Origin of the sequence: Methylobacterium sp. J-092, assembly GCF_022829325.1 — a bacterium.
Classification (GTDB): Bacteria; Pseudomonadota; Alphaproteobacteria; order Rhizobiales; family Beijerinckiaceae; genus Methylobacterium.
In genome coordinates, this window is record NZ_JAKSXU010000052.1 from 1 (window position 1) to 98953 (window position 98953).

At 70.6% G+C, this 98953-nt stretch carries 100 protein-coding genes, 1 tRNA gene and 1 pseudogene; 48 read left to right on the forward strand and 54 right to left on the reverse strand.

All coding sequences use genetic code 11. The features are described 5' to 3' along the window. Positions 1-344: 344 nt before the first annotated feature. Together MKK60_RS03520 and MKK60_RS03525 are read left to right on the forward strand one after the other, a co-directional pair. A complete protein-coding gene (locus tag MKK60_RS03520; RefSeq protein ID WP_243983960.1) occupies positions 345-1037 on the forward strand; it encodes a 4'-phosphopantetheinyl transferase family protein in 693 nt (230 codons plus the stop codon). A 92-nt stretch (positions 1038-1129) separates the two neighbouring features. Then, positions 1130-1206: transfer RNA gene (locus MKK60_RS03525), tRNA-Pro, on the forward strand. Between the two features lie 126 nt (positions 1207-1332). On the opposite strand, the gene MKK60_RS03530 is transcribed toward MKK60_RS03525, so the two are convergent. Beyond that, on the reverse strand, positions 1333-2073 hold the full coding sequence (locus tag MKK60_RS03530) for a DUF3750 domain-containing protein (RefSeq protein WP_243931731.1): 741 nt from the start codon (positions 2071-2073) through the stop codon (positions 1333-1335). Between the two features lie 135 nt (positions 2074-2208). On the opposite strand from MKK60_RS03530, the gene MKK60_RS03535 reads away from it, so the two are divergent. After that, the gene (locus MKK60_RS03535) at positions 2209-2652 is read left to right on the forward strand and encodes a DMT family transporter (RefSeq protein WP_243934249.1); all 444 of its coding nucleotides are present in this window, start codon (positions 2209-2211) and stop codon (positions 2650-2652) included. A 27-nt stretch (positions 2653-2679) separates the two neighbouring features. On the opposite strand, the gene MKK60_RS03540 is transcribed toward MKK60_RS03535, so the two are convergent. From MKK60_RS03540 to MKK60_RS03565, 6 genes are all read right to left on the reverse strand, one after another. Then, on the reverse strand, positions 2680-3192 hold the full coding sequence (locus tag MKK60_RS03540; RefSeq protein ID WP_243947257.1) for a MarR family winged helix-turn-helix transcriptional regulator: 513 nt from the start codon (positions 3190-3192) through the stop codon (positions 2680-2682). A gap of 258 nt (positions 3193-3450) precedes the next feature. Next, positions 3451-3834: a CsbD family protein gene (locus tag MKK60_RS03545; protein ID WP_243947259.1), complete on the reverse strand. Its 384-nt coding sequence runs from the start codon at positions 3832-3834 to the stop codon at positions 3451-3453. Between the two features lie 104 nt (positions 3835-3938). Further along, entirely contained in the window at positions 3939-4142 is a 204-nt protein-coding gene (locus MKK60_RS03550) for a CsbD family protein (protein ID WP_147727116.1), read from the reverse strand. 84 nt (positions 4143-4226) lie between these two features. Continuing rightward, the gene (locus tag MKK60_RS03555) at positions 4227-5138 is read right to left on the reverse strand and encodes a PhnA-like protein (protein ID WP_147859722.1); all 912 of its coding nucleotides are present in this window, start codon (positions 5136-5138) and stop codon (positions 4227-4229) included. Between the two features lie 38 nt (positions 5139-5176). Then, complete coding sequence (locus MKK60_RS03560; RefSeq protein ID WP_243931725.1) at positions 5177-5521, reverse strand: CsbD family protein; 345 nt, start codon at positions 5519-5521, stop codon at positions 5177-5179. 305 nt (positions 5522-5826) lie between these two features. Next, positions 5827-7284, reverse strand: coding sequence for a helix-turn-helix transcriptional regulator (locus MKK60_RS03565; protein WP_147726489.1), 1458 nt, complete (start codon positions 7282-7284; stop codon positions 5827-5829). Between the two features lie 700 nt (positions 7285-7984). Between MKK60_RS03565 and MKK60_RS03570 the strand changes: the two genes are divergently transcribed. The 3 genes from MKK60_RS03570 to MKK60_RS03580 all read left to right on the forward strand — a co-directional run bounded on the left by MKK60_RS03570 (position 7985) and on the right by MKK60_RS03580 (position 11091). Next, positions 7985-8818: a thermonuclease family protein gene (locus MKK60_RS03570; protein WP_243983961.1), complete on the forward strand. Its 834-nt coding sequence runs from the start codon at positions 7985-7987 to the stop codon at positions 8816-8818. A gap of 8 nt (positions 8819-8826) precedes the next feature. Further along, positions 8827-10317: a M48 family metalloprotease gene (locus tag MKK60_RS03575; protein ID WP_243984008.1), complete on the forward strand. Its 1491-nt coding sequence runs from the start codon at positions 8827-8829 to the stop codon at positions 10315-10317. Between the two features lie 93 nt (positions 10318-10410). Then, positions 10411-11091 carry a glutathione S-transferase family protein gene (locus MKK60_RS03580; RefSeq protein WP_243983962.1) on the forward strand — a complete coding sequence of 227 codons (681 nt, stop codon included), beginning with the start codon at positions 10411-10413 and terminating at the stop codon, positions 11089-11091. A 74-nt stretch (positions 11092-11165) separates the two neighbouring features. Here MKK60_RS03580 and MKK60_RS03585 read toward each other — a convergent pair whose 3' ends face one another. From MKK60_RS03585 to MKK60_RS03595, 3 genes are all read right to left on the reverse strand, one after another. Continuing rightward, positions 11166-12932, reverse strand: a complete 1767-nt coding sequence (locus MKK60_RS03585; protein ID WP_147844649.1) for an ABC transporter ATP-binding protein — start codon at positions 12930-12932, stop codon at positions 11166-11168. Between the two features lie 288 nt (positions 12933-13220). Beyond that, the gene (locus MKK60_RS03590; protein ID WP_409567359.1) at positions 13221-14570 is read right to left on the reverse strand and encodes an MFS transporter; all 1350 of its coding nucleotides are present in this window, start codon (positions 14568-14570) and stop codon (positions 13221-13223) included. Continuing rightward, on the reverse strand, positions 14567-15247 hold the full coding sequence (locus tag MKK60_RS03595; RefSeq protein WP_405043835.1) for a PRC-barrel domain-containing protein: 681 nt from the start codon (positions 15245-15247) through the stop codon (positions 14567-14569). The genes MKK60_RS03590 and MKK60_RS03595 overlap by 4 nt, the downstream gene beginning before the upstream one ends. Positions 15248-15610: 363 nt before the next feature. Between MKK60_RS03595 and MKK60_RS03600 the strand changes: the two genes are divergently transcribed. Further along, positions 15611-16048: a hypothetical protein gene (locus MKK60_RS03600; RefSeq protein WP_243983963.1), complete on the forward strand. Its 438-nt coding sequence runs from the start codon at positions 15611-15613 to the stop codon at positions 16046-16048. Positions 16049-16051: 3 nt separating this feature from the next. On the opposite strand, the gene MKK60_RS03605 is transcribed toward MKK60_RS03600, so the two are convergent. From MKK60_RS03605 to MKK60_RS28385, 3 genes are all read right to left on the reverse strand, one after another. Beyond that, positions 16052-16486 (reverse strand): PRC-barrel domain-containing protein, encoded by a 435-nt coding sequence (locus MKK60_RS03605; RefSeq protein ID WP_243932293.1) that lies wholly within the window; start codon positions 16484-16486, stop codon positions 16052-16054. Between the two features lie 90 nt (positions 16487-16576). Continuing rightward, a complete protein-coding gene (locus MKK60_RS03610) occupies positions 16577-17059 on the reverse strand; it encodes a DUF2721 domain-containing protein (protein WP_147841307.1) in 483 nt (160 codons plus the stop codon). Between the two features lie 117 nt (positions 17060-17176). Then, entirely contained in the window at positions 17177-17299 is a 123-nt protein-coding gene (locus tag MKK60_RS28385) for a hypothetical protein (RefSeq protein ID WP_279593021.1), read from the reverse strand. Positions 17300-17514: 215 nt separating this feature from the next. On the opposite strand from MKK60_RS28385, the gene MKK60_RS03615 reads away from it, so the two are divergent. After that, positions 17515-17871, forward strand: a complete 357-nt coding sequence (locus MKK60_RS03615; protein ID WP_147727136.1) for an SWIB/MDM2 domain-containing protein — start codon at positions 17515-17517, stop codon at positions 17869-17871. A gap of 115 nt (positions 17872-17986) precedes the next feature. Here the strand turns inward: MKK60_RS03615 and MKK60_RS03620 are convergent, their stop codons facing one another. Further along, a complete protein-coding gene (locus tag MKK60_RS03620) occupies positions 17987-18784 on the reverse strand; it encodes an SDR family NAD(P)-dependent oxidoreductase (RefSeq protein WP_147858299.1) in 798 nt (265 codons plus the stop codon). A 76-nt stretch (positions 18785-18860) separates the two neighbouring features. Further along, positions 18861-20180, reverse strand: a complete 1320-nt coding sequence (locus MKK60_RS03625; protein WP_243984009.1) for an MFS transporter — start codon at positions 20178-20180, stop codon at positions 18861-18863. Positions 20181-20527: 347 nt separating this feature from the next. Between MKK60_RS03625 and MKK60_RS03630 the strand changes: the two genes are divergently transcribed. After that, entirely contained in the window at positions 20528-21538 is a 1011-nt protein-coding gene (locus MKK60_RS03630; protein ID WP_409567360.1) for an alpha/beta fold hydrolase, read from the forward strand. A gap of 87 nt (positions 21539-21625) precedes the next feature. Here MKK60_RS03630 and MKK60_RS03635 read toward each other — a convergent pair whose 3' ends face one another. The 3 genes from MKK60_RS03635 to MKK60_RS03645 form a co-directional block, all read right to left on the reverse strand. Then, positions 21626-23317: a methyl-accepting chemotaxis protein gene (locus MKK60_RS03635; RefSeq protein WP_243983964.1), complete on the reverse strand. Its 1692-nt coding sequence runs from the start codon at positions 23315-23317 to the stop codon at positions 21626-21628. Positions 23318-23496: 179 nt separating this feature from the next. Continuing rightward, positions 23497-24207, reverse strand: coding sequence for a methionine biosynthesis protein MetW (gene metW / locus MKK60_RS03640; protein WP_147727140.1), 711 nt, complete (start codon positions 24205-24207; stop codon positions 23497-23499). Continuing rightward, positions 24204-25400 (reverse strand): homoserine O-acetyltransferase, encoded by a 1197-nt coding sequence (locus MKK60_RS03645; RefSeq protein ID WP_279603959.1) that lies wholly within the window; start codon positions 25398-25400, stop codon positions 24204-24206. Before MKK60_RS03645 ends, metW begins: the two co-directional genes overlap by 4 nt. A 241-nt stretch (positions 25401-25641) precedes the next feature. On the opposite strand from MKK60_RS03645, the gene MKK60_RS03650 reads away from it, so the two are divergent. The 4 genes from MKK60_RS03650 to MKK60_RS03665 all read left to right on the forward strand — a co-directional run bounded on the left by MKK60_RS03650 (position 25642) and on the right by MKK60_RS03665 (position 29154). After that, positions 25642-26520 (forward strand): chorismate mutase, encoded by an 879-nt coding sequence (locus MKK60_RS03650; RefSeq protein ID WP_147727141.1) that lies wholly within the window; start codon positions 25642-25644, stop codon positions 26518-26520. 100 nt (positions 26521-26620) lie between these two features. Then, a complete protein-coding gene (locus MKK60_RS03655) occupies positions 26621-27736 on the forward strand; it encodes a pyridoxal phosphate-dependent aminotransferase (RefSeq protein WP_243983965.1) in 1116 nt (371 codons plus the stop codon). Further along, positions 27729-28673 carry a prephenate/arogenate dehydrogenase family protein gene (locus tag MKK60_RS03660; RefSeq protein ID WP_243983966.1) on the forward strand — a complete coding sequence of 315 codons (945 nt, stop codon included), beginning with the start codon at positions 27729-27731 and terminating at the stop codon, positions 28671-28673. The genes MKK60_RS03655 and MKK60_RS03660 overlap by 8 nt, the downstream gene beginning before the upstream one ends. A gap of 58 nt (positions 28674-28731) precedes the next feature. Next, on the forward strand, positions 28732-29154 hold the full coding sequence (locus MKK60_RS03665; protein WP_147729261.1) for a PaaI family thioesterase: 423 nt from the start codon (positions 28732-28734) through the stop codon (positions 29152-29154). Between the two features lie 60 nt (positions 29155-29214). On the opposite strand, the gene MKK60_RS03670 is transcribed toward MKK60_RS03665, so the two are convergent. The 5 genes from MKK60_RS03670 to glyA form a co-directional block, all read right to left on the reverse strand. After that, positions 29215-29487 carry a hypothetical protein gene (locus tag MKK60_RS03670; RefSeq protein WP_243932296.1) on the reverse strand — a complete coding sequence of 91 codons (273 nt, stop codon included), beginning with the start codon at positions 29485-29487 and terminating at the stop codon, positions 29215-29217. After that, the gene (locus MKK60_RS03675) at positions 29484-30113 is read right to left on the reverse strand and encodes a riboflavin synthase (protein ID WP_243983967.1); all 630 of its coding nucleotides are present in this window, start codon (positions 30111-30113) and stop codon (positions 29484-29486) included. The genes MKK60_RS03670 and MKK60_RS03675 overlap by 4 nt, the downstream gene beginning before the upstream one ends. A gap of 3 nt (positions 30114-30116) precedes the next feature. Then, positions 30117-31232: a bifunctional diaminohydroxyphosphoribosylaminopyrimidine deaminase/5-amino-6-(5-phosphoribosylamino)uracil reductase RibD gene (gene ribD, locus MKK60_RS03680; RefSeq protein ID WP_409567361.1), complete on the reverse strand. Its 1116-nt coding sequence runs from the start codon at positions 31230-31232 to the stop codon at positions 30117-30119. Beyond that, the gene (gene nrdR / locus MKK60_RS03685; RefSeq protein WP_243983969.1) at positions 31229-31741 is read right to left on the reverse strand and encodes a transcriptional regulator NrdR; all 513 of its coding nucleotides are present in this window, start codon (positions 31739-31741) and stop codon (positions 31229-31231) included. The genes ribD and nrdR overlap by 4 nt, the downstream gene beginning before the upstream one ends. 137 nt (positions 31742-31878) lie before the next feature. Then, positions 31879-33183 carry a serine hydroxymethyltransferase gene (gene glyA / locus MKK60_RS03690; protein WP_243983970.1) on the reverse strand — a complete coding sequence of 435 codons (1305 nt, stop codon included), beginning with the start codon at positions 33181-33183 and terminating at the stop codon, positions 31879-31881. Between the two features lie 280 nt (positions 33184-33463). Between glyA and MKK60_RS03695 the strand changes: the two genes are divergently transcribed. Together MKK60_RS03695 and MKK60_RS03700 are read left to right on the forward strand one after the other, a co-directional pair. Beyond that, a complete protein-coding gene (locus tag MKK60_RS03695; protein ID WP_243983971.1) occupies positions 33464-33958 on the forward strand; it encodes a hypothetical protein in 495 nt (164 codons plus the stop codon). Positions 33959-34117: 159 nt separating this feature from the next. Next, positions 34118-34567, forward strand: coding sequence for a hypothetical protein (locus tag MKK60_RS03700; protein WP_243983972.1), 450 nt, complete (start codon positions 34118-34120; stop codon positions 34565-34567). 64 nt (positions 34568-34631) lie between these two features. On the opposite strand, the gene MKK60_RS03705 is transcribed toward MKK60_RS03700, so the two are convergent. Both MKK60_RS03705 and MKK60_RS03710 read right to left on the reverse strand, forming a co-directional pair. Continuing rightward, positions 34632-34943, reverse strand: coding sequence for a cupin domain-containing protein (locus MKK60_RS03705; protein ID WP_147844272.1), 312 nt, complete (start codon positions 34941-34943; stop codon positions 34632-34634). Between the two features lie 63 nt (positions 34944-35006). Continuing rightward, positions 35007-36170, reverse strand: coding sequence for a hypothetical protein (locus MKK60_RS03710; RefSeq protein WP_243983973.1), 1164 nt, complete (start codon positions 36168-36170; stop codon positions 35007-35009). A gap of 162 nt (positions 36171-36332) precedes the next feature. Here MKK60_RS03710 and MKK60_RS03715 point away from each other — a divergent pair, with 162 nt between their 5' ends. From MKK60_RS03715 to der, 3 genes are all read left to right on the forward strand, one after another. Then, positions 36333-36938 carry an NnrU family protein gene (locus tag MKK60_RS03715; RefSeq protein ID WP_147728307.1) on the forward strand — a complete coding sequence of 202 codons (606 nt, stop codon included), beginning with the start codon at positions 36333-36335 and terminating at the stop codon, positions 36936-36938. A gap of 95 nt (positions 36939-37033) precedes the next feature. Next, entirely contained in the window at positions 37034-37744 is a 711-nt protein-coding gene (locus tag MKK60_RS03720) for a tetratricopeptide repeat protein (RefSeq protein ID WP_243983974.1), read from the forward strand. A gap of 124 nt (positions 37745-37868) precedes the next feature. Continuing rightward, positions 37869-39212: a ribosome biogenesis GTPase Der gene (gene der / locus MKK60_RS03725; RefSeq protein ID WP_147725718.1), complete on the forward strand. Its 1344-nt coding sequence runs from the start codon at positions 37869-37871 to the stop codon at positions 39210-39212. Positions 39213-39236: 24 nt separating this feature from the next. On the opposite strand, the gene MKK60_RS03730 is transcribed toward der, so the two are convergent. The 9 genes from MKK60_RS03730 to alr form a co-directional block, all read right to left on the reverse strand. Continuing rightward, entirely contained in the window at positions 39237-40358 is a 1122-nt protein-coding gene (locus MKK60_RS03730) for a carboxylate-amine ligase (protein WP_243983975.1), read from the reverse strand. 89 nt (positions 40359-40447) lie between these two features. Continuing rightward, complete coding sequence (locus MKK60_RS03735; protein ID WP_243983976.1) at positions 40448-40870, reverse strand: type II toxin-antitoxin system VapC family toxin; 423 nt, start codon at positions 40868-40870, stop codon at positions 40448-40450. Beyond that, positions 40867-41115: a type II toxin-antitoxin system Phd/YefM family antitoxin gene (locus tag MKK60_RS03740; RefSeq protein WP_147725721.1), complete on the reverse strand. Its 249-nt coding sequence runs from the start codon at positions 41113-41115 to the stop codon at positions 40867-40869. Before MKK60_RS03740 ends, MKK60_RS03735 begins: the two co-directional genes overlap by 4 nt. A gap of 43 nt (positions 41116-41158) precedes the next feature. After that, positions 41159-41569 (reverse strand): dihydrofolate reductase, encoded by a 411-nt coding sequence (locus MKK60_RS03745; RefSeq protein ID WP_147841973.1) that lies wholly within the window; start codon positions 41567-41569, stop codon positions 41159-41161. A gap of 38 nt (positions 41570-41607) precedes the next feature. Further along, on the reverse strand, positions 41608-42357 hold the full coding sequence (locus tag MKK60_RS03750; protein ID WP_243983977.1) for an SDR family NAD(P)-dependent oxidoreductase: 750 nt from the start codon (positions 42355-42357) through the stop codon (positions 41608-41610). A 10-nt stretch (positions 42358-42367) separates the two neighbouring features. Continuing rightward, the gene (purF, locus tag MKK60_RS03755) at positions 42368-43846 is read right to left on the reverse strand and encodes an amidophosphoribosyltransferase (protein WP_147841974.1); all 1479 of its coding nucleotides are present in this window, start codon (positions 43844-43846) and stop codon (positions 42368-42370) included. A 195-nt stretch (positions 43847-44041) separates the two neighbouring features. Then, a complete protein-coding gene (locus tag MKK60_RS03760; RefSeq protein ID WP_147841975.1) occupies positions 44042-44647 on the reverse strand; it encodes a CvpA family protein in 606 nt (201 codons plus the stop codon). A 219-nt stretch (positions 44648-44866) separates the two neighbouring features. Next, complete coding sequence (radA, locus tag MKK60_RS03765) at positions 44867-46306, reverse strand: DNA repair protein RadA (RefSeq protein WP_147725726.1); 1440 nt, start codon at positions 46304-46306, stop codon at positions 44867-44869. A gap of 46 nt (positions 46307-46352) precedes the next feature. Then, positions 46353-47528, reverse strand: coding sequence for an alanine racemase (gene alr, locus MKK60_RS03770; protein WP_243983978.1), 1176 nt, complete (start codon positions 47526-47528; stop codon positions 46353-46355). Positions 47529-47620: 92 nt separating this feature from the next. Between alr and MKK60_RS03775 the strand changes: the two genes are divergently transcribed. After that, a complete protein-coding gene (locus tag MKK60_RS03775; RefSeq protein WP_147725728.1) occupies positions 47621-47938 on the forward strand; it encodes a cupin domain-containing protein in 318 nt (105 codons plus the stop codon). A 9-nt stretch (positions 47939-47947) separates the two neighbouring features. Here MKK60_RS03775 and MKK60_RS03780 read toward each other — a convergent pair whose 3' ends face one another. The 6 genes from MKK60_RS03780 to rpsF form a co-directional block, all read right to left on the reverse strand. Beyond that, positions 47948-48679, reverse strand: a complete 732-nt coding sequence (locus MKK60_RS03780; protein ID WP_279603963.1) for a DUF29 family protein — start codon at positions 48677-48679, stop codon at positions 47948-47950. Between the two features lie 115 nt (positions 48680-48794). Then, on the reverse strand, positions 48795-50282 hold the full coding sequence (locus MKK60_RS03785) for a replicative DNA helicase (protein WP_147725730.1): 1488 nt from the start codon (positions 50280-50282) through the stop codon (positions 48795-48797). Positions 50283-50554: 272 nt separating this feature from the next. Next, positions 50555-51127, reverse strand: a complete 573-nt coding sequence (gene rplI, locus MKK60_RS03790; RefSeq protein WP_147725731.1) for a 50S ribosomal protein L9 — start codon at positions 51125-51127, stop codon at positions 50555-50557. Between the two features lie 50 nt (positions 51128-51177). Further along, positions 51178-52230, reverse strand: coding sequence for a hypothetical protein (locus tag MKK60_RS03795; protein ID WP_243983980.1), 1053 nt, complete (start codon positions 52228-52230; stop codon positions 51178-51180). Positions 52231-52369: 139 nt separating this feature from the next. Next, complete coding sequence (gene rpsR, locus MKK60_RS03800; RefSeq protein ID WP_147725733.1) at positions 52370-52636, reverse strand: 30S ribosomal protein S18; 267 nt, start codon at positions 52634-52636, stop codon at positions 52370-52372. Positions 52637-52639: 3 nt separating this feature from the next. After that, a complete protein-coding gene (gene rpsF, locus MKK60_RS03805; protein WP_147725734.1) occupies positions 52640-53110 on the reverse strand; it encodes a 30S ribosomal protein S6 in 471 nt (156 codons plus the stop codon). A gap of 524 nt (positions 53111-53634) precedes the next feature. On the opposite strand from rpsF, the gene MKK60_RS03810 reads away from it, so the two are divergent. From MKK60_RS03810 to tsf, 10 genes are all read left to right on the forward strand, one after another. Further along, positions 53635-53898: a hypothetical protein gene (locus tag MKK60_RS03810; RefSeq protein ID WP_147725735.1), complete on the forward strand. Its 264-nt coding sequence runs from the start codon at positions 53635-53637 to the stop codon at positions 53896-53898. A 232-nt stretch (positions 53899-54130) separates the two neighbouring features. Next, on the forward strand, positions 54131-54892 hold the full coding sequence (locus MKK60_RS03815; RefSeq protein ID WP_243983981.1) for a pyridoxine 5'-phosphate synthase: 762 nt from the start codon (positions 54131-54133) through the stop codon (positions 54890-54892). Continuing rightward, a complete protein-coding gene (gene acpS, locus MKK60_RS03820) occupies positions 54889-55302 on the forward strand; it encodes a holo-ACP synthase (protein WP_147725737.1) in 414 nt (137 codons plus the stop codon). The genes MKK60_RS03815 and acpS overlap by 4 nt, the downstream gene beginning before the upstream one ends. Before the next feature lie 126 nt (positions 55303-55428). After that, a complete protein-coding gene (gene lepB, locus MKK60_RS03825; protein WP_147725738.1) occupies positions 55429-56226 on the forward strand; it encodes a signal peptidase I in 798 nt (265 codons plus the stop codon). An 8-nt stretch (positions 56227-56234) separates the two neighbouring features. Beyond that, complete coding sequence (rnc, locus tag MKK60_RS03830; protein ID WP_243983982.1) at positions 56235-57041, forward strand: ribonuclease III; 807 nt, start codon at positions 56235-56237, stop codon at positions 57039-57041. Further along, positions 57038-58033, forward strand: a complete 996-nt coding sequence (era, locus tag MKK60_RS03835) for a GTPase Era (RefSeq protein ID WP_147841983.1) — start codon at positions 57038-57040, stop codon at positions 58031-58033. The genes rnc and era overlap by 4 nt, the downstream gene beginning before the upstream one ends. Positions 58034-58205: 172 nt before the next feature. After that, positions 58206-59126, forward strand: a complete 921-nt coding sequence (locus MKK60_RS03840; protein ID WP_147727748.1) for a class I SAM-dependent methyltransferase — start codon at positions 58206-58208, stop codon at positions 59124-59126. Beyond that, positions 59123-59866: a pseudouridine synthase gene (locus tag MKK60_RS03845; RefSeq protein WP_243935802.1), complete on the forward strand. Its 744-nt coding sequence runs from the start codon at positions 59123-59125 to the stop codon at positions 59864-59866. The genes MKK60_RS03840 and MKK60_RS03845 overlap by 4 nt, the downstream gene beginning before the upstream one ends. 200 nt (positions 59867-60066) lie before the next feature. Next, positions 60067-61134, forward strand: coding sequence for a 30S ribosomal protein S2 (locus MKK60_RS03850; protein ID WP_147727746.1), 1068 nt, complete (start codon positions 60067-60069; stop codon positions 61132-61134). A gap of 121 nt (positions 61135-61255) precedes the next feature. Further along, a complete protein-coding gene (gene tsf / locus MKK60_RS03855; protein ID WP_147727745.1) occupies positions 61256-62176 on the forward strand; it encodes a translation elongation factor Ts in 921 nt (306 codons plus the stop codon). Positions 62177-62294: 118 nt separating this feature from the next. Here tsf and MKK60_RS03860 read toward each other — a convergent pair whose 3' ends face one another. Further along, positions 62295-62573, reverse strand: coding sequence for a helix-turn-helix domain-containing protein (locus MKK60_RS03860; protein WP_243983983.1), 279 nt, complete (start codon positions 62571-62573; stop codon positions 62295-62297). Beyond that, complete coding sequence (locus tag MKK60_RS03865) at positions 62542-62814, reverse strand: BrnT family toxin (RefSeq protein ID WP_243983984.1); 273 nt, start codon at positions 62812-62814, stop codon at positions 62542-62544. Before MKK60_RS03865 ends, MKK60_RS03860 begins: the two co-directional genes overlap by 32 nt. Before the next feature lie 184 nt (positions 62815-62998). Between MKK60_RS03865 and pyrH the strand changes: the two genes are divergently transcribed. The 4 genes from pyrH to dxr all read left to right on the forward strand — a co-directional run bounded on the left by pyrH (position 62999) and on the right by dxr (position 66654). Further along, a complete protein-coding gene (gene pyrH, locus MKK60_RS03870; RefSeq protein WP_147841986.1) occupies positions 62999-63721 on the forward strand; it encodes a UMP kinase in 723 nt (240 codons plus the stop codon). Between the two features lie 135 nt (positions 63722-63856). After that, positions 63857-64420, forward strand: coding sequence for a ribosome recycling factor (gene frr / locus MKK60_RS03875; RefSeq protein WP_147727743.1), 564 nt, complete (start codon positions 63857-63859; stop codon positions 64418-64420). Positions 64421-64600: 180 nt separating this feature from the next. After that, positions 64601-65461, forward strand: coding sequence for a phosphatidate cytidylyltransferase (locus MKK60_RS03880; RefSeq protein ID WP_243983985.1), 861 nt, complete (start codon positions 64601-64603; stop codon positions 65459-65461). A gap of 14 nt (positions 65462-65475) precedes the next feature. Beyond that, positions 65476-66654, forward strand: a complete 1179-nt coding sequence (dxr, locus tag MKK60_RS03885; protein WP_243983986.1) for a 1-deoxy-D-xylulose-5-phosphate reductoisomerase — start codon at positions 65476-65478, stop codon at positions 66652-66654. A gap of 120 nt (positions 66655-66774) precedes the next feature. Here the strand turns inward: dxr and MKK60_RS03890 are convergent, their stop codons facing one another. Then, positions 66775-67416 carry a TetR/AcrR family transcriptional regulator gene (locus MKK60_RS03890; RefSeq protein ID WP_243932315.1) on the reverse strand — a complete coding sequence of 214 codons (642 nt, stop codon included), beginning with the start codon at positions 67414-67416 and terminating at the stop codon, positions 66775-66777. 126 nt (positions 67417-67542) lie between these two features. On the opposite strand from MKK60_RS03890, the gene MKK60_RS03895 reads away from it, so the two are divergent. From MKK60_RS03895 to lpxB, 9 genes are all read left to right on the forward strand, one after another. After that, entirely contained in the window at positions 67543-68763 is a 1221-nt protein-coding gene (locus MKK60_RS03895; protein ID WP_243983987.1) for an HlyD family secretion protein, read from the forward strand. A gap of 5 nt (positions 68764-68768) precedes the next feature. Next, positions 68769-70376, forward strand: a complete 1608-nt coding sequence (locus MKK60_RS03900; RefSeq protein WP_243983988.1) for a DHA2 family efflux MFS transporter permease subunit — start codon at positions 68769-68771, stop codon at positions 70374-70376. 186 nt (positions 70377-70562) lie between these two features. Beyond that, positions 70563-71717 (forward strand): M50 family metallopeptidase, encoded by a 1155-nt coding sequence (locus MKK60_RS03905; RefSeq protein ID WP_147728014.1) that lies wholly within the window; start codon positions 70563-70565, stop codon positions 71715-71717. Between the two features lie 423 nt (positions 71718-72140). After that, the gene (gene bamA, locus MKK60_RS03910; RefSeq protein WP_147728015.1) at positions 72141-74702 is read left to right on the forward strand and encodes an outer membrane protein assembly factor BamA; all 2562 of its coding nucleotides are present in this window, start codon (positions 72141-72143) and stop codon (positions 74700-74702) included. Positions 74703-74759: 57 nt separating this feature from the next. Continuing rightward, on the forward strand, positions 74760-75818 hold the full coding sequence (gene lpxD / locus MKK60_RS03915) for a UDP-3-O-(3-hydroxymyristoyl)glucosamine N-acyltransferase (RefSeq protein ID WP_147728016.1): 1059 nt from the start codon (positions 74760-74762) through the stop codon (positions 75816-75818). Between the two features lie 134 nt (positions 75819-75952). Continuing rightward, positions 75953-76417 (forward strand): 3-hydroxyacyl-ACP dehydratase FabZ, encoded by a 465-nt coding sequence (gene fabZ / locus MKK60_RS03920; protein ID WP_243983989.1) that lies wholly within the window; start codon positions 75953-75955, stop codon positions 76415-76417. After that, positions 76414-77232 (forward strand): acyl-ACP--UDP-N-acetylglucosamine O-acyltransferase, encoded by an 819-nt coding sequence (gene lpxA, locus MKK60_RS03925; RefSeq protein WP_243983990.1) that lies wholly within the window; start codon positions 76414-76416, stop codon positions 77230-77232. The genes fabZ and lpxA overlap by 4 nt, the downstream gene beginning before the upstream one ends. Positions 77233-77240: 8 nt before the next feature. Continuing rightward, positions 77241-78122: an LpxI family protein gene (locus MKK60_RS03930; RefSeq protein WP_243983991.1), complete on the forward strand. Its 882-nt coding sequence runs from the start codon at positions 77241-77243 to the stop codon at positions 78120-78122. After that, complete coding sequence (gene lpxB / locus MKK60_RS03935) at positions 78119-79267, forward strand: lipid-A-disaccharide synthase (RefSeq protein ID WP_243983992.1); 1149 nt, start codon at positions 78119-78121, stop codon at positions 79265-79267. The genes MKK60_RS03930 and lpxB overlap by 4 nt, the downstream gene beginning before the upstream one ends. A gap of 215 nt (positions 79268-79482) precedes the next feature. Here lpxB and gltA read toward each other — a convergent pair whose 3' ends face one another. Continuing rightward, positions 79483-80772: a citrate synthase gene (gene gltA / locus MKK60_RS03940; protein WP_147844312.1), complete on the reverse strand. Its 1290-nt coding sequence runs from the start codon at positions 80770-80772 to the stop codon at positions 79483-79485. A gap of 208 nt (positions 80773-80980) precedes the next feature. Then, the gene (gltX, locus tag MKK60_RS03945) at positions 80981-82408 is read right to left on the reverse strand and encodes a glutamate--tRNA ligase (protein ID WP_243983993.1); all 1428 of its coding nucleotides are present in this window, start codon (positions 82406-82408) and stop codon (positions 80981-80983) included. 249 nt (positions 82409-82657) lie between these two features. Between gltX and MKK60_RS03950 the strand changes: the two are divergent. Further along, a pseudogene (locus MKK60_RS03950) lies at positions 82658-83551 on the forward strand (ComEC/Rec2 family competence protein); the annotation flags it as partial. A 33-nt stretch (positions 83552-83584) separates the two neighbouring features. After that, positions 83585-85234 (forward strand): recombinase family protein, encoded by a 1650-nt coding sequence (locus tag MKK60_RS03955; RefSeq protein ID WP_243983994.1) that lies wholly within the window; start codon positions 83585-83587, stop codon positions 85232-85234. A 186-nt stretch (positions 85235-85420) separates the two neighbouring features. On the opposite strand, the gene MKK60_RS03960 is transcribed toward MKK60_RS03955, so the two are convergent. The 8 genes from MKK60_RS03960 to MKK60_RS03995 all read right to left on the reverse strand — a co-directional run bounded on the left by MKK60_RS03960 (position 85421) and on the right by MKK60_RS03995 (position 91681). After that, the gene (locus MKK60_RS03960; RefSeq protein ID WP_243983995.1) at positions 85421-86050 is read right to left on the reverse strand and encodes a hypothetical protein; all 630 of its coding nucleotides are present in this window, start codon (positions 86048-86050) and stop codon (positions 85421-85423) included. Positions 86051-86053: 3 nt separating this feature from the next. Next, entirely contained in the window at positions 86054-86869 is an 816-nt protein-coding gene (locus tag MKK60_RS03965; protein ID WP_243983996.1) for a hypothetical protein, read from the reverse strand. A 291-nt stretch (positions 86870-87160) separates the two neighbouring features. Continuing rightward, a complete protein-coding gene (locus MKK60_RS03970; RefSeq protein WP_243983997.1) occupies positions 87161-87676 on the reverse strand; it encodes a hypothetical protein in 516 nt (171 codons plus the stop codon). Between the two features lie 12 nt (positions 87677-87688). Then, positions 87689-88396 carry a hypothetical protein gene (locus MKK60_RS03975; protein ID WP_243983998.1) on the reverse strand — a complete coding sequence of 236 codons (708 nt, stop codon included), beginning with the start codon at positions 88394-88396 and terminating at the stop codon, positions 87689-87691. Between the two features lie 133 nt (positions 88397-88529). Continuing rightward, on the reverse strand, positions 88530-89111 hold the full coding sequence (locus tag MKK60_RS03980; protein ID WP_243983999.1) for a tyrosine-type recombinase/integrase: 582 nt from the start codon (positions 89109-89111) through the stop codon (positions 88530-88532). Positions 89112-89452: 341 nt separating this feature from the next. Then, the gene (locus MKK60_RS03985; protein WP_243984000.1) at positions 89453-90703 is read right to left on the reverse strand and encodes a relaxase/mobilization nuclease domain-containing protein; all 1251 of its coding nucleotides are present in this window, start codon (positions 90701-90703) and stop codon (positions 89453-89455) included. Next, positions 90700-91107: a hypothetical protein gene (locus MKK60_RS03990; protein WP_243984001.1), complete on the reverse strand. Its 408-nt coding sequence runs from the start codon at positions 91105-91107 to the stop codon at positions 90700-90702. Before MKK60_RS03990 ends, MKK60_RS03985 begins: the two co-directional genes overlap by 4 nt. Positions 91108-91156: 49 nt before the next feature. Continuing rightward, the gene (locus MKK60_RS03995) at positions 91157-91681 is read right to left on the reverse strand and encodes a hypothetical protein (protein ID WP_243984002.1); all 525 of its coding nucleotides are present in this window, start codon (positions 91679-91681) and stop codon (positions 91157-91159) included. A 904-nt stretch (positions 91682-92585) separates the two neighbouring features. Between MKK60_RS03995 and MKK60_RS04000 the strand changes: the two genes are divergently transcribed. The 3 genes from MKK60_RS04000 (at position 92586) to MKK60_RS04010 (ending at position 96612) form a co-directional block, all read left to right on the forward strand. Further along, complete coding sequence (locus MKK60_RS04000) at positions 92586-93287, forward strand: hypothetical protein (RefSeq protein ID WP_243984003.1); 702 nt, start codon at positions 92586-92588, stop codon at positions 93285-93287. A 120-nt stretch (positions 93288-93407) separates the two neighbouring features. Beyond that, a complete protein-coding gene (locus MKK60_RS28580; RefSeq protein ID WP_243984004.1) occupies positions 93408-94952 on the forward strand; it encodes a tyrosine-type recombinase/integrase in 1545 nt (514 codons plus the stop codon). A 442-nt stretch (positions 94953-95394) separates the two neighbouring features. After that, on the forward strand, positions 95395-96612 hold the full coding sequence (locus tag MKK60_RS04010; RefSeq protein WP_243984005.1) for a hypothetical protein: 1218 nt from the start codon (positions 95395-95397) through the stop codon (positions 96610-96612). A 378-nt stretch (positions 96613-96990) separates the two neighbouring features. Here MKK60_RS04010 and MKK60_RS04015 read toward each other — a convergent pair whose 3' ends face one another. Continuing rightward, the gene (locus MKK60_RS04015; RefSeq protein WP_243984006.1) at positions 96991-97668 is read right to left on the reverse strand and encodes a hypothetical protein; all 678 of its coding nucleotides are present in this window, start codon (positions 97666-97668) and stop codon (positions 96991-96993) included. 472 nt (positions 97669-98140) lie between these two features. On the opposite strand from MKK60_RS04015, the gene MKK60_RS04020 reads away from it, so the two are divergent. Beyond that, positions 98141-98946 (forward strand): IS5 family transposase gene (locus MKK60_RS04020; RefSeq protein WP_243984007.1). Its coding sequence is split into 2 segments (ribosomal slippage): positions 98141-98471 and positions 98471-98946, totalling 807 coding nucleotides; the frame shifts between segments, so codons are not numbered across the junction. The last annotated feature ends 7 nt before the right edge of the window (positions 98947-98953 follow it).

The following is a 98953-nucleotide window of genomic DNA, read 5'->3' on the forward strand; positions in this document are numbered from 1 at the left end:
GACATGGCGGCCCGGGTAGGTGGCTAAGAACCGCCCCTCGTGGCCGCAGGCTTCTCGCAGCGCCCAGAGCCGCCTCCCGAGTCTTGCCATGACGACGCCGTTTCCCGCTGCAAGGGACGCGCGCGCCGGCCGCTCCCCCCCGCCGGGCATGCTGGACGTCTCCTCAGCGCGGGTAGAGCGACCCCACCCGTCGGGCCTCGAACATCCCTCCACGCGCCGGAAGGGACGCGCGCCCCACCCTCCCCCGCAGAGGGGGGAGGGAAGTACGCGTCGCCGGCATCGGCGTATGTCTTGTGAACGCCGCCTGGATCGTCACCGAACCCGGACCCAGCACGGTGATCCGGGTGTGGAGCATCGATCTCGCCCTGTCGGCGGGCCAGCTCGCGCGCTGCGATGCGCGGCTCTCGCCCGACGAGGCCGCCCGGGCGGATCGCTTCCTGCGTGCGGAGGACCGCGACCGTTTTCGCGCGAGCCACGCGGCGCTGCGCCTGATCCTCGCCCCGGCCCTCGGCTTGGGGGGCGATGCGCTCGCCTTTACGGCGGGGCCGGCCGGCAAGCCGGAGCTGGCCGGCGCGCTGGCCGGGAGCCTGCGCTTCAACCTGTCGCATTCGGGCACCCGCGCCCTCGTCGGGGTCTCGCCCACGGCCGCGATCGGCGTCGATGTCGAGGCGGTCCGCCCGATCCCGGACGTCCTGCGCATCGCCGGCGCGCACTTCGCGCCCTGGGAAGCCGAGGCGCTGGCGGCCCTGACGTCGGAGGCGCTCGGTCTCGCCTTCACCGGCCTGTGGACGCGCAAGGAGGCGGTGGTGAAGGCGCTGGGCGCCGGCCTGTCGCTGCCGCTGGACCGCTTCGCCCTGACCCTGCCGCCGGCGCCGCCGCGCCTCGTCGCGATCGACGGCGATGACCCGCAGGCCTGGAGCCTCCACCACCTCGAACCCGGACCCGGCACGGTCGGCGCCGCGGCGATCCGGGCGCCGGGCGCGGCCATCGCCCGCTGCGCCCTGCCGCCGGATTGGCCGGACCGCCCCCCGCGCTGATCGCCCGCGAAACGCACTGCTCCGCGAGATGCCGCTTGCGGCCCGCCCGGGTGCCGGCTATACCCCCGCTCGCTGGCGAAGCCGCCGGCCTTCGGAGTGTAGCGCAGTCTGGTAGCGCACCACGTTCGGGACGTGGGGGTCGCAGGTTCAAATCCTGCCACTCCGACCAAATTTCCCGAGAGTTCGCAGTCTCCTACTGCTTCCCATCGAACCTGCCATCCGGTTGTGACCCGCTTTTCGCGCGGGCGCCCGGTCGAAGCCCGGTTCCGCGCGCCGCGTCGAACCGCGCGAGGCTTCAGACGCCGAGGCGGCCGAGGCCCGGCAGCTTGAGGCCGGGACGGCGGATGTCGAGGCCGGCGACCGCGCCGAGGATGTTGACCTCGAGGCCCTCGACCCAGCCGACCGTCAGCCCGAGATAGCCGCCGAGATTGATCCGGAAGCCGGTGCCCGAGGGCGTCGGGCCGGCCCAGCGGCCGTCATAGGGAAAATCCTTGCCGATCGCCGTCGCCGGCAGGCTCGCGCGCATCTCCGGGACGGAGCTCATCACCGCCGCCACGAAGGTGTTCGAGTTCGGCCCGGGCCAGAGGTGGTAGTCGCCGAGCTTCGCGTAGCGGTAGTTGGCGATGGTCTCGCGGATGCGCGGCAGCATCCGCTCCGCCTCGGCGCCGTCGGCGGCGAAGACCAGCTCCGGCGTGCTGCCGAACCAGCGCCCGTCCGGCACGAACCGGTCGACCCAGATCGGCATGCCCCAGGCGGTGTAGTCGAACCGCTTGTAGGCGCGGTCGCCGGCGCCCTTCACCACGATCCAGCTGTGGCTCGCGATGATGCCGCGCCAGCTCACCGTGCGGGCCGAGAACACCCGCACCACGGCCTCGGGGTTTTGGGCGGCCGGCCGGAGCAGCCCGGCGCTCGAGCGGTCGGCGGTGCGCCAGTCGGCGATGTCGTTCCGCAGGTAGTATAGGGCCGCCGACACCGCGATCGGCGCGAGGAACACGATCACGAAGACGAGAAGAGCGATTCGGAGCAAGCGGGTCATGTCCAGGCGGGGCGGGGTGTCTCGGATCTAGGAACCTCGCCGGGCGGTTGGCAGAGCGGTGCGGCGTCATCGCGCCTCGGCCGCCCGTGCCCCGTTGCCCCTCCGTCGGTTGCCCTTCGGCCTAGGATTTTTCGCATGTGGTACCTCTACGGCGTCGTCCTGATCGCGGGCATCGCCAACGCGATCCAGCCGGGCCAGAACGCGGCCCTGGCCAAGGGCTTCTCGCAGCCGCTCACCGCCGGGCTCGTCGTCGGGATCTGCACGGCGACCACCGTTCTCGTCGTCGGGCTCGTCACCGGCCGGCTCGCCTGGCCGTCGTCCGAAGACCTGGCCACCGTCCCGTGGTGGGGATGGTTCGGCGGCGTGTTCGGCGGCGGCATCGTCATCGCGCAGCTGCTCGTCGCGCGCCAGATCGGCGCCGGCGCCTTCCTCGGCCTGCTGGTGACGGCCGGCGTCGTCGCCTCGGTCCTGCTCGATCACTTCGGCTGGGTCGGCTTCGCGGTGCATCCGGCGACGCCGTGGCGGATCCTCGGCGGCGTCCTGATGATCGGGGGGGTCGCCCTCGTCGCCCTGTTCTGAACCGGTGCGCAGGCAGCGGGCGCAGGATCAGCCCGCGTCGTCGCGCGCCTTGCCGCCCGCAAAAGCCTCGCGAAACCCTGGCGTCGCCAGCGCGCTGAGGATGTCGCGCAGGGCCTCGGTGCGCGCCTGCCCGAAAGCCGCCTCGAAGCGCGCCTGGGCGTCCTGCCAGAGCGGGATCGTCTGCTCCAGCTTGGCCGCGCCGAGGTCGGTCAGCGCCACGCGGCGGACGCGGCGGTCGGCCGCGTCCGGGACGAGGCGGAGATAGCCGTCCCGGGCCAGCGGCTTCAGGGTGTGGCCGAGGCCGGACAGGTCCATCACCATCGCCTCGGCGAGCTGCCCCATGGTCGGGCTTCCCATCGCGCGGACGGTGACGAGGAGGCTGTGCTGGGTCGTTCGCAGGCCGCCGGGCGCCAGCACCTCGTCGTAGAGCTGCCCGATGTTTCGGGTCGCCCTGCGCAGCGCCGCGTTGCTGCACCGGCTCCGCGAGGCGATGGCGCAGCCGGTCGTCGCGTCGGTGCGGGCTCGCGTGCCCTTCGCCATCGTTCGCCTCGCGCCCCGGCCGGCTGGCCCGGCTGCCCGCAATTACCGGCATATGCATGCGTATAGCGGGATTCGACTCCGGCCGTCAGTCCCGTCGCGGGATACGGCCGGATGCCGAAGCTTCGGAGCCCGGAAGGGGTCAGCGCGGACGGCGCCCGGCGCCCCCGCCGAAGCGGCGGCCTACATAGGCGATCAGCTTCGGCACGATGAAGGCGGTGAGGAGCTTGCGGATCATGGAATCTGTCCTGTCTCTGGCGGTCAGCGCGCCGGGCGGAGCAGCCAACCGGCGGCGAAGGCCACCGCGGCGAGCGCGAGGAGGGTGGTGGCGCGGTTCTCGTCGGCATAGCCGAGGGCCTGGCGGCCATAGGTCTCGCTGCGGCGGCGTGCGTCGCGCGCGTAGCGGCTGCCGTCGTCGATGAGGCTCTCTCCGCGGCGGCGGGCTTCGCGGGCGAGGTGGGTTCCGTCCTCGATCACGTCCTCGGCCCGGTCGCGGGCGCGGCCGTAGGCGTACTGCGCGCCGCCGGCGACCTGATCGACCGCGCCGCGGACCTGGCGCCCGGCCTCGCCGGTGATGCCGCCGAGGGTGGATTGGGCGCGGCCCTTGAGGTGGCGCTTGGCGCCCCGGTATTCGTCGCGGTTCATGGTCGGCATCCGTCGGTTCGGGTGGAAAGGTGCGGGACGGCATCGGCTGCCGTCCCGCATCGTCGGATCGGCAAGACGCGCGTCCCTCGGGACGCGGGCTTCGCTCAGAACTTGCTCTTCACCTTGTCGGCGAGGTTCTGGGCGCCGTCCTTGGCATCGCCGACGGTCTTCTGGGCTTCGCCCTTCAGCTCCTGCGCCTTGCCCTCGGCGACGAGCTTGTCGTTGCCGGTGACGTTGCCGACGCCCTGCTTGACGTTGCCGACGGCCTCGTTGGCCAGGCCCTTGATCTTGTCGGTGGTGCTGCTCATCGAAAACGCTCCTTGTGCGATGTCATGGGAACCGGCCGATCCGACCGGCGGGAGGTCGGCCCCGGCGTGCCGGGGCCGGAGGGGTCAGGCCCGGCGGGTGGTGCCGTAGGCCAGCGCCGGGTTGACGGCGCCGAAGCGGCCGCCGAGGAAGCCGGCGAGCGCGCCGAGGATCAGCGCGAGGGCGCCGTAGAACGCGCCCTGCGTGGCCGCGCTGCGGGCGGCCTCGGCCGCGACCTTGGCCTTCTGCTTGGCGTCGGCGACGGCGGCGTCGTACTGCTTCTCGTAGTCCTGGATCTGCGTCTTGGCCTGGTCGGTCGGGATGCCCTGGGCCTTGGCCAGCGCGTCGGCGGCGCGGTTCTCGGCCTGGGCCTTCTGGGCCGGATCGCCCGAGAGCAGGGCGCGGACCGCCGAGGCGGCGGCATCGCGCAGGGCCTGCGGGTCCTGGCCGGCCGCCTGCTGGCGCACCGTGTTCTCGATCCCGTCGAGCGGGTTCGAGATCTTGGACAGCGAGGGCGCCGCGGCCTGGGCGGCCGTCTGCACGGTGCCGCCGACGAGCGAGCCGGCGCCGCCGAGGGTGCTGGTCACCGCGCCGAACGCGCCGCCGACGAGGCCGCCGACGGCGGAGCTGAGCAGGTACAGCACGACGAGGGTGCTCACCGCCCAGGAGACGAGGCCGTGATAGCCGGCGGTGGCGGCGACGGGCTTGCCCGAGAGGCGACCGGCGAGGAAGCCGCCGACGAGGGCCGCGACGATGCCGGACACGACGAACCAGACGCCGGCGCCCATCGACAGGGTCGAGGCGGCGGGGTTGTCACCGGCGGGATAGCCGACGCTGGACAGGCCGACGCCGACGCCGACCATGTTCAGGATGACCTGCACCACCAGCGCCAGGACGGCGCCGGCGAAGATCGCGCCCCAGGACGCCTGGTGCAGGTGGACGGTGGAGGCTGCGCTCGCCGCGACGGGGGCGGCGGAAATGTTGGACGATGTGGCCACGGTATGCTCCGAAAGACTTGACGCGACGACGAGGGCTGTCAGCGGCGGGAATGGATGAGGAGGGCGAGGCCGTAGCCGACGGCTCCGGCGATCATCAGGGCGACGAAGGGGCTTTCCTCGACCTGGTGGCTGACGGCGCGACGGCCCTGGCGGAGGTAGTGGCCGCTGTTCTCGTAGGCGTCCTCGGCGTAGTCCGAGGCTTCGCCGGCGACGTGCCGGACGGCGTCCTTGGCCTGGCCGTAGAGGTTCTCGGCCGACCCCTGGGCTTCGCGGAAGCGGCCCTCGACCGAGTCGTTCCGCGATCCGACGAGATCGCCGACGGCGCCCTGTGCCTTGCCCGCAAATTCTTTCGCTGCGCCCGTGACGCGATCCGTATCGACCATGATGCTCGTCCTGTTGCTTCGAGGTGTGGGAGACGTGTGCGGCGTGTCGCCCCGGCTACGGCATGCGCGTGGACCCGGACGTCGCGTCGGACTTCGAAAAAACTCGTGTTCGCTTCGATCTCGGCCGCGGCGCGCAGGTCGCCGGCGGCTGCCCGATCAAGCTGAGGGCGCGATCCGCACAGATCGCTTGTGGTTCGATGCGGCGGGTTGCTGCCCCTGTTCTTGTTGGTCTTGCCTTTATCCTTTGGAGATGGTAACACCCATCGAACAGGCAATGGTATAAAACTACTGGTATTCTGATTTATTCATGTCGGGATGGTCGCCGGCAGGCCGTGCTCGCGCGCCCACACGATCACCTCCGAGCGCTTGTGCAGGCCGAGCTTGCGGTAGAGCGCGGCGGTATGGTTGCGGACGGTGTTGCGCGACAGGTTCAGCCGCTTGGCGATGGCATCGTCGCTCAGCCCTGCGCAGACCAGGCCGAGCATCTGGCGCTCGCGCACCGTGAGGCTGAGGGTCGGATCCTCGGCGCTCGCCTCGCCCGGGTGGCGGAGGCTCGCGAGCTTCTCGATCAGGCCGCGGCTGAACCAGGAGGTGTCGGCCATCACCGCCTCGATCGCGACGAACAGGTCGCGCTCGGAGCGCTTGCGCTCGGTGATGTCCTGCAGCACCGCCAGCACGAACGCCTCGTCGTTGATGGTGACGCGCTCGGCGGAGACGAGGCAATCGAGGTCTCCGGCCTCCTGGGCGTGCAGGCAGGTCTCCAGCCCGAGGACGGAGCCGGTGCGGATCACCGCGGATTCGAAGCGCTGACGGGCCGCATCCTTGGTCCAGAGACCGATCTCCTCCGGCGTGCGGCCGACGACCTTGTCCTGGCCGTAGCCGAACACCCGGGTGAAGGCCTCGTTGATGCCGGTGACCGCGAAGCCGTCGGCCCGGCACAGCATGGTCGGCACGGGCGTGAGCTGGAACGCCTTGGCGAAGCGCTCCTCGCTCTGGCGCAGCGCCGTCTCGGCCTTCTTGCGCAGCTCGAGGTCGGCGAAGGTGAACAGCATGCACGGCTCGTCGCCCAGCTCCATCGGCTGGCCGGCGACGATCACGAACCGCGTGCCGCCGTCCGGCAGCCCGAGGCAGGCCTCCATCTGCGGGACCGTGGTGCCGGCGTTGAGGCGGGCGATCGCGAGGTCGCGGCTGCGCGCGCCGGCGAGCACGTCGACCTCGTAGACGCTGCGCCCGATCACGGCGTCGCGGGTGTACCCGGTCATCTCGAGGAAGCCGGTGTTGACCTTGACGTGGCGCAGGTCGGACAGGCGGGTGATCACCGCCGGGGCCGGGTTGGCGTTGAAGGTCTTCTCGAACCGCTCCTCCGCCTCGAATTGCGGGGTCACGTTCTGGAGGATCAGCGCGAGGCAGCTCGGCGTCCCGGACGTGTCGGTCGCGACGATGCTGCGGAGCGAATGGACGAAGTCGACGTCCGGCCGGTCGGTGCGGCGCACGTCGACGATGACGTCGTGGAAGGTCTCGCCGCGCACCACCCGCTCGATCGGGTACTGGTCCGGCGGGCGGTTGTTGCGGTAGCGCAGGGAGAACCGGGCCCGGTACTCGTCCACCGTTGCGCCGAGCTCGGCGAGGCTCTCGGCCCCGTGCATGGCGAGCGCGGCCTCGTTCGCCCAGACGATGCGCTGATCGGGCTCGACGAGGATCACCCCTTCGGTCAGGCCGGCGATGATCTGCCGGAGTTCCGATCTGTCGACGCCTGCGGTCACGGGTGGGGCACGTCCTACCAAGGGATCGACCCAGGGTTGGACGATCCCGGCAGCAACAGTTGCGAATGCAACTGGTTCCCGGTCTCAGTTGTTTTCACTGGTACGATCGTCACGCCGCGTTAGTGACCCGGCCTGGTGCAGGGTCCCCGTGATCGATCCAATGCGTCGGCAGCGTCCGTTGCGGACCGGCCGATCGTCCCGCGATCGGCCGCGTCGCATCAGGTGGAATGCGTGGCGTCCCCGGCAGGGCTCGAACCTGCGACCCCAGGTTTCATACCACTTCGGCTTTCGCCGCCGCGGGCGGGTGCCCGCGTTCGTGGCCTGGACTATCCCTTCGCCCTAGGCGCCCGAAGGCGCCCTTAGGTGCCGCCCGTCTAGTCTCTACACCTTCCCGCGCATGGCACTGCGCGGGCTTGGCTCGGGATCGGCAGGATTCCGGCGACCTGGATCGCCGGGACCGGAAGCGTTCCCCGAATTTGAGCGGATCCGCCGCGCGGTTTCCCGATGCGGCGCCCAATTTGCGTTTAGGAAACCTGTGCTCTGTCCAGCTGAGCTACGGAGACGTACCGGAGGTTTGTACCATCGTCGCCGTGCGAGTCCACTGGGCAACCGCGGCTTCGCCGGTGTGGCCGGATTGCCCTGTGCGGATCGCGTCGATCCGGGGCATGCTGCAGCGGACGTCGGAGCGGGAGTCGTGGCGATGGGATGGACGGGGCGGATGCTCGCGGTCGCGGCCTGCGCGCTCGCCGCCTCGGCCGCCCGCGTCGCGGCGGCGCCGCGATCCGGCACGGCCGAGTGCCTTTCCGGGGACGGACGGACGGAGACCCTGTCCGCGGTCGAGCCCCGCGGCGAGCTCGCGCTGGCCTCCGGCGCTCGCGCGGTGCTCGGATCGGTGCGCTGGCCCGACGACCCGGAGATCGCCAAGGCCGCGACCGAGAGGTTGCTGGCTTTGCGCGGCCGCCCGCTGACCGTCGTCGCCCGCGGCGAGGCCGACCGCTGGGGCCGCCTGCGCATCGACGCCCTGTCGGAGGCGGATGGACCGGTCGACCTGGCGGGCGACCTCGTCGGTGCCGGTCTCGCCCAGGTCGATGCCGGCGAGGGCGACGCCCTGTGCCGCCCGGGGCTGCTCGCCGTCGAGGAGGCCGCGCGCACGGCCGGACTCGGGCTCTGGCACCAGCCGTCGCTCGAGGCCTCGGACGGTCCTGGCCTGCGCGCGGCGGCGGGGCGGTTCGTCGTGGTCCAGGGCACGATCCGCCATGTCGGCGAGCGCCCGAGCCGGACCTATCTCGACTTCGCGGCCCGGGGGGAGGACGGGCTCACGGTCACCGTGTCGAAACGCACTTGGCGCAGGATGCGCGAACATGGTTTGAGTGCGGACAGGCTCAAGAACGCGCGGGTGCGGGTGCGCGGGGTGGTCGAGATCCGTCGCGGGCCGACCCTCGACATCGCGGTGCCGGAGACGATCGAAGTGCTGGAGGCGCCCACGGCGATCGCCGGCGCGAGCACGGATGGGGAGCGGGCGCTGCGGCGCTGAACGGCATGATGGGCGGCACGACGCGGAGCGGAACGGGAATTGGGCAGGGCGGCCGCGCGCAGGCGCGTCGCGCGCCGGCGCTCGCCCTGCTGCTCGCGCTCTCGGCCTGCGCCGGCGAGCAGACCGGGGCGGTGCTGGTTCCGGCCGTCGTCTCCGTGCCGCCGGAGGCGCCGCGCACCACCGGCCGTCCCGCCAACGTCACGGATGCCGACCACGCCAAGCTCGTCGCCTCCTTCGGCGGGGAATACCGGTCGCCGGCCACCCTGCGCCTGCTCACCGAGGTGACCGACCGGCTGGTCAGGGCGAGCGACCGGCCCGACCAAACCTACGCGGTGACGCTGCTCGATTCGCCCGTGGTCAACGCCTTCGCCCTGCCGAGCGGCCGCCTCTACGTCACCCGCGGCCTCGTCGCGTTGGCGAGCGACACCTCGGAGATCGCGGCCGTGCTCGCCCACGAGATCGCGCACGTCACGCTGAGCCACGCCACCGCCCGGACCGAGCTCGAGCTGCGTTCGCAGCTCGTCAGCCGCGTGGTCGCCGACGTGCTGAACGATCCGGCCACCGGCGCCCAGCTCCAAAGTCAGTCGCGCTTCGCGCTCGCCCGCTTCTCCCGCGAGCAGGAGCTCGAAGCCGATGCGGCCGGCGTGCGCACCCTGGCGAAGGCCGGCTACGACCCCTACGGCGCCGGCCGCTTCCTCACCGCGCTGAACCGGACCCTGGCGCTGAAGGCCGGCGGTGGCACTGCGGCCGAGCCGGACATGCTCGCGACCCATCCGGGCACGGCCGAGCGCATCGGGCTCGTCACCCGTGCCGCGCGGCGCACCGGGGCGCCTGGCGTCGGCACCGACGACCGCGCAGCCTACCTCGCGGCGATCGACGGGCTGGCCTACGGCGACAACCCCGGCGAGGGCGCGGTGCGCGGGCACCGCTTCATGCATCCGAGCCTCGGCATCGCCTTCGAGGTGCCGGAGGGCTTCTCGATCGAGAACACCCGCAACGCGGTGCTGGGCACCACCAACGAGGGCAGCCGGCGCCTGCTGTTCGACCAGGTCGAGGCCAAGGACGGCCAGACCCTCGACGCGATCCTTAAGGCGACGTGGAACGACGCGATCGACCCGGCCTCGATCGAGGTCCAGCCGATCGCCGACCATCCGGCGGCGACCGCCCTGTCCCGCGGCAAGGACTGGACCTTCCGGCTCGCCGCGATCCGCGTCGGCGACGCCACCTTCCGCCTGATCATGGCGTCCAAGGGCGCGACCGACCCCGACCCGGCCTTCCGCCGCTGGATCGCGAGCCTGGCCTCGGTCTCGCCGGCCGAGACCGCCTCGCTCAAGCCTCTGCGCCTGCAGATCGTCGTCGCCGCCTCGTCGAACGCCGAGGACCTCGCCCGGCGGATGGCGGTGCCGGACCGCGCGCTGGATCGGTTCCTGGTGCTCAACGGCCTGGAGCGCGGCGTGCCGCTGAAGACGGGGCAGAGCTACAAGGTGGTGGTGGAGTAAGCGGGCCCACCGCCCTCCGGCACGCGCCGGCCTTGCCACCGGTGCCGCGTTCGCGCGATGCCCGACCCGGCCGACACGCAGGATGCGCACCCGATGATCCGCTTCTACTACAACCTCGCGCCGAACCCGATGAAGGTGGCGTTGTGCCTCGAGGAGACCGGGCTCGCCTACGAGCCGATCCCGGTGGACACGCGCAGGGGCGAGCAGTTCGCCGAGACCTATGCCGCGATCAACCCGAACGCCAAGGTGCCGGCGATCGTCGACGGCGACGCTACGGTGTTCGATTCGAACGCGATCCTGCTGCACCTGGCCGAGAAGGCCGGGGCCTTCCTGCCCCACGGCGAGGCGGCCCGCGGCGAGATGCTGTCCTGGCTGATGTTCGTGGCCACCGGGATCGGGCCGTTCTCCGGCCAGTGCGTGCATTTCCGCCACTTCGCGCCGGAGGCCGAGCGGACGGGATACGCCGCCGAGCGCTACGTGTTCGAGGCGCGGCGCCACTGGGGCGTGCTCGACGCCCACCTCGCCGGCCGCAGCTTCGTGCTCGCCGAGTACGGCATCGTCGACATGGCAGTCTGGGGCTGGGCGCGGATGCTGCCCTTCATGCTCGGCGAGGACGCGATCCTCGAATTCCCGAACGTGAAGCGGCTGCTCGACACGGTGAGCGCCCGCCCGGCGGCGCAGCGGGCGGAAAGCCTCAAGGGCCGGCACGCGTTCAAGGCCGAGCTCGACGACGACGCCCGGCGCTTCCTGTTCCGGTCGATGAAAGTCGGCTGAGTTCCGGCGGCGATCGAAACGCCGACCTCCACTCTCCCTCCCCCCTCTGCGGGGGAGGGCAGGGGACGTCCGCCTCAGGCCGCGGCGAGCGCGCCCATCGACATCGATTCCTTCTTCATCAGCTCGCGATAGAAGCCGTCGAGATGGGTCAGCTTGTCCGGCGAGCCGTCCTGGATAATGCGGCCGCCCTCCAGAACCACGATCCGGTCGAAGTCCTTGAGGGTCGAGAGCCGGTGGGCGATGGCGATGACCGTGCGGCCCTTCATCAGGTTGGCGAGCGCGTGGCGGATCGCCTCCTCCGACTCGGCGTCCAGCGCCGAGGTCGCCTCGTCGAGGAGCAGGATCGGCGAATCCTTGAGGATCGCGCGGGCGATGGCGATGCGCTGGCGCTGGCCGCCCGAGAGCTTGACCCCGCGGTCGCCGACGATGGTGTCGAATCCTTCCGGCAGGGCGTTGATGAAGTCGGTGCAGTGCGCCGCGTCGGCCGCCTTCCACACGTCCTCGTCCGAGGCCTCCGGCCGGCCGTAGCGGATGTTCTCGCGCAGGGTGCGGTGGAACATCGACACGTCCTGCGGCACGACCGTGATCGCCTCGCGCAGGGATTCCTGCGTCACCCGGTCGATGTCCTGGCCGTTGATCAGGATCTTGCCGCCTTTGGCCTCGTAGAAGCGCTGGATCAGCGAGAACAGGGTCGACTTGCCGCCGCCCGACTTGCCGACGAGGCCGACGCGCTGGCCGGGCTCGAGCACGAGGTCGAAGTCGGTGAAGACCGAGCGCCCGTCCGGGTAGGCGAAGGCGACGTGCTGGAACTCGATGCGCGCGCCGGTGCCCGAGAGCGGCACCGCCTCGGGGTGGTCGATCAGGTCGTGCGGCTGCAGCAGGGTGTGCAGCGCCTCCGAGAGGCGGGCGGTGTGCTGGGTCGCGTCGACGAGCGCCACGGCGAGGTCGCGGGTGGCGGCGAGGATGCGGATGCCCAGCGTGCAGACCAGCACCACCTGGCCGTTGGTCGCCTGCCCCGCCTCCCACATGGTGATCGCCCAGTAGAGCAGGCCGAGCACCGCGAGCACGGTGAGGATCGCGTGCACGATGCGGAGCTTCTCGAGGTAGAGCAGCGAGGAGCGGCGGGCGCGCATCTCCTGGGCGATCGTGCCCTCGAAGCGCACGCCTTCGCGCTTGAACGCCGAGAAGGCGCGCACCAACGGCATGTTGCCGACGAGGTCCACCATCTCGCCGTCGACGCTCGCGGCCTTCGAGGCGAAGTCGTGGTGCAGCGGCTTGCCGGCCGCCGCCATCTTGAACATCAGCACCACGACGGCGGCGAAGATGCCGGCCAGCACCAGGGCCATCGTGACGTTGACGCTGCCGATGTAGAGAATCGAGCCGAAGGCCGCGACGCAGGGCGGCATCACGTTGAACACGAACATGTTCTCGACCGTGAAGATCGCGTTCGAGGTCGCGGTGATGCGCGAGGCCAGCGTGCCCGGCTGCCGGTCGGCGAAGAAGCTCGGGGAGTGCCCGGTCATGTGCCGGAACAGGTCGCGGCGGATGTCGCCGGTGACGCCGACGAAGGTGAACGAGCCGACGAGCGAGGCCACGCGCCAGAGCATGTTGTCGGCGGCGATGAAGGCGATGAGGACCGCGAGCGCCCCCCAGACGAGGTTCGCCTGCGGCCCCTTGCTCAGCGCGTCGACCACGCCCTTCAGCGCGTAGTCGGTCGAGACCGAGAAGCCGACGGCGCCGAGCACCGCGATCAGGATCACCGCATGCGGCAACGCCCGGCGCCGCAGGTAGCGGCCCACGAAGGCGAAGGGCCGGTCGGCGTATTGGCAGAGGTCTTCCATCGCGATGAGCATCTCGATTTCAGGCGACGCGGAGGGCCGGCGGAAGGGGGAGGGGCGAAGGGGGTGATGACGCGGTGAGCGACGGGGCGGTCGACACGAGGAATGCGTTGGCGGATGGCACTACGACGGGACGCGGATAAAAATAAGCGCCGGCGGGGCAACGCAACAGCCTCGTCAACCGTTGCGTGAACCCTTTCCTGCGCCGCGCTTTTATCGCACGAAGCTGAACGCCGTTTGACCGGTATGCGATTCCGGTGCCGGACCGCCCCGTGCAGGGCTCGAGAATCCTCATCGTGCCGCCCCGCGCCGGGTCTCGGGCATGATCAGCGCGACAAGGGCGAAGGCGCCGGCCCCGACGAGCGCCAGCCCGAGGAAGGCGGTGTGGCTGCCGAGCCGGTCGGCCAGGATTCCGGCGAGCGAGGTCGAGAGCGCGGCCCCGATCCCCATGGCGGTGCCGACGGCGCCGAGCGCGAGGTTGAACCGACCGGTGCCGCGGGTGAGGTCGGAGACGACGAGGGGCACCATCACCCCGAGCACCGCGGCCGAGATGCCGTCAAAGACCTGGATCGAGACCAGCATGTAGGGGTTGTCGGTGTAGGCGAAGAGCAGGCCGCGGATCGGAAGCGCGGCGAACCCCGCCAGCAGCACCGGATAGCGGCCGAAGCGTTCCGCCGCCCGGCCGACGGCGGGGGCCAGGACCGCCAGCACCGCCTGCGGGACCATGATGCAGGCGGCGACGAGCGCCGTCGCGGTCTCGCTCGCCCGCAGCGTCAGGACGCTGCCGACGAGCGGCAGCATCGCGGCGTTGGCCAGGAAGAACAGCGTCATGCAGGCCGCGAAGCTGAGGAGCGCGCGGTTGGTCAGCAGGGCCTTCACGCCGCCCGCCGCCGCGTCGCCGCTGCGGGGCTCGGCCTCCTGCGTCCGCACGCCGGCATCGATCTCCTCGGCGCGGATCGCCGAGAGCGCCATGATCGTCGGCACCACCAGGGCGGCGGTGAGGTAGAACACCGCGTCGTTCGACAGGTAGTAGCCGCAGGCGCCCATGCCGGCGGCGGCGACCGCGTTGCCCATCGCCTGGAAGCTGGCGTTGCGCCCGAGGCGCTCGCCGGCGCGGGCATGGCCGACGAGGCCGATGCTGATCGCGGCGATCGCCGGCGTCAGGATGCAGCTCGCGGCCGAATGCACCGCCATCGCGAGCAGGACGATGAGGAAGTTCGGCCACAGCGCCAGCGCCAGCGCGCTCGCCGAGATCGCGGCGACCGACACGCCGGCCGCGAACCGCTTCGAGCGCATCGCGTCGACGAAGGCGCCGCCGGGGACCTGGCCGAGCAGGCTGACCAGGCTGCCGACGGTGAGCGCGAAGCCGATGTCGGACTGGGTCCATTTCGACTGGGTGAAGTACACCGCCAGGAACGGGCCGAACCCGGTCTGCAGGTTGGCGACGAAGAAGGCGAACAGATCGAGCCCGCGCCGGCTCGCGCGCGACAGCCCGTCCGCGTCGGCGGCCGCGGGCGCCGGCTCGACGGTCGGCTCGCGCAGCCGGACCGGACGGGCGCGGACCTCGTGGTCGAGCCTCGCCTGGCGCTGCGCCTCGCGGGGGGGGATGACGCGGCGGTCCTTCGGTCGCGCCACCGTCACTTATCGGGCACCTTCTCAGCGGCCGGCTTGTCCGCGGGCTTCGCGGCAGGCGCGGGCGCGGGCGGCGCCGGCACGGCGGCAGGCGCCGGTGCGGCCGTGGGGGCGGGCGCAGGCTGGGCAGCGGCCGGTGCCGTCGCCTGCTCGCCGTCCGGGCCGGGGCTCGCCGGGCCGAGGACCACGATCGGCTCGCCGGCCTTGTACTCGGGCGAGACGCGGACCTGATTGCGGCTCAGCTGCAACGACAGCCGCCCGACCTTGCCGTCGGAGGTGAAGCGGAGCGCCCGCCAGTCGACCGCGATCTTGCGCGAGCCAACGCCGAGGAAGCCGCCGAAATCGATGATCGCCGCGCGCGGGCGCCCCTCCTTGTCGATGATCAGGTCGATCACCCGGCCGAGCTCGTCGCCGTTGGCGCTGCGCACGCTCTTGCCCAGCACGCTCTCGTAATCCTGGGTGTCGAGGACGGTGGCGGGGGTGCCCTGCTGGGCCTGCGGCGGCGCGGTCGGGGCGACCGGGGGCGGCGCGGCCGGTGTCGCCGGCGCGGTCTCGCTGCCGGCCGGCGGGGTCTGCGGCGCGGGCGTCTGCGCCATCGGCGCCTGAGCCATGACGGACGCGCTCCCGAGGAGGGCGGTCCAGAGGGTGATCGTCGCGGTCGCGATCATCCGGATCGGTGTGGTCACGCAAGGTCCTCAAGTGCTGGCGTCGGCGCGGCGCGGCCGTGGCGACGCGCGGGTGTCTCCGCCGCATCGTCACGGGTTACGAGAGCACGACCTTCGCATGCCGTTCGACCAAGGCGAAGTTGTGAATCGCGTCCGGTCGCCCGACCCGCACGTTTTGGTGTGCAGGTTTCGCGCCGCACGTTTCGGGCCGCGTGCATCCGCTCCGATGCCCCCGATCGATCGGCGAGAGCCTCGCGCCGCGTCCCGGGATGGACGCGGCGGCGTCTGGTTTTCGCCCAAACTGCATCGTAGAGAGGCCGTCAACGACATGACGGCGGCCCGGTCCCACCATGGCCGCCACGAGAAGACAGGACTTCACCGCCCATGGCTGCCTCGCCTCTGCCTGCCTCGCCTTCGACCGCCGCGGGTCGCCTCCGCCGCCCGCTCGCGCTGACGGCCACCGCCCTCTGCCTCGGCGCGGCCCTGGCCGGATGCCAGGCGCTCGGCGGGGCGCTGGGCGGCGGCGGCGGCGTGATGCCGGCGGCCGAGGTCGGGCCGCCGCCGTCGCTGCGCGGCGCCCTTCCGGGCCGCGAGGCGCGCATGGCCAACGTCGATTCCGACGGGCGCCCGCTGGCGACGGCGCCGACCCGGACGCTCGACCTGCCCAAGGACAAGCGCAACGACGCGCGCGCCGCGAACGACGGCGCGCGCCGCATCCGCCGCGAGGAGATCGACGGCGAGCCCACCAGCGGCGGGTCGTCGGGCGGCATGACGCCGTCCCTGACGCCCGGCGGCAGCGTCGGCCTCGGCGGCAAGTTCTGATCGTCAGGCCGCTTTCGGGCCGCGACCGTAATAGTCGTCGAGCCGGCCGCCATAGGCCGGATCGGCGAAGCCGTCCTCGCCGGCGCCGTGGCTCGGCGCGCCGGCGAGCGTCGCCGCGTCGATATCCACCACGTAGCCGCCGAGCGCGACGCTGTAGGTCAGCGCCTTCCACGGCAGCGGGTGGTGGTTCTCGCCGAGCCCCAGGAACCCGCCGAAGGCGAGCACCGCGTAGGCGACCTGGCCCGAGACCTTGTCGACCATGAAGTTGTGCACCGCGCCGAGGTGCTTGCCGGCGGCATCGTAGACCGCCGTGCCCTCGACCTTGTTGGAGGCGATCAGCCGGACGGTCTCGTCGATGGCGACACCCTCGGCCGAGGGGTCGAGCTCCATCGAGCCGGCCTTGCGGATGCTGCGCTCGTTGGGAAGATCTGTCGGCATCGCGATACCCTTTCGCAGGACTGCACGGACCCGGCATCCCGGGCGTTCGCAGGGGAAAGCTCGGACCCGCGATGGGTTCCGCGGGCCCCTTCAGCCTTCCGGGCCGGCTTCCGCCTCAGCGCGCCGCAGGGCGACACGGTTGCGCACGCCGCGGCTCGCGAACAGCATCTCGGTCCCGAAGGCGACCAGCGCCAGGAGCGTGCACAGGATCGCCGTGCCGAACAACGCGAACAGCACGCCGGCCACGGTGGCGTCGCGCAGCGCGCCGACGAACAGCGTCAGGACGGCGCCGCAGGTCGAGACCCCCGAAAGCGCCGCGAGCACCACGGCCGCGTCGAGCAGCAGCGCCCGCAGCCGCAGGCGGTCGAGCCGGTGGCCGAGGCGGCGGCGCTCCGCCTCGCTCGCGCCCGCGAGCAGGCTCGACGCCCGCTCCGCCTGATCCGACACGCGGGCGAGGCGCGCGCCGAAGACGTTGAGCAGGGTCGCCACCCCGGACAGCAGGAACACCGGCGTCAGCGCCACTTGGATGATGTGCGCGATGCCGTCGAGGGTGTTCGGCTCGAGGCTCGACATGGGCAGAGGTTTCCGCGGCGCGAGGAGGAAGGCGGGAGGGCCGTCCTCCGACGCCGCCAACGTCCGGGCGGCCGGACGGTTCGCGAGGATCCGGCGTCCGCTCCGGCCTTCGCGCCCTCAGATCAATCCGCCGCCATGCGGGTGATCGCAAGCATTCGGCTCGGCGGCGATGCCGATGCCGAGCCCGAGGACCAGGGCGAACGCGGAGACGAAAGCGAGGGCGAGGGCGGTGCTGACCATGCCCGGATCTGTCCTCCGGTTGGGTGAAGAAAGGGTTTCGCGGCGCGAAAACCGGTGCCGAAGCCGCCCGCCGGCGCCACACCCTGTGGATGATGAAGGGAACTGTTCCAGTTTTCCCTTGGAACGGCTGCGCTAGCCCTTAGTTCTTGCTGCTATGCTCACCCCTGCTGCGGGGATGTCACGTTCACGCTCGCAGCGAGAACCGGAGGAACCCCATGGCAACCAAGACGACGGAAAAGGCCGCCCCGAAGGCTGCGAAGGAGACCAAGGACGCCAAGCCCGCGAAGGCTGCAGCCCCCAAGGCGACCAAGGCCGCCGCCGGCGCCAAGCCGAACGCCCTGCAGCAGCCGCTGAAGCCCTCGGCCGATCTCGGCGCCATCGTCGGCACCAGCCCGATCCCGCGCGGCGAGGTCGTCAGCAAGGTCTGGGAATACATCAAGAAGCACAACCTCCAGAACCCGGAGAACAAGCGCGAGATTCTCGCCGACGACAAGCTCAAGAAGGTCTTCGGCAAGGACAAGTGCAGCATGTTCGAGATGAACAAGCACCTCGCCGCCCACCTCAAGGCCTGAGCCGCGCCGGACCCGTCGTCGGGTCGATTCGGAGACGCGGTTCCCGGATCGTCCTGCTTCGACGGTGCGCTCGAACGGGGCGGCGCCACGCCGCCCCGCGCGACCCGATCAGGCGTCAGGCGATGTTGCGCAGGACGCCGCCATCCACTCGAAGCGCCGCGCCGCTGGTCGCGCTCGCCGCCGGGCTGCAGACGTAGGCCACCATGTTGGCCACTTCCTCGACGCTGGCCAGCCGTCCGATCAGCGATGTCGGGCGGTGCTCGGCGACGAACTGGCGGCCGAGGGCGTCGAGATCGGCCTCGCCCGATCCGCCGGCCATCTGCTTCATGAAATCGGCGACGCCCTCAGACAGGGTCGGCCCCGGCAGCACGCTGTTGACCGTGACGCCGGTGCCCGAGACCGTCTCGGCGAGCCCGCGCGAGACCGCGAGTTGCGCCGTCTTCGTCATCCCGTAATGGACCATCTCGACCGGGATGTTGATGCCCGACTCGCTGGCGATGAAGACCACGCGGCCCCAGCCCCGCGCCACCATCCCCGGCGCGTAGGCGCGCGACAGCCGCACGCCGCTCATCACGTTGACGTCGAAGAAGCGCTGCCAGTCGCCATCGGGGATGTCGAAGAACGGCTTCGGCTCGAAGATCCCCGTGTTGTTGACCAGGATGTCGACGTCCGGCAGCGCCGCGACCAGCGCGGCGACCCCATCGGCCGTCGCCACGTCGCCGACCGCCGCGAAGGCCTCGCCGGCCTGGGTCTTCCCGCGCAGGGCCGCGATGGCCGCCTCGACCCGTTCCGCGGTGCGCCCGTTGATGCCGACGCTGGCGCCGAGGTCGAGGAGCGCCTGGGCGATCCCGAAGCCGATGCCGCCGGTGGAGCCGGTGACGAGGGCGCGGCGGCCCTTCAGGTTCATGTCCATTTCGGTCGATCCCTGGTTGCCGCGATGTCTCGCGATGCCGATCAACGCGCCGGTCCGGCCCCGGGTGGCATGCAGCCTATCCGGCTCTGCCCCGCCGCAGAACGCTGGCGCAGCCGCCGAACACGGCGAGCGCCACCGCGGACCACAGCGCCAGCGACACCGCCCGCTCCGGCCCGGCGCCCTGGGTCATCCCGAAGATCACCGCCACCATCGCCGCGCCGAGGGACTGGCCGGTGAGCCGCGCCGTCGACTGCATGCCGCTCGCCCCGCCGCTGCGCTCGCGCGGGGCGGCGGTGATGATGACCTTGTTGTTCGGCGTCTGGAACAGGCCGAAGCCGAGGCCGCTCAGCGTCAGCCGCCAGACGATGTCCAGGGTCGCCGGGTGCGCCGGCAGCAGCGCCATCGCGGCGATGCCCGACGCCATCAGCGCGAGGCCGATGCCGCCGAGCAGCCCCGGCGGGTAGCGGTCGGCGAGCCGCCCGGCGACCGGCGCCATCGCCGCGATCGCGATCGGCCAGGGTGTCATCAGGAAGCCGGTCTGCGTGCCCGAGAGGTGCAGCACGTCCTGGAAATAGAAGGGCAGGGCGATGTAGGCGCTCATCTGCGCCGCGAACGAGGCGATCGAGGTCGCCATCGACAGCGCGAAGGCCGGGATCCGCAGGAGGTCCACCGGCAGCAGCGGAGCCCGCAGGCGCAGCTGGTACAGCACGAACACCGCGCCGACCGCGACGGCCCCCGCGATCTCGGCGAAGGCGATCGCCCGCCCGTCGGCGTCGCCGAGGCGGTCGACGCCGACGATCAGCAGGCCGAAGGTCAGCGCGTTCAGCACCGCGCTCAACGCGTCGAAGCGCGCCCCGCTGCGCGGCGTCGCCGGCAGCGTCCGCGAGGCCACGAGGAAGGCGAGGCCGCCCACCGGCAGGTTGACCAGGAACAGCCACGGCCAGGGCGCCACCGAGAGGATCGCGGCGGCGACCGTCGGGCCGGCCGCGGAGGCGACGGCCACGACGAGCGCCACGTTGCCGACGCCGCGGCCGATCATCCGGTGGGGATAGATGAAGCGCACCAGCGCGATGTTGACGCTCATCACGCCGGCGGCGCCGAGCCCCTGCGCCAGGCGCCCGGCGATCAGGAAGCCGAGGCTCGGCGCGAAGGCGCAGGCGAGCGAGGCCGCGACGAACGCCGCCAGCCCGGCGAGGTACACGCGCTTGTAGCCGAGGATGTCGCCGAGGGAGGCGAAGGGCAGGAGCGCCGCCGTCACCGCGATTTGGTAGCCGTTGACCACGAAGATCGCCGCGGCCGGATCGACCGCGAGGTCCTTGGCCATCACCGGCAGCGCCACGTTGACGATCGCCCCGTCGAGCACCGCCATGGTCATGGCGAGCGACACCGCCGCCATCGCCAGCAGGCGCTCGCGCGGGGGAAGCCCGTCGGCCGGCCTCGCGGCGGCCGGGCTCCCGTCGCCGAGGCCGCTTGCCGCCTGCGCTTCCTCCTCCGCCCCGCGGATCGCGCGTCGTCCGGACGATCCGGCCGTCTCGGTCATCGTCGAAAACCTCGTTCTGGGCCGACCCCGGCCGGGCCCGCCGCCGTGGGTTCGCCTGGCGCTTGCGCCCGCACATAGCGGCTTCACGCAGGCTTGAGCAGCGCGCCGGTGACATGGCCGCGGGATCCTTCGCCCGTGCGCCGCTTTTCCGCCTTCGCGACGCGCCATCGCGTCGTCGCCTCGATCCGACGGATGACGCCCCGATGCCGACGATGACGCGGACCACCGCCCTGCTGCTCGCCCTGTTGCCGCTGATGCCGATGGCGGCGCCGGCGCAGGAGGCACCGCCGCTCGGCATCGGGCTGGAAGGCTTCGCCTACCCGTATCCGGTGCGCTTCCTCGCGCTGTCGCGCGACGGCGAGGCCCAGCGCCTCGCCTACATGGACGTGGCGCCGACCGGCACGGCCAACGGCCGCACGGCATTGCTGCTGCACGGCCGCAACTTCCCGGCGAGCTACTGGGCGCCGGTCGTCGCGGCGCTGACGGGCGCGGGCTACCGCGTGGTCGCGCCCGACCAGCTCGGCTTCGGCAAGTCCTCGAAGCCCATCGGCCCGTTCACCTTCGACGCGATGGCCGCCGACACCGTCGCGCTGCTTGATCACCTGAACCTGCGCCGGGTCGACGTGGTCGCCCACTCGCTGGGCGGGATGCTGGCCGTGCGGTTGGCACGCAACGCCCCCGACCGGGTCAACAGCCTCGTCCTCGAGGCGCCGCTCGGCCTGGAGGATTACCGCTTCAGCGTGCCGCCGGTCGCCAACGACACCCTGCTCAAGCGCGAGGGCGAGCTCACGGCGGCCGCCTACCGCCGGCAGCTGATGACCAGCTACGCGCTCTCGCTGCCGGAATCGGCGATCGAGCCGTTCGTCGAGGTGCGCGAGCGGGTGAAGGGAGCGGGCGAGTATCCGCGCTGGCTGCAATCGTTCGTGAACTCCTACACCATGATCTGGGGCCAGCCGGTGGTGCACGAGATCCCGCTGCTCCCGATGCCGACCCTGTTCGTCATGGGCGGCGCCGACCACAACGCGCCGGGCAAGCCCTACGCCCCGCCGGACCTCGCTGCGAGGATGGGCCGCAACGCCGACAACGCGACGGCGCTGGCCGCGAGGATGCCGAACGGCCGGGCGATCGTGTTCGCGGGCATCGGCCACCTCGTCCACATGGAGGCGACCGACCGCTTCGACGCCGCGATGCTGGAGTTCATCGACGGGCATTGACCGCCCGGTGCCGCGGCGGAGGCCCGCGAACGGAGGAAGGCCGGGCACGATGCCCGGCCTCGGAGCCGCCCCGGAAAGCCCGGCGGCTCAGGCGGCACGAACGGTGGCGAGGAAGCGGGTGACCTCCGCGCCCAGATGCTCCGACTGACGCGACAGTTCGGACGCCGAGGCCAGCACCTGCGCGGCCGCGGCGCCGGTCTCCTCCGAAGCCTGCGCGACGCCGGCGATGTTGCCGGTGACCTCGCTCGTGCCGGCGGAGGCCTGCGCGACGTTGCGCACGATCTCCTGGGTCGCCGCACCCTGCTCCTCCACCGCCGCCGCGATCGACGCGGCGACCGCGTCGATCTCGCGGATGCGCGTCGAGATGGTCCCGATCGCCTGCACCGCCCCTTGCGTCGAGGTCTGGATCTGGGCGATCTGGCTGCCGATCTCGGCGGTGGCGCTGGCCGTCTGGTTGGCAAGCTCCTTTACCTCGGCGGCGACCACCGCGAAGCCGCGCCCGGCCTCTCCGGCGCGCGCCGCCTCGATGGTGGCGTTGAGCGCCAGCAGGTTGGTCTGCCCGGCGATGTTCGAGATCAGCCCCACCACGTCGCCGATCTTGGCGGCCGCCTGGCTCAGTTCGTGAACCAGGCGTCCGGTCTGCTCCGCTTCGGAGACCGCCGTCTGCGCGAGGTCGGCCGAGCCGGAGACCTGCCGCCCGATCTCCTGGACCGACGAGCCGAGCTCTTCCGCCGCCGCCGCCACGGTATTCACGTTGGAGGCCGCCTCCTCGGCGGCGGCCGCCACGGTGGACGATTGGCTGGCTGTCTCCCGTGCGGTCGCGGTCATCGTCTGGGCGGTGGCCTGCAGCTCGGTGGCGGAGGAGGACACCATGCCGACGATGCCGCCGACCGCCCGTTCGAACCCGTCGGCCAGCTCCGTCATGACGCGCTTGCGCTCGGAGGCCGCCGCCGCGTCGGCGATGCCCTTGATCTCCGCCTGCTCGGCGGCCTTCCGGGCAACCATGGCCGTGATGCCTTCGACGGCCCGGCCGACGGAGCCGACCTCGTCGCCGCGGCGCGCCTCGGCGATCTGCGCATCGATCTCGCCGTTTTCCATACGTTGGAGGACGACGACCAGCCGACCCAGCGGACGCGTGATGCCGACGATCGACACCAGGGTCGCGGCGACGAGGCCGACCAGGAGGCCGAGAGCGGCCAGCGCCATCAGGGTGTAGCGCGTCGCATTCGTCTGATCGCTCAGGACGTCGGATTGATGCTCCATATAGGCGGCAATGTCGTGCGCGAGCCTGCTGCCTTCGTCCGTCATGGTGGCGAAGGTCGGATCGATGGCGCTGTGCACGAGGGCTATGGCGTCCGCGTTCTCGTTCGCGGTCCCGAGCCTGCGCACCTCGGTCACGTCCTTGAGGAACCGGTCGACCCGGGCGTTCTGCGCCTCGACGCGCGCGCCGAAGGCAGGCGCCTGCTCACGGAGGTCGGCCAGCGCCTGCCTCATGTTGGGCAGCACCGCCTCGAAGCCCGCATTGGCGCTCCTGATCTGGGCCTCGTCGGTCTCGGCGATGATGCGGTAGACCCAGTAGTTGAGCTCGAACATCAGGCCGTTTGCCCGGCGCGCGCTCGCGACACCTTTCGCCTCGTGGACGATCAGGAGGCTGTAGGCGTCGTCGATCGTGGTCATGCGCGCCTGCGCATACCAGACGCATCCACCGACGACGACGGCGATCGATGCGATCACGGCAATGAGCTTCGGCAGGATTTTGATGTTTGAAAGACGGAGCATCGATCTATCCGATCACGTTGGACAGCCGAAGATCGCCCGAGATCGCTTAAATCGCGGTTAACCAATACCTCTGCAGATCTTGAGGCGGGCTCACGAATGCTCACGGGTTCGTGAGAAGATGCGCGATCGACGCGATCGATGTCCGCCTCGGCTCGATGCCGCCCGGCGCGGTCGACCGATCAGCCGGCTCCGAGGCGGCCCCGCCTGAGCAGGAACACCCCCTGCGCGCCGATCAGGTTCCAGAACCACCACGGCATCGAGAAGCGCATCGGCCGTCCGCGCGCGTCGAGCGCCGCCGCCTTCTCGATGTGGGCGTCGACCGCCCGGCACAGCTCGACGAAGTCGCGCATGGTGCAGTGGTGGATGTTCGGCGTCTCGTACCAGGCTTCCGGCAGGATCTCGGTGATCGGCATCCGCCCGCGGAAGGCCAGCTCGGCCCGCACCCGCCAATGACCGAAGTTCGGGAACGAGATCACCACCTGCCGGCCGATGCGGAGCAGGTGCTCCAGCACGATGCGCGGGTTGCGCGTCGCCTGGATGGTCTGGGACAGGACCACCACGTCGAACGCGTCGTCGGGGTAGTTCTCGAGGTCGGTGTCGGCGTCGCCCTGGATCACCGGCAGGCCGCGGGCGAGGCAGGCGTTCACGCCCTCGCGCGACAGCTCGATGCCGCGCCCGTCGACGCCGCGCCGGTCGCGCAGCAGCGCCAGCAGCGAGCCGTCGCCGCAGCCGATGTCGAGGACGCGCGCGCCGGGCGGCACCAGCCCGAGGACCACGAGGTGGTCGACGCGGGCGCCGCCGGATTCGGGCGTGCGCGGCAGGTCGTCCGCCGCCTCCCAGGGCGTGCCGGAGGCGGCGTCGCCGAAGGACAGGTCCTCGCGCCCGCTCACAGCCCGCGCGCCCGGGCGGCCGCGTCGATGAACCCGCGGGCCGCCGAGAACAGCGTCGGCTCGTCGAGGAGGAACGCGTCGTGGCCCTTGTCGCTCTCGACCTCGACGAAGGCGACCGGGGCCGAGGCGGCGTTCAGCGCGTGCACGATCGCCCGGGAATCGGCCGTGGGGAACAGCCAGTCGGAGGTGAACGAGATCACGCAGAACCGCGTCTTCGTGCCCTTGAAGGCGTTGGCGAGCACGCCGCCGTGGTCGGCGGCGAGGTCGAAGTAGTCCATCGCCCGCGTCAGGTAGAGGTAGGCGTTGGCGTCGAACCGCTCGACGAAGCTCAAGCCCTGGTGGCGCAGGTAGCTCTCGATCTGGAAGTCGGCGTTGAACGAGAAGGTCGGCGCCGAGCCGCCCTGGAAGCGCCGCCCGAACTTCCGGTGCAAAGCCGGCTCGGACAGGTAGGTGATGTGCGCGCCCATCCGCGCGACGCCGAGGCCCTTCGAGGGGCGCGTGCCGGCCTCGAGATAGCGACCGTCGGCCCAGGCGGGGTCGGCCATGATCGCCTGCCGGCCGACCTCGTGAAAGGCGATGTTCTGCGCCGAATGGCGCGCGCCCGTGGCGATCGGCATCGCCGCGAACACGCGCTCAGGGTAGAGCGAGGCCCATTGCAGCACCTGCATCCCGCCCATCGAGCCGCCGATGCACAGGAACAGGTCCGCGATGCCGAGATGGTCGAGCAGCATCGCCTGGGCGCGGACCATGTCGCGGATCGTGACCAGCGGGAAGTCGAGCCCGTAGGCCGAGCCCGTCGCGGGGTCGATCGAGGCCGGGCCGGTCGAGCCCATGCACGAGCCGATCACGTTGGAGCAGACGACGAAGTAGCGGTCGGTGTCGATCGGCTTGCCCGAACCGACCAGCGTCGTCCACCAGCCGGGCTTGCCGGTGACGGGATGGGGGTGGGCGAAGTGCTGGTCGCCGGTGAGCGCGTGGCAGATCAGCACCGCGTTGGTGCGCGCGGCGTTGAGGGTGCCGGCGGTCTGGTAGGCGACCTGGAACGGCGCGAGCGCGGCGCCCGAATCCATGGTCAGCGGCTGCCCGGCCTCGAACCGCGCGACGAGCCCCGCCGGGTCGCGCGCCTGCGACGGCTCGCGGCTGCGGATCTCGGGCTCCGTCGCGGAGGCGGCCGTATCGAGGGGATTGTCCATGAGGCGTCTGGAAACGGCTTCTCGCGCGCCGAAGGGGCCGAAGGAATCGCGAGGCCGCCCGCTTCCCGCGCCCGCCGCTGCACCGGACGTAGTGTGCCCGCCGCCGAGCGTCAACGAAAGGGGCCGCCGGAAGGCCGTTCATCCGCCCTCCGTTGTCGATCGCACGGCCCTGCTGCGCTGGCCCTTCGGCGCGGCGGGCCGTAAACACGCGCGAGCAGCCCCGTCCTCAGCTTGTCGAACCATGCGCTTCCCCAAACGAGCCGCGCCGCCGATGGAAGATCTCGCCGCCCTCCGGGCCGAGATCGATCGGATCGACGCCGAGATGCACGCGCTGCTGATCCAGCGCGGCGGGATCATCGACCGGCTGATCGCGGTGAAGGGCACCTCGGCCTCGGGCTCCGCCTTCCGTCCCGGTCGCGAGGCCGCGATGATGCGGCGCGTCGCCGAGCGCCACCGCGGGCTGCTGCCGCTCGACACCGTCGAGGGGATCTGGCGGGTCATCATCGCGACCTTCACCTACGTCCAGGCGCCGTTCTCGGTGCATGCCGACATCTCCGCCGGCGATCCGGCGATGCGCGACTCCGCCCGCTTCCACTTCGGCTTCACCGTGCCCTACCGGCCCCACCCGACCTGCGCGGCGGTGATCGAGGCGGTGGCGGCCTCGCGCGGCGACCTCGGCATCTTCCGCTTCGACCCGCGCGCCGCCCAGGTGCCCGCGAAGGGGGCGGCGAAGGGAGAGGCCTGGTGGGAGGGCCTGATCGGCGCGGGCCGGCCGAAGGTGATCGCCCGGCTTCCCTTCATCGAGCGGCCGGCCCACCCGGCCGGCACGCCGGTCTTCGTGGTGGCCAAGCCCCTCGACGATCCGGCGGCGGCGCAGCGCGACTGGGTGCTGTGGGCGGTGCGCTGCGGTGCCTGGACGGAGGAGGCCGAGCGCGCCGTGCAGGGGCTCTACGGCGAGGTGGTGGCGCGGGCCAAGCCCAAGGGCGAGGTCGAGCGCCTGCTGCTGGCGGTGCCGGGCGGCGTCGGCACGCGGCAGCTCGCCGAGGCCCTGGACGGGGCGGGCGCGGCGGTGTCGAGCCTCGACGAGACCGGCAGCCACGCGGCACGGTTCCGGGTGTGAGGGCCGCCGGGCGCCCGATCCGGTCGCGCCCCGCTTCATCGCGGCGCGAAATGCTGTAGACGGGCGCAACCCGCGTTTCTTCTGCAGGCTGCGAACACCAATGTCCGCCTCTCCCCGTCTCCGCCCGGTGCCCCGTCCGGGCGTCCTGGCGATCGACCCCTACGTGCCCGGCAAGAGCGGGGCGCCGGGTCACGCCAAGATCCACAAGCTGTCGTCGAACGAGACGCCGCTCGGCCCGAGCCCGGCGGCGATGGCGGCGATGCAGGCGGCCACGGCCAAGCTCGAGAACTATCCCGACGGCACCTCCACGCTGCTGCGGACCGCCATCGCGGCGCGCTACGGCATCGACGCGGGCCGCGTCGTCTGCGGCGCGGGCTCGGACGAGCTGCTCTCGCTGCTCGCCTACGCCTATATCGGCCCCGGCGACGAGGGCGTCTTCTGCGAGCACGGGTTCCTGGTCTACCGCATCGCCATCCTGGCGGCGGGCGGCACCGCCGTGGTCGCTCCCGAGCGCGACCTCACCGCCGACGTCGACGCGATCCTCGCCGCCGTGACCCCGCGGACGAAGATCGTCTACGTCGCCAACCCCAACAACCCGACCGGCACCTACCTGCCGCTGGCCGAGGTGCGGCGCCTGCATGCCGGCCTGCCGGGCGACGTGCTGCTGGTCCTCGACGGCGCCTACGCCGAGTACGTCCAGGCGGACGACTACGCGGCCGGGCTCGAGCTCGCGCGCGACGCCGACAACGTCGTGATGACCCGCACCTTCTCGAAGATCCACGGGCTCGCCGCCCTGCGCGTCGGCTGGATGGTCGGGCCGGCCCACGTGATGGACGCGGTCAACCGCATCCGCGGGCCGTTCAACCTGTCCACCGCCGGCATGGCGGCCGGGGCGGCGGCGCTCGCCGACGAGGCGCACGCCGCGACGGCCGCCGCCCACAACGCCAAATGGCTGCCGCGGATGATCGCGGGCGCCCGCGCGCTCGGCCTGACCGTGACGCCGAGCGTGGCGAACTTCATGCTCGTGCACTTTCCCGACGTGCCCGGCCGCACGGCGGCCGACGCCGACGCCTTCCTGACCGGGCGCGGGGTGATCGTGCGCCGGGTGGCGGCCTACGGGCTGCCGAATGCGCTCCGCGTGACGATCGGCAGCATCGAGAGCAACGAGGCCTTCCTCGGCGCGCTCGGCGCCTTCGTCCGAGGCGACCATGCCTGAGGCCGCGCCGCTCGACTGCCTCGCCATCGTCGGCCTCGGCCTGATCGGCTCGTCGATCGCCCGCGGCGCCCGCCGCTACGGGCTGGCCGAGCGCATCGTCGCGATCGACGCGGACGCCGCCGTCCGCGCGCGGGTGCTCGATCTCGGCATCGCCGACGACGTCACCGGCGATGCCGCCGCGGGCGCGGCGCAGGCCGACCTCGTGATCCTGTGCGTGCCCGTCGGCGCCATCGGCTCGGTCGCCGCCGCGATGGCGCCGCACCTGAAGCCGGGTGCCGTCGTCTCGGACGTCGGCTCGGTGAAGGCGTCGGTCGTCGCGGCCGTCACCCCGCACCTGCCCGACGGCATCGTGTTCGTGCCCGGCCATCCGGTGGCCGGCACCGAGTATTCCGGGCCGGATGCAGGGTTCTCGACGCTGTTCTCCGGCCGCTGGTGCATCCTGACCCCGCCGGAGGACGCGCCCGAGGCCGCCGTCGCGCGGGTGCGCGCGCTGTGGCAGGGGCTCGGCGCCGTCGTCGAGACGATGACGCCGGAGCACCACGACCTCGTGCTCGCCATCACCAGCCACGTGCCGCACCTGATCGCCTACAACATCGTCGGCACCGCCGCCGACCTCGAGCAGGTGACGCAGTCCGAGGTGATGAAGTTCTCGGCCGGCGGCTTCCGCGACTTCACCCGCATCGCCTCCTCGGATCCGACGATGTGGCGCGACATCTTCCTCAGCAACCGCGAGGCGGTGCTGGAGATGCTCGGGCGCTTCAGCGAGGACCTCTCGGTGCTGACCCGTGCGATCCGCTACGGCGACGGCGCGGCCCTGCACGACCTGTTCACCCGCACCCGCGCGATCCGCCGGGGCATCGTCGCGCAGGGGCAGGAGACGGCCGAGGCCGATTTCGGCCGCGCGCGCGCGGCCGAGGGCGTTCCCAAGGCGGGGTGACCCGCGATCCCGGTCGCCCGCCTTGCCGCCGGCGCACCGCCATGCTGGAACGGCCGTCATGACCGCGATGACGCTTGCCGAGACCCGCGACTTCCTCGACCGGGAGTTCCCGCAGATGCAGGCGGGCGGGCGCGCCTACCACCTGGAGGCCGTCGGCCCGCTGACCGCGCGGATGCGGCTCGACGGCGACGCGCGCTTCCTGCGCCCGGGCGGCACGCTGTCCGGCCCGTCGATGATGGCGCTGGCCGACTATGCGCTCTACGCGGCCATCCTCGCCCAGATCGGCCCGGTGGCGCTCGCGGTGACCACGAGCCTGACCTTCAACTTCCTGCGCAAGCCCGCGGGGCTGGTGCTGATCGCCGACGTGACGCTGCTGAAGCTCGGCCGGCGCCTCGCCGTCGGCGAGGTGCGGATCACGGCGCCGGGCTCGGACGACCTCGTCGCCCAGGCGAACGGCACGTACTCGATCCCGCCGCGGTGAGGGCCTACCGATCCGCGTAGCGGGACCACAGCATGACGCCGAAGCCGACGGCGACCGCCATCAGCGGCGCGACGACGAAGGCCACGATCTGAATGTCGGCCATGGCTGCAGCCTTCCACGAATGATGCGCGCGCACCCGTGGAGGGCGATGCTCGCAAGGAAGAAGATCGCGATGCCTTCCGACAGCGTCAACGCCGACAGGTTGGACCGTCCCGAAACCCCGAAGACGGTCGCAACGAGCGGCGCGACCGCGCCCGCGGTGAACAGGCCGCCCGCGGCGGTGTTCAGGTAGGCGGCGGAGAGCTTGATCCGCTCGTTCGAAATCAGGCTCACGCCGCGCTTTCGCGGCCCTCCGCGAGCCGCGCCGCGTAGCGCGCGATCAGGTCGACCTCGAGGTTCAGCCGGTCGCCGGCGCGGCGCTCGCCCCAGGTGGTGACCTCCAGCGTGTGCGGGATCAGCAGGACCGAGAAGGTGTCGCCCTCGACCGCGTTGACGGTCAGCGACGTGCCGTCGAGGCAGACCGAGCCCTTCTTGGCGATGAAGTGGGCGACCCCGGCCGGCGCCCGCAGGGTGAACCGTTCGCTCGCCCCCCAGGCGCCGGCGGTGACGGTCTCGCGGGCGAGGATCTCGGCGACGCCGTCGACGTGGCCGGTGACGAGGTGGCCGCCGAGCTCGTCGCCGATCTTCAGCGAGCGCTCCAGGTTGATTCGGGTGCCGGCCTCCCACCCGCCGACCGTGGTCAGCGCCAGCGTCTCGGCGGCGGCGTCCACCGCGAAGACGCAGCCGCCCTCGGCCGGATCGATCGACACCGCCGTGAGGCAAGGGCCGGAGCAGGCGATCGAGGCGCCGAGCGCGATCGTGGCCGCATCGTAGGCGGCGCGGATCGTGAGGCGGCGCATCCGTGCATCGCCCGAGACCGAGAGCACCGTTCCGACGTCGCTGACGAGACCCGTGAACATCGCTTAAGCCTCACTCCGTTCGTAGGTCACGGCCCGGTCCGCCCCGAGGTCGAGGGACTGGGCGATCCGGAACCGTCCGCTCTCCAGCGCCTGCCCGAGATGCGGGCCGACCGCCGGCAGGCCGCCCTGTGGGCCGCAGGTGCCGGGCCCGGTGATCAGGGTGCAGGAATCCACGAGATCGGCCTCGGCCAGCGCGTCGGCAAGGTGAGGGCCGCCCTCGCTGCAGAGCCGCGTCAATCCGCGCTCGCCGAGCATCGCCAGCGCCGCGTGCAGGTCGACCCGCCCGCGCGCGTCGGCGGCGACGCGCACCACCGCGACGCCGAGCGATTCGAGCATCCGCTTGGCATGGGCCGGGGCGCTCCGCGTCGTCACGACCAGCGTCGGGACGTCGTGGGCGCCGCGCACGAGCACGCTCGACGGCGACAGCCGCAGCTGCGAATCCAGCACCACCCGCAGCGGCGAGCGAACGCCGAGGCCGGGCAGGCGCACGGTGAGCGAAGGGTCGTCGGCGCGCGCCGTGCCGATGCCGATCAGGATCGCGTCGGCATGGGCTCGCCACAGGTGCACCGCGCCGTCGGCGATCGCGCCGGTGATGCGCAGGCGCGCCGTGTCGGAGGCGGCGGCGAACCCGTCCCGCGTCCGGGCGAGCTTGAGGTGGAGGTGGGGCCGCCCGTGGGTGATCCGCGCCACGTGCCCGGCATGGTCGCGGCGGGCCTCGGTGCCCAGCAGCCCGGTCTCGACCCGGATGCCGGTCGCCCGCAGGAGCGCGTGGCCGCGGCCGGAGACCCGCGTGTCGGGGTCCTCCATCGCGCTGACGACCCGCGCGATGCCTGCCGCGACGATCGCGTCGGTGCAGGGCGGCGTGCGGCCGTGATGCGAGCACGGCTCCAGCGTGACGTAGAGGGTCGCGCCCCGGGCCGCCGCGCCGGCATCCATGAGCGCCATGGGCTCGCCGTGCGGGCGGCCGCCCGGGGCGGTGACGCCCTGGCCGACGATCCGCTCCGCGCCCGGCTCGCCCGCGACCACCACGGCGCCGACCGAGGGGTTCGGCCAGGTCCGCCCGAGGTTGCGCTGCCCGAGCGCGAGGGCGAGGCGCATGAAACGCGCGTCGGCCGTCACGAGCGCGACCGCGCCGTGCGCGGCTTGCCCGCCGCGACGCTTTCGGGCGGCTCGACGCCGGCCTCCGCCAAGGTGCCGAGCAGGTCCTCGAAGTCCTTGGCCTCGCGGAAGTTCTTGTAGACGGAGGCGAAGCGCACGTAGGCGACGTCGTCGAGGCCCTTCAGGCCCTCCATCACCAGCTCGCCGATCGCCTCCGAGGTGATCTCGGCCTCCCCGCCGCTCTCGAGCTGGCGGGTGATGCCGCTGACCAGCCGCTCGATCCGCTCGGGGTCGACCGCGCGCTTGCGCAGGGCCACGCCGATCGAGCGCTGCAGCTTGTCGCGCTCGAACGGCACGCGCTTGCCCGAGCGCTTGAGCACCACGAGCTCGCGCAGCTGCACCCGCTCGAAGGTGGTGAAGCGGCCAGCGCAGTCCGGGCAGACCCGGCGGCGGCGGATCGCGGCGCCGTCCTCGCTCGGCCGCGAATCCTTCACCTGCGTGTCGGAGCCGCCGCAATAGGGACACCGCATCGGGCGGACCTTCTCATCGAGCCGGAAAGACGGCGCCCTCTCGGGAAACGAGAACGGCCGCGGATCGAGGCGATCCGCGGCCGTCTCTATCGTGTTGCAGTGCACGCCGGAAGGCTTCCCTTCCGGCGGCGTCCGGATCAGCCGTAGATCGGGAACCGGTCGGTGAGGGCGTGGACGCGGGTCTTGACCGAGGCCTCGACCGCGGAATCCCCGGCCTCGCCGTTCGCCACGAGCCCGTCGAGCACCTCGACGATGAAGCCGCCGATCTGCTTGAACTCGGCGACGCCGAAGCCGCGCGAGGTGCCGGCCGGCGTGCCCAGGCGGATGCCCGAGGTGATCGTCGGCTTCTGCGTGTCGAAGGGGACGCCGTTCTTGTTGCAGGTGATGTCGGCCCGCGACAGCGCGGCTTCCGCCGCCTTGCCGGTGAGGCCCTTCCGCTGCAGGTCGACCAGCATCAGGTGGTTGTCGGTGCCGCCCGAGGTGATGTCGTAGCCGCCCGACATCAGGGTGTCGGCCAGCGCCTTGGCGTTCTCGATCACTTGGCGGGCGTAGATCTTGAACTCGGGCTTCAGGGCCTCGCCGAAGGCCACGGCCTTGCCGGCGATGACGTGCATGAGCGGGCCGCCCTGCAGGCCGGGGAAGATCGCCGAGTTGAACTTCTTGGCGAGCGCCTCGTCGTTCGTCAGGATCATGCCGCCGCGCGGGCCGCGGAGCGTCTTGTGGGTCGTCGTGGTGGCGACGTGGGCGTGCGGGAACGGCGACGGGTGCACGCCGGCGGCGACGAGGCCGGCGAAGTGCGCCATGTCGACGAAGAAGTACGCGCCGACCGCGTCGGCGATCTCACGGAACTTGGCGAAGTCCCAATGGCGCGGATAGCCCGAGCCGCCGGCGATGATCACCTTCGGCTTGTGATCGTGGGCCAGCGCCTCGACCTGCTCCATGTCGATGCGCTGGTCGTCGCGGCGCACGGTGTAGGAGACCGGCTTGAACCACTTGCCCGAGACGTTCGGGGGCGCGCCGTGCGTGAGGTGGCCGCCGGCGGCGAGGTCGAGGCCGAGGAAGGTGTCGCCCGGCTGCATCAGGGCCATGAACACGCCCTGGTTCGCCTGGCTGCCGGAGTTCGGCTGCACGTTGGCGAAGCCGACGCCGAACAGGCGCTTGGCGCGCTCGATGGCGAGGTTCTCGGCGATGTCTACGAACTGGCAGCCGCCGTAGTAGCGACGGCCGGGATAGCCCTCCGCGTACTTGTTGGTCAGCACCGAGCCCTGCGCCTCGAGCACGGCGCGCGAGACGATGTTCTCGGAGGCGATCAGCTCGATCTCGTGCTGCTGCCGGCCGAGCTCCTGCTCGACGGCCTTGGCGATCTCCGGATCCGCGTCGCTTAGCGGGGCCGCGAAGAAGGAGTTCGAGAAATGCTTGTCGGAAGCGGTACCGGCGCTCATGGATGGCCTCTGTTCTTGTATGCGGGCGAAATCGGCGCGCTCGTCCCGTCGGCGTGCACGGGCGAGCCTTCGTAGCGCTACTCTCTACACGCGTGCGTGGAAGCCGCCAACACAGGCCTTTTTGCCGCGGGGGCAAGAAAAGTTGAGGCCGGGCGCCCGGCAGCGTCAACTGCACGCTGAAAGCACGGCTGGGCGATCGGCCGTGCCTCGCTCCGCAGTGCTATAGGAAAATTGACTTTAATAGGAATATATGGCAAGGCCTCTTCGGGGAAGCTTTGGCATGAACGAACGTCGAGACCAGCTTCGATTCGCGCACAGAGTTGCAGAGATCCGCCTGCGGATTGCGATGCTGTCCGTGCTCAGCCATTCCCTCAAAGCCGGCTTTCGCCCGGATCAACCCCGAGGCCCGGATGGTCGCTGGACCGGCGGCGCCGGTCAGATCGTGCGCAGCCAGATAGAGAAAACCGGGAACGCAAGGATCGACGCGAAGACCGAGCTTCTTGTGGATATCGTCAAGGAGGCAATCTCGATCTCGGAAGATGTCCGTGTGCCGGCCTACGGCGTCCGACTGCATGCTGCGACCGCTCGATTGATTCGCAATCTGGATATTCCAGGTATCGGCCGGCACGGCGTCGAGCAAAGCTTCAGCCTGGGCGATAGTGTTGGTTATGGGCTGGAGGGAAGCGTGCGGACCGACGTGGTCTTGCGCGATGGAAGAACATCCTCGCCCCGATATTGGCGGTATGGGACTTCAAGACGGGAAATGCGCGTCTGACACCAGCGCGCGTCCGGGAGATCCGTGAAGGTCTCGGGGTCGGCTCCGATGTGCCGGTGATCGAAATCCATGTTCGACGCGGTGTCGCGGTCAAATCACATGCCGCCACGACGAAGATAAGCGTTTTTGCCGACATCCACTGGTTTTGAGGGACAGAACATGACGATGGAAGCCTACGCGTTCTGCGCCCGTCCGATCAAATCGATCGAAGACTGGCAAGCGTCGATCGATGCCCTCGGGTTCGATCTGAGATTGAGATCGACTCGCGATCTCGCGGATCATCGGGGGCACCTTCCGGCGCTTTGGCGTGGCCGAGAAGCCGGTTTCGAGTTCGGCGCTTGCGCGTTCGCGGAACTGGCGGAAACGTACGACGACATCGATCTCGGCGGGCCGTGGCCCTACGCCTACGCCTTCTATTTCGCGGCTTTGCCGAGTTGCGTCGGCACGTGGCTGGCGCTGGCCGCCTGCCTGACGCTGACCGACGGCGTTGCTTTCGACCCGCAAGAGGGAAGAATTCTTCGACCCGGAGAGGCCGCACGCTATGCGCAGGATACCGAGAACGAGGTCGATCGGATCGAGTCAGGGGAGGTCGGTCGGACGCCTTCATAGATGTCGAAGGTTGGAGGGGCCCGCCGACATGGGTCGCGTCGAACGACGGACCCATCCACCGGCCTCACGCCGACACGTTGGTCTCCACCAGCACCGTCTCCGTCTCGAACTCCGCCGCGTGCCACGCCTCCGCGGGGAAGTGGAACACGCTGCCGGGGCCGAATGCCGCACGGCCCTGCTCGGTCTCCAGGATGCCAGAGCCGGAGAGCACCTGCACGAACTGCTCGTGCGCGTGGCTGTGCCGCGCCGCCGAGGTGCCCGCTGGGACGACGATCCGCACGAGGCTGGCGCCCGCGCCCGGGATCGTGCGCTTGGCGACGCCGTTCTCCGCAACGGTCTCGTCGCGTTCGTCCCAGGCGAGCAGGTGGTCGGTCATGGCGGCCTCGTGGTCAGCCCTCGAACATGATGCAGGCGCGGTCCCGGTCAACGCACGATGCGATCAGGGCCACACCTTGATCGCCACCGGCCGCCGCAGCAGGTCGCGGTCCGAGGTGATGGTGCAGCCCTCCGTCCGCAGCGTGACGTAGGTGAGGATCGCGGTGTCGCCGACGTCGTCGAAGTTCCGGCCCTCGGCCCTGGGGTCGAGGAGGGACGGGTAGGCGATCAGGCCGCCCGGCGCCGCGCAGGGGTCGTCGTAGAGCGTCGCCCCGGCGACGAGCAGCCGCGGCACGTCCCAGGTCAGAAGGTCGCGCGAGCTCGTCCAGTAGAAGCCCGATTGCGCGAACCCGTCACCCGCCTTGGCCATGAACAGGGCGACGAAGGCGCCGGTGCCGCGATGGCGGACCACCGCCCCGACGGGCGTCGGGAACGGCGCCACCGGCTTGCAGGCCTCGGCCCGCGCGCCCTTGGTGCGATACGGATCCGGGAAGGACGCGGTGAAGCCGGTTCCGGTCCAGGCGCGCCAGCTCGCCGCATCGCCGGGCGTGGCGGTGCGGAACAGGCACACCCCGGCCTCCTGATCCCCGGGCCGGTCCCAGCCGGTGGTCGAGACGAAGACGTAGCGGAAGCGCCCGTCGGCGAAGACGTTCGACGGGTTGAAGAAGCCGCGGTGACGCCCCTGGCCGACCTCCTGCCGGAACGGGGCCGCCATCGCCACCGCGGGCGGGGTCGTGCGCAGGAAGCTGCGGCCGCCATCCGCGGAGGCGGCGGCGGTGATCGTGTTGTACCAGCAGGCCTCGTAGGTCTCGGCCGTGCAGCGGCCCGGATGCTCGTTCGCCTGGTACTCGTGGTGCACCAGCGCGGCGATTCGGGCGCCGTCCTCGGTCCAGGTGGCGGTGATCCAGGAGCGGTCGTCGTAGAGCGCCGGGTCGGCCTTCTCGCCCGAGTCGAGCACCACCGTGCAGTCGAGCTTGAGGTGGTCGAGGTCCGGCCCGCGCAGGGCCCGGTTGCGGTAGTGCATGCCGAACAGGGCGACCGCACCGGTGGCATCCCGGAACGCGCGGGCCGAGGCGTCGGGCACGTCGGCGCCGTCGCAGGCGTCGCGCCCGGCCTTGAACACGATGCTCGGCGGCCCGACCAGGGTCAGGCTCGACAGCGGCGGGTCGGCGGCCGCCTGCGCGAGCGCCGGCAGCGACAGGAGAAACAGCGCGAGGCGGAGCCGCATGGGACGAGACCGGTGGGTGCGCCGAAAGCGCACTTGGACGAGGAGCGCGCACGGACGACGGTCGCGCGCCTGGACAAACCACGGGAGTTTCTGCTCAGAACCGTTACAGAATGGCTTCCCGCCGGTGCGGGGGCCCGATCCTCCCGAGCCGAGTCCCCATCCATGCTGATCCTGATCCTCGGGCTGGTGCTGTTCCTCGGCACCCACGCCTTCTCGATGCTGCGCGCCAAGCGCTCCGAGGTCGTCGGCCAAGTCGGCGAGGGCAAGTACAAGCTCGGCTACACCCTGCTCTCGGTCCTCGGCCTCGTGCTGATCGGTGTCGGCTTCCACAACTATCGCGTCGACGGGTACATCCCGGTCTGGGATCCGCCGGTCTGGACGCGCCACCTGTCCCTGGTGCTGGTGCTGCTCGCCTTCATCGTGCTGGCCTCGGCCTACCTGCCGGGCCACATCCGGGCGAAGGCCAAGCACCCGATGCTGCTCGCCGTGAAGATATGGGCGACGGCGCACCTGCTCGCCAACGGCGACCTCGGCTCGATCCTGCTGTTCGGCTCGTTCCTGGCCTGGGCGGTGATCGCCCGGATCAGCGCCAAGCGCCGCGCGCTCACGGCGGGTCAGGTCGTCGCGCAGCACGGGGGCGCCGCGGCCCCTGCGGGCTGGCGCAACGACGCGATCGCGGTGGTCGTCGGCGTCGTCGCCTGGTTCGTGTTCGGCAAGTATCTCCACCCGATCCTGATCGGCGTCTACGCCTGGCCGGGCCAGGCGTAGACGCCGCCCGGTCGCCAAACCGGCGCCCGCGTGCTAGGCGCGGGGCCAATCGAGACGCTTCAGGTCGTCCGGCTCGCGCGCCGGACCGGGATACGATGGCTGAGAACAACGAGTTCATCCGCGAGGTCAACGAAGACTATCGCCGCGACAAGGTCGCCGAGATCTGGCGCCGCTACAGCGGCGTGATCATTGCGGTGGCGATCCTGGTGGTCGCCGGCGTCGGCGGCTGGCGCTACTGGCAGACGGCCCAGCGCAACGCGGCCGAGGCCGCCTCGCAGCAGTTCGACGAGGCCAACCGCCTGGCCCGCGACGGCAAGGTGGCGGAGGCCGACAAGGCGTTCGACGCCCTCGAGGCGCAGGGGCCGGCCGGCTACCGCCTGCTCGCCCAGTTCCGCTCGGCCGCCGAGACCGCCAAGCGCGACCCGGCCGCGGGCGCCGCCGCGTTCGAGGCGATCTCCGGCGACACGGCGCTCGGCGACGGCCTGCGCGACCTCGCGCGGCTCCGCGCGGCGCTGATCCGCCTCGACCTGCCCGATCCGGCGCCCGCGCTCGCCAGCCTGCAGAGCCTGGCCGCCGGCACGCCGTTCCGCTTCACCGCCCGCGAGATGCTCGGGCTGACCGCCCTGAAGAACGGCCAGTACGACGAGGCCGGGCGCTGGTTCGACCAGCTCAACATGGACCCCGAGACGCCGCAGAACCTGCGCCAGCGCATCGAGGTCTACGTCGCCCTGGTCGCCGGCGGTCCCGTGACGGTGACCGAGGCGAAGCCCGAGGCCGCCGCGCCCCCGCCGCCGATCACGCGCTGATCGCTCGACACGCCAGTCCAAAACCTCCGGCGCGACTGGCTCGCACCGGAGGTTTTGGGCATTCTCCGGACCTTCGCCGCCCGGCCAGCCCGGCGGCTCGACCGAACATAGAACGGACCACCCCATGGAACTGCCGACCGTCGCGATCGTCGGACGGCCGAATGTCGGCAAGTCGACCCTGTTCAACCGCCTCGTCGGCAAGAAGCTGGCGCTGGTCGACGACCGCCCCGGCGTCACCCGCGACCGCCGCGAGGGCGACGTCGCCTTCGGCGGGCTGAACTTCCGCATCATCGACACCGCCGGTCTCGAGGAGGCCGATTCGGCCACCCTGCTCGGCCGGATGCGGATGCAGACCGAGGCCGCGATCCTCGAGGCGGACGTGGTGCTGTTCGTCATCGACGCGCGGGCCGGCATCCTGCCCGCCGACCAGCCCTTCGCCGAGCTGGTGCGCCGGGCCGGCTGCAAGGTGATCCTCATCGCCAACAAGGCCGAGGGCGGCGCCGGCATGGCCGGGGCCTACGAGTCGTTCCGGCTCGGGCTGGGCGACCCGATCCCGTTCTCGGCCGAGCACGGCGAGGGGATCGGCGAGCTGCACGAGGCGCTGAAGGAAGCCCTGCCCGAGACCGACGAGGACGAGGACGACGACGACCCGCGCGGCAAGCCGCTCAAGGTCGCCATCGTCGGCCGCCCCAACGCCGGCAAGTCGACCCTGATCAACCGGATGCTCGGCGAGGATCGCCTGCTCGTCGGCCCGGAGGCCGGCATCACCCGCGATTCGATCTCGCTCGACTGGGAATGGCGCGGGCGCCGGATCAAGCTGCACGACACCGCCGGGATGCGCCGCCGCGCCCGGATCGAGGACAAGCTCGAGAAGCTCGCGGTCTCGGACGGCATCCGCGCCGTGCGCTTCGCCGAGGTGGTGGTGGTGCTGCTCGACGCCACGATCCCGTTCGAGAAGCAGGACCTCACCATCGTCGACCTCGTCGAGAGCGAGGGGCGCTCGCTGGTGATCGGCCTCAACAAGTGGGACCTCGTCGCCGACCAGCCGGGCCTGCTCAAGTCGCTGCGCGAGGACTGCACCCGCCTGCTGCCGCAGGTCCGCGGCGTCGCGGTGGTGCCGCTCTCGGGGCTCGCCGGCGACGGCGTCGACAAGCTGATGCAGGCGGTGGTGCAGGCGGCCGAGGTCTGGGACACCCGCATCTCGACCTCGCGGATCAACGACTGGCTCTCCGAGGCGACGCAGCGCAACCCGCCGCCGGCCGTATCGGGCCGGCGCATCAAGATCCGCTACGCCACGCAGGTGAAGAGCCGCCCGCCGCACTTCGCCCTGTTCGGCAACCAGCTCAACGCGATGCCGAAGAGCTACACCCGCTACCTCACGAACTCGCTGCGCGAGGCGTTCGCCCTGCCGGGCACCCCGATCCGGCTCTCCCTGCGCACCTCGTCGAACCCGTTCGACAAGGGCTGAGCACCGGCCCCGCGCGTCGACGCCTCAGCCCCGGGTCGTCCGCGCCAGCCATTCCACCACCTTGTCCAGCGCCTGCCGGTTGCTGTGCCCCGCGTCCCGCGCGGCCTCGAACGCGGCGATCTGGCCGTCGGCGCTGGTGCCGCCCGAGACGATGGTCCGCGCATGCGCGACCTCGGCCGCGCAGCCGAGCGCCGCCGCATCCTCGGCGACGAGGTCGAGCACCGTCTCCAGGGCGTCGGCGAAGGGCAGGGCCGCCTCGCGGGCTTCGTCGATCAGCTCGGCGCCGACGCCGCTGCGCTGGGTGCGCCAGAGGTTCTCGTCGGCGAGTGCCCGGGAGACGCCGTCGAGCCCGGCATTGAGGTCCGGCCGGCGCACCATGCAGCGCACGAGGCAGCGGAACAGCGCGGCGATGGTCAGCGCGTCGGCGAGCCGCGTGCAGCTGTCGGCGATCCGCAGCTCCAGCGTCGGGAACTTGATCGAGGGCCGGAGCGACCACCACAGGAAGCTCGCATCCTGGATCGAGCCGGCCTCCGTCATGATCCGCACGTAGCGCGCATAGGCGGCGGCATCGGCGAAGAGCTCGGGCAGGCCGGTGCGCGGCAGCTCGCCGAAGGCGCTGAGGCGGTAGGCGGTGAGCCCCGTCGGCTTGCCCTGCCAGAACGGCGAGGAGGCCGAGAGCGCGAACAGCAGCGGCTGGAACGGCAGCAGCCGGTTCATCAGGTCGACCCGCGCCTCCGGGGCCGGCACCTCGACGTGGACGTGCATGCCGCAGATCAGGCTGCGCCGCCCGGCGAGGCCGACGTCGCGCAGGATGCCGCGGTAGCGGTCGCCCTTGGTCGGCAGTTGCCGCGACCAGTCGGCCACCGGATGGGTGCCCGCGGCGAAGATCAGCAGCTCGTGCTCGGCGGCGAGGTCCGCGAGCGCGCCGCGCTGCCGGGCGAGCGAGTCGCGCGCCTCGGCGAAGGCGGTGATGGGCGGGGTGCAGACCTCGACCTGGCACTGCAGCAGCTCGCGCCCCGCCTCGGGCAGGCGCTCGGCCGCCTCGACGTGGAACGGCTTGACCGAGCGCCGCGGCGTGCCGCGCGTCTCCGCATCGGCCAAGAAATACTCTTCTTCGATGCCGAAGCGGTAGCTGTGGGCGCTCATGGCATCTTTCGTCAGGAGGATCCGAGCGCAGATAGGGCGGGAGCGGGCCCAGTGCGGTCCCGAGGGCGCATTTTTCGGCGCGAAGGACGCTATCCTTCCGTGACCTGCAGGCCGAGGGTGCGCGCGACGGTCGCCATCTTGATGTCGAAGGTCGCGAGGACGGCATTCGCACGACGGCACAGAGCGATGTTCAGGGCGTCCGGCGTACGGAGCGTGAGATCGAGGCGGCGCAGAAACCCGGTCGCCGCGACGACGTCGGACGATGCGACCTCGATGCGTTCCGCGACCCGTTCGATCCAGCGATCGAGATCCGAGAACGCCAATTGCGCGGCGCCTGCGTCGATCTCGCCGGTTCTCACCCGGCGTGCGAGGGCCGAGGCGAATTCCGCCGCTGCGAAATCGCTGACGATCGCGATCGGCTCGTGACGTCGAAAGAAGGCGTCCGCCCGCGCCGTGGACGGATCATCCGTCAGAAGGGCGACCAGGACGCTGGCATCGAGGTACGTCCTCACCAATCCTCGTCGCGCATGCGGCCGACGAGGTGCCCGGCATCCTCGGAGGGCGCGGCGGTTCGCGCGCGACGGGCTGCCAGCCAATCCAGGTCCTCGGCGGTCACGGGCCGCCCCGACCGAGGGATCGGCTGTAGGTTGGCGACCGGCCGACCATCCCGGGTGATCACGACGCCTTCGCCCGCGAGCGCGCGGTCGATCAGCTCGGACAGATGCTCTTCGGCTTCGATGACGCTGTGCTCGCCCATCGGGCGAGAGTACGGACTTTCCCGACGGACTGTCCAGATCCGCCTATCCGACGCGCAGGGCGCCGCCGACGAGCCAGGCCGGGTCGAACCAGCGGTCGGCCTCGCCGTCGTAGGGCAGGCGGGTGACGTCCCAGTTCTGGATGTACTTCGCGTAGACGTTCCAGACCGCGATGCCGCCGCCGACGAAGATGCGGCGACCGGGATAGCGGGCGAGCACCGCCTCCGGATCCTCGTGCGACCGGATCACGTCGATGGTGCGGTCCTTGAACGCGAAGGCCGGCACCGAAGCCACCGTCTTCGGGCCGGCGATCAGCACATGGCCCATGGTCAGCGCGAAGAACCGCGTCACGTCCTCCACGAAGAGCGGGTCGGTGTTGCCCTCCCAGGGGAGCTGGCCGTTCAGCCCGAGCTGGCCGCGCTGGCCGATCGCGCAGATGCAGCGCACGTCGATCATCAGGATATCCGGAAAAGTGCGGGCTCGGCCCCGACCGCTCAGCGCGGCGCTTGCGGGCTCACGGTGCGGTCGGTGGGGAAGTCGTAGATCAGCCCGGTTTCGCTCGAGGCGGGGCTCGCCAGCCGCACGAAATGCGGGGCGAGGTCTTCCGGCGTCCTCAGCGTCCCCGGGTCCTCGCCCGGCATCGCCGCGCGGCGCATGTCGGTGCGCAGGGGACCGGGATTGAGCAGCATCGCCCGGACGTTGGTGGTCTCGTTCTCGGCGGCGTAGGTCCGCACCAGCGCCTCGAGCGCCGCCTTCGACACCGAGTAGGGCCCCCAGTAGGCCCGGCACTTGCCCGCCGCCCCGGAGGTGACGAAGATCGCCCGGCCGGCATCCGACATCCGCAGCAGCGGGTCGAACGAGCGGATCAGCCGCCAGTTCGCGGTGACGTTGACGTCCATCACCTGGCCCCAGACCTTCGGGGTGATGTGCCCGATCGGCATGAGATTGCCGAGGATGCCGGCATTGCCGACGACGATGTCGAGGCGCTTCCAGCGCTCGTTGATCGCCGCGCCGAGCCGGTCGATGCCGTCGTAGTCGGTCAGGTCGAGGGGCACGAGGGTCGCGCTCGAGCCGACCCTGCGGATCGCGTCGTCGAGCTCCTCCAGCGCGCCCTGCGTGCGCGCCACGGCGATGACGTGCGCGCCGGCCTCCGCCAGGGCCAGCGCGGCGGCCCGGCCGATCCCACGGGACGCGCCGGTGACGACGGCGACGCGTCCGTCGAGTGAGGTCTTCGTGTCGGTCATGCGCGAGGGGTCAGTCCGCTTCGGCGAGCATCGCGAGGCGCTTTGGCCCGGCGATGGCGAGGTCCGTCAGGCCGGTCGGGTAGTCGCCGGTGAAGCAATGGTCGGTGTATTGCGGGCAGGCCTCGATCCGCTCCGCCTCACCCATCGCCCGGTAGAGCCCCGGGATCGAGAGAAAGGCCAGCGAATCCGCGCCGATGTAGCGGCGCATGCCTTCGAGGTCGTGGGTGGCAGCGAGCAGCTTCTCGCGCTCCGGCGTGTCGATGCCGTAGAAGTCGGGATAGGTGATCGGCGGGCTCGCGATGCGGAAGTGCACCTCCGCCGCGCCGGCCTCGCGCATCATCCGCACGATCTTCACCGAGGTGGTGCCGCGCACCAGGCTGTCGTCGACCAGCACGATGCGCTTGCCCTCGATCGCCGCCCGGTTGGCCGAATGCTTCATCCGCACGCCGAGCTCGCGCACCGACTGGGTCGGCTGGATGAAGGTGCGGCCGACATAGTGGTTGCGGATGATTCCCATCTCGAACGGGATGCCGGTCTGCTGTGCGAAGCCGAGCGCGGCCGGCACGCCGGAATCGGGCACCGGCACCACCACGTCGGCCGGCACCGCGGCCTCGCGGGCCAGCTCGACGCCGATGTTCTTGCGCACGGCGTAGACGCTCTTGCCGTTCACCACCGAATCCGGCCGGGCGAAGTAGATGTACTCGAAGATGCACGGCCGCATCGGCACCTTGTCGGCGAAGCGGATCGACTCGATGCCGTCCTCCGAGATCACCACGACCTCGCCGTTCTCGACGTCGCGCACGAACTTCGCGCCGATGATGTCGAGCGCGCAGGTCTCCGAGGCCAGCATGTAGCGGCCGTCGAGCTCGCCGAGCACCAGCGGGCGGATGCCGAGCGGGTCGCGGGCGCCGATCAGCTTCTTGTTCGTGAGCGCGACGATGGCGTAGGCGCCCTGGATCGCCTGCAGCGCGTCGATGAAGCGCTCGACGATCCGCGGCTTTCGCGAGCGCGCGGCCAGGTGCAGGATCACCTCCGTGTCGGAGGTCGACTGGGTGATCGCGCCGTCGCGCACGAGATCGCGTCGGATCGAGAGCGCGTTGGTGAGGTTGCCGTTATGCGCCACCGCCAGGCCGCCGCCGGCCAGCTCGGCGAAGAGCGGCTGGACGTTGCGCAGGATGGTGCCGCCGGTGGTCGAGTAGCGCACGTGGCCGATCGCGGCGCGGCCCTTCAGCCGGGCGATTGTGCCGCCGTCCGAGAACGAGTCGCCGACGAGGCCGGGGCGCCGCTCGGAATGGAAGACCTCGCCGTCGAAGGCGACGATGCCCGCCGCCTCCTGGCCGCGGTGCTGCAGGGCGTGCAGCCCGAGCGCGACGATCGCCGAGGCGTCGGGATGCCCGAAGATGCCGAAGACGCCGCATTCCTCGCGGAGCGTATCGCCGTCGGTCTCGGGGTCGAACACGGAATCCACGGTTGCGGCGCGGTGTGACATGGCCTGAGGTCGATCCCTGGTTGCCGTCCGCCCGCAAGCTGCCCGGACCGCGTCCGCGCGGCCGGCCCCGCGGCGCCGTCGTCAAGGCGTTATCTGAGGCCTCGCGGCATCGCAACCAAGCCGGATCGAACGCAGGTCAGGGTCACCGCGGCAACATATGCTGAGCCGGCCTTCCTTCCCAGACGAGCGGCGCCCTCAGCGCCGCGGCGCGGGCACGGCCGGCGTGGTCTGGCGCGGGGGCACCTCGGTCTCGGCCGGTGCATCCACAGGTTCGTTCTGCGGGGTGTCGACCTTCGGCTTCTTGAACTGCTTCAGGAAGCCTTCCGGGTTCTCGGGCAGCTGCGCCACCAGCGCGTCGCCGGACTTCTCCAGCATCGGCCGGGTGCGCGCCTCGGCGGCCCAGGTCGGCACCTTGCCCTGCACCAGCCAGGACAGGAACACCCAGCCGATCACGCAGATCAGGAAGCCGCGGGCGGCGCCGAACAGGAAGCCGAGGGAGCGGTCGATCGCGCCGATGCGCGAATCGAGCACCACGTCGGAGATCTTCACCGTGATGATCGAGACGACGATCAGCGTGCCGAGGAAGATCGCCGCGATCGAGGCGACGAGGGCGACGGTGTCGCTGGTCACGTGCTGCTTCACCGTCGGCAGCAGCATCGGATAGAGCGACCACGCCACCGCGGCGGCGGCGACCCAGGCGATGATCGCCAGCACCTCCCGCGTGACGCCGCGGACGGCCGCCAGCAGGGCGGACACCACGACGATGCCGAGCACCACGAGATCGAGGACGGAAAACGGCATCTGCGGGTTCGGATCGGATGGGGAGATGCCACGACGAAAGCGATGCGGTCTGCGGCTCCCCTGGACCGCGGGCGCCTTATATCGCGGTCAAACTCGGTCGTCACCCTCGGTGGCGACTGCCGGCCGCCGGAACCCGCCGGTTGCAGACGGGCTTTCACCGCCCTTCCCAAGCCGCCGGCGCGGCACAGGTCGTCCTGAGAACCGCGCTCAGCCGGTCGCCTAATCCGCATCCTCGTCGTGGGCCGCATGGCGGCGCTTGCCCGAGGCGACCCGGCGCGGCCCGTTCGCGGCGATGCCGGCCACGAGGTCGGCGATGTGGCGCAGCGACTCCGTGGCGAGCGCGCGGTCGGTGGTCTCGCCGCGCCCTTGCGGCGTCATCGCCTTGGCGAAGCCGAGCTTCTGCGCCTCCTTGAGGCGCGCGCCGGCCTGCGCCACCGGCCGGATCGCGCCGGACAGGCCGATCTCGCCGAAATACACGGTCTCCGGCGGCAGCACCGCGCCCGACAGCGACGAGACCAGGGCGGCGGCCACCGCCAGATCCGCCGCGGGCTCGGAGATGCGCAGGCCGCCCGCGACGTTGAGATAGACGTCGTGCGTGCCCAGGCGGATGCCGCCATGGGCTTCGAGCACCGCGAGCACCATCGAGAGCCGGTTCGGGTCCCAGCCGACCACGGCCCGGCGCGGCATGCCGAGCGACGAGGGCGCGACCAGCGCCTGGATCTCCACCAGCAGGGGCCGCGTGCCCTCCATGCCGGCGAAGACCGCGGTGCCGGCGGCCTGGTGGTCGCGTCCCGCCAGGAACAGCGCCGAGGGGTTCGGCACCTCGGCCAGCCCCATGTCGGTCATCTCGAACACGCCGATCTCGTCGGTCGGCCCGAAGCGGTTCTTCACCGCCCGCAGGATGCGGAAATGGTGGCCCTGGTCGCCCTCGAACGAGGCCACCGCGTCGACCATGTGCTCGACCACCCGCGGGCCGGCGATCTGCCCGTCCTTGGTGACGTGGCCGACGAGGATCACCGCCGTGCCCGTGGTCTTGGCGAAGCGGATCAGGGACTGGGCGGAGGAGCGCACCTGCGTGACCGTGCCGGGCGCCGATTCGACGGTCTCGGTCCACATGGTCTGGATCGAATCGATGATCGCCAGCGCCGGCGGGCGCCCCTGCGACAGGGTCTCGACGATGTCCTCGACGTTGGTCTCGGCCGCCAGCTCCACCGGGTGGCCCGACAGCCCGAGGCGCTCGGCGCGCAGGCGCACCTGCCCCACCGCCTCCTCGCCGGAGATGTAGGCGACGCGTTCGCCGGTCTTCGCCATCGCGGCCGAGGCCTGCATCAGCAGGGTCGACTTGCCGATGCCGGGATCGCCGCCGAGCAGGATCACCGAGCCGCGCACGAATCCGCCGCCGGTGACGCGGTCGAGCTCGCCGATGCCGGAGGGGATGCGCGGCGCTTCCCGCGCCTCGCCGGTCAGGCCCTCGAGGGGGAACACCCGCCCGCGGGCCCGGCCGGGCCGGGTCGCGGCCGGGCCCGATTGCGGCCCGGAGCCCCCGGGCGTCTCCTCGACGATCGTGTTCCAGCCATTGCAGGCCTCGCAGCGCCCGCGCCAGCGGTTGTAGACCGCGCCGCAGGCCTGGCAGATGAAGGTCTGGTGGATCTTTGCCATGCGCTCGCAGCGGGTTCGGGGCCGGATCCGCTCGGGGCGGACGGCGTCACGCCCCGATATACGTGCGAACGTAACGAGAACCCAGCCCCGTCAGGATCTCGTAGCCGATCGTGCCGGCGGCGCGTCCCACCGTGTCGACGTCCAGCCCATCGCCGATCAGCGTGGCGACGGTGCCGCGCCGGGCGTCCGCCGCCTCGGTGACGTCGAGGATGATCAGGTCCATCGAGACGAGGCCGAGGATCGGGCAGGGAATGCCGGCGACGAGCGCGTGGCCGTGCCCGCTCGCGGCCCGGGGATAGCCGTCGGCGTAGCCGAGTGAGAGCGTCGCGAGGCGCCGGGGCGCGGGTGCGGTCCAGCGCCCGTTGTAGCCGGCCTGGGCGCCGGCGGCGACGTGCCGGATCTGCAGGATCGTCGCCTCCAGTCGCACCACCGGCCGCATCGGGTTGGCATGGCGCGTGGGGGTCGGGTTGCCGCCGAACAGGGCGTAGCCGGGCCGCAGCAGGTCGTGGTGCGTCGCCCCGTCGAGGAAGATGCCCGACGAGTTGGCGAGCGAGCCGGGAATGCCGGGAAACGCCGCCCGCACCGTCGCGAAGTCGGCGATCTGCCGGGCGTTGATCGCCTCGTCGGGCAGCTCGGCGCTGACGAGGTGGCTCATCACGAGGTCGATGCCGGCGGCCCCGATCCGTGGATCGCCGGCGAGCGCCAGCGCCTCCGGGACGGCGAGCCCGAGGCGGTTCATGCCGGTGTCGACGTGGAGCGCGGCCGCACGCATCCCGCGCGAGGCCGCCGCCCAGTCCGACACCTCCTCGACCGAGCCGAGGACGGGGCGCAGGGCCATCGCCAGATAGGCCGGGGCGGAGCCGGGCGAGAGCCCGTTCAGGACGTAGATCGCGGCCTCGGGCAGCGCGCCCCGCACGCGTGCGGCCTCGCCGAGATGCGCGACGAAGAACGTGCGGCAGCCCGCCGCCCAGAGCGTCCGGGCGACCGGCTCGGCGCCGCAGCCATAGGCGTCGGCCTTCACCACCGCGGCGCAGGCGCGGCCCGGTGCCTCCGCCGAGAGGCGGCGCCAGTTCTCCGCGATGGCGTCGAGATCGACGGTGAGGCGGGCGCCGTGCCCGATGGCGTCGGTCGCGACGGTGCTGTCTCGGGAAATCGTCGGGCTCCGATGTTCCGCCGCGCGTGCGTCGCCGTCTGCGCAGCCTGACGGGTCAGGGCATGCCATTACCGCGCCAGCGGCCGGAAGGCACGAGGCCTGCAACGCAAGACCTGCAACACGGGGCTTGCGGCGCGCGCAGCCTTCCGAGGAGACAGCCAATGGCGTTCGCCTGCACGATCCCGGCGATTCCCACCGTCCAGCAGGACGACGCGACGCTTCGCATCACCCGCTGGGATTTCGCCCCCGGCGCCGTGACCGGATGGCACGAGCACGGCTGGCCCTACTTCGTGGTGATGCTGGTGGCCGGAACGCTCCGGGTCCATGACGGCGAGCAGGTCGGCGAGACCGCGCTCGCCGCGGGGCAGGCCTACAGCCGCCCGGCGGGCATCCGCCACGACGTGATGAACGGCTCGGACCACCCGATCGCCTTCGTCGAGATCGAGGTGAAGCAGCCCGGCGCGCTGGTGACGCTGTAGCGTGTACGCCTAGCCCGCCTCCGGCTCGGGCGGCCAGGCGATCGCGCCGGTCATGATCGCCTCGTGGGAATAGGGGCAGGCATCGGGGAAGATCGATCCGTCGAGGCCGGTCTCGCCCGCGGCCTCGATCCGAGCGTCGTCGTAGGCTTCCCGGATGGCACCGGACAGGCGGCTCTTGAGGCCGGGGTTGCGTTCGAGAAGCTTCGCTGCGGCCCGGCGCCCGGTCCGGATCGACAGCGCCCAGCTTCGCGTCCGCTTCTCGGGCTGAAAATCCCATGTCAGCAGACGGATCAGCGTGATGCGGAGCACGCTTTCCAGACGGTTGTAGATCTCGGTGCCCGAGTCCTCGATCTCCTCCGCCAGGTTGAGTGCTTCGAGGGACGAGAACTCTCCGCGCCGGAGACGCTCGGCCTGCGCGAAGGCCCATGCGTAGACGTCGCGGAGATAGGGGGCGGGGCGGTCGCGGATGTCGGCCGCGGCAGCGAGACGCCGCGCGAGCGGTTCGGCCTCCGATGCCGCAGGCGCGCCCGCGATCCGCGCCGCGAGATAGGCCTCGGCCGGCGTTCCGTCCGGCCCCACGTCGGCGACCCGCGGCAGGACGGCCGCGAGGGTGATCGCCTCGCCGGCCGCCACGAGGGCGCCCGCGACCTCGAACACGCCGCGATGGAGCGGATGGGTCCAATCCTCATCGCGGAGGATCTGGGCCATCACTCCGTAGGTGGCAGGGTCGGCGAGGATCAGCCCGACGAGGCCGCGCTAGGCCTCGAACACGTCGTTCAGGTTGGTCGTCTCGCGGGGCCGAGCCTGCTTCGCCAGCGCCATGGGGCGTCTCCGATCGGGCGGAGCGCGCGCCCTATCACATCTGCTCGGGCAGCCGGTCGCTCTGCGCGAGGTTCGAGAACCGGGTGATGTTGGCGTCGAACTGCAGCTCCACCGTGCCGGTCGGGCCGTGGCGCTGCTTGCCGAGGATCACCTCGGCCTTGCCGTGGACGCGGTTCATCTCCGCCTCCCAGGCGAAGAACTCCTCCGTGCCCTCGCGGGGCTTCTTGTTGTTGACGTAGTATTCCTCGCGGAACACGAACATCACCACGTCGGCGTCCTGCTCGATCGAGCCCGATTCGCGCAGGTCCGAGAGCTGCGGGCGCTTGTCGTCGCGGTTCTCGACCTGACGCGACAGCTGCGACAGGGCGATGATCGGAACCGAGAGCTCCTTGGCCAGCGCCTTCATGCCGGTGGTGATCTCGGTCATCTCCTGCACGCGGTTGTCCGAGCGCTTGCCCGAGCCCGCCAGCAGCTGGAGGTAGTCGACGATCAGCACGTCGAGGCCCTTCTGGCGCTTGAGGCGCCGGGCGCGGGCGGCGAGCTGCGCGATCGAGATGCCGCCCGACTGGTCGATGTAGAACGGGATCGTCTGCATGTCGCGGGCTGCGTCGGTGATCTTGTAGAAGTCCTCCGGCCGGATGTCGCCGCGGCGGATCTTGTAGGAGGGCACGCCCGACTGCTCGGCGATGATGCGGGTGGCGAGCTGCTCGGCCGACATCTCGAGCGAGAAGAACCCGACGATGCCGCCGTTCTTGGTCTTGATCGTGCCGTCGGCCTGCTTCTCGCCCTGGTAGGCCTTCGCGATGTTGAAGGCGATGTTGGTGACGAGCGAGGTCTTGCCCATGGCCGGGCGGCCGGCGAGGATGATCAGATCCGAGGATTGCAGGCCGCCCATCTTGGCGTCGAGGTCGGAGAGCCCCGTGGCCAGCCCCGAGAGCTTGCCCTCGCGCTGATACGCCTTGGCCGCCATGTCGACGGCGGCGGTGAGCGCGTCCGAGAACTTCTGGAAGCCGCCGCTGTACTTGCCTGCCTCGGCGAGCTCGTAGAGCCGGCGCTCGGTGTCCTCGATCTGGTCGCGCGGGGCCTGCTCGACCGGGGCCTCGTAGGCGCCGTTGACGAGGTCCTCGCCGATGGTGATCAGCCGGCGGCGGATCGCGAGGTCGTAGATCGTGCGGCCATACTCGCCGGCGTTGATGACGGTGGTGGCGTCGGCCGCCAGCCGCGCGAGGTACTGCATCACCGTCTGGCCGCCGAAATCGGCGTCGCCGAGATAGGTCTTCAGGGTGATCGGGGTCGCGAGCTTGCCCGCCTTGATCAGCGAGGTCGCCACCTGGAAGATCTGCTGGTGGGCGTCCTCCATGAAGTGCTCGGGCAGCAGGAAGTCCGAGACGCGGTAGTAGGCGTCGTTGTTCACCAGCATCGCGCCGAGCAGCGCCTGCTCCGCGTCGATGTTGTGCGGCGCGACGCGGTACTCCGCCTGCACGGCTTCGAGCTTGGCCGCTAGGGCATTGGGCAGGGCCATCGGCGGTCGCTCCGAATCGATGCGGGCCGGGCCGGCGCCGCATCCCAGACATGATCCGACGACCATGGCACCAGTCGGGTTGACCGATGCTTAGCCGCCGGCGTCCGCGTCACCGTGCCCGGAACGCGAGGACGCCCGCCCCTCGGTGCGAGGAACGGGCGCCCATCTTGGAACAAACGAGGAACAGGTCAACCCTTCCGGGCCGCGTTCCCCGCTGTCACCGCCATTCACAGCCCGCCCCTCCCGCGTGGGGAGGGGGCGGGGCGATGCGATCAGCCGCGGTCGTCGGCGCCTTCGCCGGCCTCGGCCAGCGCCATGCCGACCTCCAGGCCGAGGTCGTCGAGGTTGAACGCCTCGCGCTCGGTGACCGACTCGCCGCGGGCCTGACGCTCGGCCTCTTCCGGGCTGCGGGCGACGTTGACGGTCACCTTCACGTCGACCTCGGGGTGGAGCACCACCGGGATCACGTGCAGGCCGAGCGTCTTGATCGGCTGGTTCAGGGTGAACTGGCCGCGCTCGACGGTGAAGCCCTCCTTGGTCACGACCTCGGCGAGGTCGCGGGTCGAGACCGAGCCGTAGAGCACGCCCGACTCGCCCGACTGGCGGATGAGCACGAAGGTCTGGCCGTCGAGCTTCTCGGCGACCGCCTCGGCGTCCTTCTTGCGGTCGAGGTTCTTCGCCTCGAGCTGCGCGCGCTGGGTCTCGAAGTGCTTCTTGTTGCCTTCCGTCGCGCGCAGCGCCTTGCCGCGGGCGAGGAGGAAGTTGCGGGCGAAGCCCGGCTTGACGTTCACGGTCTCGCCCATCTGGCCGAGCTTGGCGACGCGCTCCAGCAGGATCACTTCCATGGTCTTCGTCCTTCTTCAGGTAAGGCCGCCGATAAGGGCTGGCCGGGGTCTCAAGGGGTCGCGCCGTCGGGGCGACGGCGCCGGTTGAGCGCGGTGTCGGCGAGGCCGAACAGGGTGAGCACGATCAGGGCGATGCCCTGCGTGAAGAACAGGATCAGGTAGAGACCGAACAGCATCATGCCGCGCGCCGGCCAGCCGCGGCTGCGGTCGTGGAAGGCGGCGAGCCCCTGCAGCGCGAAGACCGCGCTCACCGAGCCGACCAGGGCCGTGCCGAGCACGCCCGCGTAGCCCGGCGCGAAGGCGAGGATCACGGCGAGGCCGAGCAGCCCGAGCATGGCGCGCGGCATCACGGTCGACGGGATGTCCGGCCACGGCCGCGGCAGGCGGCCCGAGAGCTGGACGATGCGGGCGGAGGCCCAGAGGTAGAAGGTCAGGAGCAGGGCGAGCCCGTTGGCGGCGAAGGCCGGCACGGTGCGCGCCAGCGCATCGACCAGGTCGTCGTGCGCCTCGGATCCCGCAGGCGCGGCATCGGCCGCGTCGCTGGGCTTTTCGGGGGGCGCCGGCTTTTCGCCGACGGGCTTGTCAGCGACGGGCTCGTTCGCGTCCGGGCGGGCGGCATCGGGCTTGGCCGGCGCGCTCGGCAGGCCGCGCATCTGGGCGCGGACGATGGTGCCGGCCAGGCTCTTCAGCTGTCCCTCGAACGCCTCGTGGCTCGGCGCGGACAGGACGGCGATGGCGATGAAGGCCAGCGCCGCGGTCGCGCCGGTACAGCCGAGGAGGCGGCCTGTCGGATACCATTCGAGGCTGCCGTCGGCGTTCGGCCGGCCGAGCAGGGCGAGATAGGCGAGCCACCACGCCGGCACGGCGAGGTAGGCGGCGAATCCGAGGCCGAGATAGGGGGAGACGACGAGGGCGAGCGCGAGGCTGCCCGAAGCCGCCGCCGCGAGCGCGGCGCGGGAATTCCAGCCGAGTCCCACGATGAGGATCGGCAAGGGCGCCAGGAGATAGAGGACGATCGCGAGCGGGGTGGCCTTCAGCAGCATCCCGAACAGGAGTGCCGAGACGAGGCCCGCGCCGATACCGATGCCGAGGTTCTGAACCATGAGATCCGCTGTCCCGCCGCCGCGCAGGAGTGCGGGCGGGGTTAGAGGCGAGGCGCCCCAACGATCGGGCGGCGGAGACCGTCGCCCGAAGGATGGTGGCCGACCCTGGCGGACCAGGGCCGGCAGGTTTCCGAAGAGCCTACTTGATGACGTAGGGGAGCAGGCCGAGGAAGCGCGAGCGCTTGATCGCCTGGGCGAGCTCGCGCTGCTTCTTGGCCGAGACCGCGGTGATGCGGGACGGAACGATCTTGCCGCGCTCCGAGACGTAGCGGGACAGCAGCTTCACGTCCTTGTAGTCGATCTTCGGCGCGTTGGCGCCGGAGAAGGGGCAGGTCTTGCGACGACGGAAGAACGGACGACGGCCACCGCCGCCGGCGGCTCCACCAGCACTTGCACCGAATGCCATGGCTTAGTTCTCCCCGCCGAAGTTGCGCTCGGGCCGGTCGCCGCGGTCGCCACGATCCCCACGGTCGCGGTCGCCGCCGAAGCCGCCGCCACCACCGAAGCCCTCGTCGTCGCGACGACGGCCGCGCTCGCGATCCTTGCGGTCGTCGCGGTCGCGCTTCTGCATCATCGCGGACGGCTCGTGCTCGAGCTCCTCCACGCGGATGGTCATGAAGCGCAGCACGTCTTCCGAAATCTGCATCTGGCGCTCCATCTCAGCCATGGCGGCCGGGGGGGCGTCGATGTTGAGCAGGGTGAAGTGCGCCTTGCGGTTCTTCTTGATCCGGTAGGCGAGGGACTTGACGCCCCACATCTCGATCTTCTCGAAACGTCCGCCGTTCTGTTCGATGACGCCCTTGTAGGTCTCGATCATCGTCTCGACCTGCTGGGACGTCACGTCCTGGCGTGCCAGGAATACGTGCTCGTAGAGAGGCATTACGGGCCCTTCAGCTTGAATGAGGCCCGGACATGCAGATGCACGATGAGTTCCGGGCCGGTTCGGTTCGCGAGATCGCCCGGCGCCAAGCCCTCCGAGCCGTTTCAACGGGCCCGAGCGGTTGATCGAAGGCGGAGACACGGGACGACGGCTCGTTCGATCGTCGCCAGGCGACGCGGAAAAAAGCCTGTGCCGCGAACGGCACCGTCCGTTCAGCCCCCAGCCGGAGCGAACGCGAGTGGTGGCGGATAGTCGGTTTCGGGGAAAATCGCAAGGCTGAATCGGAAGGCTGCATCGCACGGCCGGGCACGTCGGGCCGTCCCGTCGCCTGCGTGCCGGCGATCGAACGCCGCGACGCGCTTCCGGAGGGCGGCGACGATTTCCGTTCCCCGGAAAGCGCAACGGGACCAGGCCCCTGGGCGCGGCTCGCACGCATCGGGAGGTCGGCCGCGCGAAGTTTCTCCGAACCATCCCCGGGCCGCGACGTTCCTCCTCCCACACCGACCACACGAAGGATCCGTCCCATGCGTAAGACACTCATCTCCGCCACGGCGCTCGTGCTCGCACTCTCGGGTGCGGCGTTCGCGCAGTCCGCGACCGGCAACATGAACAATCCCGGCAGCGTGAAGAGCCCGTCCGAGAAGACGATGGAGAAGGGCGGCACGATGCGGGGCGACATGCCGGCCACAACCGGTACCGCTCCGGGCGCCGCCAACGCGATGCCGGCCGGCCGCGAGGACGGCGCCCGCACGGTTCCGGGCAACGCCGGCGCCAACCCGGTCCGCTGAGCACCAACGACGGACGAGCTTTCGGGCTTCGTCGAAGGGAGGCCGGGCCGTCGTGCCCGGCCTTTTCACGTTCGAGGGCCCTTCGCAGGAGGCCGCGACCATCCGACCCGCGGCGCGTCGCCTTCGAAACAGCACGGGTCGGGAGATTTCTCGCGGCGGCGAGGCGCCATGGCGGCCCGATCTGGGCTAAGCACGACGCGATCACCTCGAAGCCACGCGAAAAGATCGGCGCATGTCGGCACATCCTCTCCGCCTCGGCGTGAACATCGACCACGTCGCCACCGTCCGGAACGCCCGCGGCGGCAGCTATCCCAACCCGGTGCGGGCGGCGCTGCTGGCGGTGGAGGCCGGTGCCGACGGGATCACGGCCCACCTGCGCGAGGACCGGCGGCACATCCGCGACGCCGACATGGCCGCGCTCGCCCGGACGCTGACCGTGCCGCTCAACTTCGAGATGGCGGCCACCGACGAGATGGTGGCGCTCGCCCGCACGCTGAAGCCGCATGCCGCCTGCCTCGTCCCCGAGAAGCGCGAGGAGCGCACCACGGAGGGCGGCCTCGACATCGTCGGCGGGCGCGATCACCTCGCGCCTCGCATCCGCGCGCTGGCCGAGGCCGGCATCCGGGTGTCGCTGTTCGTCGAGCCGGACGCCGCGGTGATGGAGGCGGCCCACGCGCTCGGCGCGCCAGTCGTGGAGCTCCATACCGGCAGCTACTGCGAGGCCGCGGTCGCCGGCGATGCGGCCGCGACCGCGCACGAGCTCGCCCGGATCGTCCGTGCCGCCGAGCACGGGCAGGGGCTCGGGCTGGAGATCCATGCCGGCCACGGGCTGACCACCGACAGCGTCGGGCCGATCGCGCGGATCCCGGAGATCCGCGAGCTTAACATCGGCCACGCGCTCATCGCCGACGCGATCTTCGTCGGGCTGCCCCGTGCGATCCGCGACATGCGCGCGGCGATGGAGGCGGCCCGGGCGGGGAGCCGGGGCCGATGATCCTCGGGATCGGCTCCGACCTCTGCGACATCCGCCGGATCGAGCGCTCGCTCGCGCGCTTCGGCGAGCGCTTCACGCACCGGGTGTTCACCGACGGCGAGCGGGCCCGGTGCGACCGCAAGGCGGCCCGCGCGCCGTCCTACGCAAGGCGCTTCGCCGCCAAGGAGGCCTGCGCCAAGGCGCTCGGCACCGGCCTCGCGCACGGGGTGTTCTGGCGCGACATGGAGGTCGTGAACCTGCCCGGCGGGCAGCCGACGCTGCATCTCACCGGCGGGGCCCTGGACCGGCTGGCCGCGATGCTCCCGGCCGGGCACGCGGCGCGGTTGCACGTCACCCTCACCGACGACCCGCCGATGGCACAAGCTTTCGTGATCATCGAGGCCGTGCCGGAGGGCACCGGGCGGGGTTGACGCCACCTCCCGCCGCGTTGCGGGGGAACCCGGCTTGGTCTAGACCGCCGCGACGCAACGGACACGGTGGGGCGCCGCGGGCAGCGCCCGCGCGGGCCGTCGGCCTCGTCCCAGACGGATCGACAAATGGAACGCGCGCGCTTGGATCGGGACGGCAAACACGAGGTCCGGGCGCAACCGGGGACCTGGGCCAGCATCCGCGAGACCCTGAAGGTCGGGATCCAGGCGCTGCTCATCGCGCTGGTGGTGCGCACGCTGCTGTTCCAGCCGTTCAACATCCCCTCGGGATCGCTGATCCCGACGCTGCTGATCGGCGACTACCTGTTCGTGTCGAAATATTCCTACGGCTACTCGAAGTACTCGCTGCCCTTGAGCGAATACCTGCCGACCAAGGCGGAGGGGCGCATCTGGGCCGCCGAGCCGAAGCGCGGCGACATCGCGGTGTTCAAGCTGCCCAAGGACAACGCCACCGACTACATCAAGCGGGTGATCGGCCTGCCCGGCGACAAGATCCAGATGATCGACGGCGTGCTCAACATCAACGGCAAGGCGGTCAAGCGCGAGCGCATCGCCGATTACGAGACCATCGACCCGTACGGCCAGGCGACCAAGGTGCCGCAGTACAACGAGACGCTGCCGAACGGCGTCGTGCACCACACGATCGAGCGCGACGGCGACAACGGGTTCTGGGACAAGACCGAGCTCTACACCGTGCCGCCGGGGCACTTCTTCATGATGGGCGACAACCGCGACAACTCCACCGACTCGCGCGACCTCGCCAACGTCGGCTACGTCCCGTTCGAGAACTTCGTCGGCCGCGCCGAGATGATCTTCTTCTCGATCGACGAGGGCACGCCCGCCTGGCAGATCTGGAACTGGCCGGCCCACGTGCGCTGGGGCCGCCTGTTCTCGACGATCCACTGACCCCCGCCTTGCCCGACGAGGCGCGCCCCTCCGCCCGCGCACGGCGCATCACCCGCCCGAAGCCCGACCTGTCGGTGCTGGAGGCGCGCATCGGCCACAGCTTCGCCGATCCGTCGCTGCTCGCCCGCGCGGTGACGCATGTGAGCAAGGCGGCGGGCCGCGCCGGCAGCTACCAGCGCCTCGAATTCCTCGGCGACCGCGTCCTCGGCCTCGCCATCGCCGATCGGCTCTACGCCGCCTTTCCGCAGGCCGACGAGGGCGACCTCTCGCGCCGGCTGGCGGGGCTGGTCCGGCGCGAGACCTGCGCCGCCGTCGCCACCGCCTGGGACGTCGGCCCGCACCTCGTCCTCGGGCAGGGCGAGGTCCTGGGCGGCGGCCGCCGCAACCAGACCATCCTGGCCGACGTCTGCGAGGCGATCCTCGGCGCGGTCTACATGGATGCCGGCTACGAGGCCGCCCGGGCGCTGATCGAATCCGCCTTCCGCCCGGCCGAGCCGACCGGCGCGCCGCGCGGCCGCGACGCGAAGTCGGCGCTGCAGGAATGGGCGATGGGCCGCGGCCTCGCGATTCCGGCCTACGACGTCGTCGAGCGCTCCGGCCCCGACCACGCGCCGCATTTCCGCATCGCCGCCCGCGTCGAAGGGCTCGAGCCGGGGGTCGGCGAGGGGCCGTCGAAGCGCCTCGCCGAGCAGGACGCCGCCCGCACCGTGCTGGCGCGCGAGGGCATCGGCGACGGCGCCGGCCCGGGCGGAGACGGGGCAGGGCGGAATGCCGGCCAGGGGGCCGGCGAGCGGCCGAGCGAGGACCGGACATGAGCGCGATGCCCCACGACGAACCCGAGGACGGCCCGCGGGACGAATTCGAGGCGGTGCCGGAGCGCGCGCCCCCGAGCCTGCTGCCGGGCACCCCGGCCGATGCCAAGGCCGGCTTCGTCGCGCTGATCGGCGTGCCGAACGCCGGCAAGTCGACGCTCCTGAACAGCCTCGTCGGCACCAAGGTCTCGATCGTCTCGCGCAAGGTCCAGACCACGCGGGCGCTGGTGCGCGGCATCCTGATCGAGGGCTCGGCCCAGGTGGTGCTGGTCGACACCCCCGGCATCTTCCAGCCCAAGCGCCGGCTCGACCGGGCGATGGTCCACTCCGCCTGGAGCGGGGCGGCCGACGCCGACGCGGTCTGCCTGCTGGTCGACGCGCGCAAGGGGATCGACGAGGAGCTGGAGACGATCCTGGCGCGCCTGCCGGACGTGCGCCGCCACAAGATCCTGATCCTCAACAAGATCGACCTGATCCTGCGCGAGAAGCTGCTCGCGCTCGCCGAGGACTTGAACAAGCGCATCCCGTTCGCCGACACCTTCATGATCTCGGCGCTGAACGGCGACGGCATCGCCACGCTCAAGCAGGCGCTCGCCAAGCTGATGCCCTCCGGCCCCTGGCTCTACCCGGAGGACCAGGTCTCGGACGCCCCCATCCGCATGCTCGCCTCCGAGATCACGCGCGAAAAGCTCTACGATCGGCTGCACGAGGAGCTGCCCTACCGCTCCACCGTCGAGACCGACCAGTGGCAGGTGCGCAAGGACGGCTCGGTGCGGATCGAGCAGACCATCTTCGTCGAGCGCGAGAGCCAGCGCTCGATCGTGCTCGGCAAGGACGGCCAGACCATCAAGGCGATCGGCACGGCGGCCCGCCGCGAGATCGCCGAGGTCGCCGAGACCACGGTCCACCTGTTCCTGCACGTGAAAGTGCGCGAGAACTGGGCCGACGACCCGGCCCGCTACCGCGAGATGGGCCTGGAATTCCCGCGCGGCTGATCCGTTTCGGTTTCCGGCTTCTCGAATCGCGCGAAACCGCATGTTGATGCGCCGGGCTCCCCGTGCCGATCCGGCCGCCCCCCGAACCGCTCGCGCGGGGTCGCCCAAGGCGCGGCGTTTCCCCATCCTCCAAGGCCGCTTCGGCGGCCCGGTCCCGAAATTCCCGTCACCCATGCCCGAAACCGCCATCTCCGACGCCGTCTACGGCCTGCCGCCGGCCGAGCTCGCCGAGGTTCCGCCGGATGCCGTCCAGCTCTCGCCCCTCGTTCCCGGGTCCGCCCGGCTGGAGGATTGCGCGGATGCGAGCCTCGCACAGGTTCGGATGCTGGCGCCGCCCGGCACCGTGGAACGCCGCTTCGTGCTGGCGCAGGCGCTGCGGGCGCTGCGGCCCGGCGGCGAGCTCCTGGCGATGGCCCCGAAGGATCGGGGCGGCGCACGGCTGGCGCGCGAGCTGACGGATCTCGGCTGCACCAGCGCCGAGGAGGCCCGTCGCCATCACCGGATCTGCCGCGTCGTCCGGCCCGAGGGCGACCTGCCGCTGGCCGCCGCTCTGGAGGAGGGGGCGCCGCGCCACATCGACAACCTTTCCTTGTGCACGCAGCCCGGCATCTTCTCGTGGGACCGGCTCGATCCCGGCAGCGCGCTTCTGCTCGCGACCCTGCCGGCGCTGAAGGGCGGCGGCGCCGATTTCGGCTGCGGCCTCGGCATCCTGGCGCGCGCGGTGCTGGCCTCGCCCGCCGTCACCGCGCTGACGCTGATCGACATCGACCGCCGCGCCGTCGAGATGGCGCGCCGCAACGTCGGCGACCCGCGCAGCACCATCCGCTGGGCCGACATCCGCGCGGCGGATCCCGGCCTGACGCGCCTCGACTTCGTGGTGACCAACCCGCCGTTCCACGACGGCGGCGCCGAGGACCAGAAGCTCGGGCAGGTCTTCATCCGCCGTGCCGCGGAGGCCTTGCGCCCCGGCGGCAGCCTGTGGCTGACGGCCAACGCGCACCTGCCCTACGAGCGCGTGCTCGCCGAGGCCTTCAAGGCCGTGACGGTGAAGGCGTCCGCCCACGGCTACAAGGTGTTCGAGGCGCGCAAATGAGCGCCAAGGCCCCGACGGCCCGGCTCGACAAGCTGCTGGCCAACCTCGGCTACGGCTCGCGCCGCGAGATCGCCGGCCTGGCGCGGGCCGGACGCATCGTTCTGGACGGCGCGGCCCTCGCCGACGCGGGCGCCCGCATCGCCGTGACGCCGGACCTGCCCGCGCGTCTGGCCGTCGACGGCGCGGGCATCGACCCGCCCCCCGGCCTCGCGCTGATGCTGCACAAGCCGCTCGGCGTCACCTGCTCGCACAAGGAGGCCGGCCCGCTGGTCTACGGGCTCCTGCCCGAGCGCTGGCGCCGCCGCGACCCGGCGCTCTCCACCGTCGGCCGCCTCGACAAGGAGACCTCGGGCCTGCTGCTGCTCACCGACGACGGTGCGCTGCTGCATCGGATCATCGCGCCCAAGGCCAACGTGGCCAAGCGCTACCGCGTGACGCTCGACCGCCCGCTGAAGGGCGACGAGGGCGCGATCCTCGCCGCCGGGACCCTGATGCTGGAGGACGACGACAAGCCGCTCCTGCCGGTGGGCTTCTCCGCCGAGGACGCGACGCATGCCACCGTGACCCTGCACGAGGGCCGCTATCATCAGGTCCGCCGCATGTTCGCGGCGATGGGCAACCACGTCACCGCGCTGCATCGCGACCGGATCGGCGGCCTCGCCCTGCCGGCGGACCTGCCGGCAGGGGCGTATCGGGTGATGGACGCGGCGGACGTGGCGAACGTCTTTTCCGCCGCCTGATCCCGGCCTCGGGTCCGCTGCCTGGGGTTTCCGGCGCCCCGGCGATACCGTTGCCCTGGCGGCCAACCTCTGCTAAGGCCCCGCCCATTCCACACGCGGAGCCGGCCCCATGCCTGAATGGGGCGTTTCCGGTGATCGGCCGATCCGTCGGCCGGTCGCTACCTCCGCGGCGGCATAACCGGAAAGAAAGCGAAAGACTCATGGCCGTCGATTTCACCATGCGCCAGCTCCTCGAGGCCGGCGCCCATTTCGGGCACCAGTCGCACCGCTGGAACCCGAAGATGCAGCCCTACATCTTCGGCACCCGCAACAACATCCACATCATCGACCTCGCCCAGACGGTGCCGGCGCTGCACACCGCGCTGCAGGCGGTGAGCGACACGGTCGCCAAGGGCGGCCGCGTGCTGTTCGTCGGCACCAAGCGCCAGGCGGCCGACACGATCGCCGAGGCCGCCAAGCGTTCGGCCCAGTACTACGTCAACTCCCGCTGGCTCGGCGGCATGCTGACCAACTGGAAGACCATCTCCGGCTCGATCTCGCGCCTGCGCAAGGTCGACGAGACCCTCGACACCGGCGGCCCGGGCCTCACCAAGAAGGAGCGCCTGATGCTGTCCCGTGAGAAGGACAAGCTCGAGAAGGCGCTCGGCGGCATCAAGGACATGGGCGGCGTGCCCGACCTGCTGTTCGTGATCGACACCAACAAGGAGCAGCTCGCGATCAAGGAGGCCCAGCGCCTCGGGATCCCGGTGGCCGCGATCGTCGACACCAACTGCAACCCGGACGGCATCACCTACGTCGTCCCGGCCAACGACGACGCCGGCCGCGCCATCGCGCTCTACTGCGACCTGATCGCCCGCGCCGCCATCGACGGCATCTCGCGCGGCCAGGGCTCGTCGGGCGTCGACCTCGGCGCCTCCGAGGAGCCGATGGCCGAGGAGCTTCCGTCGGACGAGGCCGCCGCCGTCTCGGTGGAGTCGGGGGCCCTCGATCCGGCCGACGTCGCGATGCTCGCCGAGTCGACCGAGCATTTCGAGCTGCTCGCCGCCCCCCGCGGCGCGCCGGACGACCTGTCCAAGCTCCACGGCGCCGGCCCGCAGATCGTGCAGAAGCTCAACGACGCCGGCATCTACCACTACTGGCAGATCGCCGCGATGAGCCCGGAAGACGTCGCCAAGGTCGACGCCGACCTGAAGCTCAACGACCGCTTCGGCCGCGACGGCTGGGTCGCCCAGGCCCGCGGCTTCGTCGAGGCCCAGGCCGCCGCCTGATCGCCCGCCGGGATCGCGGCGGCCCCATCCGGGGCGCCGTGATCCGCACCACCACATTCGGGCCCGGCGTTCACCCCTGGACGTCGGGCTCCTCTCATCTGAGATGACGAAAGGACCGGCCATGGCCAACATCACCGCCGCGATGGTGAAGGAACTCCGCGAGAAGACCGGCGCGGGCATGATGGACTGCAAGGGCGCGCTCAACGAGACGCAGGGCGACCTCGAGGCCGCCGTTGACTGGCTCCGCACCAAGGGCCTCGCCAAGGCCGCCAAGAAGGCCGGCCGCGTCGCCGCCGAGGGCCTCGTCGCCGTGGAGTCCTCGGGACACCACGCCGCCATCGTCGAGGTGAATTCCGAGACCGACTTCGTCGCCCGCAACGACGCCTTCCAGGCCTTCGCCCGCGAAGCCGCCAAGATGGCGCTCGATTCCGACGGCACCCTGGACAGCCTCCAGGCCGCGCACTTCCCCGGCGGCAGCGAGACCGTCTCGGAGAAGCTGCAGAACCTCATCGCCACCATCGGCGAGAACATGAACCTGCGCCGCGTCGCCAAGCTCGACGTGACCAAGGGCGTGATCGCGAGCTACGTCCACGGCCAGATCTCCGAAGGCCTCGGCAAGATCGGCGTGCTGGTCGCGCTCGAGTCGGAGGGCGACGTCGAATACCTGTCGACGCTCGGCCGCCAGATCGCGATGCACGTCGCCGCCACCAACCCCGTGGCGCTCGACGCCTCCGGCGTCGACGCCGCCACGTTGGAGCGCGAGTCGAACATCCTGCGCGAGAAGAACGCCGGCAAGCCCGACCACGTGATGGCGAAGATCGTCGAGAGCGGCCTGAAGAGCTACTACAAGGAGGTCACCCTCCTGGAGCAGCCCTTCGTGCACGACGGCTCGAAGACGATCACCCAGGTGATCAAGGAGGCCGCCGGCAAGGCCGGCGCCCCGGTCGCGCTCACCGGCTTCGTGCGCTACGCGCTCGGCGACGGCATCGAGAAGGAAGAGGGCCCCGACTTCGCCTCCGAAGTCGCCGCCATGTCGCGCTGAGCCAAGTTGCGCTGAGTCATGTCGCGCTGAGCGACATGATAGGTTCTTCCGAGGAGCCTCGGCCGCAAGGCCGGGGCTCCTCGCGTTCCGGCACCCGACGAAGCCGCCGGCGTCTCGCTCAAGCCATGGCTGCGGCGACCATGTCCGGATGCCGGGCGATGACGCGAACGTAGGCGACCGCGAAATCGGGAGGCGTGGTCCGAGCCTGTTCCCAATCGCGCAGGGTTCCGAGCGGGACACGGAACCTGAGGGCGAACGCGGCTTGCGAAAGGCCCAGCGTCGTGCGCGCCATCCGGATCAGCCGGGCCTTCTGCGCCCGATCCAAAGCCGTCGCGGGGACATCGAAATCCCCCGGGTCGCTGGTCTCAGAGGCCAGAATCGTAGGCTCGTCCTTCACCGGCATTGCTTCGCCTCACAGAGATGAACCGTGGCCGCCCGTTTCGCCAAGTGAACACGGCCGCGTGGAGTTTGCCCTCGACCAGACCAATGGGCTTGAAACGTTCCTCGCCGTCCTGCGGCCGGACGGAGGGAATGATCGGGTGGGCCTCGTCCGCCATGATCCTGTCGCCGAACGCGAGCGACAGGCCGTGCCGTTCGCGGTTGATCGCATCCTTGCCGGGATCGAACGGCTCGCTCATCGTACCAATGATACGGAAATCCCGTACCTCCAACAAGGCGACATCCGAGGCCGGCAACCGATTTTTCGCAGCCGCTCCGCGGAGAGCGGTCTCCGAGGCCTCGACGGTCCCGGGCGGCCTGACGTAGAAGCCCCTCGGTTCTGGATCAGGTTCGGCCGTGTCGCCGGACCCTATGAGGTGGACGATGCCGGAGACGACGCCGTTTCGCCGGGTGCTGGTGAAACTCTCGGGCGAGGCGCTGGCCGCCCCCGACGGGTACTGGCTCCATCCGCCGACGCTTGCGGGCCTCGCCGAGGACATCGCCCGCGCCATCGAGGCCGGGATCGAGGTCGCGCTGGTGGTCGGCGGCGGCAACATGATCCGCGGCGCGCGGATCTCGCAGGCCGGGTTCATCGACAGGGCCACCGGCGACTCGCTCGGCATGATGGCCACGGTGATGAACTCGCTCGCGCTCGAGACCGCGCTCAACGCGGCCGGCGTCCCCGCGCGCACGATGTCGGCGGTCTCGATGCCGACGATCTGCGAGACCTACGCGCGCCAGCCGGCCCTGCACCACCTCGACAAGGGCCAGGTGGTCGTGCTCGCCGGCGGCACCGGCAACCCGTTCTTCACCACCGACACCGCCGCCGTGCTGCGCGCGGCCGAGCTCCGCTGCGACGCGGTCCTGAAGGCGACGCAGGTCGACGGCGTCTACTCGGCCGACCCGAAGACCCATCCTGAGGCGACCCGCTACGACCGCATCACCCACGACGAGGCGATCGCCCGCGACCTCAAGATCATGGACACCGCCGCCTTCGCGCTCGCCCGCGAGAGCCGGCTGTCGATCGTGGTCGGCTCGGTGCACCCGCCCTCCTCGATCACTGCGATCCTCACCGGGCATGCGCCCTCGACCCTGGTCGTGCCCTGAGGACGGCGGGCGTCCCCGAGGGGCGTTGCGGTTTGCGGCCTCACGGGATTTCGTTCATTGAGGCGCCGACGCGCTCCGGCCCGGCGGGCCGGCTCGACCGACGAACAGTGAAGACGTTTCGGGAACTCTGAGACAATGGCTACACCGGACTTCGACCTCGCCGACATCAAGCGCCGCATGCAGGGCGCGGTCACGGCGCTCTCCAAGGATCTCGGCTCGCTGCGCACCGGCCGCGCGACGCCGAGCATCCTCGACCCGATCCAGGTCGACGCCTACGGCGCATCGATGCCGATGGCGCAGGTCGCCACCGTGAGCGTGCCCGAGCCGCGCCTGCTGTCGATCTCGGTGTGGGACCGCGGCATGGTCACGGCGGTCGAGAAGGCGATCCGCGAATCCGATCTCGGGCTCAATCCGCAGACGGAAGGCCAGACCATCCGCCTGCGCATCCCCGAGATGAACGAGCAGCGCCGCAAGGAGATGGTCAAGGTCGCGCACAAGTACACCGAGGAGGCCCGCGTCGCGGTCCGCCACGTGCGCCGCGACGGGCTCGACCACCTCAAGAAGCTGCTCAAGGACAGCGCCATCTCCGAGGACGACGAGAAGCGCCAGGCCACGGAAGTGCAGAAGGTCACCGACCAGCACATCGCCGAGGTCGACGGGGTGCTGGCGTCCAAGGAAAAGGAAATCATGCAGGTGTGAGGCGGCCTCGGTCCCGCTCCCGAGGGGAGGGGGCGTGACGGTGCCTGCGCCGACCTGTGAGGAAACGCTAGACCGGGCCGGCTGCCCCGGGGCCGGCGACGTGACGGAGAGGGGACGCGTGGACGGGAAGCACTCTGCGCGCCTTGCATCCGCGCGGACCGACGGTTCGAGGGCGCGGTGATGGCCGCCGACGACAGGGCGGTGGGCGCGCGGAAGAACCCGTTCGCGAACCGCGAGTTCGGCCTGCGCGTGGTCTCCGGGCTCGTGCTGGCGGCGATCGTCGTGGCGGCCCTGGTGCTCGGCGGCTGGGCCTTCGCCGTGATCTGGCTCGCCGCCGGGATCGTCGGCGCCGCCGAATGGATCGGCATGAGCCGGACGACGCCGCGGCGCGCGCTGCTGGCCATCGTCGCCGGCACGCTGATCCTGGCGGCGGCATGCTTCGAGGGCGACGCGCCGACCTACGCGGTGCCGGTGCTCCTGGCGCTCGGCGCTGCGCTCTGCCTGATCGTGGCGGAGGGGGCGGCCGGGCGCCTGCGGGCGCTCGGCGCCCTGTTCGGCGGCGCGGTCGTCGCCCTAGTGCCGGTGGCGCTCCGCGACGCGCCGGCGATCGGCATCCTCGGGCCGGCCTGGATGTTCGCCGTGGTGTGGTCGACCGACGTGGTGGCCTACTTCACCGGCCGGACGCTCGGCGGGCCGAAGCTGATGCCGCGGGTGTCGCCGAAGAAGACGTGGTCCGGCGCGCTCGGCGGGCTCGCGGGCGCGGTGGCCGCCGGTCTCGCGGTCGTCGCGCTCGCCCGGGCGCAGGGCTGGAGCCCGCTCGCCGAGACCGGCCTCGTCTGGGTCGGGCTCGCCAGCGCCGTCGCCTCGGTCCTGAGCCAGGGGGGCGACCTCGTCGAATCGGCCCTGAAGCGCCGCTACGGCGTCAAGGATTCCGGCAAGTCCATTCCCGGCCATGGCGGGGTGATGGACCGGCTCGACGGGTTCTTCGCGGTCGCGTTGCTCGCCGGCCTGTACCTGATTCTGCGCCGCCTCGCGGCCTGACGGAGTTTTTCGCCGTGACCCACACCGTCACCATCCTGGGCGCCACGGGCTCGATCGGCCGCTCGACCACCGACCTCCTCGCCCAGCACCCGGATCGCTTCCGGGTCGGCGCGGTGGTCGGCGGCCGCGATGCGGCGGCCCTGGCCAAGGTCGCGCGCGAGACCGGCGCGCGCTTCGCCGCGCTCGCCGATCCGGCCGCCGGCGCGGCGCTCGCCGAGGCGCTGTCGGGCTCCGGCATCCCGTCCGGGGCGGGTGAGGCGGCGGTGCTCGACGCGGTGGCGCAGGAGGCCGACATCGTCGTCGCGGCGATCAGCGGGGCCGCCGGCCTGAAGCCGACCCACGAGGCGCTCCGCCTCGGGCGGCAGGTCGCGCTCGCCAACAAGGAGAGCCTGGTCTGCGCCGGCGACGCCTTCATGCGCGACGCCAAGCGCTACGGCGCGACCATCCTGCCGATGGATTCCGAGCACGACGCGCTCAGCCAGGCGATGGCCGGCCGGCCGCTGGAAGACGTGCGCACCATGATGATCACCGCCTCCGGCGGCCCGTTCCGGACCTGGACGCGCGAGCGCATCGCCGCCGCCTCGCCGGCGGAGGCCGCCGCCCACCCGACCTGGTTGATGGGGATGAAGATCAACATCGATTCCGCCTCCCTGATGAACAAGGGGCTGGAGCTGATCGAGGCGCACCACCTGTTCGGCATCGAGCCGGGCCGCCTCGACGTGGTGGTGCATCCGCAATCGGTGATCCACGGAATGATCTACTGGCTCGACGGCGCCGTCACCGCCGAGCTGGCGCTGCCCGACATGCGCGTGCCGATCTCGCACTGCCTCGGCCTCGGCGACCGCCTGACCATCGCCCGCGGCCGGTCCCTCGACCTCGTGGCTTTGGGCAGCCTCACCTTCGAGGCCGCCGACGAGGCGCGCTTCCCGTGCCTGCGGATCGCCCGCGCGGCGCTCGCCGAGGGCGGCGCGGCGCCGACGGTGATGAACGCGGCCAACGAGATCGCGGTGGCGGCCTTCATCGCCGGCACGATCCCGTTCTACGGCATCGCCGACCTCGTCGAGCGCGCGATCGCGCATTTCGCGGGGATCCACCGCACCGCCCCCGACGGCGTCGAGGAGGCCCTGGCGATCGACGCCGAGGTGCGGGCCTGGAGCACGGCCGCTTTGCCGCGGATGCGCGCGGCCGGCTGAGCGCGACGGATTTTCCGATCCGCACCGCGCCTTCCCTCCCCCCTTTGAGCGGGGGAGGGAAGGGTGCTCCGAGTCGAGGCCTGGCCGCATCCGCACGTCGTCGGGAGCGAAGGGCGTGCCTCAGCGCCCCGGGCCGTAGCCCGCGAAGAACACCCGCACGGCCTCGCGGATGCGATAGTCGATCTCCTCCCGCGTCACCGGATCGCCGGCGTGGAAGAGCAGGCGCGTCAGCAGGCCGGCCTGACAGAGATGCAGGAAGTGCTTGGCGGCGAGGTTCGTGTCCGCCGCGTTCAGGCGCCCGGCCGCCACCTGCGCGTCGAGGTAGGCGGTGAGCCGCGTCACGCCCATCGCCGGGCCGGCCTCGAAGAAGGCCTGCCCGAAGCGCGGGAACTTCTCGCAGGCGCCGATCACCATGCGGATCACCGCCACGTGCTCGGGCCGCACCATCTCGATGAGGTAGGTGGTGCCGAGCCGCGTCAGCACCGCGGCGACGTCGGGGTCGTCGGCATCCAGCAGGAACAGGGCCTCGGCCAAGCCCCGCTTCTCCTCCAGGGTCAGCGCCTCGAACAGCGCCTCCTTGCTGTCGAAGTAGACGTAGAGCGTGCCCTTCGAGACGCCGGCCGTGCGAGCGATCTCGCCCATGCTCGCGCCGTCGAAGCCCGCGCCCATGAAGACCTGGCGCGCGCCGTCGAGGATCTGGCGGCGCTTGTCGCTCTCGGGCGTGACGGCGTCTCGTTCCAGCGTCGCGGAGGTCGCGGGCATCTTGGCGATCCTGATTGACCGAACCGTTCGGTCAATGATATCTACTGCGTCGGAACGGCGGACGTCAATCGTCCTCGTCGATGACCGAACCGTTCGGTCAGCAGGTTTCAAGCTGGGATTTCGGGCATGTCGTTGCGCGAGGATGGCGACCGGATCGATACGGCCGAGGCGGCCGACGCCGTGCGGGACGAGCGCGCCGAGGCGCCGCGCGCCACGCCGAAGGCGGCCGCAGCCTCGCCCCACGTCCCGGCTCCCGCCGAGGCCCCGGTGGTCAGGAAGCGCTCGCGCAAGACGCTCGTCCTGGCCGGCCTGCTCTGCGCGGCGTTGGCCGGGGGCGGCTACCAGGGCTGGCAGTACTGGACCGTGGGGCGGTTCTTCGTCTCGACCGACGACGCCTACGTGCAGGCGGACATCTCGGTGCTCGCCGCCAAGATCTCCGGCTACCTCGAAGCCGTCCCGGTGGTGAACGGGCAGTCGGTCAAGAAGGGCGACGTGATCGCCCGGCTCGACGACGGCGACTACCGGCTCGCGCAGCAGGCGGCGCAGGACAAGCTCGCGACCCAGGAAAGCACCATCGTGCGGATCGGCCGGCAGGCCGAGGCGGCGCAGGCGCAGGTCGCGCAGATGGCCGCCCAGATCGACGCGACCAAGGCCGACGCGGTGCGGGCGCTCGCCGACTATAACCGCGCGACCCAGATGCAGGCCGACTACGTCGCGAAATCCCGCCTCGACCAGGCCAAGGCCGACCGCGACCGCACCGATGCCGCGGTCAAGGGGGCCGAGGCCGGTCTGATCGCGGCCAAGGCCAACGTCGAGGTTCTGCACGCCCAGCAGCGCGAGGCCGAGAGCCTCGCGGCCGAGCTGCGCACCGCCGTCGACCGCGCCAAGCGCGACGTCGCCTTCTCGACGATCCGGGCGCCGTTCGACGGGGTCGTCGGCAACAAGGCGGTGGAGGCCGGCGCCTACGTCGCGCCGGGCTCGCGCGTCGCCGCCCTGGTGCCGCTCAAGAGCGTCCGCATCGATGCGAACTTCAAGGAGACCCAGCTCGTGCGCGTCCGCCCCGGGCAGCACGTGCGCATCGAGGTCGACGCCTATCCCGACCGCGAGATCGCGGGCGAGGTCGAGTCGCTCTCGCCCGCCTCGGGCTCGGTGTTCAGCCTGCTGCCGCCCGACAACGCGACCGGCAACTTCACCAAGATCGTCCAGCGCCTGCCGGTGCGGGTGAAGGTACCGGCCGACGTCGCCGCCGAGGGCCTGCTCCGGCCCGGCCTGTCGGTGACGGTCCGCATCGACACCCGCGACGGCGCCGACGCGCCGCTCCTGCGGACCGCGCATAAGCAGGACTGACCGCCATGGCCGCGACCGCCGCCGCCGGCCCCGGCCGAGCCCCCATCCCCGCGGCGTCGCCCTCCGCGACGGCCGAGCCGCCGCTCGACCGCCGCCGGATGGTGGCGTTCCTGTGCATGGTGTTCGGGATGTTCATGGCGATCCTGGACATCCAGATCGTCTCGGCCTCGCTCAACGAGATCCAGGCCGGCCTGTCGGCGTCGGGCGACGAGATCCCCTGGGTCCAGACCAGCTACCTGATCGCCGAGGTGATCTCGATCCCGCTCTCGGGCACCCTCTCGCGGGTGTTCTCGACCCGGTGGATGTTCGTGATCTCGGCCGGCGGCTTCACGCTGATGAGCGTGATGTGCGCCACCGCCTCCTCGATCGACGAGATGATCGTCTGGCGCGCGCTGCAGGGCTTCATCGGCGGCGGCATGATCCCGACGGTGTTCGCCTCGGCCTTCACCATCTTCCCGCCGTCCAAGCGCTCGATCGTCTCGCCGATGATTGGCCTCGTGGCGACGCTGGCGCCGACCATCGGCCCGACGGTCGGCGGCTACCTGACGGACCTCGGCTCCTGGCACTGGCTGTTCCTGATCAACGTGGTGCCCGGCATCGCCGTCACGGTCTCGACCTTCTTCCTCGTCGACTTCGACGAGCCGAACCTCGACCTGTTCAACAGCTTCGATTGGTACGGGCTCGCCGGCATGGCCGGCTTCCTCGGCTGCCTCGAATACGTGCTCGAGGAGGGGCCGAACCACGATTGGCTGCAGGACGACGCGGTGGCGATCTGCAGCGTCATCGGCGTGGTCTCGGCGGTCGGCTTCTTCTGGCGGGTCTTCACCGCGAAGCAGCCGATCGTGGACCTGCGCGCCTTCGCCGACCGCAACTTCGCCGCCGGCTGCGCGGCGAGCTTCGTCCTCGGCATCGGCCTCTACGGGCTGACCTACCTCTACCCGGTCTACCTCGCGCGGATCCGCGGCTACTCGGCGCTGCAGATCGGCGAGACGATGTTCGTCTCGGGCCTGTGCATGTTCGCCACCGCGCCGATCGCCGGGCGGTTCTCCGGCAAGGTCGACCCGCGCATCCTGATGGCGATCGGGTTCTCGGGCTTCGCCGCCGGGACCTGGATCGTCACCGGGCTGACCAAGGATTGGGACTTCTGGGAGCTGCTGTGGCCGCAGGTCCTGCGCGGCTGCTCGCTGATGCTGTGCATGATCCCGATCAACAACATCGCGCTCGGCACCCTGCCGCCGGCCCGGATCAAGAACGCGTCCGGCCTCTACAACCTCACGCGGAACCTCGGCGGCGCGGTCGGGCTCGCGCTGATCAACACCCTGCTCAACGACCGCTGGGACCTGCACCTCGAGCGCCTGCACGAGCGCTTCACCTGGGCCAATGGCGTGGCCCTGGAGCGCCTCGACGCGATGCGCCGCCAGTTCGAGGCGACCGGCGGCGACGCCGAGAAGATGGCCCTGAAGGCGCTGACCAACACCGTGCGGATGCAGGGGCTGGTGATGAGCTTCGAGGACGTGTTCCTCGTGCTCACCGGCCTGTTCCTGCTGATGGCGCTGGCCACGCCCCTGATCCGCAGGCCCGCGGCGGCGGCGGCCGGGGGAGGCGGGCACTGACGGGCAGGCGAGGCGGGGGGGCGGGGGGATAGCGGGGAAAAGGCGGGTTCGCGCCGCGCCCGCATCGCCGCCGCCGCGCGCTCGTGCCACGCTGGCGTTTCGTCGGCGCAGGTTTGCGTTGGATCACCACCGCCCCGATCTGCTAGAGCGGAGTGCAAGGCCCGATCGCGGCCCAAGGATCGACGCATGGATTTCCTGACCGCGATGGGCGGCACGGCCACCGGCTTCTTCGGTGCGGTGATCCCGTTCCTGTTCGTGCTGACCGTCGTGGTCTTCGTCCACGAGATGGGGCACTTCCTCGTCGGACGCTGGTGCGGCGTCGGCGTCCACGCGTTCTCGATCGGCTTCGGGCCGGAGCTCGTCGGCTTCAACGACCGCCACGGCACCCGCTGGAAGCTCTGCGCGATCCCGCTCGGCGGGTACGTCAAGTTCCACGGCGACGCCAACGGCGCCAGCATTCCGGATGCCGACACCATCGCGCGGATGACGCCGCAGGAGCGGGCGATCAGCTTCCCGACCCAGCCGGTGGCCAAGCGCGCGGCGATCGTCGTCGCCGGCCCGGTGGCGAACTTCATCCTCGCGATCCTGCTGTTCGCCGGCGCGATCTGGCTCGGCGGCCGTCTCGAGCTGCCGGCCCGGGTCTCGGCGATCGATCCCAGCAGCGCGGCGGCGCAGGCCGGCTTCCAGACCGGCGACCTCGTGAAGAGCATCGACGGCGAGCCGATCCCCGATTTCAACACGATGTACCGCATCGTCACAGGCAGCGCCGGAACGCCGCTGAACTTCGTCGTCGAGCGGGCCGGGGCCGACGTGCCGATCGTCGCGACGCCGTCGGTTTACGAGGAGAGCACCAAGTTCGGCCGCCACCGCATCGGGCGCCTCGGCATCCGCTCGCCGGCCGCCTCCGAGGCGAAGCTGGTCACCTACGGCCCGGTCGCCTCCCTCGGCCTCGGCGTGCACGAGACGGTGTTCGTGGTCGAGCGCACCTTCTCCTACCTCGGCAAGCTGGTGACCGGCCGCGAATCCGCCGACCAGCTCTCCGGGCCGATCGGCATCGCCCGCGTCTCCGGCGAGGTCGCCAAGGTCGGCGGCATCGGTGCGCTGATCGGGCTGATCGCGCTGCTCTCGGTCTCGATCGGTCTGCTCAATCTGTTCCCGGTGCCGCTGCTCGATGGCGGCCACCTGCTGTTCTACGCCTTCGAGGTGGTGCGCGGCCGCCCCTTGAGCGAGCGCGCCCAGGAGATCGGCTTCCGCGTCGGGCTCGCCCTCGTGCTGGTGCTGATGATCTTCGCGGCCTGGAACGACATCCTGAACCTCGGCGCCTCCTGGCGCGCGACCTGAGCGCGGCACCGCGCTCGGTCCCCGCGCGCCGCCCACGAGGCGGTCGCCGCAATCCCGCCGCGATTGCGCGCGCGGCGGCCTTCGGCGGCGCCTGACCGGCCCCCGGCGAGTCCCCTGACGGGAGGCCGTGGAAGGGTTACGAAGACGTTTCCCAGATCCGGCACGGCTCGGGATTTCCGTGTCGGGGCAGGGATTTACCGTTCGTTTACCCTGCGACGAAATGGATGGGAACTTTGCGGGAGCGTTAAGTGGCCTGAAGGCCACGGCCCCCAAAATCCCGGTCATAGGACCCCCCGCGCCGTTTGCTTGGCAGGGGAATCCCGCTAAGAGCTACGCTTGGACCAGGTATTACGGGACGGCCGGTCAACGGTCGCTCGTGGCGGGTGCGAACCCGATCCGATGATAAGACAGACGGGCGAATAGATGATGTCGATGACGGGGAAGCACCGGCGCAAGTCGGTGAAGCGGACCATCGTCCTAGCCGCCGCGGCGGGCATTGCGCTGACCGGGGTCGCGCAGGCCCAGCAGATCGTCGTTCAGGGCAACCGCCGCGTCGATGCCGACACCATCCGTTCCTACGTCACCGGCACCGCATCGGGCTCCGCCGAGGAAGCCCGCCGCAACCTGCTCGCCAGCGGCATGTTCGCGGACGTGAAGGTCGCCGCCAGCGGCGGCCGCACCGTCGTGACGGTCCGCGAGAACAACCTGATCAACCGGGTCGTGTTCGAGGGCAACAAGAAGATCGAGAAGGCCACGCTCGAAGGGCAGGTCGAGGCCAAGGCCCGCGGCGCCTTCAACGAGGCCGTGATCAAGTCCGACATGGCGCGGATCAAGGAAGTCTACCGCCGCGCCGGCCGCGGGACCGCCAAGGTCACCTACCGCACCGTCGACCTGCCCAACGGCTCGATCGACGTGATCTACCAGATCGACGAGGGCGATAAGACCGGCATCGTGTCGATCACCTTCGTCGGCAACAACGCCGTGAGCGAGCGGACGCTGAAGGGGCTGGTCTCCTCGTCCGAGATGAACTTCCTGTCGTTCATCAAGACCTCCGACGTCTACGATCCCGATCGCATCGCCAACGATCTCGACCTCGTCCGCCGCTACTACCTGCGCAAGGGCTACGCCGACTTCCGCATCGTCAACGCCGACGCCCGCTACGTCGAGGGCCCGGACGCCAACGGCTGGGTGATCACGGTCACGGTCGAGGAGGGCGAGCAGTACACGGTCGGCGCCGTGGCGGTGGATTCCCGCCTGCCGGGCCTCGACACGAAGAACCTCGACGGCGAGATCCGCACCACGGTCGGCGACGTCTACAACGCCGAGGACGTCGAGAAGACCCTGTCAGGCCTGACCAACGACGTCGCCCGGGCCGGCTATCCCTTCGCCCAGGTCCGCCCGACCGGCCAGCGCGACCGCGCGACCCACCAGGTCTCCCTCGGCTTCGTCGTCGAGGACGGCCCGCGCGTCTACGTCGAGCGCATCAACATCCGCGGCAACACCCGCACCCGCGACTACGTCATCCGCCGCGAGCTCGATATCGCCGAGGGCGACGCCTACAACCGCGTGCTGACCGACCGCGCCGAGCGCCGCCTGAACGGCCTCGGCTTCTTCAAGAAGGTCCGCTTCTCGAACGAGCCCGGCTCCTCGCCCGACCGCGTCGTGATCAACATCGACGTCGAGGATCAGCCCACGGGCTCGTTCTCGGTGGCGGGCGGCTACTCCACCCAGGACGGCATCATCGGCGAGGTCTCGGTCTCCGAGTCGAACTTCCTCGGTCGCGGCCAGTACGTCCGCGTCGCCGGTACCGGCGGCCAGTACTCGCGCGGCGTCGACTTCTCGTTCACCGAGCCGTACTTCCTCGGCTACCGCCTCGCGGCCGGCTTCGACGCGTTCTACAAGTACAGCGACCTGACCCGGTACTCGCGCTACGAGACCACCGTCTACGGCGGCCAGCTCCGTATCGGCCTGCCGGTGACCGAAGCCTTCGGCGTGACCCTGCGCTACTCGCTCTACAACACCGAGCTGAAGGTCCCGAACTCGATCAAGCAGCCCTACAACGACTGCTCGAACCCGATCCCGGGCATCACCAGCGTCTACCCGAACGGCGCGCAGCTCAACGGCCGCGACGTCAGCGGGCTGGCCCAGTACCCGGCCTGTGCCTACAACGGCGAGGCCTCGATCGCGATCAAGGGCTCCCAGGGCAACACGCTCACCTCGCTCGCCGGCCTGACGCTCGCCTACTCGACGCTGGACGTCATCGGCGCGCCCCGCAACGGCCTCTACGCCGAGCTGAAGCCCGACGTCGCGGGCCTCGGCGGCGACTCGAAGTTCTTCCGCGTCACCGGCGACGCCCGGTACTACAAGGAACTCTACGAGGACGTCGTCGGCTTCGTCCGCCTCCAGGGCGGTCACATCGAGGCGCTGGACAGCAACCCGCTGCGCATCACCGACCAGTTCTTCCTCGGGCCGTCGCTGGTCCGCGGCTTCGCCCCCAACGGCATCGGCCCGCGCGACGTCGGCACCACCGACGCCCGCTCCAACGCCATCGGCGGCTCGACCTACGTCGGCGGCACCCTCGAGATCCAGTTCCCGCTCCCCTACGTGCCGCGCGATCTCGGCCTGAAGGGCGCGGTCTTCGCCGACGCCGGCACGCTGTTCGGCTATCACGGCCGCACCACGTTCGACGTGAACGGCGACAACTTCATCAACGGCACCGCGCCCGGCGGCGCGTGCAACTTCAACGCCTTCAACATCGGCGTCGAGCCGGAATGCGTGAACGTCCGCGACAAGGCCGTCATCCGCTCGTCGGTCGGCGCCTCGATCCTGTGGAACTCGCCGCTCGGCCCGATCCGCTTCGACTACGCCTACGCCCTGAGCAAGGACGAGGGTCTGAAGGTGTTCGTCCCGACGCTCGGCAAGTACGGCCACATCGGCGCGGACCAGACGCAGGCGTTCCGCTTCTCCGGCGGCTCGCGGTTCTGATCCGAGAAAAAAGGTCGCGCGCCGCCTCGGGTTTCCCGGGGCGGCGCGTTGTCGTGCATGCCTGATCCCGTCTTCTTCATCCCGCAGCCCGGTCTCACCCTCGGCCTCGTCGCCGAGGCGGCTGGCCTGCCCGTGCCCGAGGGCTTCGATCCGGCGCACCGGATCGACGGCGCCGCGCCGCTCGAGACCGCGGGGCCGCGCGACCTCGCCTACATGGACAACGCCCGCTACGGCGACGCGCTCGCCGCGACCCGGGCCGGCATCTGCCTCGTCGCCCCGCGCTTTTCCGCGCGCGTGCCCGCCGGCACCGCGAGCCTCGTCCTGCGCGATCCCTACCGCGTCTACGCGGTGCTGCTCGGCCGGCTGCACCCGGATGCGCTTCGCCCGGGCTCGCAGTTCGGCGCCCGCGGCATCGCGCCCGGCGCCCACGTCCACCCCGATGCGCGCCTCGAGGACGGCGTCACGGTCGATCCCGGCGCCGTCGTCGGCCCCGGCGCCGAGATCGGCGCGGGCACGGTGATCGGCCCCGGCGCCGGCATCGGACCCAACGTGCGGATCGGGCGGGACTGCGCGATCGGCGCCGGCGCCACCCTGAGCCATGCGCTCGTCGGCAACCGCGTCATCGTCCATCCCGGCGCCCGGATCGGCCAGGACGGGTTCGGCTTCCACATGGGGGCGACCCACCTCAAGGTGCCGCAGGTCGGCCGCGTCATCGTGCAGGACGACGTCGAGATCGGCGCCAACACCACGGTGGACCGCGGCGCCTCGCGCGACACGGTGATCGGCGAGGGCACCAAGATCGACAACCTCGTGCAGATCGCCCACAACGTGGTGATCGGCCGCCACTGCGTGATCGTCTCGGGCGTCGGCATCTCCGGCTCGACGACGCTCGAGGACTACGTCGTGCTCGGCGGGCAGGTCGGCGTCGTCGGCCATCTGCGCATCGGCCGCGGCTCGCAGATCGCCGGCTCCTCCAACGTCAACCGGGACGTGCCGCCCGGCAGCCGCTGGGGCGGCACGCCGGCCAAGCCGGTCCGCGCCTGGTTCCGCGAGCTGACGACGCTCGCCCGCTTGGCCGAGCGCTCGGGCCGGGACGAGCCGGCGGACAAAGGCTGATCGAAAGGGCCGATCGATCCGGCCCGTGCGCCCGCCGCGCTTGCGTCGGGGCGCCGTTTGGGTCGAAAGGACGGGGATCGGTGACGACGGGCGTGCGCGGATGCGCGGCGTCGAGGCGAGGATCGAAGAGATCGATGAGTCAGACGGCGCGTGAACTCGGCTCGGCCGACATCCAGAAGGTGCTGGAGCTGCTGCCGCACCGCTACCCGTTCCTGATGATCGACCGGATCATCGAGATCGACGGCGACGAGAGCTGCATCGGGATCAAGAACGTCACCGTCAACGAGCCGCAATTCACCGGGCATTTCCCGAACATGCCGGTGTTTCCCGGCGTGCTGCTGATCGAGGGCATGGCCCAGACGGCGGGCGCGATCTGCTGCCGGCACATCATGCAGAGCAACGTGCAGACCAAGCAGGTGTTCTTCATGACGATCGACAAGTGCAAGTTCCGCAAGCCGGTGGTGCCGGGCGATCAGGTCCGCTTCCACATGACGAAGACCAACCACCGCAAGACGATGTGGTGGTTCCGCGGAGAGGCGCGCGTCGACGGCGCCCTCGTGGCGGAGGCCGAGATCGGGGCCATGCTGGTGACGGCGTGAGCGCGCCCGCGATCCATCCGAGCGCGATCGTCGAGGCCGGCGCCGAGATCGGCGACGGCTGCCGCATCGGCCCGTTCTGCCATGTCGGCCCGCAGGTGGTGCTCGGCGTCGATTGCGAGCTCGTCAGCCACGCGGTCGTCGCGGGCGACACCCGCATCGGTGCCCGCACCCGGATCTATCCCTTCGCCTCGATCGGCCACCCGCCGCAGGACCTGAAATACAAGGGCGAGCCCTCGACGCTGCGGATCGGCGCCGACTGCCTGATCCGCGAGGGCGTCACCATGAACCCCGGCACCGCGGGCGGCGGCCTGGAGACGGTGGTCGGCGACAAGTGCGCCTTCCTCGCCAACGCCCATGTCGGGCATGATTGCCACGTCGGCAGCGGGGTGATCTTCTCCAACAACGTCATGCTGGCCGGCCATTGCAGCGTCGGCGACTACGCCATTCTCGGCGGCGGCGCGGCGGTGATCCAGTTCGCCCGCGTCGGCGCGCACGCCTTCGTCGGCGGCCTGTCGGGGCTGGAGAACGACTGCATCCCCTACGGCATGGTGCTCGGCAACCGCGCCTACCTCGCCGGCCTCAACATCGTCGGCCTGCAGCGTCGGGGCTTCGCGCGCGAGGACATCCATGCGCTGCGCCGCGCCTACCGCCTGCTCTTCGCCCCCGAGGGGACGCTGATGGAGCGGGTCGAGGACGTGGCCTCGGAATTCGAGAGCCACCCGGCGGTGCGCGAGATCCTCGATTTCATCCGCGCCGGCGGCAAGCGCTCGATCTGCACGCCGCGCGAGACGGCGGCTTCCGGCGGCGGCGCCTGAGGCCGCCGATGTCGGCTCCTCGGCCCGCACGGCCGGACGCGAGGCTGGTGCTGGTCGCGGGCGCCGGGCGCCTGCCCGAGCAGGTCGCCCACTCCCTCGACCGTGCCGGCCGCGCCTTCAAGGTGCTGGCGCTGCGCGGGTTCACCGACCGCCCCTTGCGCGCGCGGGCCGACGCCACCGTCGACCTCCTCGACATCGGCGAGACCCTGCGCATCCTCGCTGGCTGGGGGCCGGCGACCATCGTGCCGGCCGGCGGCGTCGCCCGGCCGAGCCCGGCCGCGATCCTCAACGCTGCTGCCGCGTTCCGCAACCGGGTCGCCCTGCGCAATCTCGCCGATGGCGGCGACGACCGGCTGCTCCGCGGTGCCCTCGCGCTGCTCGAGGAGAACGGCCACACCGTGTGCGGCGTCCACGAGGTCGCCCCGGACCTGCTCAGCCCCGCCGGCCCGATCGGCCGCCACGCGCCGGACGCGGCCGGCGCGGCCTCGATCGCCACCGGCCGCGCGCTGCTGGCCGCGCTCTCGGCCTTCGATGTCGGCCAGGCGGTGGTGGTCGCGGCCGACCGCGTGCTCGCCGTCGAGGGCCCCGAGGGCACCGACCGCATGCTCGCCCGCGCCCGCACCGTCGGGCGCAAGCCGTGGGACCTCAGGCTCTGGGGCCGCGAGCGGGCGCTGCCCGCGACCGTGCTGGTGAAGTGCGCCAAGGACGACCAGGATCTCCGCATCGACCTGCCGGCGATCGGCCCGCGGACGGTCCGCAACGCGTCGGCCGCCGGCTGCGTCGGGCTCGCGGTCGAGGCCGGGCGCACGCTGCTGATCGACCGGGCGGAGACGATCGCCGAGGCCGACCGGCTCGGCCTCTTCCTGATCGGCATGGGGGTCGGCGCATGAAGATCTGGCTCGTCGCGGGCGAGGATTCCGGCGACCAGCTCGGCGCCAAGCTGATGGCGTCGCTGCGCGAGGCCGCGGGCCGCCCGGTGACCTTCGGCGGCGTCGGCGGGGAGGCGATGACGGCGCGCGGCCTGACCTCGCTCTTCCCCCTCGATGACGTGGCGGTGATGGGCTACCTGCCGGTGCTGGCGCGGCTGCGCACGCTCCTGCGCCGCATCCGCCAGACGGTGGACGACGTGGTCGCCAACCGCCCGGACGTGCTCGTGATCATCGACAGCCCCGGCTTCACCCACGCGGTCGCCTCGCGGGTGCGCAAGCGTGCGCCCGAGATCCCGATCGTCGACTACGTCTCGCCGAGCGTGTGGGCGTGGCGGCCGTGGCGGGCGGCCTCGATGCGGGGCTTCGTCGACCACGTGCTCGCGCTGCTGCCGTTCGAGCCGGAGGCGCACCTGCGGCTCAACGGGCCGCCCTGCACCTATGTCGGGCATCCGCTGATCGAGCGGTTCTCCGAGCTGCGGCCGGACGCCGCCGACGCGGCGTCGCGGGAGGCCGTGCCGTGGCGCGTGGTGGTGCTGCCGGGCTCGCGCCGGTCCGAGATCGAGCGGCTGATGCCGGTCTTCGGCCGCACCCTGGCGCGCATGGCGCGGGACGTCGGGCCGATCGAGGCGGTGCTGCCGGCGGTCACCCGTCACCGCGCCTTGATCGAGCGCATGGCCAAGGCCTGGAGCGCCCCCGTGCGCATCGTCGCGGGCGAGGCCGAGAAGTACGCCGCCTTCCGCCAGGCGCGGGCCGCGCTCGCCGCCTCCGGCACCGTGACGCTGGAGCTGGCGCTCGCCGGCGTGCCGATGGTGGTGGCCTACAAGGTCTCGCGGGTCGAGGAGGCGGTGGCCCGGCGCCTGATCCAGGTGCCGACGATCGTGCTGCCGAACCTGATCCTCGGCGAGAACGCGATGCCGGAATTCGTGCAGGCCGAGTGCACCGAGGACCGCCTCGCCACGGCGCTCGCCCCCCTGGTCACCGGCGGCGCCGCGCGGGACCGCCAGCTCGCGGCCCTGCAGCGCATCGACGGCCTGATGCGGCTGCCGGGCGACGAGGCCCCGAGCCGCAGCGCGGCGCGGGTGGTGCTGGCTGCGATCAGAACCTGAGGCTTCGGATCGTCGGGCTGCCGTCATTCCGGGGCGCCGCAAGGCGAGGCCGGAATCCAGAACCGCCGGCGATGCCTGCCGAAGGGCGGCCTGCGGTTCAGGATCCCGGGCTCTGCCTCGCAGCCCCGGAATGACGGGCGCGGGTTTTTGGCGACCGAGAGGCCCATCGCGCCGCCGGCAGATCCATCATCGGCTGACGGCGCTCGGAAGGCGCCTCAGCCGCGGTCGTTGATGCCGACGTAGTCGCGCTTGGTCGGGCCGACGTAGAGCTGGCGCGGGCGACCGATCTTCTGCGAGGGGTCCTCGATCATCTCGGCCCACTGCGCGATCCAGCCGACGGTGCGTGCCACCGCGAACAGCACCGTGAACATGTCGGTCGGGAAGCCCATCGCCTTGAGGGTGATGCCCGAGTAGAAATCGATGTTCGGGTAGAGCTTCTTCTCGATGAAGTACTCGTCCTTGAGCGCGATCTCCTCGAGCTTCATCGCGACCTCGAGCAGCGGGTCGTCGTGCTTGCCGAGCTCCTTCAGCACCTCGTGGGTGGTCTTCTGCATGATCCGCGCGCGCGGATCGTAGTTCTTGTAGACCCGGTGGCCGAAGCCCATCAGGCGGAAGGGATCGTTCTTGTCCTTGGCCTTGGCGACGTACTGGTCGACGCGGTCCGGCGTGCCGATCTCCATCAGCATCTTCAGCGCCGCCTCGTTGGCGCCGCCATGCGCCGGCCCCCACAGGCAGGCGACGCCGGCCGCGATGCAGGCGAACGGGTTCGCGCCGGAGGAGCCGGCGAGCCGCACCGTCGAGGTCGAGGCGTTCTGCTCGTGGTCGGCGTGCAGGATGAAGATCTTGTCCAGCGCTTTGGCGAAGATCGGGTTGATCTGGTACTCCTCGCACGGGACGGCATAGCACATCCGCAGAAAGTTCGAGGTGTAGTCGAGGTCGTTCTTCGGGTACACGAACGGCTGGCCGATCGAGTACTTGTAGGCCATCGCCGCCAGCGTCGGCATCTTGGCGATCATGCGCATCGACGCGATCATGCGCTGGCTCTCGTCCGTGATGTCGGTCGAGTCGTGGTAGAAGGCCGAGAGCGCGCCGACGGAGGCCACCATCACCGCCATCGGGTGGGCGTCGCGGCGGAAGCCGGTGAAGAACCGGTTCATCTGGTCGTGCACCATGGTGTGGCGCGTGACGCGGTAGTCGAAGTCGGCCTTCTGGCCCGGCGTCGGCAGCTCGCCGAACAGCATCAGGTAGCAGGTCTCGAGGAAGTCGCCCTGCTCGGCGAGCTGCTCGATCGGGTAGCCGCGATAGAGCAGAACGCCCTCGTCGCCGTCGATGTAGGTGATCTTCGATTCGCACGAGGCGGTCGAGGTGAAGCCCGGATCGAAGGTGAAGGCGCCGGTCTGGGCGTAGAGCTTGCCGATGTCGACGACGTCGGGGCCGATCGTGCCGCTCTTGACGGGCAGAGAGATCTGCTTGCCGTCCACGGTGATGGTGCTGGCTGCGCTCATGGAACGTGGACCCTTTCCTGGCAACGAATCGAAGCCGGCCCAGGCTGCGCTCCGCGCCGCCCGGGACCCGAAGTCACCGGCATTTTGCTGCAGGTGCTCACAAGCCCATCGGGTTAGCGGATCGGCCGAGCGCCAGCAACGGGGCGGATGACAACCACGTCGAGACGCCAAGCGAAAACCGGGCCGCGCGTGCGCTGCGGCGGCGGTCTCAACCCTTCGTGATGCCGTCGCCGAGACGGGCGAGGCTCTCCGCGCGTCCCAGCACCGCCATCACGTCGAACAGCGGCGGCGAGGTCGTGCGCCCGGTCAGCGCCGCGCGCAGCGGCTGGGCGACCTGCCCGAGCTTCAGACCGGCGGTCTCCGCGAAGTGCCGCACGGCCGCTTCCGTCGCGGCGGCGTTCCAGTCGGGCAGGGCTTCCAGCGCCGGCAGGATCGCGGCGAGCCGCCCGCGCGCCTCGTCGGTGAGGAGGGCGGAAGCCTTCTCGTCCGGCACCAGCGGCCGCGCGGCGGTGAGGTAGTAGGCGCTGTCGAGCAGCTCGATCAGGGTCTTGGCCCGCTCCTTCAGCCCCGGCATCGCCGCGACGAGCTTTTCGCGAAGGGCCGGCGCGAGCGGTGCCGAGAGGCCGCGCTCCGGGGCGACGTTCGGCAGGATGCGCTCGATCGCGTCGACGAGGTCGGCGTCCGCCGCGCCGCGGATGTAGAGGCCGTTGAGGTTCTCGAGCTTGGCGAAGTCGAACCGCGCCGGCGAGCGGCCGATCGCCTTCAGGTCGAAGGCCGCCACCATCTCCTCGGTCGAGAACACCTCCTGGTCGCCGTGGCTCCAGCCGAGGCGGACGAGGTAGTTGCGGAGCGCGGCCGGCAGGTAGCCGAGGTCGCGGTAGGCGTCGACGCCGAGCGCGCCGTGGCGCTTGGACAGCTTGGCCCCGTCCGCCCCGTGGATCAGCGGGATGTGCGCCATCTTCGGCACCTCCCATCCGAGCGCCGAGAAGATCTGGCTCTGGCGCGCGGCGTTGGTGAGGTGGTCGTCGCCGCGGATCACCTGGGTGACGCCCATGTCGTGGTCGTCGACGACGGCGGCGAGCATGTAGGTCGGGTTGCCGTCCGAGCGCAGCAGCACGAGGTCGTCGAGATCGCGGTTGGCCCAGGTGACGCGGCCCTGCACCGCGTCGTCGACGATCGTTTCGCCCTCGCTCGGGGCGCGCAGCCGGATCACCGGCTTCACCCCGGCCGGTGCCTCGGACGGGTCGCGGTCGCGCCAGCGCCCGTCGTAGCGCAGCGGCTTGCCCGCCGCCCGGGCCTGCTCGCGCATCTGCGTCAGCTCCTCCGGCGTGGCGTAGCAGCGATAGGCGTTGCCCGAGGCGAGCAGGCTCTCGGCGACCTCGCGATGGCGCTCGGCGCGGGCGTACTGGAACACCACGTCGCCGTCCCAATCGAGCCCGAGCCAGCTCATCCCGTCGAGGATCGCGTCGATCGCCCCTTGCGTCGAGCGCTCGCGGTCGGTGTCCTCGATGCGCAGCAGCATCCGGCCGCCCATCCGGCGGGCATAGAGCCAGTTGAACAGCGCCGTGCGGGCGCCCCCGATATGGAGGTAGCCCGTGGGCGAGGGCGCGAAGCGCGTGACGACGGGTGACGACATCGGACGATGGATCTTCTGGTGACGGGGCTGAAGGAGCACCCTGAACGCGGCCGCGGCACGGATCGGCCGATCCGGTTGCGCGCGTCTAGATCGCTCTGCGACGGAGGGAAAGGCGGTTCGTCGTCCCCGACGACGCACGGAAGCTGGGGACCTGCGCCCGGACCCGGCCCGGACGGCTCTAGCACGCCCTCGCGGATGCGTTAAGAATCGGGTCGGCGCAGCCGTTTCGCGCCGACCGGTGTGCCGATCATGGCGCGGGACATCGCACGATCGACGGGACGGGCCGTCGCCACGTCGGCATCAGGCCGCTTCCCGTCGCCCGCCGTGCTCGGGCCGGCCGTGCGCGGCTGGGTCGTCGGCGGGCTCGCGATCGAGGCCGAGCAGCGGCGGCTGTTTCCCTGGCTCGCGGTCGCCTTCGGCGCCGGCATCCTCGCGTTCTTCACCGCCACCGACGGCATGCCCTCGCTCTGGGCGCCCCTCGTCGCAGCCGGCGCCTGCGCCGCGACCCTGCCGTTCCTCGGTGCCCGGCCCGCGGCGCTGGCCGTCGCCCTCGGGCTGATGGCGGCGCTCCTCGGCTTCGCGGCGAGCGCCCTGCGGGTCGCGCAGGTGGCGGCGCCGGTGCTGACCCGCACCATCATCGCGCCGCTCGAAGGCCTGATCGAATCGCTGGAGGAGCGTGAGGAGGGCGCCCGCCTGGTGGTGCGGGTCGCGAGCCTCGGCACGATGGCCGCGGCCGAGCGGCCGGTCCGGGTGCGCGTCTCGTTCAAGAAGGCGCCGCCGCTGCGGCCGGGCGACTTCATCGTCGCCACCGCCCGCCTGCTCCCGCCCCCCGAGGCGGCGCGCCCCGGCGGCTACGATTTCGCCCGCGACGCCTACTTCCGCGGGATCGGCGCGGTCGGCTCGCTCCTCGGCAAGATCGCGGTGAAGCCGCCGCCCGAGCCGGTGCCGTGGTCGCTCCGGCTCGCGGCCGCCGTGGACGACGCCCGCAACGCGCTGACCCGCAGGATCACCGACGCCAACGGCGGCCAGGCGGGCGCCGTCGCCGCCGCCCTGGTGACCGGCAAGCGCGGGCTGATCGCGCCGGCCACCAACGACACGCTGCGGGCGGCGGGGATCTACCACGTGGTCCAGGGATCACGGTTGACCGGCAAAGGATAAGCGTCCAGGTTCTGGCGCATGACGAACGAGCGCCCTCGGGCCTACAGCTACATCCGACTGTCGTCAGACCGGCAGTTGAAGGGTGACGGCGAAGTCAGGCAGGCCGAACTCCGCGACGCGTTCATAGACGCCCACAATCTCGTTCTCGACGACACCCTGCGCGACCTCGGTATATCCGCGTTCGACGGCTCGAACAGGACCAGGGGCGCCCTGGGGGTATTCCTCAGGAAGGTCGAGGCGGGGGAGGTCCCCCGCGGCAGCTACCTGCTCGTGGAAAGCCTCGACCGCCTGAGTCGCGAGCACGTCCTCACTGCCCTGCGTTCTTTCCTGGCGCTGATCGAGGCGGGCATCGTCGTCGCTACGCTGGGTGACGACTGCGTCTACTCCGAGGAGAGCGTCAACGGGAACTGGACCCAGCTCATCGTCTCGCTCGCGGTGATGAGCCGGGCGCACGAGGAGAGTGCCCGCAAGGTCCAGCGGCTCCGGGCCGCTTGGGTCCGCAAGCGCGAGCGGACGGACGTGAAGATGACGGCCCGGTGCCCCGCTTGGCTCGAACTCCTTCCGGACCGGCGCTCGTTCAAGCCCATCGACGAGCGCGTAGACGTGGTCGTACGAATGCTCGAAGAGCTCGCCGCTGGCATCGGTCGCGACAAGATCGCCAGGCGGCTCAACGCCGAAGGCAAGAAGCCCTGGGGCCATGGCCGGGAGTGGTATGGCGGGACGGTCACGAAGTACACGGACAACCCGGCGCTGCTCGGTTTCTTCCAGCCCTGCCGAAAGGAGGTGACCGTGGCGGACGGCATCCGACGCGAGCGTCGCATACCCGTCGGCGACCCGATCCCGGACTACTATCCGCGCGTCATTTCCGAGGACCTCTGGCAACGGGCGCGTCGGGCCGCTGACAAGCGGGCGAGGAACGGTGTCGCCAACCCGGGCGGGCGTAAAGGCACGGTCTACAGCAACCTTTTCTCGGGTCTTGCGGTCTGCGACGCCTGCGGGAGTCCGATGAACTACCGGGACCGGGGGCCGCGGAGCACGCCTGTCCTGCGCTGCAGCGGGAACCGCAACGGAACGTGCGCCAACGCGGCCTACCCTCGCTATGCGCCGTTGGAACGTGCGATCCTCTCCTGGGCGTTGCTGTCCGATAGGCCGCCACAGGCCCCCGCGATTGCGGACGACGAGGCCGTCGCGGCCGCCCGCCGCCGCCGCGACGAGGCGCGTACGTCCGTCGACAACCTGGTCGCGGCCATCGAGAAGGGCGCGGCGCTGGACGACCGGCTGGCGATCCGCCAAGCCGAGCTCGCCCGTGCGGAGGAAGACCTATCGTCGGCCCAGCGCCAGCTACGCGCCGCGCCGCCGACATCGACGCCGGACGTCTCGCATGGCATCCTCTCCGCCATCAGGGATCTCGACGGCTTACCCAAGGAGGAGTGGTACGCGGCGCGCGCCGCCGCAGCGCAGGAGCTTCGTGACCTCATCACGGAGATCCGCTGCCACACGGATGAGTGTGTCACCGTCTGGACCGGGGAATGGGGTTTCCGCATCCATATGAAGGCCAGCGAAGCCTGGATCGAGGACGGCTTCGAGACGGAAGAGGGCGAGACAGTTGTTGCGCGATGGGAGACCCGGACCGGCACGGTGGCGCGGCCGTTCCTTCCGATTCGATAGTGAGATCGCGTGTTCCGAGGCGTGCACGTTCTGGTGACCTGAAAGCTCCCCACGAGTCCTCTAAGTTTTGACTCATGGTTGGGATGCGTGGGCGCCTAGGACGCTATCGCCGCAAGCCCTCTTGGCACCCGCCGCCCCTGTCCGGACCCGTGACCCGGGACGCACACACACTGACGAGAGGTGCACTCAGGCAGGTACCCCCAACGCCTGTGTCGCCATGGTCCTAAAGTCGGCGACCATGGTCTCCACGGATGCCCTGTCCGGCAAGGTCGCGAGATCGACCTGCTGTCCGACAATTCGGAAGGGCCCTCCCGGGTGCGGTACAGGCGTCCCATCGACGTCCGGCCAGGGGCCGCGCTGCCATACCCAGTTGTACCAATTCTTCGAGACCCCCTCGTCACAGAGCCACATGTAGAGCCACAGGGAAGAGGTGCATCTCTCGGCCGGGTCGAAGCGTGCGGGATCGACCTCGCCTTCAGCTTCATAGCCCTCGTGCCCGCTATCTACGCGAACGCGAAGCTCCACCATCCACTCACCGGCCTTCGGGGCGTTCCGGTCGGCGCCCCCGGGCAGGAACAGGATGCATGCCTCGGCCATCGGGACGAAGTCCCAGGCCCAGCGTTTGAGCGGATCGCCTGTCAGTTGTGGGGGAGGATCGCCGGCCCTTGGGCGCCATGCATAGAATTCGTGCTCTGGAAAGGCGCCGAGCACGATCTTCGCGAGGTCCAGGACGCGACGCTGGTACGACCAGACGAGCCTGTACGCCTTGCGGACGTCGGTCAGGGCCTCGGCGAGCGCGGGATCCACATCCGGCATGCGTCACATCCTTCGTAGGGCGTCATGGGATGCCGGCCCCGAACGCATGGTCACGATGCGCGCGAGCCAGCCTGCGAGCGGATCTAGACGAGGTGCACGCTCCTGAAGCGCCTCCTCCGGCGCCTGAAGGGAACGGTCGGCCAACGCCTGATGCGAACGCTCGAAGGCTATCTGATATCTGGGGAGGCCCCTCATCTCCCGGACGTTCAGATGACCATGTAGGCCGAGCGCGTCGAGGATGTCGTCGACGATGCGACGATCCCGGTCGTCGACCGTCAGCCTAGCCAGCGCGTCCGTCAGGTCGCACCAATCCATCGCGACCGCGCGGAAACCCTCGGGCATCGGACCTTGGTGGGCGGTTTGGATCGTGCTGATTTCCATGGGGGGTGCCTTGCCCCACCTGCCGACGGCGAGGAGTACGACATCCCTATCGGGGTCTTCGTCGGGGTATGTCTCCGAGTGGGCGCGCCATTCCCGATCCCATTGCCGGCTGTCGTGCCCATCCCCGCGTTTGCATTCGACGACCAGATCGATGCGACGCGGCGGATCGCCGATGTCGAACCGCATGAAAACGTCGGGTTCAACGCTTCGCGAGCCGTCGACCGTGGTCAGCGACCATCCGGGCCAGAACTGTGCCTCCGTAAGCCGGATCGGCCGGGTGCCAGTAGGCAGTTCGAAGCGCGTTGCGCTTCTGAGGATGTCCCACAGGAGAACCGGATCGAGGTAGGCGAGACGCGAGAAGACCGCGGCCGTGAGCGGATCCTCGGCGGTACGAAAGACGCTTCTGAATGAATCGCCTGGCTTGGCGGTATCAGGCAATCGCCGCCCCTTCCCCCCGAGTATCGCCCTCAGCATTTCGCCCCCATGGCTTTCCAGTATCCCGGGTCACGGATGCAGTGCGACCCCATTTCGCTGCCATCGTCAACGGCGGGAGATACCAGCCTAGTCCTCAGAAGGTCCGTTGAGGATCGCAATCGTCCTGCCAATCGAAATCCTCGCCTGCGGCTCCGACGGCATGCTTATAAAAGGGGTCACGCGCGATTATACCCGAGCGAATGTCCGTCAGATCGTCAAGATGCTCGTTTGCGAGACAGGCTCGTAGTTTGCCGATCATGCGGCCTTCATCTGTTCGACCGTACCGACATCGACCTTACGACCCAACACGCCGGCCTCGTACCCGAGGTCGAACACCCCGCGGGAATGCGTCGGAGCGAACCGCGCGGCATCGATGAACTTGCTGATCGACGCCCATAGGAAGAACACGCCCAGGCCGATCAGTGGCAGCGTGAGGAGTCCGATTACCAGCCACTTCACCGCCTCGCCGTTGACGTCGCGGCTGAAGGCGTCGCTGTACCACTCCTCGGCATCGGACCGGATGCCATAGGGATGGACCCGCTGCTCCTTGCCGGACAGCCACAGTTCGACGGTATCGCCGTGCTCCATCGCGGCGCGGAGTATGATCGCGGCCTCCGCCTCGACCGTCATGCCGGTGAAGAACCGGGTCCGGCCGTTCGCGGTACGCATCCGGACGCCCGACCAGACCTCCCGCCCGGATGGATTTACCTGGATGTCGAACAGGTTGTAGGAAGCGATGCCCAGCAGGGTGCCGGTGACGACTTCGTTCATGGGATCTCCGATTCAATCGTCGAGGAGGTAAGTGAAGCGCAGGACGGCGTGCGGGCTGCGGTCGGAGTATCCGACGACCTCGCAGCCGCGTCGCACGGGGCCGGCGCCCCGTAGCGTGAGCGTATCGGGGCCCGAATAGGCGCCCTGGACCGGGTACGGCGCGGCCGGGCAGCCGACCTTGTACGCGTAGGCAGTTCCCTGGACCGGCCGGTCAGGGTGGAGCGCCCCGCGGAACAGCACCGTGCCGACCGTGACGCTCGGCTTTAGGGATGCCTTCGCTTCCAAGTACGCGATGACGCCCGTGGCGGGGTCGGCCATCACGATGCTGCCGTTGTGCCGCCAGGGCCGGCCGGTCGGATCGACCAGCGTCGCGGTCGGTGCGGGGGCAGGGTTCGCCAGTGCTGGGGGCTTGGCGGGCAGCCGCGTGTACCGCTTCCCCCGGAACGTGACGACGTCCCCCTCGACCTTCCATTCGCCCTCGACGTCGGCACCGAGATGGCCGTTGCCCCAGCACGTCTTGGACGAGATGCGGCCACCTCGGACGACCGGATGCATGCAGTCGAGGCCGTCCAGGCCGATGCGGTCGTTTGCGCTGGCGACGTCGAGGAAATCCCCGTCCGCGGCCCTGTAGCCGCCGTCATGGGCACCGGCGACCGCACCGGCGTGAGCGGCTCCGGTCAGCGCCACGCTCGCTACCAGGGTCAGGGTCGCGCGTTTCATCTGTCCCTCGCGTTCATGTCGGCGGCGTCCCGGATCGCGGCGGACGGCCGGTTCGTAAAGATCGGCCGGAGGCCCGGCGGAAATCCGAAGGGCGCGATGCCAGGACGAGATCGATCCCGCGCGCCTCGTTGCGTCACCACATGCGAGAGGCGATCTCTCGTTCCTCCGCGCCCATCACGTCCGCGTAGATCGCGGTGGTCGCGATGTCTGCGTGACCGAGCCAGCGCTGCAGCAGGTTGAGCGGGATGCCGGATCGGAGCGCATGAACGCCGAAGCCGTGACGCAGGCCCTTCGGCGAGGCCGCCGTCGCACCGACGCCGGCCGCCTGCATCACATTTTTGACGTGGCGCCACGCCGTACTCCGGGCCATCGTCCATAGACGGGCGTCGGGCGGTCCGTCTCCATGGACACGCACGAGCGCCGTCAGGAACACCGTCGGCACCGGCACCTCGCGGACGATCCCCGGCCTGCGCTTCTTGAGGCAGCGCACGGAGACGGTCCTCTCGTCGTGGTCGATGTCCGCGTGGACCAGTGCGAGCGTCTCGCTGATGCGGCAGCCGGTCCAGGCCAGCGCGAGGCAGAGCGTCTCGATCTCGGGGGGCTCGCCCGCGGCGACCGACATGAAGCGCAGCCGTTCCGACGGTGTCAGGTATTTGCGACGTCCCGTCGCGGTGAACAGAGACATGCCGTGGGAGGGCGACGGGATGCGGGCCATCACGAACAATCCTGGGACCGGCCGCCGGCTCGGGATCGAGCGTCGCTATGCGAAACGGTATTGCCAATAGTGTACGGGTGACCTTGCAACCCACCAGCGGCCGAGGGGAACGCCCGCGTTCCGTCTCATGCCGACTTGGTGGAAACCGTCGCAAGCGTGCTTAAAACGTCATAACTCTCAGCGGGTTATACAAAGTTGGCAATTCTGTTTCGGAACACCTAACGGCATCGGTAGAAGCGATGTCCATTGGGGGCTTCATCCCGGGCGGACCGCGAATTTTTATCGGTCACGCGCGACCGTCGGCGTTGGCAAGCGACCCGGGCCGCGAATCCTGCGAAACCCTACTGCAGCGGGATGCCCCAGATGTCGGTGACGCCCCAAAGGGCATAGCCGCGACGTCGGTCGTGTTCTGCCTCGGCGTCGATCCGATCCACCGCCCCGCGGGCGCGCTCTGCGGCGGCGGCGTTTCGCCCGATCCAGGGTTGCATGCCGTTCAGGCGTCGCCGGATGACGAGGGCGCGGCCCGCGGGGGTGGACCGGAGCCGGCCCAGCGCAGTGCCCGGACCGCGACCGTCACGTCCGAGACCGCCTCCGTCAGGTCGGCCAGCGTCTCTACCAGATCGTCGAACCCCGCCGCTCCGGTCGCATCCTCCTCCGCCGGTGCCAACAAGGCCAGGATCGCGTGCAGCACCCTGTCTTGGGCGTCCAGGCGCCGCATGATCTCCGTTTCGTCCACCGGTCATCCCCTCCAGCATCAAATCGTTCAGGCGGTCCCTTACGGTCCCCGCCAGGATACGCTCGCCCTCGAAACGCCGGGCCGCGGCGCCGAGGATGCGGGTCGCGGGATGGGCCGTCCCGGCGGCGTCGACGACGACCGGGCCGACGCGACCCTGGCGCAGGTCGAGGCCGCGGGTGCGCAGGGCCGAAAGGAAGCCTGGTCCGTCGGTGGTCTCGCGCCAAGCAGCGAGCGTCGCCCGGCGCACGTCGTCGAGGTCGATGCCGGTCCGTTCCTCGATCAGCCGCTCGCGCGGCGTCACGCGTGCGACGGGCCGTTCCGATTCGGTCGTACCCGAGGCCACGAGCCAGTCTGCAACGTCGTGCCGGCCGTCCCGGCGCAGCGCTTTTGCGATCGTGCGCGCGTGCTTGGACGGGACCGCCGGCATGCCGAATTCGAACTCGACGATGCGGGCGCACTTCTCGCGCCTGGCGTAATCCCAGGCCAGGTCGACCACCGCGCCGGAGGGACGGACGACGGAGTAGACCCGGTGCTCGTGCAGACGGCCGCACTTGTCGTGCTCGGCGCCGCAGAAGGATTGGGATGCCATGCCGAACTCCGCCTCGAACAAGGCCCAGAACCGGGCCTTGACGGCCGGGTTGGCGGCAATCGCCGGGTCGGGGCTGCAGAACACGTGGTAGATGGGCCGGTCGGTCCGGCCGCCCGCGGACATCGCCACCAACTCGGCGATCTGCTCGGACAGGGTCGCGCCACCGAGGCCGCGCGCGGGGATGACAACGGCCTCGTTCTCGGCCTTGAGGAGGTGACGGGCCAGGGCACCGCCGAAGCCCGTGCCGCGCGTCGCGCCGGTGATCACGGGGCCGGCCGGCGCGCGACCAGTGGGATGAGCAACATCCGAGCCTGATGCAGCGCGGCCTTCGCCGCCGCCTCGTCGCGCAAGGCCACGGCGGTGCTGACCGAGCCCAGTGCCCGAATGGCGGACGCGATTGCGGCGGTGTCCTCGTCCGGCCTGCGGACCGGCCTGCCGCTGCGGGCATCCTCCGGCGATTGCATGCCAACGCGGTCCAGCAGCATCCTTCGCACGTAGGCACCGGCGGTGAGCCCGTCGTCACGCGCAGCCGCCGACACGGCCTCGCTGAGGTCCCCGCTCATCCGGGTCACGAAGCGAATGTACAGACCTTTCCTGGCCCGAACCGAACCTGGATGGGAAAGCGGACTGGTGTCGCCGATGGATTGCCGGTGGCTGGAAGGCTCGGTCATGTTCGCGGTTCTCGGCATCGTTCGGGATGGGTGGGCAGGGACCGGATGGTCAGACGGGCGGGGATGGCGGCTCGACCGTTCCTTCCGGCGAGGGGGCCAAATACCCATCGCCGTCCCGGCCCCGCCTGCGGGCGGCCCGTTCGAGTGAGGCGGCACGCCGGGCCTCGATGGCCGAAAGCACGGCCGGAGGGACCGCCAGCGGTTCGGGCACGGGCCTGCCGTAGAGCCGGGCGCGCCCGGCCTCGGCATCCAGTTCGACGAGGGCAGCCTCCCAGGTCGCGATGTCGGCGTTCATCTGCCGGTCGGCGCGGATGCGCTCACGGCTTCCCTCGACCGCCGACGCGGCCCGCCACGGCGGTTGGCCCGTCAGTCGCCGAGCGTATTGCCAGGCCCAAATCTCGGCGCCCATCGCGACGCGGAGACGCGTCAAGTCCTTCGCATCGAGCCTATCGAAGCGCGAGCCGTCCACGGCTTGGGCGTAGTCACGCGTCGCCGACGAGAGCGACGTGACCCGAGGCGGCGGGATGGCGGCGCGGACGGCGTGTCCGACCGCGCCGCCATCCCCGACTTCCAAGACCGGTGCGACGGCGGCCGAGACGCGCCACCGAAGCCATGGACATGACACCGGCATCCTTCCCTCCAGATCGAATCGACCGACAAGCCGGCCGACGTGAGATGAAGGCGTCCCGACAAGACATTCCTAGAGGGATTACAAAAGGAACATGCAGGTCATACCAAAATATTGCGTCCTTGCCACACGCCTCAAATTGTAATGATCGAATTAATCGCCTTCGACTTGGCATCCCATTGGAGCGTTGCATACGGCGCCGAACCGGAGGGCCGGTACGAGGTTCAACTCGTCATAGCATCGTATCCACTTCGCCGTCGGCATGGACGTCGTCATCCGTATCCCATGCTAGGGCTACAAATGGGGATTACATCCATGGCCTGTGTTGTTAGTCAATCAGTGAAGGATGAAATTGAACTTGGAGAAACGCCACCGAATCGGGACAATCGAGCCTCCGAACTGAAGAGGCACGATCATGCTGACGGCGATTGCACGGCTCCTGCGGCTTCTCGGGCCGCCATCCGGTGGGCGCGATGCGAGGGCGAGGGACAGAACGGAGCCTACGGCCGGCACGCCCTCAGGGGACATCGCGTTCCGCACACGGGATGCCGGGGCAGGGAGTGAGATAAGGGTAGAGCCAGCCATGGTGGGCATCCTGACGGATACCCTCCAGAGGACGCCGCCTGCGGCGGCATCCCCAGGGCTCCCGCCCGTGGACCCGGTGAAGGTTGGCGCCCGGCTGCACGCAGCTGCACGACCGACGAGCCACGACGGGGGACTGGACGTCGCCCTAGAATCAGCGGCCCGAATGACGTCCTCGTACGCTCAGGCGGCCGTCTGCGGCGATGCAGGTCCATCCGAATTACCGGTCGCGGACGACCCCGGAACGCGACAGGACGACGCATCTCAAATGAACGCCAATCCTTCGGCGATCCGCGGCGGTCCTTCGATGGACCCAGGGAATATCGCGGCATCCCAAGGTTCGGACGAGGGGCCGGCGTTCGGATTTGATCCCGGTGCCGGTATCGACGACGAGCCGTTTCTCCCCTTCACGCTAGGGGCTCGCGAGCATTCCGGTCTCGTGTCCGCAAAGGAAATGATGCCCGATCCTTCAAGCATGGACGGAGCCTGCGAGGCCGATCTTGACGCGTCTCCGTCGCTACCGCCGCCGCCGCTCACCCCGGCCGTTGACACCGGATCCGGAGATCGGTTGCCTCGCGCAGGAACGCCGGCCGGTCCTGGTCGGCGGGTTCCGCCACGGGTCGCGGCGCGGCCGAGGACCGAGGAATGGGCCGATGACGAACTACTCACACTGCCCGAGGCCGCCGCCCTGTTCTGGCCGGCGGGGCCGATCACGACGAACACCCTGCGGACGGCCGAGCGCGACGGCACCCTGACGGTCACCAAGGTGGCGGGCAAGTTCTTCACCACGCCGATGGCGATCCGCAGGATGGGCGTCGACGAGGTCGGGGAGAAGGCAGGGGAGCCGGATCGGGCCGAGGCATCGCCTCAGGCTATGTTCCAGTTGAAGCTGGCCGAAGCCAGAAGGCTCGGTCGGGATCGCAAGCGCACGGCGCGCGCTGCGAAGAGATCTGCCTTGCCCTCCGCGTAGGTTGGGCGGGGCAGTAAGTCGGCGGACACGGGGCGCGTTACTGTGGCGGTTTCCCGCCCCGTGTCCGTCTTCCCGAAACGCCCGCACGCGTGCGGGCACGGAATGATGGACCCTAGAATCGTGAGAGAGACGATGCAAGTTGGCGCGCTCGCGCGCGCCGCGGAGGACATCCGCGTGCTGTTAATGACCTCGGCGGCGGTGGTCCCCGAGTTCGAGCGGCGGCGTGGGCCTGCGCCCATCGGACCGCACCTCGTCGAGCGACAGGCGAAGTCCCAGGGCGGGGAGCCGACGCTCTATATCCGCGACGGCAAAAGGGAGATCTCGACCCGTCTTCCGCCCTGGCGTCGGGCGGACGCCGAGACCCTGCTCGACCTGTACAAGTTGCAGAAGGGCGCCAAGGAGCGCGGCATCGTCGCGCCGCGCATGGTGCCCGTGGTCGCGGCCCTCGCCCACCTCCTCGACGCCGACCGGCCCCTCTCCACCGCAGGCAAGGCGGCCGCCCACCTCTACCTCATGCGCTCGACCCGGCTCGCGACCCTCGCGAGGTTCTTCGACGGCTCGGTGTTCAAGGACGTGACGACCGCCAAGTGCAAGGCGTTCATCGAGTGGCGCATCACCCTGCCGGATGCCCGCTACTCGCCGAACAACCCGGATGCACCCCTGGCGAAGGAGGCGAGCGCGCGGGAGGACCTCTACGAGCTGAGCAAGGCGATCAAGCTCTATGCCGACGAGCATGCCTTATCTTGGCATCCCGAGGTGTACCTGCCGAAGGCCGGGCCGGGACGGACCCGGTGGCTCAGGCCGGTCGAGATCGACCGGATCTACTGGGCGATCCGCGGCCGGATATGGGACCACGAGACCAAGGGCTGGAGGACCGAGACCGTCGCGGACGAGGATGGGAACGTCGTCACCCGGCGGGAGCTGCGGTGTGCCGACACCATCCGGGCGCGCCGGCCCGCCCGCCGCTTCGTGTTCGTCGGCGTCACCACGGGGACCCGCAACACCGCGATGCGCGAGCTTCGGTGGCATATCTCGGAGGATGGGGGCTGCTTCGACCTAGACGCAGGTCTGATCCACCGGCGCGGCTTCGGCCTGGATCCGAACTCGGGTAAGCCACGGGCGAGCTCCAGGATATCCGACAGGACGGTGGCGACGCTGGCCCGGTGGCGGCGGGCGGACCTCGTCGCCGGTATCGACCACGTCATACACAAGCCCGACGGCACTTCCTACGACCGGAGCCCGGACTACATCTGGCGGACGATCATGGAGGATGCCGGGCTCGGCAGGGACGTCGTGCCCCACACGCTCCGGCATACCGCCGCGACCTACCTGCGCATCGCCAACGTCGACGTGCGCAGGGGCGCCGACCTCCTCGGGATGTCCGTCCAGACGATGGTGAGGGTGTACGGTCAGTGGACGCTGGAGGGCCAGGAGGAGGCCGCGGAGGCGCTTGCGGATGTCCGCGGCTTAAGGAAGGCCCTGCCGCTCCTATCCCTCGTCCCGTCGGCTCCGCAGCCGGTGATCATGGAGGCGCCCGCGCATGACTGCGGGGACGCCCGCACGGTCAACACCGACCGCCGCCGCGTCAAAAGCACATCCTCGCGCTCGGCGGTTTCCGCCTCCCGGCCCAAGCCGAACGTCAATCGGCTCCCGACCGTGGGTTAATCAGAGGTAGGTCCCTCCCGACGCCGGTCGACAGAGAGACGCCGACGCGACGTGCCGCGTCGGCGTCTCGAACAGATCCAAATCGATCCTGGAGACAGGTGTGCGTCGCGCCTCCCATCACGGGCTTGCGGTGCGCCGCCTATCACACCGACGTTTTCAAGAAGCCTATGTGGGCCCTCGCGCTTTCGATGCGCCGCCGGGGGGACGATGCACCGGTGTGCCGCCCGCGGCCGATGTCCAAGGATGGGCCAGCTGCCCTTAGCCGCTGGCATAAACTGTCCTACGGATTCGCTAGCCGAATCTCAGACATGGAAAAAGAACGCATCAAGCTTGTCTTTACGAACTTTTACGGGGCATCATCAATCGCCGGCCGACGCGGGCGCGCGGATCGACAGTCCGCAGCGCGTCGGGCCAGCCTTCGGCTCGTGCAAAAGGCTCGTGGATGTCTCCGTTCGAGGTTCTAGGCTGGGCGAAGAAGACTATTCCGGCACAGACGAAGCTCGTTCTTTCCGGCGTGATCGTCTTTGCCGGCGCGGCCCTCGTACTCGGCTGGACGAAGCAATTCAGCCCCGGGCTGACCCTTGCGGCCGCGCTGTCGATCCTGATCTTCGGGCTCGCCGCCTCGGCCTTGTCGGCGGCCCCCAGGGCGATATCCGGCGCCGGGGGCTTCCTCGCCTGGGCCCTCTCGATCCTGTTCACCGTCCTCCTGGGATTGATGCTCTCGTCCACCTTCGTGGGGTGGCCGGCCGCGGGGGCGAGGCTGATGGCACGGCTCCTCGGTTCGGCGGAGATCCTTTCCAGCGCGCGGAGCGACGCGAAACCGGTCGTCGTCGGTAGGGGCCAAACCGAGACCGTGGGAGAGTTGCCCGAGCTGCTCCGGACCGAGCCGGCGATCTCGGATCCGGCTGAGCGGGTTCAGGAACTCGCCACCCTGCCGGCCCTGACGGTGAGCGGAACGCTGCAGATGTCCGGACCGGGCGAGCGGCGATACCTGTCCGCGTCCGAGTTGCGCCTCGACGGCGGCTCCCTGGTCACGAACGGCGGGGACCTCGTCGTCGAGGTCAACAATCTCATATCTGACAACGGCGCCATTCGGTCGATGCCGAACCCAGACGCTACCCAGCCGGGAGCCGCGGGCCGCGGCGGCGGTCGCGTGCTGATCATCGTTCACGGCACCATCACCGGTCGACTCGGGGTGGACCTCCGCGGCGCCCGCGGGATGAACGGGACGCAGGGGGCGAACGGGGGCGGCGGCAGCAAGGGCGCGACGGGCGACAATGCGTCGAGCGGTCTCGGAGACTGCAGCCACGGTGCCGGACGTGGTCAGAGAGGTGGTCCCGGTCAGCCGGGGGCCGATGGCACGGCCGGCCAATCGGGTGGCGATGGTGGCGTGTTGATCGTCCGCGTCGCCGATCCGGCGGCGGCCAGGCGAGTGGTCGCGAGCACGATGGTATCAGGCGGCGCCGCAGGAAACGGCGGTCCCGGTGGGGCGGGCGGCCTGGGCGGCCCGGGCGGCGACGGCGGCTCCCCACGCGGGTGGTGCCATGGCGGTGGACCGTCGGGCGCCCAGGGGGACCAAGGGCCGCCCGGCCAACCCGGCGCCAATGGCTCCGGCGGCGCCGAAGGCTCCGTCGTCTTCGAACAACTGCCCAAGGTCTGATGAAGCCGGGCACCACCCGTAAGCATGCAGCACGAGGGATCTAGCATCCACCGATCGCAGGGTGCTCGAACCCAACCCACGGGCTACGGCCGCGGGGATGGCCGCTTGGGTCCCCGCCTCGACGCGTTCCCGCCTCGCCGGGCACGGGCTTGCGTTTGATGCCCTTCGACCTTCGGGAAACCGTCGGGAATTGGCGGCCACGGCCCTACCGCGTGTTTACGGATAGGAAACCACCTGATCCTAACTCATTGATTTCAATGCGGGCGCGTTCGGCTAGATCGCGTCCCGTGCGGTCCTATCTCTTCGGAAACAGCCTTACCTTCGGGAAACTTTCGGGACGACTTTCGGCGGCTCAACCCCGAGCGATCCGGGCTCCTATCATGGCTCGGCTACGTACCAGCGCCGCCCCTCGCATCGTACGAGACCGGCGTTCCGTAGCACGGCCCTGGCCGTCTCGGCGGTACTGGACCTGAACCCAGCCGCTTGCTGCGCATCCCTCAGATCGGCGGTGGCGACGCCGACCCCACCGGCCTTTCTCAAGGTCGTGAGAACCACCAACATTGCATCCGCGGCCTTCGTCCCCGCGGGCGCCGTGCCGTCACCCCGGGCATCGGTTTGCGACGCTTCGACCAACGCCACCATCTCCCTCAGCGTCTGATCCTGGCGACCGACCATCGCGACAAGTTCGGCCATCGTCGTAACCGGTCGAGCCGAGGAGGCAGTCTTGCGCTTGCGCTCGTGTGAAACCGGTGGGCGGGTTTGGGCAGGGACCACTTCTAGCGGCAGCATCAACTCCCACGTTTGGATCAGTTTCGGACCTTTCTGCCGGAACGTGTCGCCAACGGGGGTCAGCAACCCGGACCTTCGCACCTGGACCTCGAAGAACGGAATGCCACCGAGCGCCGCCTCAACGCGGTCGATGGCCGCTTTCACGACGGCTCGCCGAACACCGAACGCAACGGCGCTGCGCTCCAAGGCCCCACGGCCCGCGCGATGGGCCTCCTCGACCGCTCGGCAGGCTATTCGAAAATCGACGAGAGAAACGCGGACGTCCATGCCGGCAAGCGTGGCCGACCTTCATTTCGAAACCCACAACGCGATCCGTACGGACGTAGAGACCGACTTCGCTCCGTTGGCTCCCACGGGCTGACGTTTGTTGGGAGAACGCCAACAAACACACTTCTCATTGTCCTCCATCAGCCAACAAACCCGAACCGTTTTGTTGGCGGGGATCGCACAAAGGTTGGCTTGCGTTTGTTCGCAATGCGCCAACAAGCTCGGCGGTCTTGAGCCTGTTTGCGACCTTCAGTTGGCTGTCCCCATACATATGCGACGCTGGCGCAGCGCGTGCCGGCGGCGATTGCCTAGCACCTGCGGGGTGGCGAGGCATGGCGGACGTTGCCTGCGGGCATCCCGCCCTGGCGTACGGTCTACGATGGGTTCCGGCGTTGGATGTAGATGGGGCTGTCGGCGAGCTTAGAGCGCCTAACAGAACGGCACCCTGAGCGTTGATGTGCGTTGGTGTTTCATGGCCCGCGCACTTCTTCCCGACGATCTCTGGGACGAGATCGCCCCGCTGCTTCCGCCTCCCCGACCCCGTCCGAAAGGCGGTCGACGGCCTATCAAGAACCGGGCGGCCCTGACAGGCATCCTGTTCGTGCTGCGCTCTGGATTGCCCTGGGAGATGCTGCCGGCCGAGATGGGCTGTGGCTCGGGCATGACGTGCTGGCGCCGCCTGCGGGACTGGCAGGCGGCGGGCGTCTGGACCCGCCTGCATCAGGTGCTGCTGGGGCGACTTTACGAAGCCGGCCAGCTCGACTGGAGCCGGGCCAGCCTGGACAGCGCGTCTGTCCCGGCGAAAAAAGGGGCTCTGCCACAGGCCCGAACCCGACGGATCGCGGCAAACCGGGCACCAAGCGTCACCTCGTCGTCGATGCCCGCGGTACGCCCCTCGGCCTGACCTTCACGGGGGCCAACCGCCACGACAGCGTGATGATGGCCCCGACCCTCGATGCGATCCCGCCCGTGGGCAGCGGCCGGCGCGGTCGCCCACGCCGCCGTCCCCACAAGCTTCATGCCGACAAGGCCTACGACGCCCGTGCCCGTCGCCAGGAGTGCCGCGCCCGTGGGATCGTCCCTCGCATCGCTCGGCGCGGGATCGACAGCAGCGAGAAGCTTGGGCGTCACCGTTGGGTAGTCGAGCGCACCCATGCCTGGTTCAACCGTTTCCGACGCCTGCCCGTACGCTACGAGCGCCGCGCCGACATCTACGAGGCCTTCACCAACCTCGCCGCCAGTCTCATCACCCTCAACCAAATCAGGCGGTTCTGTTAGGCGCTCT

Excerpts from the sequence above, each read along its gene's own strand:
- MKK60_RS03530 (WP_243931731.1), bottom strand. The coding sequence starts at position 2,073 with ATGACCCGCTTGCTCCGAATCGCTCTTCTCGTCTTCGTGATCGTGTTC.
- MKK60_RS03535 (WP_243934249.1), top strand. The coding sequence starts at position 2,209 with ATGTGGTACCTCTACGGCGTCGTCCTGATCGCGGGCATCGCCAACGCG.
- MKK60_RS03540 (WP_243947257.1), bottom strand. The coding sequence starts at position 3,192 with ATGGCGAAGGGCACGCGAGCCCGCACCGACGCGACGACCGGCTGCGCC.
- MKK60_RS03545 (WP_243947259.1), bottom strand. The coding sequence starts at position 3,834 with ATGAACCGCGACGAATACCGGGGCGCCAAGCGCCACCTCAAGGGCCGC.
- MKK60_RS03550 (WP_147727116.1), bottom strand. The coding sequence starts at position 4,142 with ATGAGCAGCACCACCGACAAGATCAAGGGCCTGGCCAACGAGGCCGTC.
- MKK60_RS03560 (WP_243931725.1), bottom strand. The coding sequence starts at position 5,521 with ATGGTCGATACGGATCGCGTCACGGGCGCAGCGAAAGAATTTGCGGGC.
- MKK60_RS03570 (WP_243983961.1), top strand. The coding sequence starts at position 7,985 with ATGGGATGGACGGGGCGGATGCTCGCGGTCGCGGCCTGCGCGCTCGCC.
- MKK60_RS03575 (WP_243984008.1), top strand. The coding sequence starts at position 8,827 with ATGGGCGGCACGACGCGGAGCGGAACGGGAATTGGGCAGGGCGGCCGC.
- MKK60_RS03580 (WP_243983962.1), top strand. The coding sequence starts at position 10,411 with ATGATCCGCTTCTACTACAACCTCGCGCCGAACCCGATGAAGGTGGCG.
- MKK60_RS03585 (WP_147844649.1), bottom strand. The coding sequence starts at position 12,932 with ATGGAAGACCTCTGCCAATACGCCGACCGGCCCTTCGCCTTCGTGGGC.
- MKK60_RS03600 (WP_243983963.1), top strand. The coding sequence starts at position 15,611 with ATGGCTGCCTCGCCTCTGCCTGCCTCGCCTTCGACCGCCGCGGGTCGC.
- MKK60_RS03605 (WP_243932293.1), bottom strand. The coding sequence starts at position 16,486 with ATGCCGACAGATCTTCCCAACGAGCGCAGCATCCGCAAGGCCGGCTCG.
- MKK60_RS03610 (WP_147841307.1), bottom strand. The coding sequence starts at position 17,059 with ATGTCGAGCCTCGAGCCGAACACCCTCGACGGCATCGCGCACATCATC.
- MKK60_RS28385 (WP_279593021.1), bottom strand. The coding sequence starts at position 17,299 with ATGGTCAGCACCGCCCTCGCCCTCGCTTTCGTCTCCGCGTTCGCCCTG.
- MKK60_RS03615 (WP_147727136.1), top strand. The coding sequence starts at position 17,515 with ATGGCAACCAAGACGACGGAAAAGGCCGCCCCGAAGGCTGCGAAGGAG.
- MKK60_RS03620 (WP_147858299.1), bottom strand. The coding sequence starts at position 18,784 with ATGGACATGAACCTGAAGGGCCGCCGCGCCCTCGTCACCGGCTCCACC.
- MKK60_RS03625 (WP_243984009.1), bottom strand. The coding sequence starts at position 20,180 with ATGGCGGCGGTGTCGCTCGCCATGACCATGGCGGTGCTCGACGGGGCG.
- MKK60_RS03630 (WP_409567360.1), top strand. The coding sequence starts at position 20,528 with ATGCCGACGATGACGCGGACCACCGCCCTGCTGCTCGCCCTGTTGCCG.
- MKK60_RS03635 (WP_243983964.1), bottom strand. The coding sequence starts at position 23,317 with ATGCTCCGTCTTTCAAACATCAAAATCCTGCCGAAGCTCATTGCCGTG.
- MKK60_RS03645 (WP_279603959.1), bottom strand. The coding sequence starts at position 25,400 with ATGGACAATCCCCTCGATACGGCCGCCTCCGCGACGGAGCCCGAGATC.
- MKK60_RS03650 (WP_147727141.1), top strand. The coding sequence starts at position 25,642 with ATGCGCTTCCCCAAACGAGCCGCGCCGCCGATGGAAGATCTCGCCGCC.
- MKK60_RS03655 (WP_243983965.1), top strand. The coding sequence starts at position 26,621 with ATGTCCGCCTCTCCCCGTCTCCGCCCGGTGCCCCGTCCGGGCGTCCTG.
- MKK60_RS03660 (WP_243983966.1), top strand. The coding sequence starts at position 27,729 with ATGCCTGAGGCCGCGCCGCTCGACTGCCTCGCCATCGTCGGCCTCGGC.
- MKK60_RS03665 (WP_147729261.1), top strand. The coding sequence starts at position 28,732 with ATGACCGCGATGACGCTTGCCGAGACCCGCGACTTCCTCGACCGGGAG.
- MKK60_RS03675 (WP_243983967.1), bottom strand. The coding sequence starts at position 30,113 with ATGTTCACGGGTCTCGTCAGCGACGTCGGAACGGTGCTCTCGGTCTCG.
- nrdR (WP_243983969.1), bottom strand. The coding sequence starts at position 31,741 with ATGCGGTGTCCCTATTGCGGCGGCTCCGACACGCAGGTGAAGGATTCG.
- glyA (WP_243983970.1), bottom strand. The coding sequence starts at position 33,183 with ATGAGCGCCGGTACCGCTTCCGACAAGCATTTCTCGAACTCCTTCTTC.
- MKK60_RS03695 (WP_243983971.1), top strand. The coding sequence starts at position 33,464 with ATGAACGAACGTCGAGACCAGCTTCGATTCGCGCACAGAGTTGCAGAG.
- MKK60_RS03700 (WP_243983972.1), top strand. The coding sequence starts at position 34,118 with ATGACGATGGAAGCCTACGCGTTCTGCGCCCGTCCGATCAAATCGATC.
- MKK60_RS03705 (WP_147844272.1), bottom strand. The coding sequence starts at position 34,943 with ATGACCGACCACCTGCTCGCCTGGGACGAACGCGACGAGACCGTTGCG.
- MKK60_RS03710 (WP_243983973.1), bottom strand. The coding sequence starts at position 36,170 with ATGCGGCTCCGCCTCGCGCTGTTTCTCCTGTCGCTGCCGGCGCTCGCG.
- MKK60_RS03715 (WP_147728307.1), top strand. The coding sequence starts at position 36,333 with ATGCTGATCCTGATCCTCGGGCTGGTGCTGTTCCTCGGCACCCACGCC.
- MKK60_RS03720 (WP_243983974.1), top strand. The coding sequence starts at position 37,034 with ATGGCTGAGAACAACGAGTTCATCCGCGAGGTCAACGAAGACTATCGC.
- der (WP_147725718.1), top strand. The coding sequence starts at position 37,869 with ATGGAACTGCCGACCGTCGCGATCGTCGGACGGCCGAATGTCGGCAAG.
- MKK60_RS03730 (WP_243983975.1), bottom strand. The coding sequence starts at position 40,358 with ATGAGCGCCCACAGCTACCGCTTCGGCATCGAAGAAGAGTATTTCTTG.
- MKK60_RS03740 (WP_147725721.1), bottom strand. The coding sequence starts at position 41,115 with ATGGGCGAGCACAGCGTCATCGAAGCCGAAGAGCATCTGTCCGAGCTG.
- MKK60_RS03745 (WP_147841973.1), bottom strand. The coding sequence starts at position 41,569 with ATGATCGACGTGCGCTGCATCTGCGCGATCGGCCAGCGCGGCCAGCTC.
- MKK60_RS03750 (WP_243983977.1), bottom strand. The coding sequence starts at position 42,357 with ATGACCGACACGAAGACCTCACTCGACGGACGCGTCGCCGTCGTCACC.
- purF (WP_147841974.1), bottom strand. The coding sequence starts at position 43,846 with ATGTCACACCGCGCCGCAACCGTGGATTCCGTGTTCGACCCCGAGACC.
- MKK60_RS03760 (WP_147841975.1), bottom strand. The coding sequence starts at position 44,647 with ATGCCGTTTTCCGTCCTCGATCTCGTGGTGCTCGGCATCGTCGTGGTG.
- radA (WP_147725726.1), bottom strand. The coding sequence starts at position 46,306 with ATGGCAAAGATCCACCAGACCTTCATCTGCCAGGCCTGCGGCGCGGTC.
- alr (WP_243983978.1), bottom strand. The coding sequence starts at position 47,528 with ATGGCATGCCCTGACCCGTCAGGCTGCGCAGACGGCGACGCACGCGCG.
- MKK60_RS03775 (WP_147725728.1), top strand. The coding sequence starts at position 47,621 with ATGGCGTTCGCCTGCACGATCCCGGCGATTCCCACCGTCCAGCAGGAC.
- MKK60_RS03785 (WP_147725730.1), bottom strand. The coding sequence starts at position 50,282 with ATGGCCCTGCCCAATGCCCTAGCGGCCAAGCTCGAAGCCGTGCAGGCG.
- rplI (WP_147725731.1), bottom strand. The coding sequence starts at position 51,127 with ATGGAAGTGATCCTGCTGGAGCGCGTCGCCAAGCTCGGCCAGATGGGC.
- MKK60_RS03795 (WP_243983980.1), bottom strand. The coding sequence starts at position 52,230 with ATGGTTCAGAACCTCGGCATCGGTATCGGCGCGGGCCTCGTCTCGGCA.
- rpsR (WP_147725733.1), bottom strand. The coding sequence starts at position 52,636 with ATGGCATTCGGTGCAAGTGCTGGTGGAGCCGCCGGCGGCGGTGGCCGT.
- rpsF (WP_147725734.1), bottom strand. The coding sequence starts at position 53,110 with ATGCCTCTCTACGAGCACGTATTCCTGGCACGCCAGGACGTGACGTCC.
- MKK60_RS03810 (WP_147725735.1), top strand. The coding sequence starts at position 53,635 with ATGCGTAAGACACTCATCTCCGCCACGGCGCTCGTGCTCGCACTCTCG.
- MKK60_RS03815 (WP_243983981.1), top strand. The coding sequence starts at position 54,131 with ATGTCGGCACATCCTCTCCGCCTCGGCGTGAACATCGACCACGTCGCC.
- acpS (WP_147725737.1), top strand. The coding sequence starts at position 54,889 with ATGATCCTCGGGATCGGCTCCGACCTCTGCGACATCCGCCGGATCGAG.
- lepB (WP_147725738.1), top strand. The coding sequence starts at position 55,429 with ATGGAACGCGCGCGCTTGGATCGGGACGGCAAACACGAGGTCCGGGCG.
- era (WP_147841983.1), top strand. The coding sequence starts at position 57,038 with ATGAGCGCGATGCCCCACGACGAACCCGAGGACGGCCCGCGGGACGAA.
- MKK60_RS03840 (WP_147727748.1), top strand. The coding sequence starts at position 58,206 with ATGCCCGAAACCGCCATCTCCGACGCCGTCTACGGCCTGCCGCCGGCC.
- MKK60_RS03845 (WP_243935802.1), top strand. The coding sequence starts at position 59,123 with ATGAGCGCCAAGGCCCCGACGGCCCGGCTCGACAAGCTGCTGGCCAAC.
- MKK60_RS03850 (WP_147727746.1), top strand. The coding sequence starts at position 60,067 with ATGGCCGTCGATTTCACCATGCGCCAGCTCCTCGAGGCCGGCGCCCAT.
- tsf (WP_147727745.1), top strand. The coding sequence starts at position 61,256 with ATGGCCAACATCACCGCCGCGATGGTGAAGGAACTCCGCGAGAAGACC.
- MKK60_RS03865 (WP_243983984.1), bottom strand. The coding sequence starts at position 62,814 with ATGAGCGAGCCGTTCGATCCCGGCAAGGATGCGATCAACCGCGAACGG.
- pyrH (WP_147841986.1), top strand. The coding sequence starts at position 62,999 with ATGCCGGAGACGACGCCGTTTCGCCGGGTGCTGGTGAAACTCTCGGGC.
- frr (WP_147727743.1), top strand. The coding sequence starts at position 63,857 with ATGGCTACACCGGACTTCGACCTCGCCGACATCAAGCGCCGCATGCAG.
- MKK60_RS03880 (WP_243983985.1), top strand. The coding sequence starts at position 64,601 with ATGGCCGCCGACGACAGGGCGGTGGGCGCGCGGAAGAACCCGTTCGCG.
- MKK60_RS03890 (WP_243932315.1), bottom strand. The coding sequence starts at position 67,416 with ATGCCCGCGACCTCCGCGACGCTGGAACGAGACGCCGTCACGCCCGAG.
- MKK60_RS03895 (WP_243983987.1), top strand. The coding sequence starts at position 67,543 with ATGTCGTTGCGCGAGGATGGCGACCGGATCGATACGGCCGAGGCGGCC.
- MKK60_RS03900 (WP_243983988.1), top strand. The coding sequence starts at position 68,769 with ATGGCCGCGACCGCCGCCGCCGGCCCCGGCCGAGCCCCCATCCCCGCG.
- MKK60_RS03905 (WP_147728014.1), top strand. The coding sequence starts at position 70,563 with ATGGATTTCCTGACCGCGATGGGCGGCACGGCCACCGGCTTCTTCGGT.
- bamA (WP_147728015.1), top strand. The coding sequence starts at position 72,141 with ATGATGTCGATGACGGGGAAGCACCGGCGCAAGTCGGTGAAGCGGACC.
- lpxD (WP_147728016.1), top strand. The coding sequence starts at position 74,760 with ATGCCTGATCCCGTCTTCTTCATCCCGCAGCCCGGTCTCACCCTCGGC.
- fabZ (WP_243983989.1), top strand. The coding sequence starts at position 75,953 with ATGAGTCAGACGGCGCGTGAACTCGGCTCGGCCGACATCCAGAAGGTG.
- MKK60_RS03930 (WP_243983991.1), top strand. The coding sequence starts at position 77,241 with ATGTCGGCTCCTCGGCCCGCACGGCCGGACGCGAGGCTGGTGCTGGTC.
- lpxB (WP_243983992.1), top strand. The coding sequence starts at position 78,119 with ATGAAGATCTGGCTCGTCGCGGGCGAGGATTCCGGCGACCAGCTCGGC.
- gltA (WP_147844312.1), bottom strand. The coding sequence starts at position 80,772 with ATGAGCGCAGCCAGCACCATCACCGTGGACGGCAAGCAGATCTCTCTG.
- gltX (WP_243983993.1), bottom strand. The coding sequence starts at position 82,408 with ATGTCGTCACCCGTCGTCACGCGCTTCGCGCCCTCGCCCACGGGCTAC.
- MKK60_RS03955 (WP_243983994.1), top strand. The coding sequence starts at position 83,585 with ATGACGAACGAGCGCCCTCGGGCCTACAGCTACATCCGACTGTCGTCA.
- MKK60_RS03960 (WP_243983995.1), bottom strand. The coding sequence starts at position 86,050 with ATGCCGGATGTGGATCCCGCGCTCGCCGAGGCCCTGACCGACGTCCGC.
- MKK60_RS03970 (WP_243983997.1), bottom strand. The coding sequence starts at position 87,676 with ATGAACGAAGTCGTCACCGGCACCCTGCTGGGCATCGCTTCCTACAAC.
- MKK60_RS03975 (WP_243983998.1), bottom strand. The coding sequence starts at position 88,396 with ATGAAACGCGCGACCCTGACCCTGGTAGCGAGCGTGGCGCTGACCGGA.
- MKK60_RS03980 (WP_243983999.1), bottom strand. The coding sequence starts at position 89,111 with ATGGCCCGCATCCCGTCGCCCTCCCACGGCATGTCTCTGTTCACCGCG.
- MKK60_RS03990 (WP_243984001.1), bottom strand. The coding sequence starts at position 91,107 with ATGACCGAGCCTTCCAGCCACCGGCAATCCATCGGCGACACCAGTCCG.
- MKK60_RS04000 (WP_243984003.1), top strand. The coding sequence starts at position 92,586 with ATGAACGCCAATCCTTCGGCGATCCGCGGCGGTCCTTCGATGGACCCA.
- MKK60_RS04010 (WP_243984005.1), top strand. The coding sequence starts at position 95,395 with ATGTCTCCGTTCGAGGTTCTAGGCTGGGCGAAGAAGACTATTCCGGCA.
- MKK60_RS04015 (WP_243984006.1), bottom strand. The coding sequence starts at position 97,668 with ATGGACGTCCGCGTTTCTCTCGTCGATTTTCGAATAGCCTGCCGAGCG.